The organism is Glutamicibacter sp. V16R2B1 (assembly GCF_005774635.1).
GTDB classification, from domain to species: domain Bacteria; phylum Actinomycetota; class Actinomycetes; order Actinomycetales; family Micrococcaceae; genus Glutamicibacter; species Glutamicibacter creatinolyticus.
This window is the reverse complement of sequence record NZ_VATX01000015.1, coordinates 284,202-397,441: the sequence shown is the minus strand read 5'-3', so window position 1 is coordinate 397,441 and position 113,240 is coordinate 284,202. Positions and strand designations below refer to the sequence as shown.

Annotated in this window: 111 protein-coding genes, 1 tRNA gene and 2 pseudogenes (2 of these 114 cut by a window edge); 27 read left to right on the top strand and 87 right to left on the bottom strand. The window is 64.6% G+C overall.

All coding sequences use genetic code 11. From position 1 onward, the window contains the following. Both FDN03_RS11950 and FDN03_RS11945 read right to left on the bottom strand, forming a co-directional pair. Window positions 1-574, bottom strand: partial view of an XdhC/CoxI family protein gene (locus FDN03_RS11950; protein ID WP_138177341.1) — the 5' portion only. 566 nt of this gene lie to the left of the window's left edge; 574 of the gene's 1,140 nt are visible here — the first part of the coding sequence; the start codon lies at window positions 572-574; its stop codon lies off the left edge, out of view. Between the two features lie 138 nt (window positions 575-712). Next, complete coding sequence (locus FDN03_RS11945) at window positions 713-1,531, bottom strand: endonuclease/exonuclease/phosphatase family protein (protein WP_138177339.1); 819 nt, start codon at window positions 1,529-1,531, stop codon at window positions 713-715. A gap of 327 nt (window positions 1,532-1,858) precedes the next feature. On the opposite strand from FDN03_RS11945, the gene FDN03_RS11940 reads away from it, so the two are divergent. The 3 genes from FDN03_RS11940 to FDN03_RS11930 are packed head-to-tail and all read left to right on the top strand — an operon-like array spanning window position 1,859 to window position 3,864. Continuing rightward, a complete protein-coding gene (locus tag FDN03_RS11940; RefSeq protein ID WP_138177337.1) occupies window positions 1,859-2,566 on the top strand; it encodes a histidine phosphatase family protein in 708 nt (235 codons plus the stop codon). A 9-nt stretch (window positions 2,567-2,575) separates the two neighbouring features. Then, window positions 2,576-3,097 (top strand): DUF3090 domain-containing protein, encoded by a 522-nt coding sequence (locus FDN03_RS11935; RefSeq protein ID WP_138177335.1) that lies wholly within the window; start codon window positions 2,576-2,578, stop codon window positions 3,095-3,097. Beyond that, window positions 3,097-3,864: an SCO1664 family protein gene (locus tag FDN03_RS11930; RefSeq protein WP_138177332.1), complete on the top strand. Its 768-nt coding sequence runs from the start codon at window positions 3,097-3,099 to the stop codon at window positions 3,862-3,864. The genes FDN03_RS11935 and FDN03_RS11930 overlap by 1 nt, the downstream gene beginning before the upstream one ends. A gap of 202 nt (window positions 3,865-4,066) precedes the next feature. Here FDN03_RS11930 and FDN03_RS11925 read toward each other — a convergent pair whose 3' ends face one another. The 5 genes from FDN03_RS11925 to FDN03_RS11905 form a co-directional block, all read right to left on the bottom strand. After that, window positions 4,067-4,507, bottom strand: coding sequence for a YtoQ family protein (locus tag FDN03_RS11925; protein ID WP_138177330.1), 441 nt, complete (start codon window positions 4,505-4,507; stop codon window positions 4,067-4,069). Window positions 4,508-5,066: 559 nt separating this feature from the next. Beyond that, window positions 5,067-5,321, bottom strand: coding sequence for a Txe/YoeB family addiction module toxin (locus FDN03_RS11920; protein WP_138177328.1), 255 nt, complete (start codon window positions 5,319-5,321; stop codon window positions 5,067-5,069). Further along, window positions 5,322-5,582 (bottom strand): type II toxin-antitoxin system prevent-host-death family antitoxin, encoded by a 261-nt coding sequence (locus tag FDN03_RS11915; protein WP_138177326.1) that lies wholly within the window; start codon window positions 5,580-5,582, stop codon window positions 5,322-5,324. A 168-nt stretch (window positions 5,583-5,750) separates the two neighbouring features. Continuing rightward, the gene (gene ychF, locus FDN03_RS11910) at window positions 5,751-6,836 is read right to left on the bottom strand and encodes a redox-regulated ATPase YchF (protein ID WP_138177324.1); all 1,086 of its coding nucleotides are present in this window, start codon (window positions 6,834-6,836) and stop codon (window positions 5,751-5,753) included. Between the two features lie 94 nt (window positions 6,837-6,930). Further along, window positions 6,931-8,028, bottom strand: coding sequence for a 4-hydroxy-3-methylbut-2-enyl diphosphate reductase (locus FDN03_RS11905; protein WP_138177322.1), 1,098 nt, complete (start codon window positions 8,026-8,028; stop codon window positions 6,931-6,933). 204 nt (window positions 8,029-8,232) lie between these two features. Between FDN03_RS11905 and xseA the strand changes: the two genes are divergently transcribed. Together xseA and FDN03_RS11895 are read left to right on the top strand one after the other, a co-directional pair. Beyond that, window positions 8,233-9,492, top strand: a complete 1,260-nt coding sequence (gene xseA / locus FDN03_RS11900; RefSeq protein WP_138177320.1) for an exodeoxyribonuclease VII large subunit — start codon at window positions 8,233-8,235, stop codon at window positions 9,490-9,492. A 62-nt stretch (window positions 9,493-9,554) separates the two neighbouring features. Beyond that, complete coding sequence (locus FDN03_RS11895) at window positions 9,555-9,788, top strand: exodeoxyribonuclease VII small subunit (protein WP_138177318.1); 234 nt, start codon at window positions 9,555-9,557, stop codon at window positions 9,786-9,788. Window positions 9,789-9,901: 113 nt separating this feature from the next. On the opposite strand, the gene FDN03_RS11890 is transcribed toward FDN03_RS11895, so the two are convergent. The 4 genes from FDN03_RS11890 to FDN03_RS11875 form a co-directional block, all read right to left on the bottom strand. Then, complete coding sequence (locus FDN03_RS11890; RefSeq protein WP_249354528.1) at window positions 9,902-10,771, bottom strand: PPK2 family polyphosphate kinase; 870 nt, start codon at window positions 10,769-10,771, stop codon at window positions 9,902-9,904. Between the two features lie 25 nt (window positions 10,772-10,796). Continuing rightward, complete coding sequence (locus FDN03_RS11885) at window positions 10,797-12,017, bottom strand: pyridoxal phosphate-dependent aminotransferase (RefSeq protein WP_138177316.1); 1,221 nt, start codon at window positions 12,015-12,017, stop codon at window positions 10,797-10,799. Window positions 12,018-12,102: 85 nt separating this feature from the next. After that, window positions 12,103-13,005, bottom strand: a complete 903-nt coding sequence (locus tag FDN03_RS11880; protein WP_138177314.1) for a glycine betaine ABC transporter substrate-binding protein — start codon at window positions 13,003-13,005, stop codon at window positions 12,103-12,105. A 54-nt stretch (window positions 13,006-13,059) separates the two neighbouring features. After that, window positions 13,060-13,518, bottom strand: coding sequence for an NUDIX domain-containing protein (locus tag FDN03_RS11875; protein ID WP_138177312.1), 459 nt, complete (start codon window positions 13,516-13,518; stop codon window positions 13,060-13,062). 150 nt (window positions 13,519-13,668) lie between these two features. Between FDN03_RS11875 and FDN03_RS11870 the strand changes: the two genes are divergently transcribed. Then, window positions 13,669-14,175 carry an Lrp/AsnC family transcriptional regulator gene (locus FDN03_RS11870; protein WP_054821790.1) on the top strand — a complete coding sequence of 169 codons (507 nt, stop codon included), beginning with the start codon at window positions 13,669-13,671 and terminating at the stop codon, window positions 14,173-14,175. An 82-nt stretch (window positions 14,176-14,257) separates the two neighbouring features. On the opposite strand, the gene FDN03_RS11865 is transcribed toward FDN03_RS11870, so the two are convergent. Next, window positions 14,258-15,130 carry a hypothetical protein gene (locus FDN03_RS11865; protein WP_138177310.1) on the bottom strand — a complete coding sequence of 291 codons (873 nt, stop codon included), beginning with the start codon at window positions 15,128-15,130 and terminating at the stop codon, window positions 14,258-14,260. Between the two features lie 158 nt (window positions 15,131-15,288). Beyond that, window positions 15,289-15,927: a GNAT family protein gene (locus FDN03_RS11860; RefSeq protein WP_138177308.1), complete on the bottom strand. Its 639-nt coding sequence runs from the start codon at window positions 15,925-15,927 to the stop codon at window positions 15,289-15,291. Between the two features lie 138 nt (window positions 15,928-16,065). Here FDN03_RS11860 and FDN03_RS11855 point away from each other — a divergent pair, with 138 nt between their 5' ends. Beyond that, window positions 16,066-16,710: a 5-formyltetrahydrofolate cyclo-ligase gene (locus FDN03_RS11855; protein ID WP_171021233.1), complete on the top strand. Its 645-nt coding sequence runs from the start codon at window positions 16,066-16,068 to the stop codon at window positions 16,708-16,710. 82 nt (window positions 16,711-16,792) lie between these two features. After that, window positions 16,793-17,491, top strand: coding sequence for an RcpC/CpaB family pilus assembly protein (locus tag FDN03_RS11850; protein WP_138177304.1), 699 nt, complete (start codon window positions 16,793-16,795; stop codon window positions 17,489-17,491). An 18-nt stretch (window positions 17,492-17,509) separates the two neighbouring features. Here FDN03_RS11850 and FDN03_RS11845 read toward each other — a convergent pair whose 3' ends face one another. The 7 genes from FDN03_RS11845 to FDN03_RS11815 all read right to left on the bottom strand — a co-directional run bounded on the left by FDN03_RS11845 (window position 17,510) and on the right by FDN03_RS11815 (window position 28,100). Beyond that, on the bottom strand, window positions 17,510-17,836 hold the full coding sequence (locus FDN03_RS11845; protein WP_138177302.1) for a hypothetical protein: 327 nt from the start codon (window positions 17,834-17,836) through the stop codon (window positions 17,510-17,512). Then, entirely contained in the window at window positions 17,833-22,062 is a 4,230-nt protein-coding gene (locus FDN03_RS11840; RefSeq protein ID WP_249354526.1) for a DNA helicase, read from the bottom strand. The genes FDN03_RS11845 and FDN03_RS11840 overlap by 4 nt, the downstream gene beginning before the upstream one ends. Before the next feature lie 252 nt (window positions 22,063-22,314). Then, window positions 22,315-23,901, bottom strand: a complete 1,587-nt coding sequence (gene guaA / locus FDN03_RS11835; protein ID WP_138177300.1) for a glutamine-hydrolyzing GMP synthase — start codon at window positions 23,899-23,901, stop codon at window positions 22,315-22,317. A gap of 81 nt (window positions 23,902-23,982) precedes the next feature. Next, window positions 23,983-24,447, bottom strand: a complete 465-nt coding sequence (locus FDN03_RS11830; RefSeq protein ID WP_138177298.1) for a DUF3817 domain-containing protein — start codon at window positions 24,445-24,447, stop codon at window positions 23,983-23,985. A gap of 52 nt (window positions 24,448-24,499) precedes the next feature. Further along, window positions 24,500-25,345, bottom strand: a complete 846-nt coding sequence (locus FDN03_RS11825) for an SURF1 family protein (RefSeq protein ID WP_246049529.1) — start codon at window positions 25,343-25,345, stop codon at window positions 24,500-24,502. Window positions 25,346-25,536: 191 nt separating this feature from the next. Beyond that, a complete protein-coding gene (locus FDN03_RS11820) occupies window positions 25,537-26,688 on the bottom strand; it encodes a GuaB3 family IMP dehydrogenase-related protein (RefSeq protein WP_138177296.1) in 1,152 nt (383 codons plus the stop codon). 29 nt (window positions 26,689-26,717) lie between these two features. Next, entirely contained in the window at window positions 26,718-28,100 is a 1,383-nt protein-coding gene (locus FDN03_RS11815) for a DUF4872 domain-containing protein (RefSeq protein WP_249354524.1), read from the bottom strand. 127 nt (window positions 28,101-28,227) lie between these two features. Between FDN03_RS11815 and FDN03_RS11810 the strand changes: the two genes are divergently transcribed. Beyond that, entirely contained in the window at window positions 28,228-28,701 is a 474-nt protein-coding gene (locus tag FDN03_RS11810; RefSeq protein WP_171021232.1) for a VanZ family protein, read from the top strand. A 95-nt stretch (window positions 28,702-28,796) separates the two neighbouring features. On the opposite strand, the gene guaB is transcribed toward FDN03_RS11810, so the two are convergent. From guaB to FDN03_RS11785, 5 genes are all read right to left on the bottom strand, one after another. Next, a complete protein-coding gene (guaB, locus tag FDN03_RS11805) occupies window positions 28,797-30,350 on the bottom strand; it encodes an IMP dehydrogenase (protein WP_138177292.1) in 1,554 nt (517 codons plus the stop codon). Window positions 30,351-30,414: 64 nt separating this feature from the next. After that, on the bottom strand, window positions 30,415-32,460 hold the full coding sequence (locus FDN03_RS11800) for an acyltransferase family protein (RefSeq protein ID WP_171021231.1): 2,046 nt from the start codon (window positions 32,458-32,460) through the stop codon (window positions 30,415-30,417). Between the two features lie 296 nt (window positions 32,461-32,756). Further along, window positions 32,757-34,361 carry a chaperonin GroEL gene (groL, locus tag FDN03_RS11795; RefSeq protein ID WP_138177288.1) on the bottom strand — a complete coding sequence of 535 codons (1,605 nt, stop codon included), beginning with the start codon at window positions 34,359-34,361 and terminating at the stop codon, window positions 32,757-32,759. A 102-nt stretch (window positions 34,362-34,463) separates the two neighbouring features. Continuing rightward, on the bottom strand, window positions 34,464-34,760 hold the full coding sequence (gene groES / locus FDN03_RS11790; RefSeq protein ID WP_054820525.1) for a co-chaperone GroES: 297 nt from the start codon (window positions 34,758-34,760) through the stop codon (window positions 34,464-34,466). A gap of 284 nt (window positions 34,761-35,044) precedes the next feature. Next, on the bottom strand, window positions 35,045-36,601 hold the full coding sequence (locus FDN03_RS11785) for an amino acid permease (protein ID WP_138177286.1): 1,557 nt from the start codon (window positions 36,599-36,601) through the stop codon (window positions 35,045-35,047). A 1,038-nt stretch (window positions 36,602-37,639) separates the two neighbouring features. Here FDN03_RS11785 and FDN03_RS11780 point away from each other — a divergent pair. After that, the gene (locus FDN03_RS11780) at window positions 37,640-38,890 is read left to right on the top strand and encodes a class I SAM-dependent methyltransferase (RefSeq protein ID WP_138177284.1); all 1,251 of its coding nucleotides are present in this window, start codon (window positions 37,640-37,642) and stop codon (window positions 38,888-38,890) included. A 155-nt stretch (window positions 38,891-39,045) separates the two neighbouring features. Then, window positions 39,046-40,188 (top strand): glutamate--cysteine ligase, encoded by a 1,143-nt coding sequence (locus FDN03_RS11775; protein WP_138177282.1) that lies wholly within the window; start codon window positions 39,046-39,048, stop codon window positions 40,186-40,188. Between the two features lie 303 nt (window positions 40,189-40,491). On the opposite strand, the gene FDN03_RS11770 is transcribed toward FDN03_RS11775, so the two are convergent. Then, window positions 40,492-40,743: a hypothetical protein gene (locus tag FDN03_RS11770; protein WP_138177280.1), complete on the bottom strand. Its 252-nt coding sequence runs from the start codon at window positions 40,741-40,743 to the stop codon at window positions 40,492-40,494. Window positions 40,744-40,862: 119 nt separating this feature from the next. On the opposite strand from FDN03_RS11770, the gene FDN03_RS11765 reads away from it, so the two are divergent. Further along, window positions 40,863-41,267 (top strand): Helicase associated domain protein, encoded by a 405-nt coding sequence (locus FDN03_RS11765; RefSeq protein ID WP_138177278.1) that lies wholly within the window; start codon window positions 40,863-40,865, stop codon window positions 41,265-41,267. A 940-nt stretch (window positions 41,268-42,207) separates the two neighbouring features. Here the strand turns inward: FDN03_RS11765 and tsaD are convergent. The 7 genes from tsaD to coaA form a co-directional block, all read right to left on the bottom strand. Further along, window positions 42,208-43,278: a tRNA (adenosine(37)-N6)-threonylcarbamoyltransferase complex transferase subunit TsaD gene (gene tsaD / locus FDN03_RS11760; RefSeq protein WP_138177276.1), complete on the bottom strand. Its 1,071-nt coding sequence runs from the start codon at window positions 43,276-43,278 to the stop codon at window positions 42,208-42,210. Continuing rightward, window positions 43,275-43,760: a ribosomal protein S18-alanine N-acetyltransferase gene (gene rimI / locus FDN03_RS11755; protein WP_138177273.1), complete on the bottom strand. Its 486-nt coding sequence runs from the start codon at window positions 43,758-43,760 to the stop codon at window positions 43,275-43,277. Before rimI ends, tsaD begins: the two co-directional genes overlap by 4 nt. Continuing rightward, a complete protein-coding gene (tsaB, locus tag FDN03_RS11750) occupies window positions 43,757-44,431 on the bottom strand; it encodes a tRNA (adenosine(37)-N6)-threonylcarbamoyltransferase complex dimerization subunit type 1 TsaB (protein ID WP_138177271.1) in 675 nt (224 codons plus the stop codon). The genes rimI and tsaB overlap by 4 nt, the downstream gene beginning before the upstream one ends. Then, on the bottom strand, window positions 44,428-44,967 hold the full coding sequence (gene tsaE, locus FDN03_RS11745; RefSeq protein ID WP_249354548.1) for a tRNA (adenosine(37)-N6)-threonylcarbamoyltransferase complex ATPase subunit type 1 TsaE: 540 nt from the start codon (window positions 44,965-44,967) through the stop codon (window positions 44,428-44,430). The genes tsaB and tsaE overlap by 4 nt, the downstream gene beginning before the upstream one ends. A gap of 64 nt (window positions 44,968-45,031) precedes the next feature. Beyond that, window positions 45,032-46,201 (bottom strand): alanine racemase, encoded by a 1,170-nt coding sequence (gene alr, locus FDN03_RS11740; RefSeq protein ID WP_138177268.1) that lies wholly within the window; start codon window positions 46,199-46,201, stop codon window positions 45,032-45,034. 191 nt (window positions 46,202-46,392) lie between these two features. Then, on the bottom strand, window positions 46,393-46,785 hold the full coding sequence (gene mscL, locus FDN03_RS11735; protein ID WP_138177264.1) for a large conductance mechanosensitive channel protein MscL: 393 nt from the start codon (window positions 46,783-46,785) through the stop codon (window positions 46,393-46,395). A gap of 96 nt (window positions 46,786-46,881) precedes the next feature. Further along, complete coding sequence (gene coaA, locus FDN03_RS11730; protein ID WP_138177261.1) at window positions 46,882-47,841, bottom strand: type I pantothenate kinase; 960 nt, start codon at window positions 47,839-47,841, stop codon at window positions 46,882-46,884. Between the two features lie 135 nt (window positions 47,842-47,976). Here coaA and glmS point away from each other — a divergent pair, with 135 nt between their 5' ends. From glmS to FDN03_RS11715, 3 genes are all read left to right on the top strand, one after another. Beyond that, on the top strand, window positions 47,977-49,848 hold the full coding sequence (gene glmS, locus FDN03_RS11725; protein WP_138177258.1) for a glutamine--fructose-6-phosphate transaminase (isomerizing): 1,872 nt from the start codon (window positions 47,977-47,979) through the stop codon (window positions 49,846-49,848). Between the two features lie 111 nt (window positions 49,849-49,959). Beyond that, a complete protein-coding gene (locus tag FDN03_RS11720) occupies window positions 49,960-50,313 on the top strand; it encodes a holo-ACP synthase (RefSeq protein WP_138177255.1) in 354 nt (117 codons plus the stop codon). A 92-nt stretch (window positions 50,314-50,405) separates the two neighbouring features. Beyond that, entirely contained in the window at window positions 50,406-51,923 is a 1,518-nt protein-coding gene (locus FDN03_RS11715) for an NAD(P)H-hydrate dehydratase (RefSeq protein WP_171021230.1), read from the top strand. 129 nt (window positions 51,924-52,052) lie between these two features. On the opposite strand, the gene FDN03_RS11710 is transcribed toward FDN03_RS11715, so the two are convergent. The 24 genes and pseudogenes from FDN03_RS11710 to FDN03_RS11595 all read right to left on the bottom strand — a co-directional run bounded on the left by FDN03_RS11710 (window position 52,053) and on the right by FDN03_RS11595 (window position 69,099). Further along, on the bottom strand, window positions 52,053-53,441 hold the full coding sequence (locus FDN03_RS11710) for a UDP-glucose/GDP-mannose dehydrogenase family protein (RefSeq protein WP_138177249.1): 1,389 nt from the start codon (window positions 53,439-53,441) through the stop codon (window positions 52,053-52,055). Window positions 53,442-53,635: 194 nt separating this feature from the next. Beyond that, entirely contained in the window at window positions 53,636-54,982 is a 1,347-nt protein-coding gene (glmM, locus tag FDN03_RS11705; RefSeq protein WP_138177246.1) for a phosphoglucosamine mutase, read from the bottom strand. Window positions 54,983-55,169: 187 nt separating this feature from the next. Further along, on the bottom strand, window positions 55,170-55,673 hold the full coding sequence (gene rpsI / locus FDN03_RS11700; protein ID WP_138177243.1) for a 30S ribosomal protein S9: 504 nt from the start codon (window positions 55,671-55,673) through the stop codon (window positions 55,170-55,172). A 38-nt stretch (window positions 55,674-55,711) separates the two neighbouring features. After that, entirely contained in the window at window positions 55,712-56,155 is a 444-nt protein-coding gene (gene rplM, locus FDN03_RS11695; RefSeq protein WP_138177241.1) for a 50S ribosomal protein L13, read from the bottom strand. A 350-nt stretch (window positions 56,156-56,505) separates the two neighbouring features. Then, the gene (locus FDN03_RS11690) at window positions 56,506-57,429 is read right to left on the bottom strand and encodes a tRNA pseudouridine synthase A (RefSeq protein ID WP_246049881.1); all 924 of its coding nucleotides are present in this window, start codon (window positions 57,427-57,429) and stop codon (window positions 56,506-56,508) included. A gap of 288 nt (window positions 57,430-57,717) precedes the next feature. Further along, window positions 57,718-58,149: pseudogene (gene rplQ, locus FDN03_RS11685) on the bottom strand (50S ribosomal protein L17); the annotation flags it as partial. Window positions 58,150-58,234: 85 nt separating this feature from the next. Next, complete coding sequence (locus FDN03_RS11680; RefSeq protein ID WP_054821340.1) at window positions 58,235-59,242, bottom strand: DNA-directed RNA polymerase subunit alpha; 1,008 nt, start codon at window positions 59,240-59,242, stop codon at window positions 58,235-58,237. A gap of 155 nt (window positions 59,243-59,397) precedes the next feature. Then, complete coding sequence (gene rpsK, locus FDN03_RS11675) at window positions 59,398-59,799, bottom strand: 30S ribosomal protein S11 (protein ID WP_138177232.1); 402 nt, start codon at window positions 59,797-59,799, stop codon at window positions 59,398-59,400. A 43-nt stretch (window positions 59,800-59,842) separates the two neighbouring features. Next, a complete protein-coding gene (gene rpsM / locus FDN03_RS11670; RefSeq protein ID WP_054821342.1) occupies window positions 59,843-60,217 on the bottom strand; it encodes a 30S ribosomal protein S13 in 375 nt (124 codons plus the stop codon). Window positions 60,218-60,365: 148 nt separating this feature from the next. Next, window positions 60,366-60,479, bottom strand: a complete 114-nt coding sequence (gene rpmJ, locus FDN03_RS11665) for a 50S ribosomal protein L36 (protein WP_138177229.1) — start codon at window positions 60,477-60,479, stop codon at window positions 60,366-60,368. Between the two features lie 132 nt (window positions 60,480-60,611). Further along, window positions 60,612-60,833 carry a translation initiation factor IF-1 gene (gene infA, locus FDN03_RS11660; protein ID WP_054821343.1) on the bottom strand — a complete coding sequence of 74 codons (222 nt, stop codon included), beginning with the start codon at window positions 60,831-60,833 and terminating at the stop codon, window positions 60,612-60,614. A gap of 217 nt (window positions 60,834-61,050) precedes the next feature. After that, on the bottom strand, window positions 61,051-61,881 hold the full coding sequence (gene map, locus FDN03_RS11655; protein ID WP_138177226.1) for a type I methionyl aminopeptidase: 831 nt from the start codon (window positions 61,879-61,881) through the stop codon (window positions 61,051-61,053). Window positions 61,882-62,011: 130 nt separating this feature from the next. Then, the gene (locus FDN03_RS11650) at window positions 62,012-62,584 is read right to left on the bottom strand and encodes an adenylate kinase (RefSeq protein ID WP_054820648.1); all 573 of its coding nucleotides are present in this window, start codon (window positions 62,582-62,584) and stop codon (window positions 62,012-62,014) included. Next, complete coding sequence (gene secY, locus FDN03_RS11645) at window positions 62,581-63,885, bottom strand: preprotein translocase subunit SecY (protein ID WP_138177223.1); 1,305 nt, start codon at window positions 63,883-63,885, stop codon at window positions 62,581-62,583. Before secY ends, FDN03_RS11650 begins: the two co-directional genes overlap by 4 nt. A 250-nt stretch (window positions 63,886-64,135) precedes the next feature. Further along, window positions 64,136-64,591, bottom strand: coding sequence for a 50S ribosomal protein L15 (rplO, locus tag FDN03_RS11640; RefSeq protein ID WP_138177219.1), 456 nt, complete (start codon window positions 64,589-64,591; stop codon window positions 64,136-64,138). Between the two features lie 2 nt (window positions 64,592-64,593). After that, window positions 64,594-64,797, bottom strand: a complete 204-nt coding sequence (gene rpmD, locus FDN03_RS11635) for a 50S ribosomal protein L30 (RefSeq protein WP_054820646.1) — start codon at window positions 64,795-64,797, stop codon at window positions 64,594-64,596. A 3-nt stretch (window positions 64,798-64,800) separates the two neighbouring features. Further along, window positions 64,801-65,493: a 30S ribosomal protein S5 gene (gene rpsE / locus FDN03_RS11630; RefSeq protein ID WP_138177216.1), complete on the bottom strand. Its 693-nt coding sequence runs from the start codon at window positions 65,491-65,493 to the stop codon at window positions 64,801-64,803. Next, window positions 65,490-65,861, bottom strand: a complete 372-nt coding sequence (rplR, locus tag FDN03_RS11625; RefSeq protein WP_054820645.1) for a 50S ribosomal protein L18 — start codon at window positions 65,859-65,861, stop codon at window positions 65,490-65,492. The genes rpsE and rplR overlap by 4 nt, the downstream gene beginning before the upstream one ends. 2 nt (window positions 65,862-65,863) lie before the next feature. Next, a complete protein-coding gene (rplF, locus tag FDN03_RS11620; protein WP_138177213.1) occupies window positions 65,864-66,400 on the bottom strand; it encodes a 50S ribosomal protein L6 in 537 nt (178 codons plus the stop codon). Window positions 66,401-66,421: 21 nt separating this feature from the next. Continuing rightward, entirely contained in the window at window positions 66,422-66,820 is a 399-nt protein-coding gene (gene rpsH / locus FDN03_RS11615; protein ID WP_054820643.1) for a 30S ribosomal protein S8, read from the bottom strand. A gap of 60 nt (window positions 66,821-66,880) precedes the next feature. Further along, the gene (gene rplE, locus FDN03_RS11610; protein WP_054820642.1) at window positions 66,881-67,450 is read right to left on the bottom strand and encodes a 50S ribosomal protein L5; all 570 of its coding nucleotides are present in this window, start codon (window positions 67,448-67,450) and stop codon (window positions 66,881-66,883) included. Next, window positions 67,450-67,794, bottom strand: a complete 345-nt coding sequence (gene rplX / locus FDN03_RS11605; protein ID WP_138177210.1) for a 50S ribosomal protein L24 — start codon at window positions 67,792-67,794, stop codon at window positions 67,450-67,452. The genes rplE and rplX overlap by 1 nt, the downstream gene beginning before the upstream one ends. A 2-nt stretch (window positions 67,795-67,796) precedes the next feature. Then, window positions 67,797-68,165: a 50S ribosomal protein L14 gene (rplN, locus tag FDN03_RS11600; RefSeq protein ID WP_054820641.1), complete on the bottom strand. Its 369-nt coding sequence runs from the start codon at window positions 68,163-68,165 to the stop codon at window positions 67,797-67,799. Between the two features lie 418 nt (window positions 68,166-68,583). After that, the gene (locus tag FDN03_RS11595) at window positions 68,584-69,099 is read right to left on the bottom strand and encodes a VOC family protein (protein ID WP_138177207.1); all 516 of its coding nucleotides are present in this window, start codon (window positions 69,097-69,099) and stop codon (window positions 68,584-68,586) included. An 87-nt stretch (window positions 69,100-69,186) separates the two neighbouring features. On the opposite strand from FDN03_RS11595, the gene FDN03_RS11590 reads away from it, so the two are divergent. From FDN03_RS11590 to FDN03_RS11575, 4 genes are all read left to right on the top strand, one after another. Beyond that, window positions 69,187-69,996, top strand: coding sequence for a helix-turn-helix domain-containing protein (locus FDN03_RS11590; RefSeq protein WP_171021228.1), 810 nt, complete (start codon window positions 69,187-69,189; stop codon window positions 69,994-69,996). A gap of 358 nt (window positions 69,997-70,354) precedes the next feature. Continuing rightward, the gene (locus FDN03_RS11585) at window positions 70,355-70,909 is read left to right on the top strand and encodes a sigma-70 family RNA polymerase sigma factor (RefSeq protein WP_138177202.1); all 555 of its coding nucleotides are present in this window, start codon (window positions 70,355-70,357) and stop codon (window positions 70,907-70,909) included. A gap of 2 nt (window positions 70,910-70,911) precedes the next feature. After that, the gene (locus FDN03_RS11580; RefSeq protein WP_138177199.1) at window positions 70,912-71,760 is read left to right on the top strand and encodes a hypothetical protein; all 849 of its coding nucleotides are present in this window, start codon (window positions 70,912-70,914) and stop codon (window positions 71,758-71,760) included. Between the two features lie 296 nt (window positions 71,761-72,056). Beyond that, window positions 72,057-73,034 carry an arsenic resistance protein gene (locus FDN03_RS11575; protein ID WP_138177196.1) on the top strand — a complete coding sequence of 326 codons (978 nt, stop codon included), beginning with the start codon at window positions 72,057-72,059 and terminating at the stop codon, window positions 73,032-73,034. A gap of 304 nt (window positions 73,035-73,338) precedes the next feature. Here FDN03_RS11575 and rpsQ read toward each other — a convergent pair whose 3' ends face one another. From rpsQ to FDN03_RS11490, 17 genes and pseudogenes are all read right to left on the bottom strand, one after another. Continuing rightward, entirely contained in the window at window positions 73,339-73,626 is a 288-nt protein-coding gene (rpsQ, locus tag FDN03_RS11570; protein ID WP_054820637.1) for a 30S ribosomal protein S17, read from the bottom strand. Beyond that, window positions 73,626-73,895, bottom strand: coding sequence for a 50S ribosomal protein L29 (rpmC, locus tag FDN03_RS11565; protein WP_054820636.1), 270 nt, complete (start codon window positions 73,893-73,895; stop codon window positions 73,626-73,628). The genes rpsQ and rpmC overlap by 1 nt, the downstream gene beginning before the upstream one ends. Before the next feature lie 2 nt (window positions 73,896-73,897). Further along, window positions 73,898-74,314 carry a 50S ribosomal protein L16 gene (rplP, locus tag FDN03_RS11560; protein WP_054820635.1) on the bottom strand — a complete coding sequence of 139 codons (417 nt, stop codon included), beginning with the start codon at window positions 74,312-74,314 and terminating at the stop codon, window positions 73,898-73,900. Beyond that, window positions 74,315-75,100, bottom strand: coding sequence for a 30S ribosomal protein S3 (rpsC, locus tag FDN03_RS11555; protein WP_054820634.1), 786 nt, complete (start codon window positions 75,098-75,100; stop codon window positions 74,315-74,317). Beyond that, the gene (gene rplV / locus FDN03_RS11550; RefSeq protein ID WP_138177193.1) at window positions 75,101-75,466 is read right to left on the bottom strand and encodes a 50S ribosomal protein L22; all 366 of its coding nucleotides are present in this window, start codon (window positions 75,464-75,466) and stop codon (window positions 75,101-75,103) included. A gap of 59 nt (window positions 75,467-75,525) precedes the next feature. Next, a complete protein-coding gene (gene rpsS, locus FDN03_RS11545) occupies window positions 75,526-75,807 on the bottom strand; it encodes a 30S ribosomal protein S19 (protein WP_054820632.1) in 282 nt (93 codons plus the stop codon). A 12-nt stretch (window positions 75,808-75,819) separates the two neighbouring features. After that, on the bottom strand, window positions 75,820-76,659 hold the full coding sequence (gene rplB / locus FDN03_RS11540) for a 50S ribosomal protein L2 (protein WP_138177190.1): 840 nt from the start codon (window positions 76,657-76,659) through the stop codon (window positions 75,820-75,822). A 32-nt stretch (window positions 76,660-76,691) separates the two neighbouring features. After that, window positions 76,692-76,994, bottom strand: coding sequence for a 50S ribosomal protein L23 (gene rplW, locus FDN03_RS11535; RefSeq protein ID WP_054820631.1), 303 nt, complete (start codon window positions 76,992-76,994; stop codon window positions 76,692-76,694). Next, window positions 76,991-77,593 (bottom strand): 50S ribosomal protein L4, encoded by a 603-nt coding sequence (gene rplD, locus FDN03_RS11530; RefSeq protein WP_138177187.1) that lies wholly within the window; start codon window positions 77,591-77,593, stop codon window positions 76,991-76,993. Before rplD ends, rplW begins: the two co-directional genes overlap by 4 nt. 4 nt (window positions 77,594-77,597) lie before the next feature. After that, the gene (gene rplC, locus FDN03_RS11525; protein WP_054820630.1) at window positions 77,598-78,248 is read right to left on the bottom strand and encodes a 50S ribosomal protein L3; all 651 of its coding nucleotides are present in this window, start codon (window positions 78,246-78,248) and stop codon (window positions 77,598-77,600) included. Window positions 78,249-78,267: 19 nt separating this feature from the next. Next, complete coding sequence (gene rpsJ / locus FDN03_RS11520) at window positions 78,268-78,576, bottom strand: 30S ribosomal protein S10 (protein WP_013349689.1); 309 nt, start codon at window positions 78,574-78,576, stop codon at window positions 78,268-78,270. A 442-nt stretch (window positions 78,577-79,018) separates the two neighbouring features. Next, window positions 79,019-82,702, bottom strand: coding sequence for a hypothetical protein (locus FDN03_RS11515; protein WP_138177184.1), 3,684 nt, complete (start codon window positions 82,700-82,702; stop codon window positions 79,019-79,021). A 181-nt stretch (window positions 82,703-82,883) separates the two neighbouring features. Further along, entirely contained in the window at window positions 82,884-84,074 is a 1,191-nt protein-coding gene (tuf, locus tag FDN03_RS11510) for an elongation factor Tu (protein WP_138177181.1), read from the bottom strand. 243 nt (window positions 84,075-84,317) lie between these two features. Then, entirely contained in the window at window positions 84,318-86,432 is a 2,115-nt protein-coding gene (gene fusA / locus FDN03_RS11505) for an elongation factor G (protein WP_138177178.1), read from the bottom strand. A 72-nt stretch (window positions 86,433-86,504) separates the two neighbouring features. Next, window positions 86,505-86,975, bottom strand: coding sequence for a 30S ribosomal protein S7 (gene rpsG, locus FDN03_RS11500; protein ID WP_054820669.1), 471 nt, complete (start codon window positions 86,973-86,975; stop codon window positions 86,505-86,507). Beyond that, window positions 86,975-87,349, bottom strand: coding sequence for a 30S ribosomal protein S12 (gene rpsL, locus FDN03_RS11495; RefSeq protein ID WP_054820670.1), 375 nt, complete (start codon window positions 87,347-87,349; stop codon window positions 86,975-86,977). The genes rpsG and rpsL overlap by 1 nt, the downstream gene beginning before the upstream one ends. Before the next feature lie 1,189 nt (window positions 87,350-88,538). Beyond that, a pseudogene (locus FDN03_RS11490) lies at window positions 88,539-89,105 on the bottom strand (recombinase family protein); the annotation flags it as partial. A gap of 165 nt (window positions 89,106-89,270) precedes the next feature. Here FDN03_RS11490 and FDN03_RS11485 point away from each other — a divergent pair. Next, entirely contained in the window at window positions 89,271-90,017 is a 747-nt protein-coding gene (locus FDN03_RS11485; protein WP_138177173.1) for an SUMF1/EgtB/PvdO family nonheme iron enzyme, read from the top strand. A gap of 349 nt (window positions 90,018-90,366) precedes the next feature. On the opposite strand, the gene FDN03_RS11480 is transcribed toward FDN03_RS11485, so the two are convergent. Together FDN03_RS11480 and FDN03_RS11475 are read right to left on the bottom strand one after the other, a co-directional pair. Beyond that, entirely contained in the window at window positions 90,367-94,257 is a 3,891-nt protein-coding gene (locus FDN03_RS11480; protein ID WP_138177170.1) for a DNA-directed RNA polymerase subunit beta', read from the bottom strand. 113 nt (window positions 94,258-94,370) lie between these two features. Beyond that, the gene (locus FDN03_RS11475; protein ID WP_138177167.1) at window positions 94,371-97,877 is read right to left on the bottom strand and encodes a DNA-directed RNA polymerase subunit beta; all 3,507 of its coding nucleotides are present in this window, start codon (window positions 97,875-97,877) and stop codon (window positions 94,371-94,373) included. 400 nt (window positions 97,878-98,277) lie between these two features. On the opposite strand from FDN03_RS11475, the gene FDN03_RS11470 reads away from it, so the two are divergent. Together FDN03_RS11470 and FDN03_RS11465 are read left to right on the top strand one after the other, a co-directional pair. After that, window positions 98,278-99,468 (top strand): acetyl-CoA C-acetyltransferase, encoded by a 1,191-nt coding sequence (locus FDN03_RS11470; RefSeq protein WP_138177164.1) that lies wholly within the window; start codon window positions 98,278-98,280, stop codon window positions 99,466-99,468. A gap of 49 nt (window positions 99,469-99,517) precedes the next feature. After that, complete coding sequence (locus tag FDN03_RS11465) at window positions 99,518-100,021, top strand: YbaK/EbsC family protein (protein ID WP_138177161.1); 504 nt, start codon at window positions 99,518-99,520, stop codon at window positions 100,019-100,021. Here FDN03_RS11465 and FDN03_RS11460 read toward each other — a convergent pair. From FDN03_RS11460 to FDN03_RS11425, 8 genes are all read right to left on the bottom strand, one after another. Continuing rightward, a complete protein-coding gene (locus FDN03_RS11460; protein WP_138177158.1) occupies window positions 99,975-101,147 on the bottom strand; it encodes an acyltransferase in 1,173 nt (390 codons plus the stop codon). The two genes, FDN03_RS11465 and FDN03_RS11460, sit on opposite strands and share 47 nt — an antisense overlap. A gap of 154 nt (window positions 101,148-101,301) precedes the next feature. After that, window positions 101,302-101,679, bottom strand: a complete 378-nt coding sequence (gene rplL, locus FDN03_RS11455; protein WP_138177155.1) for a 50S ribosomal protein L7/L12 — start codon at window positions 101,677-101,679, stop codon at window positions 101,302-101,304. A gap of 80 nt (window positions 101,680-101,759) precedes the next feature. Beyond that, a complete protein-coding gene (rplJ, locus tag FDN03_RS11450) occupies window positions 101,760-102,281 on the bottom strand; it encodes a 50S ribosomal protein L10 (protein WP_138177152.1) in 522 nt (173 codons plus the stop codon). Between the two features lie 1,063 nt (window positions 102,282-103,344). Then, window positions 103,345-104,046, bottom strand: a complete 702-nt coding sequence (gene rplA / locus FDN03_RS11445) for a 50S ribosomal protein L1 (protein ID WP_138177150.1) — start codon at window positions 104,044-104,046, stop codon at window positions 103,345-103,347. 130 nt (window positions 104,047-104,176) lie between these two features. Continuing rightward, window positions 104,177-104,608, bottom strand: a complete 432-nt coding sequence (gene rplK / locus FDN03_RS11440; RefSeq protein WP_054820895.1) for a 50S ribosomal protein L11 — start codon at window positions 104,606-104,608, stop codon at window positions 104,177-104,179. 128 nt (window positions 104,609-104,736) lie between these two features. Then, window positions 104,737-105,510: a transcription termination/antitermination protein NusG gene (nusG, locus tag FDN03_RS11435; protein WP_246049882.1), complete on the bottom strand. Its 774-nt coding sequence runs from the start codon at window positions 105,508-105,510 to the stop codon at window positions 104,737-104,739. Between the two features lie 242 nt (window positions 105,511-105,752). Further along, window positions 105,753-106,007 carry a preprotein translocase subunit SecE gene (secE, locus tag FDN03_RS11430; protein WP_138177147.1) on the bottom strand — a complete coding sequence of 85 codons (255 nt, stop codon included), beginning with the start codon at window positions 106,005-106,007 and terminating at the stop codon, window positions 105,753-105,755. A gap of 122 nt (window positions 106,008-106,129) precedes the next feature. Next, window positions 106,130-106,202, bottom strand: a tRNA-Trp gene (locus tag FDN03_RS11425). 268 nt (window positions 106,203-106,470) lie between these two features. Between FDN03_RS11425 and FDN03_RS11420 the strand changes: the two genes are divergently transcribed. Next, complete coding sequence (locus tag FDN03_RS11420; protein WP_138177144.1) at window positions 106,471-107,670, top strand: pyridoxal phosphate-dependent aminotransferase; 1,200 nt, start codon at window positions 106,471-106,473, stop codon at window positions 107,668-107,670. Between the two features lie 97 nt (window positions 107,671-107,767). On the opposite strand, the gene FDN03_RS11415 is transcribed toward FDN03_RS11420, so the two are convergent. Continuing rightward, window positions 107,768-108,451: a response regulator transcription factor gene (locus FDN03_RS11415; RefSeq protein WP_138177141.1), complete on the bottom strand. Its 684-nt coding sequence runs from the start codon at window positions 108,449-108,451 to the stop codon at window positions 107,768-107,770. Beyond that, a complete protein-coding gene (locus FDN03_RS11410) occupies window positions 108,444-109,718 on the bottom strand; it encodes an ATP-binding protein (RefSeq protein ID WP_138177138.1) in 1,275 nt (424 codons plus the stop codon). The genes FDN03_RS11415 and FDN03_RS11410 overlap by 8 nt, the downstream gene beginning before the upstream one ends. A 126-nt stretch (window positions 109,719-109,844) precedes the next feature. On the opposite strand from FDN03_RS11410, the gene FDN03_RS11405 reads away from it, so the two are divergent. From FDN03_RS11405 to FDN03_RS11390, 4 genes are all read left to right on the top strand, one after another. Continuing rightward, entirely contained in the window at window positions 109,845-111,242 is a 1,398-nt protein-coding gene (locus FDN03_RS11405; RefSeq protein ID WP_138177135.1) for a PspC domain-containing protein, read from the top strand. Between the two features lie 12 nt (window positions 111,243-111,254). Further along, a complete protein-coding gene (locus FDN03_RS11400; RefSeq protein WP_138177132.1) occupies window positions 111,255-111,500 on the top strand; it encodes a hypothetical protein in 246 nt (81 codons plus the stop codon). Window positions 111,501-111,593: 93 nt separating this feature from the next. Continuing rightward, complete coding sequence (locus FDN03_RS11395) at window positions 111,594-111,836, top strand: PspC domain-containing protein (RefSeq protein ID WP_054821522.1); 243 nt, start codon at window positions 111,594-111,596, stop codon at window positions 111,834-111,836. Window positions 111,837-112,069: 233 nt separating this feature from the next. Beyond that, entirely contained in the window at window positions 112,070-113,098 is a 1,029-nt protein-coding gene (locus FDN03_RS11390) for a 6-phosphofructokinase (RefSeq protein WP_138177128.1), read from the top strand. Between the two features lie 134 nt (window positions 113,099-113,232). Here FDN03_RS11390 and FDN03_RS11385 read toward each other — a convergent pair whose 3' ends face one another. Then, window positions 113,233-113,240, bottom strand: partial view of a folate-binding protein YgfZ gene (locus FDN03_RS11385; RefSeq protein WP_171021227.1) — the end only. Its footprint extends 1,072 nt past the window's final position; the window shows 8 of its 1,080 coding nt (coding positions 1,073-1,080); the start codon falls outside the window, past its right edge; it ends in the stop codon at window positions 113,233-113,235.

Genomic DNA, 113,240 nt, shown 5'->3' with positions numbered 1-113,240 from the left:
CCCGGTTATCCCCCGGGACGGCGATCCGCACGGTTCCCGTCCGCTCATTACGGATCATGGCCGCCGTCTGACTGACAGCCGCAGGCAATGCCGCGGGTGGAATCAGTGGTTCCAAAGCGGCCAGCAGCTCGTTCTCGTCGTTGGCCCGAACTTCAACGGCGTGGCTGGCGTGTTCCCTGTCTGCGGAGGGAAGCGGCATGATCACCGCCACCGGGTCGGCCTGGCTGGCCGACCGGGCCAGGCCCCACCCCCCGGCGCGGAAGGGCTGCACCAGGACCTCGATGGCCCCGCCGCACATCAGGCCAACCGCGAAGGCGTCCTCATCGCTGTACCCGAAGGTGTGTACGGCCGGCTCACCGCTGGCCAAGGCGTCTTGGCAGGCCTCGAACACGGCGCCCTCGACGCACCCTCCGCTCAGGGAACCCCGGACTGCTCCCGTCGAGTCGACGAGCATGGAGGTTCCGATGGGCCGAGGGGCGGAGCCCTGGACCGCGACAATGGTCGCGACCGCGACATCCCGCGGATTGTCTAGGTCGAAGAGCCGCTGCTGTGCGGCAAACAGAATGTCCAGCACAGTGCACAGCCTATCCTGGCTTCAGCGCAGGCATAGCCGCTCGCAGCTTTCTTCAAGAGAGCGATAACCGGAAGGCCCAGCGTCCCGCCGGAGACAGTGCCGTTCCGTCCAACGACCAAGAAAGACCGACGGTGAGGTTCAGGCTTGGTGCTGGCCAGGCTCAGGGTGGGGATGCGGCAGGCCGGCAATGGGCACTTCGATTACCGCCTGCACGGGCAGATGATCAGACCCCCATCCCCCGCCGTGTTGCCTTCCGTTGATGCCTGCGCAGTGGACCAGAAGATCTGGGGACACCAAGATCCAATCAACCCGGGGACGCCGGGATGTCGGTGCACGGTAGGCGGCGAACGTTCCCCACTGTGTAGCCACCCGTCGTGGTGCGGCGTCCAGCGCATCGAGGAGCGTATTTTCGGAGAGCAACTGGGCCAACGGCGCCGACCCAGGACGTGCATTGAGGTCACCGGTGACAACCGTCGGGTGCTCGCTGCCCCTCACCAGCCGGGCGATCACCTGAGCGGAGCGGAGCCGAGAATGCGCGGACAGATGATCGAAGTGTGTGTTGATCATCTGTAGGCGCTGGCCGGTTCCACGGTCCTGGAAAAGTGCCTCGATGAGTACCCGGGGAACAAGGTTTCCCCAGGACATCGAGCCGGGTTGGGCCGGGTGATTCGACAGGGCCTTTTGTTCCCAGGAAAGCAGCTCCATTCTTTGGGCATCGTAGATGATCGGGCCTTGTTCGTCTGCTCGTCGACGATCCCGCCCATGACCGATCGCTCGATAGGTCCCGCCCAAGGATTCGATGAGGAAATCCACTTGATCGGCAAGGGCCTCCTGCACCCCCAGTAGGGCAGGCTGCTCCGCTTCCAGCAGTGCGCGAAGTCGAGGCGCCCTCACCCTCCATTGATCGGCTTCGCGTTGGAAGAGGTACTGCATGCGGCGCCGAATGTTCCAGCTCATGACATGCAATGCCGGGGGCCTTCTCTTGCCCACCACTGCCGCCAAGGGCCCCGAGGAGCCACAGCCAAGGTTGGCATCGGAGACACCGGGGCCCATGGGGTTCCTGCTTTCCTCAGAAAACGCCTGTTCCAATGGTTGCAGAGACTTTATTCGTCGATTGTCCTCCAAAAGCCGGCTCGGCAAAAGGAGACGTTCGTGATGCCACGTCGATTCCTAGAGCTGTGCCCTGTCGGCTGCCCGCCACGGCAGGCGACCGATCAAGTCAGCCACGCTGGCATGATCTGCATGCCGGTGGGTTTGCGCGCACCGAATGATTAGGCTGAAGGCATGGCGACAGTATTACTCGTGCGGCACGGCCGCTCCACAGCCAACGCCACTGGGATGTTGGCCGGACGGATGGATGGCGTCACCTTGGACCAAACCGGACGGGATCAAGCGGCCCTGACCGGAGAACGGTTGGCAGCGGTCCCCCTTGCCGCAGTCGTGTCCAGTCCCCTCGAACGGTGCCGGCAGACCAGCCAGTTCATCCTTGATCGCCAACGCCAGGCACCGGATGCTCCCGTTGATCCCGACTTGACCGAGTGTGACTACGGCCAGTGGCAGGGCCGCCAACTCAGCGAGCTTGTGACCGAAAACCTGTGGTCGGTGGTGCAGTCGCAACCTTCCGCCGTGACGTTTCCGGATGGCGAGTCCCTAGCCGCGATGCAGTCGCGCTCGGTGGCCGCGATCCGTCGCCATGATGCGGCATTCGAGGCCGAGCATGGACCCAATGCCGTTTGGGCGGCAGTCAGTCATGGCGACATCATCAAGTCGGTGCTCGCCGACGCGCTGGGCATGCATCTGGACCTGTTCCAGCGCATCAACGTGGGCCCGGCATCGGTCTCCATTGTGCGGTACGGAGGGCCTCGCCCAAGCGTGTACGCGATCAATACCGAGGCTGGCGATTTGTCTTGGTTGGCCAAGGGAATCAGCGCCGGCGATGCTGCGGTGGGTGGCGGCTCGGGACACCAGACATCATCGACCAAATCGGCCTAGAATACACACATGTCTACACGTGTTCACGAGTTTTCTTGGCCAGATCGTGTTGTCGTTGGCGCCATCGGTTCGCCGGGGTCTCGTGCATTCTATCTGCAGGTGCGCGCCGGTAGGCAACTGGTGTCCGTGGCCTTGGAGAAACAGCAATCAGCTGCGCTCGCGGAAAAAATTGACGAGGTCCTTGACCAGTTGAGCACGGTTGCAGGCAATCGCTTCAGTGTGCCGTCGGGGACTCCCATCGAGCTTGTCGATAATGAGCCTCTAGAAGACGTCCAGGTGCAGTTCCGCCTCGGTGCCATTACTTTGGGCTGGGACCCCTCCACAGCCCAAGTTGTCATGGAGTTCCACCCACTGAGCGAGGACGAGAGCGCTGAAGAGGAAGAAATGTTGCTCGTACGCATACCGGTTGGAACGGCCCGTGCCTTCGCAAAACGCACCCGCGAGATCGTGGCGGCCGGCCGGCCGATGTGCCCTCGCTGTGGTTACCCGATGGATCCCGAGGGGCACATCTGCGCTCCTGAAGATCTCTGATGCCTACACCGGACTTGGTGAAAGCCGAGCTGCGTCTCACCGGCCGCATCACGAGCGCATCGAACGCCACGTTCCTGGGCAGCATCGGCAAGACGCAGGTCGTCTATAAACCCATCGCAGGAGAAAAGCCGCTGTGGGATTTTCCTGAAGGGTCGCTGGCCCACAGGGAGGTTGCCTCCTACCTGATTTCACAAACTCTCGGGTGGGACGTCGTGCCGCACACCTGGCTGCGCGATGGGCCGCTGGGCGAGGGGATGGTGCAGCTGTGGAAAGAACCCGATCCCGAGCAGAGCCCCGTAGACCTACTGCCGGAGCATCAAGTATCGCAGAACGGCTGGAAGCACGTTCTCAAGGGCCAGGATGAGAGCGGACAGATCATCGTGCTCATCCACGAGGACACCCCCGAGCTAAGACGCATGGCGGTATTCGACGCCATCGTCAACAATGCCGACCGCAAGGGCAACCACATTCTGGCCATGCCCCATGGACACCGGTACGGTGTGGATCACGGACTCACCTTTCACCATGAACACAAGCTGCGCACGGTCCTGTGGGGTTGGTGGGGTGAATCCCTGAGCGCTGAAGAGGTGGCGGGGATCAAGCGAGTGAACCAGGCGCTTTCCGGCGAACTCGGCCAAAGGCTGGAGGGACTGTTGAGCGCCGAGGAGATCGCCGCGTTGGCGAGGCGATGCCTGCAGATCAGCATGGCAGGACAGTTTCCAGCCCCACGCGGCCAGATGCCGGCAGTGCCCTGGCCGCTGTTCTGAGGCCACGCGTCACGCCGAACAGCTTCAAACGCGCCCCGCCCCAATCACCGGCATCAGCCGGGCGGGAAAGCGCTCGAACACTGTCGCGCCCAAGGGTGTTATCCCAGGACCCAGGTCCGTCAATCGTGGAACGAGGCCGGCGCCTGAGATCACCGCTCTGCCCGGGGCAGGTTGGTTACCCCGCGCGGAGTCATTCCCCGGTTCAGTCCTGGAGCACGTAGCGCAGTGTTTCCACTACCTGGTCGGTGGTCTTGCACCAGCCCTGGGCCTCGGCGTCAACTTCCTTGAGCGGGTGGACGATATCCTCATCGTGCAGGGTCACGTAAGGCTTGCCCAACGCCGCACAGTAACCGGCATCGAAGGCTGCGTTCCACTGCTTGTACTTGTCGCCGAATCGAACGACGACGAAGTCCGCCTTTTCAATCAGGGTGCGGGTACGAATAGCGTTGATCTTGGAGGACTGGTGATCACGCCAGAACTGGCTGGAGGTCTCCCCCAGATAGTCGCCGGCGGCATCGCTGGCCGGGTGGTCGGTCACCGGTGCGGTGAAGACGACGTCCAAGCCGGCTGCTTCGGCACCGCGCTGGATCTCCTCGCGCCAGTCAGTGTGGATCTCTCCGGAAAGATAGACGTTGAAACTCATTATTCAAGGCTCCTAGATTCGAGATAAACGGACGTGGGCTGATCCACTGGATCAACCACCCATCCTAGTGAGTTGCGCCACCGGTATCATGAGACGCACGTCATCATCTGTCATCGGAGCGCTTTCATCTGCAATATCGCTGCAGATCGGCGAAAACTCCGGAGCCCGGCCCAAAGCCATCGACGACTGGCTATACGCGTCGTCATGAACTAACCGTGGCCGTGAATGCGATCGAATTACTTCCGGGCCTTAACGTAGCAACGACTACGCCCGGACTCTCTTTCTTAACGGCAGCAGCGTGTTCAGCGTGCCGAGGAACCGCGTACCCTCACCTCTTAGGCTCTTCTTTATGGGAGAGAGGAAGCCGAATTTCTCATAGCAGGGCCTCGTACACGCGTACCAATCGTCTGCGTGTGATGGCCCCAAGATCTTCACGGCAAGCAAGTGAACCGCCCGGCCGTCCCGCCGCGCAAAGAGCTATCTCCCACTGATCCCGGCGAGCGTCGAATCAGTTTGAGGACCGTAACTTCGCTATGTGCCCTCGTGTAAAGTCACTGGGTCAGTAGTGGTAGCGGGCCTGAAGAATCACGAGGTCCTCATCCTCCACCAGGTAGACGAGCCGGTGCTCATCGGTGATGCGCCGTGACCACGAGCCCTGCGCTCCGTACTTTAGCTGCTCGGGCTTGCCGATCCCGGAGAACGGTTCGCGCAAACAGGCATCGATGAGAGTGTTGATGCGCTTCAGGATCTTCCGGTCGGCAGTCTGCCAGTGCTTGTAGTCCTCCCAAGCTGACTCGTCCCAGACTAGACGCACTCAGGATTCCTCGTCGGCGCGATCCAGGTCGTGAACCTCGTGCTTTCCGGCGCGGGCACGTTCGTAGGCATCGAGCAGCCGGCGGGCGTTGGCCGGCGAGCGGAACAGGTAGGCGGTTTCCTGCCACGCAGCATATTCGTCGGCCGACATCAGAACAGCGTTGCCCTTACGGGAAACGATCTCAACGGCATCACGGTCCTCATTTACGCGCTCAATGAGAGGGAACAAGGTCTTGCGCGCCTCGCTTGCGCTGATGGACATGATGGCATCCTCCCCATTTGGACCAGTGGTACTTATTTATGGTACCACTCACCTTTGTCGAGTCACCTCGGGCACGGAGATCGGCGACAACTGTGCTCACCGTACTCGCCGGGCAGACTCAAGTAGACTCGCACTGCTCAAAAGTTGCTTACTTCTTGTTTCCAGACGCTAGACGTTGAACCGAAACTCCACGACGTCGCCGTCCTTCATGATGTAGTCCTTGCCTTCAATGCGCGCCTTGCCTGCGGCCTTGGCGTTGGCAACGGAGCCGACCTCGACCAGGTCATCAAAGCTGACCACTTCGGCCTTGATGAAGCCGCGCTGGAAATCGGTGTGGATCACCCCGGCGGCCTCCGGTGCGGTGGCCCCCTTGGGAATGGTCCAGGCACGGGTTTCCTTCGGGCCGGCAGTCAGATAGGTCTGCAGCCCCAGGGTATCGAAGCCAACCCGGGCCAGCTTGTCCAGCCCGGATTCCTCGATGCCCGCGTCTTCGAGCATCTCCACGGCCTCGTCTTCCTCCAGCTCGGCCAGCTCGGCCTCGAACTGGGCGTCCAGGAAGATCGCCTCGGCCGGGGCCACCAGCTCGGAGAGCTTGGCCTGCATCTCGGTGTCGGCCAAGCCCGCCTCATCGGTGTTGAACACGTAGATGAACGGCTTGGTGGTCATCAGCTGCAGCGACGCGATTTCCTCCAGGTCGACTCCGGCCGCGGCGCCGGCGGCGTAGAGCGTCTTGCCCTCTTCGAGCACCTTCTGCGCGGCGAGCACGTTGTCCATGAAGGACTTGTCGATCTTCTTGCCGCGCAGTTCCTTCTCCAGGCGGGGCAGCTGGTTCTCAATGGTCTGCAGGTCGGCCAGGATCAGCTCGGTGGCGATGGTCTCGATGTCCGACTCCGGGTCCACTTTGCCGTTGACGTGGATGACGTCGTCGTTCACGAACGCGCGGGTGACCTGGCAGATGGCGTCGGCCTCGCGGATGTTGGCCAGGAACTTGTTACCCAGCCCTTCACCCTCGCTGGCGCCCTTGACGATGCCGGCGATGTCCACGAAGGACACGGTCGCGGGCAGGATGCGCTCGGAGCCGAAGATCTTGGCCAGCACCTTCAGCCGCTCATCGGGCAGCGGGACCACACCGACGTTGGGTTCGATGGTCGCGAAGGGGTAGTTGGCCGCCAGCACCTGGGCACGGGTCAGCGCGTTGAACATGGTGGACTTGCCGACGTTGGGCAGTCCGACGATTCCGATAGTAAGAGCCACGGGAGACGATTCTACCTTTTGCTAGGGGTGAGAGGTGAACTGGGTGCGCCGCGCACCTTTTGATGCGTGGCGGAGCCGGGCGGGCAGTGCGCGCTTAACGCGAGGTGGTGGGGGTGCCGCGTCCGCCCAGGGCGCGGGAGTCATCCCCAGCTTCCTTGAGCTTGCCGCGGATTTCCTTGGGCAGCGAGAAGACGATGTCCTCCTCGGCCAAGGTGATTTCTTCCACGTCCCCAAAACCGTATTCGGCCAGCAACTCCAGCACTTCCTGCACCAGCACGTCGGGCACGGAGGCCCCGGAGGTCACACCCACGGTGGAGACTCCCTCGAACCAGGACTCATCTACTTCGTGGGCGAAGTCCACCCGGTAGGCGGCCTTGGCGCCGTAGTCAAGGGACACCTCGACCAGGCGCACCGAGTTGGATGAGTTTGAGGAGCCCACCACGATCACCAGATCTGATTTGGGGGCAATTGTCTTGATGGCCACTTGTCGGTTGGTGGTGGCGTAGCAGATGTCGTCACTGGGCGGGTCCTGCAGGTTCGGGAAACGCTCCCGCAGCCGGCGCACGGTCTCCATGGTCTCGTCCACGCTCAGGGTGGTCTGCGAGAGCCAGATCAGCTTGTCCGGGTTCTTCACCTGGACGGTGTCGGCCTCTTCGGGGTTGTTCACGATGGTGGTGGCGTGCGGCGCCTCACCGTAGGTGCCCTCCACCTCCTCGTGGCCCTCGTGGCCGATGAGCAGGATTTCATAGTCATTCTTGGCAAAGCGCACCGCTTCGCGGTGCACCTTGGTCACCAGCGGGCAGGTGGCGTCGATGGTCTGCAGACCACGGTCCTCGGCGGAGCGCACCACGGCCGGGGAGACGCCGTGGGCGGAGAAGACCACCAGGGCGCCCTCGGGCACCTCATCGGTTTCCTCCACGAAAATCGCCCCGCGCGCCTCCAGCTCGGAGACCACGTGCAGGTTGTGCACGATCTGCTTGCGCACGTACACCGGCGGGCCGTAGTGCTCCAGCGCCTTTTCCACCGCCACCACGGCACGGTCCACCCCGGCGCAGTAGCCGCGCGGGGCAGCCAACAGCACCTTGCGCTGGTTCACATTCGGCGAAGCGTCGGCGATCTCCTGAGGTGAACGTCGGGTCCGCGGGATGCGGGGCATCGGCAGGGAAACCGGAATGGAAGTGGAAGTAGCCATGGCACTAGTCTACGAAGTGGACGCAAGTAAGCCCATGCTCATATGATGCGCACCACCGCCACGGGCCTGTGAGGTTGGCCTCTGCCAGGCAAGACCAGGGCGCCGTGCGGCAGGGAATTGTCGGTGCGGTGGTGTAGCGTCACAGGTGCGAACGGGGCCGGTCCAGGCCTTATTCGCCCCGGACCCAGGTGAGGAGAAGCGCGAATGGAATCCCGTGCCCCGGACACGATGCCGCTCACGGCCCGTGAAACCAGCCCGGAGAACCCGTGGCCGCTGCGCGTGCTCTCCGAGAAGCTGAAGGCCCATATTGAGAACTCCCCCATCTCCTGGGTGGAGGGCCAGCTGCTGGAGGCCAATATCCGCAACGGGCACGCCTACCTGACGCTGCGCGACGTGGATGCGGACTACTCCTTCTCGGTGACCGTGTGGGCCTCGGTGATGCGCGGGCTGGCCACCAAGCCGGAGGTGGGCTCCCGCGTGGTGGCCCGGGTGAAGCCGAATCTCTACACCAAGACCGGACGGTTGTCGCTGAACGCCACCGACCTGCGCCCGGTGGGACTCGGCGAGCTGCTGGCCCGGCTGGAGCGCCTGCGCCAGGCGCTCGGCGCGGAGGGGCTGTTTGCGCTGGAGCACAAGAAGCCGCTGCCGGTGCTGCCACGCACCATCGGGCTGATCACCGGGCGCGATTCGGATGCGGAGAAGGACGTGGTGCGCAACGCGACGCTGCGCTGGCCGGCGGCGCGCTTTAGGATCATCAACACCGCCGTGCAGGGCCGCGACGCCGCTTCCCAGGTGATGGCGGCGTTGGCCCAGCTGGATGCGGACCCGCAAATCGATGTCATTGTCATTGCCCGCGGCGGTGGCGCGCTGGAGGACCTGCTGCCGTTTTCCAGTGAGGAGCTGGTGCGCGCGGTGTTCGCCGCAACCACCCCGGTGGTCTCCGCCATCGGGCACGAGGCGGACCGCCCGATCCTGGATGACGTGGCCGACCTTCGGGCCTCCACCCCCACGGACGCGGCCAAGCGCATCGTGCCGGATCTGCAGGAGGAGTTTGCCGGGCTGGCCCAGGCCCGGGACCGGCTGGACAGGGCCATCAACCACCAGCTGCAGCGTGAGGCCCAGCTGCTTGAATCGCTGCGTGCCCGCCCGGTCATGGCGTTCCCCGAAACCATGATCACCACCCGCCGCGAGGACCTCTCCCGCTGGCGGGAGCGGTCCACTCAGCTGCTGGGCCATCGGGTGGACCGGGCACGGGACGAGATCCGCCACCTGGCCACCCAGGTGCGGGCGCTCTCACCCCAGCAAACCCTGGACCGCGGCTACGCGGTCGCCCAGGACGCGTCCGGAGCCATCATTCGTGATGCCGCGGTCCTGGAGGCGGGGGCGGCGGTGCGGGTGCGCGTCGCGGCCGGCCGGTTCGACGCCCAGGTGCGCGATGTCCACCCGGAACCTCGTGAGGCGTAGTCCCGCCTGGCGCCGCCCCATGTGAAACTTCCCAGACGCCCGTGAATGACAAGGATATGAAAATGACCCAGCAGCTCCCCGAAGACATCGTCCAGCTCAGCTACGAACAGGCCCGCGAGGAACTGGTCTCGGTGGTCAACCAATTGGAGACCGGCGGCGCCAGCCTGGAGCAGTCCCTGAAGCTGTGGGAGCGCGGTGAGGCGCTGGCCCTGCACTGCGAGAACTGGCTCAACGGCGTTTCCCAGCGCCTGGAGCAGGCGCGGCGGCGGGTTGAGGACATGGAGGACGAGGACTAGGTTCCCCACCCACCAACCTGCGCGCTGCTTCGAGGCACACCACCACCCCGCTGCCCGGCCGGGCAGAGCCAGCCTGGGGGGCGCGGATCCGCACTCCGGCGGCAGCCTGCTGGCTAGTGCGCCGCTTCCAGCCGCGCCCGCTGTGCGGCGACATCGTAGGTGGCCTGCGGCCACTGCGGGTTGATCTCCCCCAGCACCTGCTGCAGCAGTTTGGCCACGCACCACCGGGCGGCCCACTTGTGGTCGGCCGGAACCACGTACCAGGGAGCCACCTTGGTGTTGGTCCGGCTGATCGCGATCTCGTAGGCGCTCTGGTATTCGTCCCACAGCAGGCGGTCATCCACGTCCCCGGTGGCGAACTTCCAGTGCTTGGTTGGGTCATCCAGGCGGGCCATCAGCCGCTGGTACTGCTCCTCCCGGCTCAGGTGCAGGAACACCTTCAGCACCCGGGTGCCCTGGTTCACCAGGCGCTGTTCAAAGTCATTGATCCGCCCGTAGCGGGATTCGACTTCCTCGGCGGTGCTCAGCTTCCGCACCCGGTGAACCAGCACATCCTCATAGTGGGAACGGTCGAAGACACCGATCATTCCGGCCTGCGGTACCTGGCGTTCAATGCGCCACAGGAAGTCGTGGGCCTGTTCCTCCGGGGTCGGGGCCTTGAAGGAGTGGTGGGAGACGCCCTGCGGGTCCACCAGTCCCAGCACATGGCGGACGATGCCGCCCTTGCCGGAGGTGTCCATCCCCTGCAGGATCAGCAGCACCGAATCCTTTGAGCCGCCGGCGATGGCCGAGGCGAACAGTTTTTCCTGATCATCGGAGAGCTGCTCGCCCAGGTGCTCCAGGGCCTTCTTCCCCTCGGCCTTGGATTGTGGTGCCTGCACCGGCCACCAGCGCGGCAGGCCGGTCTGGCGCTCGGCCAGGCGCGGTTCGCCGCCAACCCGCATCCCCAGGATCAGGTCACTGTTTTCGACGTTGCCGTTCATGGTTGCACCACTTCCAGGTAGTTGGTCAGGCGTGGGAACGCCAGTCTGCCAAGAATTCCCCGATGCGCCCCACCGCGTCCTGCAGGTCGCGGACCGAGGGCAGGGTAACGAGCCGGAAATGGTCCGGGCGCACCCAGTTGAAGGCGGTCCCCTGGGTCACCAGGATTTTTTGGGCCTTGAGCAGTTCCAGGGCGAAGGTTTCGTCGTTGTGGATCGGATACACCTGCGGATCCAGCTTCGGGAACATGTACAGGGCGCCCTTGGCCTTCTGCACCGAAACACCGGGGATCGCGGTCAGCAGGTCGTAGGCCGCATCGCGTTGTTCGCGCAGCCGGCCGCCGGGCAGGATCAGGTCATTGATCGACTGGTACCCGCCCAGTGCGGTCTGGATGGCGTGCTGGGCCGGAACATTGGCGCACAGGCGCATGTTGGTCAGCAGGTTGATGCCCTCAATGTAGTCCCGCGCCTGCTGCTTCGGCCCGGAGATGGCCATCCACCCGGAGCGGAAACCGCACACCCGGTAGGCCTTGGAGAGCCCCGAGAAGGTCAAAACAAGTACGTCGTCGGCCAGGGAGGCCGTGTTCACGTGCACCGCCTCGTCGTAGAGGATCTTTTCGTAGATCTCATCCGAGAAGACGACCAGGTTGTGCCGGCGGGCCAGCTCCAGGATCGCCTCGAGCGTCTGCTTCGGGTACACCGCCCCGGTGGGGTTGTTCGGGTTGATGATCACGATGCCCTTGGTGCGGGCGGTGATCTTTGATTCCATGTCCTCGATGTCCGGCAGCCAGCCCTCGGACTCGTCATTGAGGTAGTGCACCGGGGTGCCCCCGGCCAGGGACACCGAGGCGGTCCACAGCGGATAGTCGGGGGCCGGGATCAGGATCTCGTCCCCGTTGTTCAGCAGCGCGTTCAGGCTCAGGGTGATCAGCTCGGACACCCCGTTGCCCAGGTACACGTCATCCACGCCAATGGTCTGGATGCCGCGGGTCTGGTAGTACTGGGACACCGCGGTGCGCGCCGAGAGGATGCCGCGGGAATCCGAGTAGCCCTGGGCGTTGGGCAGGTTGCGGATCATGTCCACCAGGATCGCGTCGGGGGCTTCAAAACCAAACGGGGCCGGGTTGCCGATGTTCAGCTTCAGGATGCGGTGCCCTTCGGCCTCCATCCGCTGGGCGTGCTCAAGCAGCGGTCCACGAATGTCGTACAGGACGTTGTGAAGCTTGGTGGACTGCTTAAATTCCGGCATGTTCCCTACTTTCTCACGCCGCAACGGTGCAAGTCTCGCGGCGCGTAATTCCATTTCAAACTTTGTTGGGCACCGGCCCGGGCGGCTACTGGGAGAGCCACTGCCAGCGTTCGGCGACGTCCTCGGCGCTGGCCGGCTCGGTGCCGTGGGCCATGCGCGACACGGCGGTGAGCGTATCCTCATCCAGCTTCGCGGTCACCTCGTTGATGGCGCGGGCCGCGCCCTCATCCACGTCCGCATCGCCCAGGGCGAGGACCGGTTCGCTGTCAAACAGCGCCTCGGTGCCGGCCACGGACACAAAGCCCTCGTCTGCGATCAGCGCGTCGGCCTGGGAAAGCACCACACCGTCCACCTCGGCGTTGCGCAACATGCCAGGCAGGCGGTCCGCGGTGGTGGCCTCCACCTTGGCGGCGGAGCAGTTGGCCCCATCCAGCCCCTCACGCAGCAGGGTGGCCGAGGCCTGCGGGGCGGCGAGCTTCAGGGACGGGCACTTCTGGGCCAGCTCCTTGTAGTCCTCCACGTCCTGCAGGGCCAGCTGCGCCCGGCTCATCACCAGCACCGAACCCAGGTCCCCGGGGCTGGCATCCAGTGCGCGGACGTTTTCGGGTAGCGCTCCGGCGATCATCTTGGCGCTTTGCTCACGGCTGAGCACCGCGCTGTCGGTGTTCTTCGTATCCGGCCTGGCCGGGGCCACCTGGTGGGCGGCGGTGCCGGCGCTGGTGATCACCAGGTCGGCCTGCCCGGCCAGGACCTGAGCGGCCGGGTCCGCCACCGGGTCCAGCAGCGTGACCTGGTAGCCCTTCTGCTCCAGCTGGTCGGCGTAGATGGCCCCCAGCGCCCGGTAGGTGGGCTCGGAGTGGGTGGCCATGCGCAATTCGACCGCTTCGGTGGGCGGTGCGGGGTCTTGGGGGTTGCCGGTGCAGGCGCTGAGACCCAGGACCAGCACCGCGCCGGTGCAGAGGACCGGCAACACTTTGCGACGTTTCATACTTCCCTTAGCCTATGCCACGACCCGGTGTTTGGCCGGGTCACACGCTGTGTTCTAGTACAGGCGCAGCATCCTGTCGACGCGTTCAATGCGCGGCAGCTTGCTGATTTCCTCGCGGGTGAACCATTCGGCGCGGCTGGTGCTGCCGCCGACCTCGTGGCGCAGCGACCCGCCGCCGATGCTGGCCCGGTAGACAATCGCCACGGTCTGCATGGCGTGCGCGGTCTGCACGTAGCGTTTGGCGGCCGGGATCACCCCGGTGGAGGCATCGAGCAGGACCAGGTCCTTCACGTGGTAGCCGGTCTCCTCAAAGACCTCGCGCGCCGCGCCCTGCTCAAGGTCCTCCCCCAGTTCAATTCCCCCGCCGGGCAGTGACCAGCGCGGCATGAAGTGGCTGTCACGGTGACGCATGTCCCACAGGGTCAGCAGGAAACGGCCCTCCGATTCCACCAGGCAGTAGGCGGCCAGCCGGGTGTCGTAGAGCTCGCCGGTGAATTCTGATTGTCGCGTCATAGGTTCAAATATAGTGATCCGCCACCCTGGTTTTCCTCCGGCGCACCCGCAACGTTTAAGCACATTGGATCCTGCGGCCGGCAGTCGAGCCGGGCAGCTGGCGGCTGGCCGGTGGATTCCGGGGAAGCGGGAGTGTGATGAAATGTTGCTATGTCTTCGCACTCCGATTCACACCCGAACACCGAACTTGATGAGATTGACCGAATTATCATCGATGAGTTGGTCGGCAATGCGCGCATCTCCAACGCCACACTGGCCCAGCGGGCCGGCATCGCCCCGTCCACGGCGCTGCTGCGCACCCGTTCGCTGGTGGAGCGCGGCATCATCACCGGATACCACGCGGAGATTTCCCTCACCGCGGTCGGCCGCACCGTGCAGGCGCTGATTTCGGTGAAGTTGCGGGCCCATGACCGGGAGAAGATTGACCGCTTCCGTGAACGCATCCCGCAGCTTCCCGAGGTGCTGTCCATGTTCCACGTCTCCGGGGGCACCGACTACCTGCTGCACATTGCGGTGCGCTCCACCGAGGAATTGCGGGACTGGGTGCTGGATAACCTGGCCACGGACGAGTCGGTGGGCCACACGGAAACCACGCTGGTCTTTGGCCACCACAAGGGCAGCGGTGGGCCGCTGCTGGGTGAGGACGAACAGCTGTAGCCGTACATCGGCTAAAACCTACGACAACGGGCTGGGAACCAGTGGTTCCCAGCCCGTTGCTGTGTCGTGGTGCGGTGAAGTGCTAGGCCCGGCGGCGCTGCAGCACCGCGTCCAGGTTCAGCCGCTGCTTCGATCCCTCGGCCTCGGTCTTCGCCTTGGGCGCCGGGGCGGCCTTCTCGGCCTTGGCTGCCGGAGCCTTGGCGGCTTCCTCGCTGGCGGCCGGCTTCACCGGGGTCTCGGCGGCCTTTTCCTCGGCGGTGCCGCGGGCGGCGTCAAGCTTGGCGATGGCCGCCTTGTCTGCCGCGGAAACCTGCTTGGCGATCTCGCGGGCCTCCTCGGAGGCCTTCAGGCTGATCTTTGCGCTGGGGCGCAGCGGTTCGGCCTTCGGCAGCGGCTCGGGACGAACCTGCTCGGCGACCTGCTGACGGGTGGCCTCGGTGGCTTCGCGAACGGCAACGTACTTCGGCTTGGGCACCTCGGTCGGTTCCCAGGTGGCCGGCTGCTTCACGCCACCGTCGCCGCGGGCCACACGCAGGGCCTCGGCACGCAGTTCCTCTGCGGTAATCGAGGGAGCCCGACGGCCGGAATCCGGTCGGGCGTCAAAAACCTTCTCATCCTTCGCGGACTTGGCGATGACCTGGTTGCTGGAGTCCTCGAAGGCCGGGGTGTGCAGGGCCTGCTCACGTACCGCTTCCATGCGCTGCAGCAGCTTGCGGTTGCGGTCACGCACGGCCATGGTGCGCAGGGTGGCGAAGCTGGCCGCTCCCAGGGCGAAGAGGAAGAACACCAGGCCGAAACCGATCGAGGTGAACGGGGCCAGCACCGCGGTGAGCAGTGTCGCCACCAGGGCCAGCAAGCCGACGAGGGCCACGCTCAACCGTCCATAGCGCAGGCGAAGTTTTGGCTGGGCAGCTGAAACTTTTTTCTGCGGTGCACCCTGCGACGTGGCAGCCATTGATTCCTCCATCACCGATTCCGGTCGGTCAACATTGAATCCAGGTCAGGGATTCTCGATTTAACCCTATGCAACCGATCACGCGGCGCTGGTCAAATGTCGCGGTGTGTCTACAAGTTTTCTGCCCAGTTGCCTCACATCAGCGCGCAAACCACGACTCAGGGCTGCGGTTCGGGCCGGGATTCGTTGATACGTTCTAATAGTGTCCCGCTGAAGTCCTCGCGGTTCAGCGCGAAGGTGCGGTGATCCCGCCACTGCCCGTTGATGTGCAGGAAGCGTTCGCGCACCCCTTCGTCACGGAACCGCAGCTTTTCCACCACCCGCAGACTGGCCGCGTTTTCGGGGCGGATATTGATTTCCAGCCGGTGCAGCCCCAGCTTTGCGTAGCCGTAGTCCCCCACCAGGGCCACCGCCTCGGGGATGTAGCCAAACCCGGCGTGCCCGTGATCAATCCAGTAGCCAATCGAGGCGCTGCGCGCGGCCCCCAGTTGGATCCCGGACAGGGACACCTGCCCAATCAGCGGCGGGTTGGCCGCGTGCGGGTCCTTCAGGGTGACCACCCAGCAGTAGCCGGTCCCTTCCAGCGCCGACTGGCGTTGGGAGCGGACCATCTGTTGAAAGGTGGTGGTGGGGGTGCGTCCGGCGGGGTCGGTGGGATCCCATGGTTGCAGCCACTGGCTGTTGACCCAGCGCAGGTGCATCCACGCCTCGTAGTCCTTCCGGGTCAGCCCGCGCAGCAGCAACCGGTCGGACTCAAGCACGTCCAGTGCCGGACGCGGCAGCCAGGAGGAAAACATATGAGTATCGTATGCCGCCGCCGGCCCTGCGCCGCGCCTGACACATCGAAGGGCCACCGATATGACGCTGTGGATCCAGGGCGAATCGCCACCCCGGCAGGGCTGGGCGGGATGCGGACAAAAGGTACAGTAGCTTGCATGAGCCAGCACCCTTCGCATCGTTTGGAGCATCACCCGCCCGTGCCGCAGGACAAGCCCAGCTGGCGCCGGGCGATTCGCGCCGAGCGGCGTCGGCTCTCCCCGGAACTGCGCGCCGAGGAGGCTGCCCTCCTTCGCCAGCGGGTGCTGGAGGTGCTGGACGCGGCCCCCGAGGGGCATTCGAAGAAAGTGGCGGCATACTTTTCCTCCCCGGACGAGCCGGACACGGCCCCGTTGCTCCAGGAGCTGACCGGGCGCGGCTTCGAGGTCTATCTGCCGGTGTGCGAGCCGGGACATGTCCTGTCCTGGACCCGCTGGGAGCCGGGCACCGAGATCGTGCAGAGCCGGGTGGCCCCGGTCAACGAACCGGTCGGACCGCGCCACGATGCCAGCTTGTTTGCCGAGATAGACCTGATGTTCATCCCCGCCCTGGCGGTGGATAGCGCCGGGCTGCGTCTGGGGCAGGGCGGGGGCTACTATGACCGGTTCCTGCCCAAGATTGATGGCTACCAGACCCGGATTGCGGCGCTGGTGCGCGATGACGAGTTCGTGGAGGCCGGCTCCTTCGCCGTGGACCGCCATGACCGTCCGGTCGGCGTGGTGATCACGCCCTCGGCGATACGGCGCCTGGACAACGGGTTCTAGGGATCCTCCTCCTCCCCTAGCATCCTCCACAAACCGCGGGCTCGTGCGCCCGGAACCGGGGCCGCGGTGGTGGCATGGGGCCATGAGCCGATTTCGCACCCCGCGTGCCCCACGAATTCCGCGTCCCCGCCGCCGCCCGGCATCCTCACGGGCCGAGCTGTTCCGTCGCTACCGCCGCCCGTTGGCGGTGGCCTTCGCCGTGCTGGCCGGCGCCTCGCTGCTCAGCGCCCTGGCGCCGGAGAGGACCAGCGACCAGCAGGTGCTGACCCTGGCCATGGAGAAGCCCGCCGGGTCCCAGTTGCTGGCCCAGGACGTGGTGCTCTCACCGGTCAGCGGCCTGTCACAGGTCCCGGGGCTGCTCGATGACCCGCAACAGGCAATCGGCCAGCGCCTGGCGGTGGGTTTACCGGCCGGTGCATTGCTCAATGAACAGGTGTTGATTGGTCCACAGCTGCTGACCGGGATGCCGCCGGGCAGTGTGGCGGTGCCGATCCGGTTGTCGGATCCGGCCACCGTTCAGCTGCTGCACCCCGGGCAGCTGGTGGATATCGTGCTCAGCAGCGGGGACGGCTTCGAACAGGAGATCATCTCCCACACCATCGGCCGGCGCCTGCCGGTGCTGTGGGTGCCGCAGCGCGGCGAGGGTGATTCGCTGGGGCTGTTGCCGGCCTCCGGCACGTCCGGGGAGGGCATTGTGGTGGTGGCCGCCGACGGGGCCCAGGCCGATGAGCTCTCCGGGGCGGTCACCCGCGGCAAGGTTTCCGCCGTGCTGGTGAACTAGGGTGCGACCGGCGGCGTATCAGCCCCAGTGCGGCGGTTTTTCACGGCGCATCCCCTCGGCCAGGTCATCAGGCTTCTCACCCCACCCGGCCGGGTCCTCGTCCTTGGCGCGCAGCTGGGAGAGCGGATCCCCGGCCCCCGGGTCTTGCGCGGTGCCCGGTTCGTTGGCGGCGTGGCTGTTGGCCAGGGCGGCGTCCACACTGGCCGGACGCTCCAGCTGCCGGTAGCTGCCGGTCAATTCGGTGGCCACCGGCAGATGCTGCGGCTGGGCCACGACCCGGGGGCGCCGCTTGCGCCGTGGCGCGGCTGCGGCGTCTCCGGACGGGCCCTGGTGTTCGTCGCTCACTTGTCGCCGGATTCGGTGCTGCGGCTGGCCGGCACCGGGGCCGGGGTGCCGCCATCGGCGGGCTGGGCCGCCTGGGCCTGGTCCGGCTCCGGCTTCTGCCCCTGTTCGGCCTGCTTTTCCGGCTGCGCCTTCGGCTCGGCGGAGGGGCCTTCCCCGGCCTGCGACCCGGCGTCCTGGGCCCCGGGCTCGGAGTCCTGGTCCGGCTTCGGCGACTTTACGGCGGTGTCCCCGGTTTCCGGCTTCGGCGCTGGCTTGGTGCCGGACTCGGCTGCAGCACCGGCCGCCGGGGCGGCGGTCACCGAGCTGGCGGACACCGGTTTGGCGACCGAAAGCTTGGCGCGCGGTTCGTCCGGCTCCTGGGTGCTGGGCTTGGCCAGGTTCAGGTAGGCGGCCAGCCGGTCGGCGACCGAGGTCGGGTCGGTGAACACGTCAATGGTCCACAGCGGCACGTACCGCCAGCCGTTCGTCTCGAAGAAGTCCGGACGCAGCCGGCTGCGCTCGCGCACCGTCAGGTGGCTGTAGTGTTCGGTGCCGTCGTACACCACGGCCAGCGGCGGGATCTGCCCGGACTCGGTTTCCAGCACGTGGGCGGACAAGTCCAGCACCCCGCGGTAGTCCTCGGTGACGATGGCGCCGCGGTCACGCAGCCGCTTGGCCAGGTCGGCCACCAGCGGGTCGTGGCGCAGCGAGCGGTTGGTGCTCACCCCGGAGTCCCCGGCGTGCACCCGGCCGAAGAGCTCAAAGAACTGCTTGGCCCCGCGGTACACGCGGTTCAGCTCCACGTCCTCGGGCAGCAGCCCGGAGACCAGGACCATGCGCTTGCGCGCCCGGGTCATCGCCGCAACGAACAGCGAATCCCCGTCGCTGCGGGAGAGCGCACCAAATTCGTGCAGCGCCTTGCCGTGCGGGGTACGTCCATAACCCCAGGCGAAGATCACCGCGTCACGGCGCAGCCCGATCAGCCGGTCCATGGTGGTGACCACGAACGGTTCGTGGCTGGCCCGGAAGTGCTCCATCGCGTAGCGGTGGTTGGGCAGCTGCACCCGGATCGCCTCGGCGATCGCGGCGGCGTGCACGCGGTTGGAGGCAATGACCGCCAGCGACTCGTGCCCGTTGCGCCGGAAGTGGCTGAACACCAGGTCCACCACCGCGGCGACTTCCGCCGCCGTGGTCTGCACGCCCTCCTCGGAGCTGGACAGCGTCCCGGTGGCGTCCGGCACATAGTAGCTGGACAGCCGCGGGGCGGTGTAGGACAGCGAACTGGCCCCGGGCAGCCGGGAGAGCTTGTCCTGGTAGTAGGCGTGGGAGAGCTGTTCGACCAGGCCTTCGTCGATGCCGCGGTAGACGGTGGACAGGGTCTGGGTGACCAGCACCTGGTTCAGCGCCTGCAGCGCGGAGATTTCGGTGCCGCGTTCGGCGACCCGGGCGGTGGGGTCCACCGACACCTCGAACGGCTTGGGGCCGCCGAGCATGGTGTCGCCCACGGCGATGACCTGGCTGGAGCGGCGGATCGCGTCCAGCACCTCACGCAGGGTCAGGTAGTTGGCCTCCAGCAGGATCACCGCGTCAAAGTCGGCCTCCTCGGGCAGCGCGGTGCCCAGCAGCAGCGGGGCGGCCACCCAGACTGGGGTCAGCGAGTTGGCCAGCGGGGCGCCCAACGCCAGCAGGCCGGACACCGAGGGGGTGCCGTCCTTGAGCATGGCGCGCAGTTCGCGGCCCCCGGCACGGTGGTCGGCCAGGGCGCCCTTCCAGTTCTTGGCCAGCGCCCAGCGGATCCGCTCGGGGCCGGCGGCGATGTGCGCGCCGTCGGCCAGGCGGTAGTCGGCCTCGATCTTCTCCAGCTTCGCGCCGTCGTTCATGGCCAGGAAGTCATCCCCGGAGATCATCGCCTCCAGGGCGGACTGCCACCAGGCCAACTCCAGTTCGGCGTCGACCTCGTCCGCGTCGATCTCACGCTCGGCGAAGTCGGCAAGCAAATCCCCCAGCCCGGCCTCGGCCAGCTGTTCCGAGATGATGGTGCGTTCGGGCAGTTCCTTCAGGTCATCGGCGCGGTCCACCAGGCTGGCGATGGTGTTCATCAGCTCCTTGACCGACATTTCGCGCAGCCGGGTGCCCAACCGGGTGGGCAGCATCCCGGCCAGCGAGTCGATGCGGGAGCCGGCGTCATGGTAGCCGGCCTCCACGTCCAGCAGCCCGCCGGGCACCTGCGGGTTGCGCTGGCTGGTGGCGTAGACACGCCAGGCCTCACGCTGTTCGCTGATGGCCTGCAGGGCGGACTGCAGGTCCGGCACATGCATGCCGGGACGCACGTATTCCTTGGCGATCTTGCGCAGCCGGGAGCGGACGATGGAGCCCATCTCCACCCCGTGCTCGCGCCGCCACTGGCTGGAGGCGGTCGCGGCGATCAGGTCATCGATGTCGCCTTCGAAGATGTCCGGCTCGAACTTGTCCAGCGAGCCGCGCACGGCCACCAGCAGGGCCAGCTGGTCCCCCCACTTGTCGTAGGTCTCCTCCAGGCGGATCTGGGACTTCTGGGCGACCTCCACCATGTGCTCGTGCAGGATCGGCAGGTCCCGGCCCAGCCCCGAGGCCAGGGCCAGGGCCTGTTCGGTCTGCTCCTGGTTGCGCAGCGGCGCCCCGTGCCAGGGGCTGGAGGTGTGCTCCTTGCTGAACGCGCCAAGCTGGGCGGCGCGCTTGAGCTGCGCGGCGACGTGGCCGCGCTGGCCCATGGAGTCCAGCACCGAACGCTTCAGGCGCACCGTGGTGGACGGGGCCGGCTCCAGCGCGGAAAGCCGGGCCAGCTCCTGCATGGCCTGGTAGGGCGAGCAGCCCCAGCGGCTGCGCACCGTGTGCAGGGACTTGACGTGCTCCTGCAGGGCGGTGCGGTGTTCGCGCAGCTTGGCGAAGAGCTTCTGCTGGTGCGGTTCGGTGGCCTTTTCGTTGCGCAGGATGGCGCGGGTCAGCTGCCGGCGCAGCGCATCCGGGTCCTCGTTCGGGCCCAGCAGCAGGCTGGCGGCGTCCAGCTTCTCGTTGAAGCGGGTGACGAATTCCTCGGCGGCCGAACGCTGTTCGGCGATCACCAGCACGCGCTTGCCCTGGGCGGCGAGCACTGCGGCCGCGTTCAGGGCGGTCTGGGTGGCCCCGGTGCCGGCGGCGGCGTTCACGCTCACCGATTCCCCGGCGGCCACGTAGTCCAGCACCTTGGCCTGGGACTCGTCGGCGTCCAGCAGGTAGAGTTCGTCGGCCGGGTCGCGTTCATCGGAGCTGCGGCTGATCACCCGGGTGCCGGTGTGCACCCGCTGCGGGGCGCCGAGGGCGGGGGCCGGCTGCCCGGGTGCCGGGACCTCCCGCTTGGGTCCGCGGGCGCCCTCCTTGAAGCGTTCGGCCACGCGGCGCAGCCGGGAGCCGGAGTGGGCCGGGGCCTGCTCGTCCTCCTCGGTGCCGGCGCCCTGCGCCGCGTCCGCGGCATCCTGGGCGGTGTCCTGCCGGGCCGCGTCCTGGATGCCGGCGGCGTGTTCGGCGTAGTTGACCAGCCCGGCGATGACCGGGTGCCCGGCGCTGAGCTTGGCCGGGTCGGCCGGGTCGGTCAGATCCGCGAAGGTGGACAGCAGCAGGCGGTGGCCGATGACCACCCCGGGCACGTCGGCCAGCTGGTGGCGCAGCGCATCCATGCCGCGCACCGGGTCGAAGCGGGCGATGGAGTAGGCGGCGGCGTGCACCGCCTGGGTGTCAATGGCGGCGTGGTGGTCGGCCTCGACCTGGCGGATGAACGCCGGGGAGACGATGGCGCGGCCCACCAGCTGCACGTCGTAGTCGTCCTGGTCCAGGTGGCGGGTCAGCTTGATCCGCCCGAGCATGATCGGGGCGGACAGCGCCTCGCTGCGCCCCTCATGGGTGGCGCGCCAGTTCGCCACGCCCGCGGCCAGGTAGCCCACGTCGATGCCGCGCTCGTCCCACAGTTCATCGATCTTCGCGTCCAGCGCACGGGCGGTGCGCTTGGCCACCGCGAACTGGTCCGCGTCATGCAGCAGGGTGGACAGGCGGGTGCGCCGCCCGGCCAGGAACTGGGCCAGGCCCGAGGGGTTGGCGTGGGTGATGTCGATGCTGTTGGAGGTCGACGGGGCGAACCGCAGCGTGGTGTCCGCGCCGGTCCCCTGCCCCAGGGTCTTTACCCAGCTGGCCACGCGTTCGGCGGCAGCAGTTCGGCCACTAGTCACGACTCTCATTCCCTTCGTTCGCTTCCCGTCGGCGGCGCCCGCCGATGCCGGGATCAGATTTTGCCCCCGTGCCGCGCGGTCGCCGCGGGCCGGTTTTGGCACACAACACGCCACTTCCTAAGGTAGTGCACGCGCGGCCCGGTTCGGCTGTACGAAACACTGTTTAAGCGCCACGGGCGGAACCGGTGGCCGACCGCGGCGGCGTGCGCCGCCGGCTGGCCTTTGTCCGATTCCGCCCGTGGGCGATCCGCTAGGGGCGGATCACTCCCATTCGATGGTTCCCGGGGGCTTGCTGGTCACATCCAGCACCACCCGGTTGACCCCGTCGACCTGGTTGGTGATCCGGTTGGAGATCCGGGCCAGCAGGTCGTAGGGCAGGCGGGACCAGTCCGCGGTCATCGCGTCCTCACTGGAGACCGGGCGCAGCACGATCGGGTGCCCGTAGGTGCGCCCATCGCCCTGCACGCCCACGCTGCGCACATCGGCCAGCAGCACGACCGGCATCTGCCAGACCTCGTCATCCAGTCCGGCGTTGGTCAGCTCCTCGCGGGCGATCGCGTCGGCCTTGCGCAGGATCGAGAGGCGTTCCTCGTTCACCGCACCGATGATGCGGATGCCCAGGCCCGGGCCGGGGAACGGCTGGCGTCCCACGATCTCCTCGGGCAGGCCCAGTTCACGGCCCACCGCACGCACCTCGTCCTTGAACAGGGTGCGCAGCGGCTCAACCAGCTCGAACTGCAGGTCCTCGGGCAGCCCGCCCACGTTGTGGTGGCTCTTGATGTTCGCGGTGCCCTCGCCGCCGCCGGATTCGACGATGTCCGGGTACAGGGTGCCCTGCACCAGGAACTTCACCGGCTCCCCGGCCTCGGCTTCGGCTTCGACGATGGCCTTCTCCGCGGCCTCGAAGGCGCGGATGAATTCGCGGCCAATGATCTTGCGCTTGGTTTCCGGGTCGGTCACCCCATCCAGGGCGCTCAGGAAGCGTTCGCGTTCGTCGGCGATGTACAGCTTCGCGCCGGTGGCGGCCACGAAGTCCTTCTCCACCTGCTCGGCTTCGCCTTCACGCAGCAGCCCGTGGTTCACGAACACGCAGGTGAGGTTGTCCCCGATGGCGCGCTGCACCAGGGCGGCGGCCACGGCGGAGTCCACGCCGCCGGACAGCCCGCAGATCGCCTTGCCGTCGCCCACCTGGGCGCGGATGCGTTCGATCTGCTCATCGGCGATGGACCCGGCGGTCCATTCGGCCTGCAGGCCAGCGCCGTCATAGAGGAAGTTCTCCAGCACGTTCTGCCCGAACTCGCAGTGCTTGACCTCCGGGTGCCACTGCACGCCGAAGAGCTTGCGCTCATCATCGGCGATCGCGGCGACCGGGGCACCGGCGGTGGAGGCCAGCACCTCAAAGCCCTCCGGGGCCGCGGTGACCGAGTCGCCGTGGCTCATCCACACCGTCGGTGGGGTGTGGGCCCCGGCCAGCACGGAGCGCGGGCCGCCGGAGAATTCGGTTTCGGTGCGGCCGTATTCGCGCAGACCGGTTTCGGCCACGGTGCCGCCCAGGGCGTTGGCCATGGCCTGGAAGCCGTAGCAGATGCCCAGGACCGGGACCCCGGCGTCAAACAGCTTCGGGTCCACCCCCGGGGCGTTTTCCGCATAGACGCTGGACGGGCCGCCGGAAAGGATGATGGCGGCAGGTTCCTTGGCCAGCATCTGATCCAGGGGCATGGTGTGCGGGACGATCTCCGAGTACACGCGGGCCTCACGCACACGCCGAGCAATCAGCTGCGCGTATTGGGCCCCGTAGTCGACGACCAGAACCGGCTTATGTTCTGTGGTGAGGGGCGCAGTAGTCACGGATTCAAGTCTACTAGCTCACCGCGCCGCTGAAACCCCCGCACCCCTGTCATCCCCGTCACCAGCCGGGAACCGAAGGCGCTAGTACCGCTTGGCGGCCTTGGGGAACGCGGCCAGTTCGGCCTCCACCTCACGGTGCACCTTGTGCTCCACGAAGAAGGAGAGGAACGGGACCACCCCGCCCAGGGCGATGGTGATGAAGCGCATGAACGGCCAGCGCATCATCGACCAGAGCCGGAAGTCGGAGAACAGGTAGACCACGTACATCCAGCCGTGCACGATCAGGATCAGCAGGGAGATGTTCACCCCACCGGCAATCTCGGCGCGGTTGAACAGGCCCAGCGTGTTCGCGGTGCCATCCAGGTGGGTGCCCCCGGCGAACAGTTCCAGGCCCCCGAAGTACTTCAGGACCATCTCGGCCACCAGCAGCAGCAGCATCACACCGGTGGCATAGGAGAGCACCTTGTAGAAGGCCAGCGCGTTGCGGATCTGGGTGGGGGTGCCGCCGAACTTGCGTGGGGTGCCGGGGGTGGTGGGGCTGGACATGCTTGGAGTGTTCCTTCCGCAAAGGGGCTTTGGGGCAAAGCCCCGAGGGGTCTTAGTGGTTCTGGGAGGTGCCGTGCGGGCCGGAGGACGAGTGGTCTTCGCTGGCGTCCTGGCCGGTGGGCTCCTGGCCGCGGCGGTGCTCGGCGGCGCCCTGCTCGGCCAGTTCATCCAGTTCGCGCTGGTAGTCATCGCGCACCAGGCGGTACCACAGGAAGAACGCGAAGCCGGCGAAGACCACCCATTCAATCCCGTAGAAGACGTTCAGCCAGTTCACGGTGGCTTCCTGCGGCTGGGTGCCGACAAAGATGTGGCTCAGTCCCGGCTCGGTGACCGGCCCGGCGTCGTTGGCCAGCTCGTGGATGGAGACGAATCCGGAGTACAGCGGCAGATCCCAGGTGTTGGCCAGCTGGGCGCTGGAGACCGCGGCGTAGTACGGTTCGCGCACGTCGCGCTGCAGCACCGGGCCCTCGGGCGGGATCAGCCGGCCGGTGATGGTGAACTGGCCCTCCGGGGTGGCCGGCGGGTCGTTCGGTTCGGCTTCCCAGCCGCGCACCACCGCGATGGCCTCATCGTCGGGGGCGCCGTCCACCGCGAACGCGCTGATCACCCAGTAGCCGGTCTGGCCCTCGTGCACGCGCTTTTCCACCAGGATCTCGGTGTCCGGCAGGAAGTGGCCCTGCATGGTGACAATCTGGTCCGCCTTCGTGCCCAGCAGTTCGGTGCCCGGCTGCACGTGCTCGGTCAGCGGCACCGGAACCTCGGTCTTCTCGGCCTTCACCGGGGGTTCGGTGGTGGAGGAACCGAACTGCCATCCGGAGAGCAGCACGAAGCCGGTGGCCACGATGAGGGCACCGAGCAGCGCGGCGATCCATTTGGGTTTGAAAGCGGTTTTCAGCACATCACTACCGTACTTCGATTGCTTGTAGAAGAGCCAATGCGCGGCGGGTGAGATTCTTCCCTTTGACCCCGCCGCCGCGGTGGCCAGGACCCGGCAGGGCGCCCACCGGACAAGGGAGCGAACATGCCGGCGGCCGCCACCACACATGGTGTGGTGGCGGCCGGTAGGTGCCCGCGCGCCGGCGCGGCGGGTTAGAAGCGGTCGGCCTCGTAGGGCGAGACCACGACGTCCACCCGCTGGAATTCCTTCAGCGTGGAGTAGCCGGTGGTGGCCATGGCCCGGCGCAGCGCGCCGACCAGGTTCGAGCTGCCGGTGGTTTCATGGGACGGGCCGAAGAGCAGCTGTTCCATCGGGGCGACCGTGCCCACCTTAACCCGGTCCCCGCGGGGGCTGGCCTCGTGAACGGCCTCCATGCCCCAGTGCCAGCCGTCGCCCGGGGCCTCCTCGGCGCGGGCCAGGGCGGTGCCGAGCATCACGGCGTCGGCTCCCATGGCCAGGGCTTTGACCATGTCACCGGAGTTGCCCACCCCGCCGTCCGCGATGACGTGTACGTAGCGTCCGCCGGACTCCTCAATGTAGTCGCGGCGTGCCGCGGCCACGTCGGCGATGGCGGTGGCCATCGGGGCGTGGATGCCCAGGGTGCGCCGGGTGGTGCTGCTGGCCCCTCCCCCGAAGCCGACCAGCACACCGGCAGCGCCGGTGCGCATCAGGTGCATGGCCGGGGTGTAGCCGGCCGCACCGCCGACGATGACCGGCACGTCCAGTTCGTAGATGAACTGCTTCAGGTTCAGCGGTTCGGTGGTCTTGGAGACGTGCTCGGCCGAGACGGTGGTGCCGCGGATGACGAAGATGTCCACCCCGGCGTCGATGACGGTCTGGTAGTGCTCCTGGGTGCGCTGCGGGGTCAGCGACCCGGCCACCACTACCCCGGACTCACGGATCTGGGTGATCCGCTCGGTGATCAGTTCGGGCTGGATCGGCGCGGCGTACAGCTGCTGCAGCTTGCGGGTGATCGCCGGGTCGGCGCGGCGGGCGCTTTCCGAACGCAGCGCGGAGATTTCCTCAAGCACCGCGGTGGGGTCCTCGTAGCGGGTCCACAGCCCTTCCAGGTTCAGCACGCCCAGCCCGCCGAGCTGGCCCAGCTGGATGGCGGTGTCCGGGCTCATCACCGAATCCATCGGGGCGCCGAGGATGGGGGTGCTGAATTCGAAGGCGTCGATCTGCCAGGTGACCGAGACGTCCTTGGGGTCCCGGGTTCGCCGGTCCGGCACGATGGCCACGTCGTCAAGGGAGTATGCCTGGCTGGCGCGCTTGGAGCGGCCGATCTCAATCTCGTTAATCACTGCTCTAGGTTATCAAGTTCCCCTGCGGTTCACGGCCTTTGCGTCGCCACCGGCTGCGCCCGGCCGGTGCCGGTTCCCGGCAGTGAGGTCCGGATCCCGTCCAGCTGCATAGCGGCGGCCTGTTCGGCGTCGGCCAGTGCCGCCAGCTGCCCGGCCAGGGCGGTGAAGCGCTGCGCTGGCGCCGGCCCGTCCCCGGGGGCCAGCAGGGCTGCGGTGAAGTCTTCCCAGTCCGCGGCCAGCTGCGTATAGGCGGACACGGACTGGGCCAGGGCGCCGAGCCCGGGCAGGGCGCTGGCCTCCTGCAGGAACTGGGCGTACAGCCCGCGCAGCCCATCGGCGGCGGCGAAGCGGGAGTCAGCAAAGAATCCGTGCAGCTGCTCCAGCGCCGAGTCGCAGAGTGCCGGCTCGGCCAGCATGGTGGCCCAGCCGGTGTCCCCAGTGGTGTCGGCCAGCCGTTCGGCCCAGCGCCGCATCCCGCTCACCCCGAAGTTGCGGGCGTAGTGCTGGGGCAGGCCGGGCAGCTCGGTGGTGCCCAGCATCCGCCCGGTGGTTTGGGCGATCGCCTCGCGCACATTGGCGGCCAGCGCGGCGGGGCGCGGCCCGCGGCGGGAGGGCACCCAGGCGCTGAAGTTCCGGTCCCGCTTGTGCCGGGCGCGGGCTGCGGCCAGGTCGGAGTCGCTGATCTGCTGCAGCTCACCGCTGCCGTCATCGACCAGCAGCATCCCATCCAGTTCGCCGAGCACCGCCACATCGATGGTGTCCTCGGCGTCCACGCTGCCGGTGGCCACCCACGGCAGGGCGGCGCGGGTGACGCGCACCGCGATGGCCCGCCCGGCTTCCAGTGCGGCGTCCAGGTTCGCGGCGGCGGCCTGCTGGTTGCCGGTGGTGCGGATGCGCACCTTCGCCCCGCAGCGCTCCAGCAGGGTGGCGGTGAACGGTTCGGGGTGGGCACGGGTGACCAAGGCCAGGTTCACGGTGTCGGCGTCCACGAAGCTGTGCAGCATGAACCCGATGCCGCCGGCCAGCCCGGCAAGCATCGCCTCGCTCAGCGGTTCACCACTCAGCGGGTCCTTCACCCCGGACTGGGTGAGAATCCGGTGCCACAGGGCCGCATCGTATTGGCGCACGTTCTGCGGCGCCGGGTATTCGGGCAGTTCCTCCGGTGCCGGCTCCCCCGCCGGGGCCGCGCCCTGCTGGCGTGCGGCGGCATGCTGGGCGGACTTCGGCTCGGGCCGCCCGTCCAGGATTGCCTTGCGGGCGGTGGTGTAGCTTTCGCCGGTGCGCTCCATCCGGGCCCGGACAAGCTTCTTCAGGTTCTTGGGCAGGTTCTTGGGCAGGGTCTTGGCCTGGCTCTTGGGGTGTTTCGCCGGGTTCTTCGCTGCCGCGCGGGACGGGCGGTTGGGGTGGGCCACGGGGTGGATGTCCTTCCTTCACAGGTGCCCGTCCATCATGTCACGTTCGGTGCGCCGCGGCGCATAGACTGGGGCCAGTCTCCCGGGCCCGGCCGGCGGGCGGGTGATGGGGCACAAGGGGGCGCACATGGGCAGGGACGGCAGGCGAAATCGGCTGACCATCTGGCTGGCGGCGGCGGGTTACCTGGTGGCACTGGCCCTGATAGCGGCCTGGCCGAGCCCCGTGGACGCCCCGGTGAACGCGCAGCTGATGGCGTTCTTCGATGCGCTGCACCGCCGGGGTGTGCCGCAGATCATTGGATACAACCTGCTGGAGTTTGGCGCGAACGTGGTGCTGTTCATCCCGTGCGGCCTGCTGCTGGCCCACCTGTTGCGCTCCTGGGTCCCGGCGGTGCTGCTGGGTGCGGGGTTGGCCGTGGCGATCGAGGCGGGCCAGTGGCTGGTGCTGCCCGGGCGGCACGCCGATGCCCGGGACATCATCGCCAACTCTGCCGGGGCGCTGTTCGGTGCCCTGCTCTGGCTGCTGCTGCGGACACTGCGCCGGCGCCGGGCCGCCGCCCGTGCCCGCACCGAGCACGCCCGGCGAGCGCGGCGGAGCTAGGAGCGCACCCGCCGGCCGATGCAACGCCGCAGGCCCCGCACTGCCCCGCGCGGGGCGGGTGGGTGCGGGGCCTGTGGGAAGAACCGCTGGCGGGGTTAGCGGGACTTGTAGTTCGGTGCCTCGACGGTCATCATGATGTCGTGCGGGTGGGATTCCTTCAAGCCCGCGGCGGTGATGCGCACGAACTTGCCGCGCTCCTTCAGTGCCGGGATGGTGGGCCCACCGACGTAGAACATGGTCTGGCGCAGGCCGCCGACCAGCTGGTGCACCACGGCCGAGAGCGGGCCGCGGTAGGGCACCTGGCCTTCAATGCCCTCGGGGATCAGCTTCTCATTGGTGGGCACATCGGCCTGGAAGTAGCGGTCCTTGGAATAGGAGGTGTTCTTGCCGCGGGTTTCCATGGCGCCCAGCGAGCCCATGCCGCGGTAGGTCTTGAACTGCTTGCCGCCCATGAACACCAGGTCGCCAGGGGACTCGGCCGTGCCGGCCAGCAGCGAACCGAGCATCACCGAATCGGCGCCGGCCACCAGGGCCTTGCCGATGTCACCGGAGTACTGCAGCCCGCCATCGGCGATCAGCGGCACCCCGGCCGGGATCGCGGCCTTGGCCGACTCGTAGATGGCGGTCACCTGCGGCACGCCCACACCGGCCACCACGCGGGTGGTGCAGATGGAGCCCGGGCCCACGCCGACCTTGATGGCGTCCGCGCCGGCATCAATCAACGCCTGGGCGCCTTCGCGGGTGGCGGCCTGCCCGCCGATGATGTCCACGTGGGCGGCGGCCGGGTCCTTCTTCAGGCGGGAGATCATATCCAGCACGCCCTGGCTGTGCCCGTTGGCGGTGTCCACCACCAGGGTGTCCACCCCGGCGTCGATCAGGGTCATGGCCCGCTCGTAGCCTTCACCGAAGAAACCAACGGCGGCGCCCACGCGCAGGCGGCCCTCATCGTCCTTGGTGGCCAGCGGGTACTGCTCGGCCTTGTCGAAGTCCTTCACGGTGATCAGCCCGGTCAGGCGGTCCTCGTCATCGACCAGCGGCAGCTTCTCGATGCGGTTCTTGGACAGCAGCTGGATGACTTCCTCGCGGGAGACCCCGACCTTCGCGGTGATCAGCGGCATGCCGGTCATCACCTCGTAGACCTTGGTGGTCATGAAGTTTTCGCGCGGCACAAAGCGGGTGTCGCGGTTGGTGATGATGCCCAGCAGCTTGCGGTTCTCGTCAACCACCGGCAGGCCGGAAACGCGGTAGCGGGCGCACAGGTCATCCCACTCGTCCAAGGTGGCGCCCGGGTGCACGGTCACCGGGTCGCTGATCATCCCGGATTCGCTGCGCTTGACCTGGTCCACCTGCTTGGCCTGGTCCTCGATGGACAGGTTGCGGTGGATCACGCCGATGCCGCCCTGGCGGGCCAGGGCGATCGCCATCGGGGCCTCGGTGACGGTGTCCATCGCCGCCGAGATGATCGGGGTCTTGATGTTGATGCGCTTGGTCAGCCGGGTGGTGGTGTCCGCGTCGGAGGGGATCACGTCCGTGGGGCCGGGCAGCAGCAGCACATCATCGTAGGTGAGTCCTTCAAGGGCAAAGGGGTTGAACTCAGACACGTAGGAACCTTTCGGACGAGACGGCGATTGATTACATGGTAGAACCATAATTGCCCCGTCGCGATTCCCGTTTGGCGCCATGTGGTCAAAGTAACGCGCCGGGGACGGCTGGTTAACGGCCCGGTCCTTCCCAGCCGGTGGCCTTGATGAAGCGGCGCGCGAAGATCTCATCGGCGCTTTGCACAAACGTCTTGGACAGGTGTGAATCGTCCAGGTAGGTGACCACGTTGCCGATCACCGGCTGGCACAGCCCGTCCGGGCAGATCAGCCGGGTCATGTCCAGGGACACCACCCGGTCCCCGTAGTCGTGTTCGGCCAGGAAAGTGTCCACCGGGTTCACCGCGGCCATCCGTTCGGTCACCGGGGCGGAGCAGCGTTCGGGGTGGTTCGGGTAGCGGTCCACGCATTCGGGCACGTTGAACTCAAAGCGCGGGGTGTCGCGCATCGCGATCACCCGGCTGCCGGCCTGCAGCAGCGGGGCGATCGCCTCGGCGTAGGCCGGGGCCATGCGCTCCTGCTCGGCGGCGCTGCGCCCGAACTCGTCCTCATACTGCCCGGTGACCGAGGCGACGGTCAGCACCATTTGGGGAGCCAGTTCGGCCACGAAGTCGGTGGCGGCCTCCTGGAACTTGGCGCAGCGCACCGCATCATGCTGGCCCACGTCCCCCAGCCGGCAGCCCGGCTCGTGCAGCATCATCCAGCTGCCGCCGGTTTCCTGCATCATCGCGTCCACCGCCTGACTCCAGTGCTGGGTGTGCGAGTCCCCCAGCAGCACCAGGTCCGGCTTGCCCTGCCGGTCCCCGCCGCGCTGGCAGAAGTAGATGTCCTCATCATCCGGCGCGTAGTCCCCCTCGCAGCCCTGCCCCGGGTTCTGCCACTCCTCGGCCAGTTCGGTGCTCAGCGGCAGCTTGATGGAGGCGCGCTGCGGGTCCCAGTCGCTGGAGGCCATGGCGCCGGGGTTTTCCTGGCGGTCCTGGGCGGCGGCCAGAACCCGGGTGTGCTCCACGCTGGACTGCCACACCGCCACCGGCGCGCACACCAGCACCAGGCCCATGCCCAGCACCACGGCCTGGGCCAGCGGCACCCCCAGCTGGCGGCGCTGCAGTCCTGGCAGTGCCGGACTCCAGTTGCGCAGCGGTTTTTCAATCCACCGGGTGGTGGCCATGGCCAGGGCGATGGAGCCAAGGATCAGCAGGGTGCCGGTGAGCAGTCCCACCGAGGACTGCTGGGTGAAGTGCAGGTAGAACACCAGGATGGGCCAGTGCCACAGGTACATGCCGTAGGAGACATCCCCCAGCTGCACCAGCGGCCGGCGGGAGAGCAGCCAGGCGGCGTTGCGGTGCTCGGGCTCCCCCGGGGCCATCAGCAGCAGTGCCGCCCCCAGGGTGGGGATCAGCGCCAACCAGCCGGGGAACTGTGCCTGGACCTCCAGCACCGCCCCGCAGCTGATGATCACGGCCAGCCCCACCCAGCCGCCCACCCGGCGCACCGGTTCGGCCAGCCGCTGCAGCCGCGGCAGGGCCAGGGCCACCATGGAGCCCAGCGCGAACTCCCACATCCGGGTGCCGGTGTGGAAATAGGCCAGCGGCTGGTTCACCTGGGTCAGGTGGACCGAGTAGCCCAGGGAGAGGGCGAAGACGATTCCGAACATTCCCAGCGCCACCGTGCTGAAGCGGTGGCGGCAGAAGAAGCGGCGCCAGATCAGGGCGCAGGCCAGCAGCAGCAGCGGCCAGATGATGAAGATCTGTCCCTGGACGGACAATGACCAGAAGTGCTGCAGCGGTGAGGCGGCGGAGGTGTTGAACGCGTAGTAGTCCACGTTCGCCTCGGCCAGCTGCCAGTTCTGCCGGTAAAGCAGGGAGGCGGTGGCCTCGTCCATGATCTGTTGCCAGCGGGTGCCGGGCATGAACGCCCAGGCCGCAACCACCACCACGGCGATCACCACCGCGGCCAGACCCACCAGCCGGGAGAAGGTCTTGAGCCAATAACGCACCGGGTTCGGCCAGCGGCCGGACTCGATCTGCCGAGCCATGGAGGCGGTCATGAAGAACGCGGAAAGCATCAGGAAGATGTCCACGCCGCCGGAGACCTTGTCGAACCAGAAGTGATAGCACATCACCAGCAGCACGGCCAGGGCACGCAGCCCCTGCAGGTCCATGCGGTAGCCGGAACCGGCAGGACGGGGTGCCGCCGCGGGCCGGAGGTGAAGGGAAGTGGAACTGTTGTGGCACATAAGAAAACGGGGTCAGGGGTGGGCGCCGGAGGGTGCCCGAGCCCGGTTCGGACCCCGCGGTGGGGTCCAGGGAACACTAGGTGACCCCTGATCCTATCAAAGATCGTTATCGAATCGTGACAGAACCGGGCTTCCACGTCCCCGGATACGGCAACGGCCCCGGAACGCCGCTGCCACAGCAGCTGGGGTTCCGGGGCCGTTGGCCTCAGGTGTTGCCGTCCCTAGTGGGCGTGGGCTGCTTCCTCGTCCTCGGCGGGCTTCTCAGCCACCAGGGTCTCGGTGGTCAGCACCAGCGAGGCAATCGACGCGGCGTTGTGCAGCGCCGAACGGGTCACCTTCACCGGGTCGATGACGCCGGCGTGCAGCAGGTTCTCGTACTGCCCGCTCTTGGCGTTGAAGCCCTCGTTGGCCGGGGACTCGGCGACCTTGGAAACCACCACGGAGCCGTCAAAGCCGGCGTTGGTGGCAATCCAGTAGGCCGGCTTGACCAGGGCGCGGCGCACGATGGCCACACCCGCGGCCACATCGCCGGCCGCAGCGGTGGCGCGCTCGTCCTCATCCAGGGCGGAGAGGGCGTCCACCAGGGCGGTACCGCCACCGGCGACGATGCCCTCTTCCAGCGCCGCACGGGTGGAGGACACGGCGTCCTCGATGCGGTGCTTGCGCTCCTTCAGCTCCACCTCGGTGGCGGCGCCGACCTTGATCACGCCGATGCCGCCGGCCAGCTTGGCCAGGCGCTCGGAGAGCTTCTCGCGGTCCCATTCCGAATCGGTGCGATCCAGTTCGGCCTTCAGCTGCGAGACGCGCTCGGCGACGTCCTCATCGGATCCGGAGCCGTCCACGATGGTGGTCGAGTCCTTGGTGATGGTCACGCGGCGGGCCGAGCCGAGCACCTCGGTGCCGACCTGGTCCAGCGACAGTCCCAGCTCCGAGGAGACCACCTGGGCGCCGGTGAGGATGGCGATGTCCTGCATCATGGCCTTGCGGCGGTCGCCGAAGCCCGGGGCCTTGACGGCCACCACGTTCAGCAGGCCGCGCAGCTTGTTGACCACCAGGGTGGACAGGGCTTCGCCCTCCACGTCCTCGGCGATGATCAGCAGCGGCTTCTTGGTTTCCAGGACCTTTTCCAGAAGCGGCAGGAACTCTGCCACGGTGGAGATCTTGCCCGGGTTGATCAGGATCAGCGCGTCCTCCAGGACGGCTTCCTGGCGGTCGGTGTCGGTCACGAACTGCGGGGAAAGGTAGCCCTTGTCGAACTGCATGCCCTCGGTGACCACCAGTTCGGTGGCGGTCGTGGAGGACTCTTCGATGGTGATGACCCCGTCGGTGCCCACGGTCTTGAAGGCCTCGGCGAGCAGTTCGCCGATTTCCTCGTCCTGGGCGGAGATGGCGGCCACGTTGGCGACCTTGTCCTCCACGTCCACGGCGTTCTTCGCCAGGCGGGCGGCGACGATCTCGGTGGCCAGTTCGATGCCCTTGCGAATATCGCCCGGGGCGGCGCCGGCGGCCACGTTCTTCAGGCCTTCCTTCACCAGTGCCTGTGCCAGCACGGTGGCGGTGGTGGTGCCGTCACCGGCCACGTCGTTGGTCTTGGTGGCCACTTCCTTGGCCAGCTGTGCGCCAAGGTTTTCGTAGGCGTCGTCCAGGTCGATGTCCCGGGCGATAGTCACCCCGTCATTGGTGATGGTCGGTGCGCCCCAGCTCTTGGCCAACACGACGTTACGCCCGCGTGGGCCCAGGGTCACCTTCACGGTGTCGGCGAGCTTGTCGATGCCCGCCTCGAGGGCACGGCGTGCTTCCTCGTTGAATGCTAGCTGCTTGGCCATGCATTGACTCCCTATGAATTCTTGGGTCGTAATCGACGCAAAGCCCCGAATCGCGAGGGTCTCGCTGTGCGGGGCTCGGTCGGCTACGAAAGGTGGGTGACGTTACTTGACGACAACTGCCAGCACGTCGCGGGCCGAGAGCACCAGGTACTCCTCGGCGCCGACCTTGACCTCGGTGCCCCCGTACTTCGAGTACAGCACGACGTCGCCTTCGTTGACGTCCAGCGGAACGCGGTTGCCGTTGTCGTCAATGCGACCCGGTCCAACGGCCACAACGGTGCCTTCCTGCGGCTTCTCCTTGGCGGAGTCCGGGATCACCAGGCCGGAGGCGGTGGTGGTTTCGGCTTCGACCTGCTTGATGACAATGCGGTCTTCGAGTGGCTTGATAGAGACAGACACAGTCTCTCCTTTTCGTTTATGAACCAATGGAAAAAACGGTAACGCCCCGTGGCATTGCTCCAACCGTCGTCGCGGTGCCAGTTGGTCATATCCAGTAAGGCATGGACTGCCGCGCCCGATCGGGATCGGGTACTGCATCCATTGATGACTTTAGGACGAAAATTAGCACTCGGTCAAGGCGAGTGCTAATGATCGGGATTCGTGTTGCTTCTGGTTCACTGACAGCTGACCCGGACCCGGCGGCAGGCCGGATCCGGGTCAGCGCGAAGAGCGGAGAAACGGGGTTAGCGCGGGTCCACCTCGACCAGGCCAGCATCCTCCGGGGAGGACAGGTCCATGTCCTTCAACGGAACCACCTTGGACTTGGTGAGCATGCGGTGACCGAGCCACAGCGCCAGGAACAGCGGGATCCCGATGTAGGCCGAAAGCACCTCCATGCCCCGCCCGGCCAGCACCGCCTCGTAGTTCTGCCCGGCGATCACCAGGATCAGCACCGCGAAGGCCACCAGCGGGCCGATCGGGAACAGGGCCGCCTTGTAGGGCAGCTCGCTGACCGAGTGTCCCTGGGCCAGGAAGCCGCGGCGGAACCGGTAGTGCGAGATGGCTATGCCCGCCCAGACTATGAACCCGCACAACCCGGAGACGTTCAGCAGCCAGGCGTAGGCCGCACCCTGGCCAACAATCGCGGTCAGGAAGCCGAACAGGCCCACCGACGCGGTGGCCAGCAGCGCCGGCATCGGCACGCCGCGGCGGTTCAGCTTGCCGAAGACCTTCGGCGCCTTGCCATCCAGCGCCATGGAGTAGAGCATGCGGGTCGAGGCGTACAGCCCCGAGTTGCCGGCCGAGAGGATGGCGGTGAGGATGACGGCGTTCATCAGGGCGGCGGCGAAGGCGATGCCGGCACGCTCAAAGACCATCGTGAACGGGCTGGCCGCCACGTCGGCCTCCCCGGAGGCCAGCAGGCTCGGGTCGGTCAACGGCACCAGGGTGCCGATGATGAAGATGGCACCAATGTAGAAGAGCATGATGCGCCAGAAGACGGTGCGGATGGCCCGGGGCACCTCGCGGCGCGGGTTCTTGGCCTCGCCGGCGGCCACGCCGACCAGCTCGGTGCCCTGGAAGGAGAAGCCGGCGATCATGAACACGGCGATGATGGAGACAAAGCCGCCGTGGAAGACGTCATCGGGGTTGGTCCACTGTCCGAAGCCGGACTGTCCCTGACCGATGACCCCGAAGATCATCAGCACACCGGCGATGAGGAAGGCGATCACCGTGACCACCTTGATCAGCGCCAACCAGAACTCCCCCTCGCCGAAGGCCTTGGCCGACAGTGCGTTCAGGCCGGTCAGCAGGGCCAGGAAGACCGCAGCCCAAATCCAGCCCGGAACCCCGGGCAGCCAGAAGTTCATGACAATTCCGGCCGCCACCAGTTCGGCGGCCACGGTGATGGCCCAGTTGAACCAGTAGTTCCAGCCGATCGCGAACCCGAAGGACGGGGAGACGAAGCGGGTGGCGAAGGTCTGGAAGGAGCCTGCGACCGGGATCTTGGCCGCCATCTCCCCCAGGGACTGCATCAGCAGGTAGACCATCAGGCCCACTGCCGCGTAGGCCACGAGTGCACCACCGGGACCGGCCTGGGAAATGGTGCCGCCGGAGGCGACGAACAATCCGGTGCCGATGGAACCGCCAATGGCGATCATCTGCAGGTGGCGGCTGCCTAGGGAGCGCCGCAGTTTCTTATCTGGCTCCTGGTCTCCACACGGTGCGCCGGGCAGCGTTGCCTGGTCACCGAGCGAAGAAGCCGGCCTCTGTTCCTGGGTTTCCACGCTTGTTTTGCTCATCGGTGACATACAACACCATTTCCTTCACCGAGTGCGACCTCGGTCACAGCCTGAGTAGTGGATCGATTAAAGTACTTGGCGCACACGGTTCGGGGTCGCGGAGGCGAGCCCGGTGACCTGCGGGCAAGCCGGGATTGAGTTCGGGCGGGCAAAAGATAGCCCGCAACTTCGCCTGGCGAAAATGGAGCCGTTCGAGCGCCAGCGACAGGAAGGGTTTTCGTGATGCTGTCGTGCGCCAAGACGCAGCATTGCTGTGGCTGATCGAAAGGCGTTAAGGACGTTTCGTCAGCGGGAGAGCTCTGCGCGACGGCCTTATCTGGACGCCACAACGGGTTTTCCACGACCGGCCAGCCACGGCAATTGCGCGACAAGCGCAGGAGCGGCAGCCCAAAATATGACGCAAATATGTCATATTCCCCCGCCATTGGTGCCCCTACGGCGGCACGGCGGGCAGCGGTTCGCGTGCTCGCTCCGCCGGGCGGCTGGGTCAAAGTCATGCTCGTGGTGTTCCTTGGTTCTATTCGCTCGGCGCCTTTGGGCGCCGAGCCAGCTTCTGTCGTCTCCCACATCACTTCTGCATCACAGGCTTCGCGGAGGTGAGGTATCGACACTGGGTGTCAACGACTTCCATCCGGCTCAACGCGGCGCCGGATTATATTCTTCCCCCGGCGTTCACCCGAATCCGATCCTCTGAGCATCAGCAAAAACTGCTGTAACTTCCGGGAGGATGAATTTTTGGTGAAGCATTCCTGTTGCATGAGCGTGTTTGGCGACGTTGCAGACAATACCGCCAACGCCTGAGACCAAACGCGTGAGGGTGAGCAAGATCCCCTATCTGGTGCGGGAGCCTGAATCTGAGCGTGAAGAAAGTAACACCAAGACGAGCCAGTTCGGGCTGCCCGCCACCGTCTCGCGCGTTGTGCGCGGGCGGAGCCCCCGTCAGGGCTTGTGCCCGAGTGTCAGTCCTAGGGGAAGCCTGGCTGGTGGCCTGCTGATGGGCGTCGGCACCCGTAAAGGGTTCTCCGATACTCTGGATTCATGCCCCAGGCCTCCAATGACTCCGCACTGAATGACCAGTTCGCCGCCCTGCTCTCCCCCGAGGGATGGCAATTATTGGCGAGCATCGACCCCTCGATGCTGGCGAGTAAGGATGCGGCATGGGCACTGAATGAAAAACTGCGCAAAGAAGGGCATGACCCTGCGGTTGTGCGCGCCGTGGTCGCCCAGTCGCAGTTGCGCTATCGGGGCAGGGTGAAATTCGGTCCCTTTGCCGACTCACTGATCTTCACGCCGGCAGGCCTGGAACAGGCCACCCGGTTGATGATTGCCGGACTGCACGCCCGCCGCTTCGTGGAAGCCGGGTGTACCCATGTAGCGGATCTGGGCAGCGGCATCGGCGCAGACGCCATCGCCCTGGCCAGCGCGGAGCTGAAGGTCACCGCCGTGGAGCGTGATGAAACCACCGCCGCGGCACTGACACTGAATTTGATGCCGTTCCCGCAGGCGACCGTGGTGCACGGTCAGGCCGAGGATGTGGATTTGGAAGCGGTGGATGGGGTCTGGCTGGATCCTGCCCGCCGCACCGAGGCCAACGGCAACACCAAGCGCATCTTCGACCCCGAGTCCTTCTCCCCTCCCCTGTCCTTTGTCGAAGCCCTGGTGGATGCGGGCAAGGATGTGGGCGTGAAGCTGGGACCCGGCGTGCCGCATGAGGCCATTCCAGCCACCGCCGAGGCCGTATGGATCTCCGATCACGGCTCGGTCATTGAAGCCTGCCTGTGGTTCGGCCGCCTGGCCCGTCCCGAGGTGAAACGCGCGGCACTGGTCATTGACAAGGACGGCGCCCACGAACTGACCTCCCCGCTCCCCGCCGAGCAGGGCGCCACCGCTCCGGTGGGCGAACTTTCCAACTACATCTACGAGCCGGATGGCGCGGTGATCCGTTCGCACCTGATCGCCGAACTGCTCCAGCAGACCGGCGGCGCCCTGCTCGATGAGCACATTGCCTACTTCACGCACGAGAAACCGCTGGAGACTCCCTTCGCCCGCGGATACAAGGTGCTCAAGGTGCACGACTACAACATCAAGAAGCTGCGTAGCTGGGTCAAGGCAAATCAAATTGGTCAGCTGGAGATCAAGAAGCGCGGGGTGGACGTGACCCCCGAAGAGCTGCGGAGGATTCTGCTGTCTGGAGTCCCGAAGAGCGCCAAAAATCACGCGACACTGGTGCTGGCCAGGATTGGCGACAAGCGTCTGGCCATCGAGGTTGAAGCCATCACCGGGTCGTAACCTTCACGCGATTTGCCCTCCCTGCGGCCCGTCACCGGCCGATTGGAGCGCACGTGCGCGAAAATGAACTAGTTTGAAGTAACCACACTGGCCTGTGGGGCGGCCGTCGGCAAGACATCCGGCACGCCCGCACCACCGCGGATTCAAGGAGTGCCGTGCAGAAGATCGACTTTGCCCAGTCCGAGCAGTCAACCATCGGCGTCGAATGGGAAATCGCCCTGGTGAACCAGCAGACCGCCGATCTGTGCTCGGTTGCCGAAGAGGTACTCGCCGCGGTCAAGGAACGTGACGGAATCGCCCCCGACGAAGAGCACCCGACCATCAAGCCGGAGTTGCTGCTGAACACGGTGGAAGTGGTGACCGGCGTGCATCACACGGTGGCCGAGGCCGCCGAGGAACTTTGCCAGAACGTCCGGCTACTGACCGAGGTCACCGATCCGCTAGGCGTGGACCTGTACTGCGCTGGCTCCCACCCCTTCGCGGCACCCACCCTGCAGCCGGTCACCGACAAGGACCGCTACGCCAAGCTAATTGACCGCACCCAGTGGTGGGGACGGCAGATGGTGATCTACGGGGTGCATGTCCACGTGGGCGTGGACAGCCGGGACAAGGCGCTGCCGATCACCGACGGGCTGATCAACTACCAGCCGCACTTCCAGGCGTTGACCGCCTCCAGCCCATACTGGGGCGGGGAGGACACCGGCTACGCTTCACAGCGTTCCCTACTCTTCCAGCAGCTGCCCGCCGCTGGCATCCCCTACCACTTCAACGACTGGGCTGAATACGAGTCCCACGTCGGGGACATGATGCACACCGGAGTCATCGACGACGTCTCAGAAATTCGCTGGGATGTGCGCCCGGTGCCGCGGCTAGGCACCGTGGAGATGCGCATCTGTGACGGGGTAAGCAGCATTGCCGACATCAAGGCAATCACTGCGCTCACCCAATGCCTCGTGCACGACATGTCGCTGAGCCTGGAGGCCGGTTACAAAATCCCGGTCATGCCCCGCTGGTTCCGTACTGAGAACAAGTGGCGTGCCGCCCGCTATGGGCTGGACGCGATCATCATTCTTAATGCCCAGGGGGACGAGATGCTGGTGACCGACCACCTGCGCCAGGAGGTCAAGCGGCTCATGCCGGTAGCCGACCGGCTGGGCTGTGCTGAGGAACTGGCCAGCGTCCTGGATATCATCGACCGCGGTGGGGAATACCAACTGCAGCGCCAGGTATTTGCGGCGTCAGGTGGGGACTTCAAGGCTGTGGTAAAGGACAATGTTGCGCGGCTCGAAGCACTGTAACCCCGAAGTAGGATCACATCTGCCGAAACTGCTGTGTATTGGGACTCGTGTACAGTCTCAAAAACCTTCGTTTTTGAGACCCGGTTCTTCGTCCCTGACATCGTAGAAGTCACCGCCGTCGGAGCCAATAAATTCAGCGAGGATATCAAGGCTGTAGCCCGTGAGCCTTTGAGCACGACTTCAGATATCACGTGGTGACTACGGAACTGATGATCTGCCCGTCACGAGCTGCCATCCGTCGTTAAGGGGTAAGTTGATCAGGGCGCCATGTTGAGGTGAGCTAACCAGCTCCTAGCAAGGCCTTTAGTAGTTGTAAACAATAGTTCCAATGTAGGCGCGCTGATACTTGTTCCACTTGCACGGGTATTGCGCACCGATGCTACCTGTGAGCAGTTTAAGTGCTGTGCGATACTCTGCCTGACATGCCGACAGAGTGCTGCGCTTGACCTGGTAGTAGTTGGCATCGGCATTCGCAGCAGGTGCCGCGACGATTCCCGCGCTTCCAACGAGGCCTAACAAGATCGCGAAAGAAGCGAGCTTTGCCTTTATTTTCATTGCTTTCCTCATTTATTCGAACTTGCAGATGAAAGGATCATAGCAATGAAGATGTCTCCCCCGCTAGTAATGTTTTGCCCCAGTGAAAGTTCGAAGACCGGTGGGTTAACGTAATCGCTATGGCTGGTTGGGAAGTATCGCGACATCCTGAATGGGACATGATGTATGCCGCTGGCCTGACGGTGCGAGAAATCGCTGACCGCTGCCGCCGAAACGTCGCCACCGTGAACATACACCTTCGAATCCGGGAGAAGTACTCCCCCGGGCTTCGCTTCACGCATGAGGCCGCGCTAGCGGCGAGAGGACCGGATCGCCCGTCAACTTTGTGGCGTAAACGCCTCTCCGAAGCCCTGGCCTTCCAGGATAGGCATCAGCGTTTGCCTCGCAACGACGGCGACGAGAGCGAGCGCTCTTTGGCGCAGTGGGTCGCTGATCAGCGTCTCTCCGATATGAAGGGGCGCATGTCGGTCCCGAAGATTGTTCTTCTCGATGACCTGCGGGATTGGCACATTGACGCTCATTAGCAAGAACTCGATCAGAAATGGCGTCATCAATTAGCCGCCGTCAAAGACTTCGTGGACTCCACCGGTAGGTGGCCGCCGCGGTACAAGAAATTCGAGAGTGAGCACGAACGCATTCTCGGGGTCTGGTTGCACAATCATCACCAACGCAGAGCTGAAAAGACGCTCCAGGCCTGGAGACTTAAAGCGATCAACGACACCTTGCCCGTCTGGCATAGCTACGCATGAGCTGCCTTCTGTGTATCCAGGGAACACCTCGAAGTACCATCTGCTCCCAGATCTTGTAGGAGCGAGCTCAATCGTCACGCAAGTGTTATGCCCTAACCATCAACGGGCTATGGATACTGGCCTTTGAAATCTCCAGTCCCGTGGCACAGCTCCCTGACGCGATAGAATCCAAGGATTCATGAAATTTAAGCTCTGCCCTCCTGAATGTGCCGATTATAGGTGACGAAAAGTTCTAACTCTCCCCATTACTGGCATCAATAATGGAGTTAAAGACGGTGATGCGCCTCGATCTTTGAGGGGAATGATGGCCTCAACGACAGCTCAGGATTCCCTGCCCCAACCAGCAGTCAAGGTGCCGGAAATGCTCCGCCCTACCGGGGCGCCGCAATCGCGACCCAATCGTCCCCTAGCATGCGAAAGAACTTTATGCTTTGAACGAGTTCCACCCATCCAATCCCCGGATTTCTGTATGAGCCAGAGTAGGTCGCGCCGGGTGCTACAAGGAGTGGTCTGACAACTTGACGCGACCAGCATGACGTTTTTGGACCGATCGGCTACGGCTCCTGAAAGGGTCCTCGGGTACCGAACGAGTTCTAGATGTTTTGAAGACAGATGCGACAGGACCGTCGCGCTCCTGAAAGTACGCGTGGTTGCTTTGTCTGCTCCCCGTCGCTCCTGAGTTCCGGAGCTTTTCGTGACTCGCGCTGTTTTCTCCTCATAGACTGATCTGTGTCACCGGCTGCGAAGAATCGGTCGCAAAGTTCACGCCACTTGGCGTGGCACCAGCTTCCACCAGTTGCGCCCCCAACGCCGCAACCATCGCCCCATTATCGGTGCACAGGTTAAACGGCGGGACCGTCAGGTCGATGCCGGCCGAGGCACAGCGGGCGGCCAGCAGTTCACGTAGCCGAGTGTTGGCTGCCACTCCCCCGCCGAGCAACAGGGTGTTTAGCCCGTTCTCGACGCAGGCGCGAACCGCCTTGGCGGTGATGACATCCACGACCGCTTCCTGGAAGGATGCGGCGATATCAGCAACCGGTACTTCCAGTCCCTGGGACTCGAAGTGCTCAACAGCCCGGGATACAGCGGTTTTCAGCCCTGAGAACGAGAAGTTGTAGCGGTGCTTGCCCGGGTTCTCAGCGGTGCCGGTGAACTTGGGCAGGCTCAATCCGCGAGGGAACCGGAATGCCTTGCGGTCTCCCTTGGTCGCGGCCTTGTCGATGGCCGGACCGCCTGGATATCCCAAGCCCAGCAACCGGGCGACCTTGTCGTAGGCTTCGCCCGCGGCATCGTCAATTGTTGCGCCGAGCAGCTGTACATCATCGGTGAGCGAGGTGACCCTAAGGATTTCGGTGTGCCCGCCCGAGACCAGCAGCGCACCGAACTCGGTGGGCAGCGGCTTGCCGCCGAGGACCCCGACGCCCACGTGGGCGACCAGGTGGTTGATGCCGTACAGCGGCTTGCAGGTGGCCAGTGCCAGCGCCTTCGCGGCGGCCACACCAACCATCAGTGCACCGGCCAGACCCGGACCGCTGGTCACGGCAATGGCATCGATTTCAGCCAGCGTCAGCTTCGCGTCGGCGAGCGCCGCATCGAGGGTCGGGATGAAGGCTTCCAGGTGGGCGCGGGCCGCGATCTCCGGGATGACCCCGCCGAAACGCACGTGCTGATCCATGGAACTGGAAACCGTGTTGGTCAGCAGCTGGGTGCCGCGCACGATGCCGACCCCGGTTTCGTCGCAGGAGGATTCGATGCCCAAGACGATGGGTGCTTTGGACGTGCTCATTTCGTCTCCTCTTCGCGCAGCCGCAGGCGCATGATCAGTGCGTCGGTGCCGTCGCGGTAGTACTTGGCGCGTTCATGGATCTTGGAAAAGCCCAGCGACAGGTACAGCCCGATCGCCACCGGGTTGTCCTTGCGCACTTCTAGCATCACATCGCGGGCGTTGCGTTGCCGGGCACGCTCAATCATCACCTGCATCAGCTTCCGTCCCAGCCCCTGGCCTTGGGCATCGGGACGGAGGGCAATGGTCTGCACATCGGCGAAGGGCAGTACGGTGCACAGGCCTGCGTAGCCCAGGATCTGCCCTTCTCCTTCGTACACCCAGTAATCCCGGGTCTCGTGCTGGGACAGTTCGGCTTCAAAGAGTTCCACCGGCCAAGCATCGGCCGGGAAACTGGCCACCTCCAGGGCGTGGACCGCCGGGATGTCCCCCGGCAGCATGGTGCGCAGCACCGGGTTCAGGGACTGAGCTGCTTCATGGCTCATGATTTGGCCTGCTTCATGAACTGTGGAACCTGGGCGTCGGACTCGCGCAGGTAACGTGGGGCGGTATCAGACAGGTCCGCGCCTTCTGCCAGTTCGGCGAGCGCACGCGGTCCCAGGTCGGCAGCTCGGGTCAGCCAATCTCGGCTTACGGCGACCGGCTTGGCTCCGGCCTCTTCGAGTTCTTGTGCATAGAGTCCTGCACCTACACCGTGTACTGCCAGGGCCGGTAGTTCCCCGGCGGCCGAGACGTGCGGACCATCCAGCAGCTTGCCGTCAGCGGCGAAGCGTGCCCAGTAGACCTCGCGGCGGCGCGCGTCCGTGGCAATCAGGTATTCGGCGTCCGGCTGCAGTTCGCGGCGCACCCGTTCGGCCAGCGCTCCCAGGGACATGGTCCCGTGCAGCGGCACACCCCATACGTAGGACAGGGTGCGGGCGGCCACCAGGCCCACCCGCAGCCCAGTGAAGGGGCCGGGTCCGGTGCCCACGATGATGCCGGCCAGTTCTTTGCCTTCCAGCCCCGCCTGGGCGAGCAGTTGGTGGATGTAGCTGACCAGGGTTTCGGTCTGGTCGTTGGACCGTTCACTGGTGATCTCGGCGTGCACTGTGCCGTTGGCGTCAATCACGGCCACGGAGGTGTGGGCCGAGGTGTCTATGACCAGGTAGTTGCTCATGGCTGGCCTTCCGGGTTGCTGAAGCTTTTCAAGGTGGCCTCGAGTGCCGCGCGCAGCTGCTCCCAGCGCGCCGGTTCCCAGTCCGGGCCAGTGGCGCTTAGTGTCAGGGTGCGCGGTTCATCGCTGCCCTCGTCATCGAATTCCCAGGACGCGGTGGTGGTGTCCGCAGGCAGAGCCGCGCGTGCCAGGGTCAATTCCAGGCGGGAGCTGTTAAGGTGCTCCACCTTGCCGGCGCCCCATTCAACGACGGTCACCGCTTCCGGGGCGGTGGCCTCCAGATCCAGGGTGTCCACTTCGCTGGGGTCGCTCAGCCGGTAGGCGTCCACGTGGACCAGGTTCGGTCCGCCGACCAGGCTGGGGTGTATGCGCGAAAGCACGAAGGTTGGGGAGATGACCCCTTCGCGGACCTGCAGTCCTGCTCCCAGGCCCTGGGTGAGCGTGGTCTTGCCGGCACCCAGTTCCCCGGTAAGGATGACCAGGTCCCCGGCGTGCAGCTGCCGTCCGAGTTCTGCGCCCAGCGCCTGGGTGGCTTCCACGGTGGCCGGATGCAGGGTCAGCTGCTGGGCGTGCCCGTCCTGCTGAATGTGATGCTGCGGGGTGCTAGGCACCGGTGTCCTCTTCCTCGTCCAGGTAGGACTCGCCCCAGCTGCCTTCCAGGTAGATGCGCGGCACGCGCGGGGAGATCCGGGTGACGACCTCGTAGTTGATGGTTCCGGCGGCGTTGGCCCATTCGGTGACCGGCGCGGCGGATTCGCCGAACACCCGGGCGGTGGCGCCCAGGAAGTGTTCCGGGTCAATGTCCGGGCCCAGGTCCACGACGCACTGGTCCATGGCAATCCGCCCGCGCACCGGGTAGGTGGTGCCGTGGATGTTCACCGGTGCGCCGGTGGCGATGCGCGGCAGGCCGTCGGCGTACCCGAGCGGGATCAACCCCAAATAGGTTTCCCCGGTGGTGCGGTAGTTCAGTCCGTAGGAGACGCCCTGGTCTTTCTGCACCTTCTTCACGTTGGCGACCCGGGTTTCCAGGGTCATGGCCGGACGCAGTCCGAAGTTGGAGGGTTCCTCGTCCTGGAAGGGGCTGAGCCCATACAGGCCCAAGCCGAGGCGGACCAGATCGTGATGGGAGTCCGGGCGGGAAAGGATGGCCGGGGTGTTGGCGATGTGCCGTACCTCCAGGTCGAATCCGGCCTGCTCCACCTGGGTGATGGCGGCGTCGAAGGCGGCCAGCTGCTCGTCGGTTTCGTGGCGCTGCGGTTCATCGGCAACCGCCAGGTGGGAGAAGATCCCCACCACGCGCAGCAGTCCCTCGTTCTGGTAGGTCATGGCCTGTTCCAGCAGGGTGGGAAGGGTGTCAAGCATGGCGCCGTTGCGTCCCAGCCCGGTATCCAGCTTCAGGTGGATACGCGCGGGGGTTTCCATCTTGCGGGCCGTGGCGGCGATGTGCTCCAGTTCCCAGCCGGAGACGCCCAGGTCAATGTTGGCGGCGACCGCCTGGTCGAAGGGGGTGTCCGCGGTATGCAGCCAGGCCAGCAGGGGGGCGTCGATGCCCTTGGCCCGCAACGCCAGTGCCTCGGTGACGTGGGCGCAGCCGATCCAGCTGACCCCGGCTTCCAGTGCCGCCCGGGCCACCCGGTAGGCGCCGTGGCCGTAGCCGTCGGCCTTCACCACGGCCATGACCTTGGCCGGGGCCACCAGGTCGGTCACCTGGCGCACGTTGTTTCGGATTGCTGACAGGTCCACCAGGGCTCGGCGTTCCCACGGGGCACTCATGGGATCGCCGCCGGGTGCTGCTTGCTGCTCTACCACTTCAAAGTTCACATCTGCTATCTTCGCACTTTTCGCTTCTCTGCGCGCGCGACACCGGTTCGCTAGGACGTCACGCGCGCTAAGGCGGGGTGCATCTTGGCTGTGAACCGTGATGCACCCCGCAAGGTTGGCTGATGTGGGTGAGGGACTGGCCTTTAGCGCAGGGTGCGCAGTTCGTCGCGGATCTGTTCCAGCAGCGCCAGCTGCGGATCCGGCTCCTCTTCCTCTTCCTCCAGGCCGCGGTGACGCTTCAGGGCCTCGGTGGCCTTAGTCATCGGCAGCACGATCACGAAGTAGACGGCGGCGGCAATGAGCAGGAAGTTGACCAGGGCGGTGAGGAAGACACCCACCTGGATCAGGTTGCCGTTGATGTTGAACACCAGGAAGTCGTCAAAGCTCGGCGCACCGACCAGTGCGGAGATCAACGGCATCAACACACTATCCACCAATGCGTTGACCACGGCGCCGAAAGCGGCACCAATCACGACGGCAACGGCGAGGTCGACAACGTTGCCCTGCATTATGAAATCGCGGAAACCCTTTAGCATGGGTCGATCATACACATGGATAAACTCTGAAAGAGCTTCATCTAGGAATATTTTCTAAAGAATTTGTAGCCCATTGCCGATATTTTGAGCGTACTCTCAGATTTTACGCAGCAGCATCCGAGTGACCGAATGATCCCCGCTTTTACGCAGCACCAACTGCGCGCGCCCGCGCGTTGGCAGCACGTTCTCCTTCAGGTTCGGCTCGTTGATGCTCTTCCAGATGCGCCGGGCGGTGGCGCGGGCCTCGAAGTCACTGAGCTTGGAGTAGCGGTGGAAGTAACTGGCCGGGTCCAGGAACGCACCGGAGCGCAGCTTCATGAAGCGGCTGATGTACCACTCCTCAATATCGCTGGTGCGCGCATCAACAAAGACGGAGAAGTCAAAGAAGTCGCTGAGCGCGAGCCCCACGGTGCCATCCGAACGGGTGCGGGCCGGCTGCAGCACGTTCAGCCCCTCGACAATCAGCACCTGCGGCGAGCGCACCACGTTGCGCTCATCGGGCAGGATGTCGTAGGTCAGGTGCGAGTAGACCGGGGCGCTGACTTCCGGGGCGCCGGACTTCACCGCCGAGACAAAGCGCAGCAGCGCACGGCGGTCATAGGATTCGGGGAAGCCCTTGCGTTCCATCAGGCTCCGGCGTTCCAACTCGGCGTTCGGGTAGAGGAACCCGTCGGTGGTGATCAGCTGCACGTCCGGGGTTTGCGGCCAACGCCGCAGCATCTCCTGCAGCACGCGCGCGGTGGTGGACTTGCCCACCGCCACCGAACCGGCCACCCCGATCACGAAGGGAGTTTGGCGGGTCTTCTCCCCCAAAAAGGTCATGGTCGCCTGGTGGGTGGCCCCGGCACCGGTGACATAGAGGTACAGCAGCCGGCTCAAGGGCAGATACACGTCGCGGACCTCACGCAGGTCCAGGCCGTCGCCCAGACCACGCAGCCGTTCAATGTCCTCCACATTCAGCGGCTGCTCCATTTTGTTGGACAACCGAGCCCAGGTTTGCCGGTCAAGTTCGACAAACGGGGAGATCGAGGTGTCCTGAAGCTGCGTTGGTTCCACGAGAGGAAATTGTGCCAACTTTTGACCTCACACCCAAACAGGAGACTGGCCCGTGACTCATAACACAGGTTTTTCTGGCGGGACGGTATCACATTTTCTATCTGCCGGGCACCGTCAAAAGGTAGGCTTTCTGGCATGTGCGGAATTGTTGGATATGCAGGTACACCGACCGGAAACAACGGTCATGATGCGTTAGAGGTCCTCATCGAGGGCCTGCGCCGGTTGGAATACCGGGGCTACGACTCGGCAGGGGTTGCGGTCGTCGCCGACGGCGCCATCCATGCCCGGAAGAAGGCCGGCAAGCTGGCCAACTTGGAAAACGAAATCAGCGAGAACCCGCTGCCGGTCTCCCAGACCGGTATCGGCCACACCCGCTGGGCCACCCACGGCGGGCCCACCGACGTCAATGCGCATCCGCATCTGGCGGACAACGGCAACCTGGCCGTCATCCACAACGGCATCATCGAGAACTTCGCCGAAATCAAGGCCCAGCTGCTGGCCGAGGGCGTGCAGTTCCTGTCCGAGACCGACACCGAGGTTGCCGCGGCACTGCTGGGCAAGACCTACCGCGAGCTGGGCACCGGGGACCTGACCGAGGCGCTGCGCCAGACCGTGAACCACCTGGAGGGTGCCTTCACCCTGCTGGCCACCCACAAGGACCACCCGGGCGTCGTGGTGGCCGCCCGCCGCAACTCCCCACTGGTACTGGGCCTGGGCGAGGGCGAAAACTTCCTGGGCTCGGATGTCTCGGGCTTCATTGACTTCACCCGCCGGGCGGTGGAACTGGGGCAGGACCAGATCGTGACCATCACCCCGGACACCCACCAGATCATCGGCTTTGACGGTGAGAGCGCCCAGGGCAAGGAATTCACCGTGGACTGGGATGCGGCCAGCGCCGAAAAGGGCGGCTTCCCTTCCTTCATGGAGAAGGAAATCTACGACCAGCCCGCCGCTGTGGCCGACACCCTGCTGGGCCGTTCGGACGCCGAGGGCCGGATGACCCTTGATGAGCTGCGCATTGACGCCGAGGAACTGGCCAACGTCACCAAGATCGTGGTGCTGGCCTGCGGCACCAGCGCCTACGCGGGGTCGGTGGCCAAGTACGCCATCGAGTCCTGGTGCCGGATCCCGGTGGAGGTCGAGCTCTCCCACGAGTTCCGCTACCGTGAGCCGATCGTGGATGCGAACACCCTGATCGTCTCCATCTCCCAGTCCGGGGAAACCATGGACACCCTGATGGCCGTGCGCTATGCCAAGGAGCAGGGCGCGAAGACCCTGTCCATCTGCAACACCAACGGGTCCACCATCCCGCGTGAATCCGATGCGGTACTCTATACCCACGCCGGTCCGGAGATCGCGGTGGCCTCCACCAAGGCGTTCCTGGCCCAGATCACCGCCACCTACATCCTGGGCCTCTACCTGGCCCAGCTGCGCGGGAACCTGTTCAGCGGTCAGATCAAGGACATCATGGCCGACCTGGGCAAGATCCCGGCCAAGATCCAGGACATCCTGGACCGCTCGGATGCCATCCGCGAACTGGCCCGCTCCATGGCCGACGCCACCTCGGTGCTGTTCCTGGGTCGCCACGTCGGCTACCCGGTGGCCATGGAGGGCGCGCTGAAGCTGAAGGAAATCGCCTACATCCACGCCGAGGGCTTCGCCGCCGGTGAGCTGAAGCACGGCCCGATCGCGTTGATCGATGACGGCCAGCCGGTGTTCGTGGTGGTCCCCTCCCCGCGTGGGCGGGACTCGCTGCACTCCAAGGTTGTCTCGAACATCCAGGAAGTGCGCGCCCGCGGCGCCAAGACCCTGGTGTTGGCCGAGGAAGGCGACGAGGCGGTCAAGGCCTACGGTGAGTTCGTCTTCTACCTGCCCGAGACCCCGACCCTGCTGATGCCGCTGCTGGCCACGGTGCCGCTGCAGCTGTTCGCCTGCGAGTTGGCTACCGCCAAGGGGTATGACGTGGACCAGCCGCGCAACCTGGCCAAGTCGGTCACCGTCGAGTAAACGGCCCCCTCTGGCAACGGCCGGGCACCACCTGCAGGTGGTGCCCGGCCGTTGTCTCGTTCACCCTGGGCACTACCGGCCCGACCGTTCTGATCCCCTAGGCTAGGAAGCATGATCGCAGGAATTGGCGTGGACATTGTCGATGTGCCACGTTTTGGACGCCAGCTGGAACGCACCCCCGCATTGGAAGGGCGCCTGTTTACCCCGGAAGAGCGCGGCCTGCCGTTGCGCTCGCTGGCGGCCCGTTTCGCCGCCAAGGAGGCCATTGCCAAGGCGCTGGGCGCCCCGGCGGGTATGAACTGGCAGGACTGCTCCATTATCAAGGACGCGGCCGGGGACCCGCAGGTGCACGTGACGGGTAGTGTGGCCACCGCCGCGGCGCTGCGCGGCATCCACTCCTGGCATCTGTCCCTGAGCCATGACGGGGACATGGCGGTGGCGATGGTGGTCGCCGAGCGCGCCTAGTGCCGCTACTATCCCGCCACCCCGGCTGGGAGTTTACGACACGGGACGCCTTAAACCTCACCATGCCAAGCTACGGTGAGTATTCTGAATCTATGATCCCCGTCTTCAGTGTTGCGCAGGTCCGAACGGTTGAGAAGGCCGAAATTTCCCGGCGAGGCTCCGAGGAACTGATGAAGCAGGCGGCCGCCGCGGTCAGCGACGCGGCCGTGCAGCTGCTGCACGGCGAGCCGGGGAAGAACATCGTCGGGTTGATCGGCCCGGGCAACAACGGCGGAGACGGGCTCTACGCGCTGGCGAACCTGGCCCGCCAGGGACACAACGCCACCGCGGTGCTGCTCAGCGAGAAGTCCCACGCCCCGGCGCTGGAGGAACTGCGCACCGCCGGGGGCACCATCACCACCGCCGCGGACGCGCCGCAGGCGGCCTCCGGTGCCGATCTGGTGATCGATGCCATTTACGGTCTGGGCTACCGCCCTGGTGCCAAGCTGCCCACCGTCCCGCGCGGCGTGCCCGTGTTGGCGGTGGACGTGCCCTCCGGGCTGGATGCTGCCACCGGTGCCGCGGATGACGCGGCGCTCCCCGCCGTCCGCACCGTGACGTTCGGAGCCCTGAAGGAGGGCCTGCTGACCGGTGACGGGCCGCTGCTGACCGGGGAACTGTCCCTGGTGACCCTCGACTTTGATTTTTCCGCCCAGTCCCCCATGGCCTGGCTGGTGGACCCCGAGGCTGCCGGGCAGCTGCTGGACGAACACCGCAGCTGGCGGGACGCCGCCCGCCACAAGTACCAGCGCGGCGTGCTGGGCCTGATCGCCGGTTCCGACCGCTACCCGGGCGCCGCCCAGCTGACCGCCCGTGCCGCCCTGAATGCCGGGGTGGGGCTGCTGCGCAGCCACATGCCCGACAAGGTGCAGGCCTACATGGCGGCCAGCGCCCCCGAGGCGGTACCGCTGGGCGATCAGGAGGTCGCCGAGGCGCTCTCCCAGTCCCGGCGCCACCTGCATGGGCGCGGGGCGAAGATTTCGGCGTGGGCGATTGGACCGGGTCTGGACCCCTCGGGCCAGCCGTCCGAGGTGATTGGCAAGGTCTTCAGCAGCCGCCAGCCGGCGGTCATCGATGCCAGCGGGCTGGAGATTGTCCCGGCCGGACCCAGTGAGCAGCCACGGGTGCTCACCCCGCACGCCAAGGAGCTGCGGATGCTGCTGCGCCGCGCCGGGATCACCGTTACCGCCCAGGACATTGCCGAGGAGCCGCAGAAGTGGACCCGGTGGGCGGCGCTGTCCTACAACGCGGTGGTGCTGCTGAAGGGGCCAACGAACTACATTGTGGAGCCCGGGGGCAAGACCCTGGTGGTCTGCCACACCAGCCCGAAGCTGGCGACTGCCGGCAGCGGGGATGTGCTCACCGGCATCCTGGGCACCCTGCTCAGCGACTCCTCGCTCACCGGCGTGCAGGGCACCGCGCTGGTCAGCAACCAGCGGCTGCTGGAGCTGACCGCCTGCGCCGCGGTGATCCACGGCGAGGTGGGACGCGTCGCCGCCGAGGACTCCACGGTGTGCGCCACCCGGCTGATCGAGGTGCTGCCCCGGGTGATGGCCCGCTTCGGCTTCTAGCCGCCGCCAGGCGACCAAGGGCCCGGCCGCAGACCCGCAGGAGCAGCGATCCTGTGGGTCTGGGGCCGGGCCCTTGGGGTTTTTGCGGATGTCCGGCGGCTCTTTTTCTGCTGCCGGGCGTCGCCGTACCTAGTTGTCGGTGCCCGGAACGGGCACCACGGTCAGTGACTGGGTCTGCAGTTCGGGGCTGGCCACCTCGAAGCGCTCCCCCGGACCGGTGATGGTCCACCCGGCCTCCCGCCACAGGGCCCGGTCCAGCACGTTGCGCCCGTCAATCAACTGACGCTGGCGCACCACGGCGCCGAGCTGTTCGGGCTGCAGTTCACGGAATTCGGCCCATTCGGTCAGCAGCAGCACCGCGTCGGCGTCCGCCGCGGCCTCCTTCCAGGAATCCACGTAGTGCAGGCGCGGGAAGCGGCGCCGGGCGTTGTCGTTGCCTTCCGGGTCATACACGGACACGTCCGCCCCGGAGTTGTAGAGCCGCACCGCGATGTCCAGGGCCGGCGAGTCACGCACGTCGTCGCTGTCGGGCTTGAACGTCACCCCCAGCACGCACACGTGCTTGCCGGCCAGGTTGTAATCCAGCATGGCCTCGGCCAGCGCGACCACCCGGTCGCGGCGGCGCAGGTTGATCTGGTCCACCTCGGCCAGGAACCCCATGGTCTGGCTCAGCCCGAGCTCGGAGACCCGGGCCTGCAGGGCACGGATGTCCTTGGGCAAGCAACCGCCGCCAAAGCCCACCCCGGCGTTCAAAAAGCGCCGTCCGATCCGGGCGTCATGCCCGATGGCGTCGGCCAGGGTGCGGATGTCCCCGCCCACGGTTTCGGTGACCTCGGCGAAGGCGTTGATGAAGGAGATCTTGGTGGCCAGGAACGCGTTGGCAGCGACCTTGACCAGTTCGCTGGTTTCCAGGTCGGTGACCACCTCGGGGGTGTCCTGGGCCAGGATGTCGGCGTAGACCTCCCGCAGCCGGGCCAGGTCCTGTTCGTTCTGCACCCCGTAGACCAGCCGGTCCGGGCGCAGGGTGTCCTTGACGGCGAACCCCTCGCGCAGGAACTCGGGGTTCCAGGCCAGGGAGATGTCGCTGCCGGGCCTGGCGGCGGCCTTGATGCGTTCGCTCAGCCGGCGGGCGGTGCCCACCGGCACGGTGGACTTGCCCACGATCAGGGCGCGGCCGGTGACGTGTTCGAGCAGGCTGTCCACCGCGCCGTCCACGTAGCTCATGTCCGCGGACTGCGAGTCGGTGCGCTGTGGGGTGCCCACGGTGATGAAGTGGATGTCCGCCGCCGCGGCGACTTCGGCGTAGGAGTCGGTGAAGCGCAGCCGTCCGCCGGCCACGTGCTTCTGCAGCAGCTCAGGCAGCCCGGGTTCGTGGAAGGGCAGGATGCCACGCGAGAGCGCGTCCAGCTTCTCCCGGTCCACGTCCAGGCCAATGACTTCAAAGCCCAGTTCGGCCATGCAGGCGGCATGGGTGGCACCCAGGTATCCGGTGCCGATGACACTCACGCGTAGACTCATGTTCTACCCCCATCAGTTGCTGCCCGCCGTTTGGGCGGGCCGGTGTTGGCCGCGTCGCTGTGAGTTTATGGCCCGCAGCATTCGGGCAGGGCGGGATGTTGCCCAACCAGCGGCAAACACTGGATAAATTCTCGTCCCGGACCCGGCACGGGCCGGATCCGGGACGCAGGTGTTACAACGGTGTGTTGGCGTTCCTAGAGCGCCAGGTGCTGCAGGACCGCGGCGGCCAGCAGTTCGGCTTCGCTGCGGGCCTGTTCCTGGCTACCGGCCTCGACCATTACCCGTACCACCGGTTCGGTGCCCGAGGGGCGCAGCAGTACCCGGCCGGTGCTGCCCAGGCGTTCCTCGGAGACGGCGACCGCGGCCATGACCTCGGCGCTGTCGTGCACGGCGGCCTTGTCCACCCCGCGCACATTGATCAGCACCTGCGGCAGCACCGTGAGCACCTGGGCCAGTTCCTTCAGGGACTTGCCGGAGGCCTTGACCCGGGCGGCCAGCTGCAGCCCGGTGAGCACCCCGTCACCGGTGGTGGCGTATTCGCTAAAGATCACGTGCCCGGACTGTTCCCCGCCCAGCGAGTAGCCTCCGGCGTTCATCTCCTCCAGCACGTAGCGGTCCCCCACCCCGGTTTCCCGGATGGTGATCCCGTTGGCTTCCATGGCCAGTTTCAGACCCAGGTTGCTCATGACGGTGGCGACCAGCACGTCATCCTTCAGCTTGCCCTGTTCCTTCAGGGCCAGGGCCATGATGGCCATGATCTGGTCCCCGTCGATGACGGTGCCTTCGTGGTCCACCGCCAGGCAGCGGTCCGCGTCCCCGTCGTGGGCGATGCCCAGGTCCGCGCCGTGCTCCACGACGGCGGCCTGCAGCTTCTCCAGGTGGGTGGAACCGTAGCCGTCATTGATGTTCACGCCATCGGGTTCGGCCCCAATGACCACGACCTCGGCACCGGCTGCGTTGAACACCTCCGGGGAGCAGCCCGAAGCGGCGCCGTGGGCGCAGTCCAGCACCACTTTCAGCCCATCCAGGCGATTGGGCAGGGTCTGCAGCAGGTGGATCACGTAGCGGTCCTCAGCGTCGGCGAAACGCGAGACCCGTCCCACCGCTCCCCCGGTGGGGCGCGGCGGCTCCATCTGCAGGCACGCCTCGATGGCGTCCTCCAGCGAGTCGTCCAGCTTCTTCCCGCCGCGGGCCAGGAACTTGATGCCGTTATCGGGCGCCGGGTTGTGGGAGGCGGAGATCATCACGCCAAAGTCGGCCCCGAGGTCGCCTACCAGGAATGCGGCGGCGGGGGTCGGCAGGGTGCCGGCGTCCTTCACGTCCACACCGGAGGCCGAAAGGCCCGCTTCAATCGCAGCGGAGAGGAAGTCGCCGCTGATGCGCGGGTCCTTGGCCACTACGGCTACCGGGCGCCGGCCGTCTTCAGACTGGCTCAACCCCAGAACCACCGAGGCGGCTTGCGACAGACGCATCGCCAGCTCCGGTGTCAACAGTTCATTCGCTTTTCCACGGACCCCATCGGTCCCAAATAACCTTGCCATCGTCCACCATCATATGCCTTGAACGGGGCGAAAAAGCGCTGATTTGGGTGCCGGAACCCCATTCGTGAGTGAAATTTGATGCTCGTCGCACCGCCCGGGCAGCGGTTTTTCACATTAGTGCTTTAAAAGGGACAAACCCCACACCCGGAAGATCCCGGGAATGGGGTTTGTCCTGCGCAGGTACTGCTTAGCGCTTGGAGAACTGCGAGGCCTTGCGGGCCTTCTTCAGACCGGCCTTCTTGCGCTCGATGACGCGGGCGTCGCGAGTCAGGTAACCGGCCTTCTTCAGGGTCGGACGGTTGGCGTCGCGGTCGATCTCGTTCAGCGCGCGGGCGATGCCCAGGCGCAGTGCACCGGCCTGGCCGGAGGGGCCACCGCCGTGGATGCGGGCGAACACGTCGTAGGAACCTTCAAGGCCCAGGACCTTGAACGGCTCGTTGACGTCCTGCTGGTGCAGCTTGTTCGGGAAGTAGGTTGCCAGGTCGCGACCGTTCAGGGTCCAGGTGCCGTTGCCCGGCACCAGGCGCACGCGGGCGATGGCCTGCTTGCGGCGTCCCACGGCTCCACCGGACACGGTCAGCGGCGCGCGCTCGACGTCGCCGCCGGCAGCTGCGGCCGGGGCCGACTCGGTGGTGTAGGTCGACGGGGTGTCGCCTTCGAATTCGTTGATCTCTTCAGCGTTCTGAGCCACGATTATCTCCTAATAAGTTTTTCTTCTCGGGGCCAGGACTACTGGGCGACCTGGGTGATTTCGAACGGCTTCGGAGCCTGGGCCGCGTGCGGGTGCTCAGCGCCACGGTAGACCTTCAGCTTGCTCAGCTGGGCTGCGGCGATCTTGTTCTTCGGCAGCATGCCCTTGATGGCCTTCTCGACAGCCTGAACCGGGTTCTTCTCCAGCAGTTCGGCGTAGTTCGAGCTCTTCAGACCGCCCGGGAAACCGGAGTGGCGGTAAGCGCGCTTCTGCACCAGCTTGTTGCCGGTCAGGGCAACCTTCTCAGCGTTGATGATGATGACGTGGTCGCCCATGTCCATATGCGAGGCGAAAGTAGCCTTGTGCTTGCCGCGCAGCAGGGTCGCTGCTTCGACAGCCAGGCGGCCGAGCACAACATCGGTGGCGTCAATGACGTGCCACTGACGGGTCTGGTCAGCCGGCTTAGGGGTGTACGTACGCACAGTAATTGCCTTACGTTGATTCGTTTCTGGTCAAACAGCTGCAGGTGTCATGGCGTGAGATCCATCAGGGACAAGCACTGTCGTGTTTACTTTGTGTCAGGACCAGTACGTCAGGTGAGGACTGATTTAACCGGCCGTCCAGGTGGTGTTCGCATGCCCAGCAGACCAGCGGCTATGCAACTAAGCCGTCACGCTGTGGCATGTAGTGTCGAACGTGGACATACACAACTTTCACAAGTTTAGCCGATTAATGGGCCAGCACACAATTCGGCTAGTGGGCCCGGTGGGGCCCAAATGCCCGCAATGACGGGTATTTTCCGTCACAGTCCCCAAGCCCACCTGTCAATCAGCTACCGCCCGGATTCCGCCGAAGTGCTCTTCGCCGGGTGCTCTTCGTGGCCCTGAGCGGTGGCGGTGCCTTCCTCCACGAGCGCCCCGGTGGCCTCATCGGCGCGGCGCCGGGCCCTGGTCTGCTCGGCCCGGGCCAGCAGCTGCCCGGCCTGCGGGTAGCGCACCTCCTCCAGGACCAGGGCGCGAGGGTGGGCCAGTTTCGTCTTCGAATCGCGCACCATGGCCTGCAGCCGGTCGGCGAGGAAGCCCTGGGTTTCCCGCCCGTCCCCCACCATCAGCGCGGCCCCGATCAGGGCGCGCACCATGTTGTGGCAGAAGGCGTCCGCGACCAGGTGGGCGGTGATGATCCCGTCTCCGCCCCTGGTAAAGGAGAACTCCTGCAGGGTGCGGATGGTGGTGGCATCGGGGCGGGGCTTGCAGTAGGAGAGGAAGTCGTGGCGGCCCAGCACACTGCGCGCCTCGGCGTCCATCAGCTGCACATCCAGTTCCTCTCGGTGCCACATGGTGATCTGCCGGGTCAGTGGGTCCCAGCGGTGCAGCCCGTCCGCAATGCGGTAGGAGTAGCGGCGCTGCAGGGCCGAGAAGCGGGCGTCAAAGCCCGGCTCGGCCACGGCCGCGTCATGGATGAGCACGGCCCCCTCCTGGCTGGCCAGGATCCCGTTCAGCCGGCGCACCAGCGCCTTGGCGGGGCTCAGCGGTGAGCGCCGCGGCAGCGCCTCGTATTCGGTGGGGGTCAAATCAAAGTGGACCATCTGGTTCCGGGCGTGCACCCCGGCGTCGGTGCGCCCGGCCACAACCACCCGGACCTGGCGGCGCACCAGGGTGGCCAGCCCTTCCTCGATCAGCTGCTGGACCCCGAGCACGTTTGGCTGCCGGGCCCACCCGTGGAACTGGGAGCCGTCATAGCCCAGGCGCATCCGCATCCGCACCGTGGCCGGTTCGCTGGAACCGGACGCCACGGTGGCGCCCAGCGGGTGGGTTTCGGGTGCTGGGGTGCTCATGGGTTCCATTATCCAATCTGTGTCCGGCGTCCTGCCAAATCCGGTGGTGGTCCCGCCCGCCGTTGCAGGCAAGCACAGGAACCTTGGGATGGGCAGCGGGCTTTGGCGGGCGTTTAAGCACCGAACCCCGGAAGCATGCGCTTCCGGGGTTCGGTGACCGAGGTGGCCCGTGCGTGCGGGCCGTGGGCCTTAGGCCTCTTCGGTGGCCTCAGGGGCGGCGTTCTCGGCAGCCTTTTCGGCTTCCTTCACGACGGCCTGCTTCGGCGAAACCGGCTCCATGACCAGTTCGATGACAGCCATCGGGGCGTTGTCGCCCTTGCGGTTGCCGATCTTGGTGATGCGGGTGTAGCCGCCTTCGCGGTTGGCCATCACCGGGGCGATGTTCTCGAACAGCTCGTGAACGATCGACTTGTTGGTGCGGCTGCGCGATGCGATCACGGACTGCACGCGACGACGCGAGGCCAGGTCTCCGCGCTTGGCGAAGGTGATCAGGCGCTCGGCGTGCGGGGCCAGGCGCTTGGCGCGGTTCAGGGTGGTGGTGATCTGCTTGTTCTCGAACAGCTGGGCAGACAGGTTGGCGAGGATCAGTCGCTCGTGAGCTGCGCTGCCGCCGAGACGCGGACCCTTGGTGGGGGTTGGCATTGGTGTTCTCCTAGATGAATAATCCTGCGCTCCCGGCCCTTAGGCCGGGAACCCGGATGAAGTTATTTGTCGCCAGACGCGGTGCCTAGAGGCTGCCGTCGCCGTAGACATCCTCGCCGTCTTCCATGGCGGCACGGCTGCCCATGTCGAACCCTGGAGGGGAATCCTTCAGGGACAGGCCGAGGTCTACAAGCTTTGCCTTGACTTCGTCAATGGACTTGGCACCGAAGTTGCGGATGTCCATCAGGTCGGCCTCCGAACGCGTGACCAGTTCACCCACGGAGTGGATGCCCTCGCGCTTCAGGCAGTTGTAGGAACGCACGGTCAGTTCCAGGTCCTCGATCGGCAGCGCCATGTCGGCAGCCAGGGCTGCGTCCGTTGGCGACGGGCCGATCTCGATTCCCTCGGCTGCGGTGTTCAGCTCGCGGAACAGGCCGAACAGCTCCACCAGGGTGGTGCCGGCCGATGCCACGGCGTCGCGCGGGGAAATCGACTCCTTGGTCTCCACATCAACGATCAGGCGATCGAAGTCGGTGCGCTGCTCAACACGGGTGGCCTCCACGCGGAAGGTCACCTTCAGCACCGGCGAGTAGATCGAGTCGACCGGGATCCGGCCAATCTCGCTGTCGGCGCTCTTGTTCTGGGCGGCGGACACGTAGCCACGGCCACGCTCAATGGTCAGTTCCATATCGAACTTGCCGTTGGCGTTCAGGGTGGCGATGTGCAGATCTGGATTGTGGAACTCAACACCGGCAGGCGGGGTGATGTCCGCTGCGGTGACGACGCCGGGGCCCTGCTTGCGCAGGTAAGCGACGACCGGTTCATCGTGCTCGGAGGACACGGACAGGTTCTTGATGTTCAGAACCAGTTCGGTGACGTCTTCCTTCACACCGGCTACGGTGGAGAACTCGTGCAGTACGCCGTCGATGCGAACGCTGGTGACGGAGGCACCAGGGATCGAGGACAGCAGGGTACGGCGAAGCGAGTTACCTAGGGTGTAGCCAAAGCCCGGCTCCAGCGGTTCGATGACGAACCGGGAGCGATTCTCGGAAACAACTTCTTCGGTCAGGGTTGGGCGCTGCGTAATGAGCACTTACATTTCCTTTCGGCGAGCGTCCGCTATATGACGCAACACGGGGGTGGAAACGACGGTAGCCTCTGCGGCGTACGTCTGTTGCAGGTGTGAGGCCTGGAAGCCGGCCCTCGCCGGGGCGGGGGCGGCTTCCAGGTCTCTTCCTGACGGCTGAGTTAGACGCGGCGACGCTTTGGCGGGCGGCAACCGTTGTGTGCGCTCGGGGAAACGTCCTGGATGGACCCAACCTCAAGGCCGGCGGCCTGCAGCGAGCGGATCGCGGTTTCGCGTCCCGAGCCCGGGCCCTTGACGAAAACGTCAACCTTGCGCATGCCGTGCTCCTGGGCACGCTTGGCAGCCTGCTCGGCGGCCATCTGTGCGGCGTACGGGGTCGACTTGCGCGAACCCTTCATGCCAACCTCACCGGCCGAGGCCCACGAGATCACAGCACCGGTCGGGTCGGTAATCGACACGATGGTGTTGTTGAAGGTGCTCTTGATGTGCGCCTGGCCCAGCGCGATATTCTTTTTGTCCTTGCGACGCGGCTTACGCACCGCTCCACGAGTCTTTGGGGGCATTTCTTCTCCTACGAAAAAGTTTTTGGATCTAGACCGCTAGGAATTAGCGGGTCTTCTTCTTACCGGCGACGGTACGCTTCGGGCCCTTGCGGGTACGGGCGTTGGTCTTGGTGCGCTGACCGTGAACCGGCAGACCCTTGCGGTGGCGAATACCTTCGTAGGATCCGATTTCGACCTTGCGGCGGATGTCGGCCTGAACCTCGCGGCGCAGGTCACCTTCCACCTGGTAGGTGCCTTCGATGAAGTCACGCAGCTGAACCAGCTCAGCGTCGGTGAGATCCTTCACGCGAGTATCCGGGTTGATTCCGGTTGCTGCGATGGTCTCTTCTGCACGGGTCCTGCCCACGCCGTAGATGTAAGTCAACGCGATGATCACGCGCTTTTCGCGTGGGATGTCCACGCCTGCTAAACGAGCCATAAGTGGCTACCTTTCAACGTTCGGAGGTCTTCAGCAGCACCTTCCCACCGAAGTGGTCCCCAGCCTCCGAAACCGGGGGTGTGCATCGCGCGTATTCGATGCGGTGCTGCCATTTCTTGACTACGCGTGGGACAAATCCGTAAGGGATTTAGCCCTGACGCTGCTTGTGGCGTGGGTTCGAGCAGATCACCATAACGCGACCATTGCGGCGAATCACCTTGCAATTGTCGCAGATCGGCTTCACGCTGGGGTTAACCTTCAAGGGTTTACTCCTCTTGCGGTTGCAGTTATTTTTGGAGCGGTAAACAAGCCTGCCTCAAGACAATGCTCAAGCGGCCGTCCGGGTGATCATTCACTGGACGTCCGCAAGATCGCTGTCTCAAAAACTACTGATTTACTTGTAGCGGTAAACGATACGACCTCGGTTGAGATCGTATGGGCTCATTTCTACCTGCACCCGGTCCTCTGGGAGGATTCGAATGTAGTGCTGGCGCATTTTACCCGAGATAGTTGCAAGCACGACGTGCTTGTTGGGCAGTTCGACGCGGAACATTGCGTTCGGCAATGCTTCGGTCACTGTGCCCTCTACCTGGATGACACCTTCCTTCTTGGCCATTTTCCCCGCTAACTTTGGTAGTTGCCGCCGGCGGCGGCAACAAGTAATTGGTTCCGGAAGCCCGTTTCAGTGGTTCCGCGCAGCCCTTGCGAGCTTTTGGGCGCACTTAAATAGACAACCAACAGTCAAGAATACGCCATGGGCGGGCGTGGCGACAAATCGATTCGGCCGCTTAAAGTGTTAGATCCGGCACCTCGGTGCCGGATCCATGCCGCGGTTACGGCTTGATGGGTGAGGGGCTCACGCCGAAGGGCTCCAGCCCCGCCGCTCCCCCGTCGTGCGCGGTGAGCACCCAGATCCCGCCCAGGTGCACGGCCACGGTGTGCTCCCACTGGGAGGCGTTCTGCTTGTCGTTGGTAACCACGGTCCAGTCATCATCCAGTACAGAGGTGGCCAGCTTGCCGCGCACCAGCATCGGTTCGATGGCCAGAGCCATACCGGGCTTGACCCGCGGGCCACGGTGGCCGCTGTTGTAGTTCAGTACATCCGGGGCCATGTGCATGGCCGAGCCGATGCCGTGCCCGCAGTACTCCTCCAGGATCCCCAGGCGCGGGCCGGGCTGGGCGTGCACGTACTTTTCGATGGCCTCGCCGATCTGCCCGACAAAGCGGGCCTCGGCCAGGGCGGCGATGCCGGCCCACATGGCCTGCTGGGTGATCTCGCTCAGTCGGCGGTCGGCCTCGTCCACGTCGCCCAGCAACACGGTGCGCGCCGAGTCGGCGTGCCACCCGTCCACGATGGCCCCGCCGTCAATCTTCAGCACATCCCCGTCCTTGAGCACGTATTCGCTGGGGAATCCGTGGACCACCTCATGGTTGACCGAGGCGCAGATGGTGGCCGGGAACCCGTGGTAGCCCAGGAAGTTGCTGGTGGCGCCGTGGCGTTCGAGCACCCCGGCGAAGACCGCGTCGACCTCCTTGGTGGTGACCCCCGGCTGGGCGGCGGCGACGGCCTCATCCAGGGCCTCGGCCAGCACCAGGCCGGCTTCGCGCATCTTCAGAATCTGCGCATTGGACTTGTATTCGATTTTCGGCTGTCCGAAAGCCACGGGTTCTCCCTTTGCTGTGTCCCAGTCCCGGTGGGCCGGGTGGGACGGTGTTCCTGAAAATAGCCAAGGACCGTACCGCGCCCGCCGTTGGGCAGCTCGATACGATCCTTGGCCGGTAGCGCCTTGCGTACTAGGCGTTCACGTTCAAGGCGGACAGGACGCGGTCGGTGACCTCGTCGATGGCCCCGATCCCGTCGACCTTGCGCACGATGCCGCGCTCCTCGTAGCGGTCGACCACGACCTGGGTCTCCTCGTGGTAGAGGGCCAGGCGGTGGCGGATGACCTCTTCGGTGTCATCGGCGCGGCCTTCGATCTCGGCGCGCTTGAGCAGGCGGGCAACCAGCTCGTTGTCATCGGCGGTCAGCTGCAGCACGCCGTCCAGCTTCTGCCCCTGAGCGGCCAGGATCTCATCCAGCGCGTCCACCTGGGCGCTGGTGCGCGGGTAGCCGTCCAGCAGGAAGCCGTCCTTCACGTCCTGCTGGGCCAGGCGGTCACGCACCATGTTGTTGGTGACCGAGTCCGGCACGAAGTTGCCGGCGTCAATGTACTTCTTGGCCTCCACGCCCAGCGGGGTTCCGCCCTTGACGTTGGCGCGGAAGATGTCACCGGTGGAGATCGCCACGATCTGCAGGCGCTCGGAGATCTTTTCGGCCTGAGTGCCCTTGCCGGCCCCGGGAGGTCCGATAATCAACAGTCGAGTCATCGCAAAAGTCCTTCGTAGTGTCGTTGCTGCATCTGAGCATTAATCTGCTTGACGGTCTCCAGGCCCACACCAACCATGATGAGGATCGAGGTCCCGCCAAATGGGAAGTTTTGGTCGGCGTTGAACAAAACGAATGCGATCAGTGGGATCAACGCGACGACTGCCAGGTAGAGCGATCCGGGGAAGGTCACTCGGGAGATCACGTAGTTCAGGTAGTCCGCGGTCGGCTTGCCGGCACGGATGCCGGGGATGAACCCGCCGTACTTCTTCATGTTGTCCGCCACTTCAACCGGGTTGAAGGTGATGGCCACGTAGAAGTAGGTGAAGCCGATGATCAGCAGCGTGTACACGGCCATGTACCACGGCGAGGAGGTGGCCGAGTGGGTCTGCAGCCACAGGGCCCAGTCCGGCAGGGTGCCGTCGTCACGGACGTTGAACTGCACGATCATCTGCGGCAGCGCCAGGATGGAGCTGGCGAAGATCACCGGGATCACGCCGGCCATGTTCACCTTGATCGGGATGTAGGTGGAGGTTCCTCCCACGGTGCGCCGGCCGATGGTGCGCTTGGCGTACTGCACCGGCACGCGGCGCTGGGACTGTTCCACGAACACCACCAGGGCGATGACCAGCAGGCCGATCAGCAGCACTCCGGTGAACACGCCCCAACCCTGGGAGCGGCCGATGGCGCCCATGGCGGAGGGGAAGCCGGAGGCAATGGAGATGAAGATCAGGATCGACATGCCGTTGCCGATGCCGCGTTCGGTGATCAACTCACCCATCCACATGATCAGACCGGTGCCTGCGGTGAGCGTGATGATCATCAGCAGGATCACGATCAGGCTCTCGTCGGGCACCAGCGGCAGCTGGCAGCCCGGGAACAGGGTACCGGTGCGTGCCAGGGTGACCAGGGTGGTCGCCTGCAGCAGGCCCAGGGCGATGGTCAGGTAGCGGGTGTACTGGGTCATCTTGGCCTGGCCGGCCTGACCCTCCTTGTGCAGCTGTTCGAAGTGCGGGATCACCACACGCAGCAGCTGAACGATAATGGCCGCGGTGATGTACGGCATGATACCCATGGCGAAGACGGAGACCTGCAGCAGTGCTCCACCGCTGAACAGGTTCACAAACTGGTAGATGCCACCGGTGGTTTCACCCTGTGCCAGACACTGCTGAACGTTGCTGTAGTTGACTCCCGGAGCCGGGACGAACACACCCACACGGTAGATCGCAATAATACCGAGCGTGAACAGCAACTTGTTGCGCAGATCAGGCGTCCGAAAAACTCGGGCTATGGCGCTGAACAAGCGTCCTCCTGACGTATTTGCCTGAGCCTGGTCTGCAGACTCTTGCGTTGACTTTATGAATTCTAGCGGTTCCTGGCACCGGCGCGCCAAATAGGCGGCACAGCATGGACGTAATTTCCCCCGAACTCCCACCATAGTCCACGGTGGTGATCGGGCCCGGTGCACAGGTCAGGTGCTGTAAATGTGGCAAGGCCCCGGTGAATCCGTGCAGTACGGATTCACCGGGGCCTTACCGTGGTTCAAACCCTGTTTAGAGGGTGGTCACCGAGCCGCCGGCAGCGGCGATCTTCTGTTCGGCGGAAGCCGAGAAGGCGTTGGCCTTCACGTCAACCTTGACCGAGATCTCGCCGGTGCCCAGCACCTTGACCGGCTCGTTCTTGCGAACGGCGCCCTTGGCAACCAATGCCTCGACGGTGACTTCGCCACCCTCGGGGAACAGTTCGTTGATCTTGTCCAGGTTCACAACCTGGTACTCGACGCGGAACGGGTTCTTGAAGCCACGCAGCTTCGGCAGACGCATGTGCAGCGGCAGCTGACCGCCGGCGAAGCCTGCCTTGACCTGGTAGCGGGCCTTGGTGCCCTTGGTACCGCGGCCTGCGGTCTTACCCTTGGATGCCTCACCACGACCCACACGGGTCTTGGCGGTCTTGGCACCTTCGGCCGGACGCAGGTGGTGGACCTTTAGTGCGTTTTCCTTTTCAGCCATGTTTACTTAGCCTCCTCAACCTTCACCAGGTGTGGGACCTTGTTGAGCATGCCGACGGTCACCGGGTCTGCGGTGCGGACAACGGTGTGCCCAACACGCTTCAAACCGAGCGAACGAACGGAGTCGCGGTGGCCCTGCTTAGCACCAATGACGGACTTGGTCTGGGTGATTTCCAGCTTGGCGTCGCTTGGGACAATGTTTGCCATTGCCTATGCACCTGCCTTCTGGGTCTGGATGTGGTGGATCATTGCGGCCGGGGCAACCTCGTCCAGAGGCAGCCCACGACGGGCAGCCACAGCCTGCGGCTCTTCCAGAGCCTTCAGGGCTGCAACGGTGCCGTGCACAATGTTGATCTGGTTCTGCGAACCCATCGACTTGGACAGCACGTCGTGGATGCCGGCGCATTCCAGCACCGCACGCACCGGACCACCGGCGATAACGCCGGTACCCGGGGAGGCCGGACGCAGCAGCACAACGCCTGCAGCATCTTCGCCCTTGACCAGGTGCGGGATAGTGGTGCCAACGCGCGGAACGCGGAAGAAGTTCTTCTTCGCTTCCTCGACGCCCTTGGCAATGGCCGCGGGAACTTCCTTGGCCTTGCCGTAGCCGACACCTACGGTGCCGTTGCCGTCACCGACAACGACCAGTGCGGTGAAGCTGAAGCGGCGACCACCCTTGACAACCTTCGAAACGCGGTTGATGGTGACCACACGCTCAAGGAACTTGTCCTTGTCTTCGTTGCGGTTTTCACGGTTATCGCGACCACGACCACGGCCACCCTCATTACGACGGCCACGGCCCTCGTTGCGACGAGAGTTGTTGTTGTCGTTAGCCGCTGCAGTTTCCACTGCCTCGGTAGCTTCAGACACCTGAGTTTCCTTCTCGTTAGTTGATTCGCTCACAGTGCCAGCCCACCTTCACGAGCGCCGTCTGCCACGGCGGCAACGCGACCGTGGTACTTGTTTCCACCGCGGTCGAAGACAACTGCCTCGATGCCAGCAGCCTTGGCGCGCTCGGCTACGAGCTCGCCAACGCGCTTGGACTTAGCGGTCTTGTCAGCTTCCAGGGCGCGCAGGTCGGCTTCCATGGTCGAAGCGCTGGCCAGGGTGATGCCCTTCGAGTCGTCCACGATCTGTACGAAGATGTGGCGAGCCGAACGGTTGACAACCAGGCGCGGGCGGACCGAGGTGCCAACGAGGCGCTTGCGCACACGCAGGTGACGGCGGCCGCGGGCTGCGGACTTGCTCTTGCCCTTGATTCCGATAGCCATAATTACTTACCAGCCTTTCCGACCTTGCGGCGGATCTGTTCGCCGGCGTAGCGAATGCCCTTGCCCTTGTAAGGCTCGGTCTTACGCAGCTTGCGGATGTTGGCAGCAACCTCGCCGACCTGCTGCTTATCGATGCCAGCAACGGTGATCTTGTTGTTGCCCTCGACGGTCAGGGTGATGCCCGCCGGTGCCTCAACGCTGACCGGGTGCGAGTAGCCCAGAGCAAGCTCCAGGTTGGCGCCCTTGGCCTGGACACGGTAACCGGTGCCGTGGATTTCGAGCTTCTTCTCGTAACCCTGGGTGACGCCGATGATCATGTTTTCGATCAGGCTGCGGGTCAGGCCGTGCAGCGAACGCGATTCGCGCTCGTCGTTCGGGCGGCTGACGGTGAGGGTGGTTTCCTCCAGGGCGACGGTGATCGGCGCTGCAACAGTCAGCGACAGTTCACCCTTCGGGCCCTTGGCGGTGACGTCCTGTCCGTCGATCTTCAGGTCGACGCCGGCAGGAACGGTAATCGGAAGACGTCCAATACGTGACATTGTGTATTCCCTTCCTTCCCGTTACCAGACGTAGGCGAGGACTTCCCCACCCACGCCCTTCTTTGCAGCCTGGCGGTCAGTAAGCAGACCGGAGGAGGTGGACAGGATAGCGATGCCCAAGCCACCGAGCACGTGCGGCAGGTTGGTGGACTTTGCGTAAACGCGCAGACCTGGCTTGGAGATGCGACGGACGCCGGCGATCGAACGCTCGCGCAGCGGACCGTACTTCAAAGTGATGGTCAGCTTCTTGCCGACTTCTGCGTCCTCTTCCTCGAAGGAGGCGATGTAGCCCTGTTCCTTGAGGATGTTGGCAATGCGAACCTTCAGCTTGCTCGACGGCATCGAAACGCTGTCGTGGTATGCCGAGTTGGCATTGCGCAGACGAGTCAGCATATCTGCGACTGGATCTGTCATAGACATGTGGGCTTCAGCCCTTCCTCGTTACGGTTTCCTTTGTATCGGACCTGTAACGTAGTGAGTTTAGTTTTCGGTCTTGAACGGGAAGCCCAGTGCCTTGAGCAAGGCGCGGCCTTCGTCGTCATTCTTGGCGGTGGTCACCACGGTGATGTCCATACCACGAACGCGGTCGATCTTGTCCTGATCAACTTCGTGGAACATCGACTGCTCGGTCAGGCCGAAGGTGTAGTTTCCGTTGCCGTCGAACTGGCGGTCGCTCAGTCCGCGGAAGTCGCGGATACGCGGCAGCGCCAGGGTGATCAGGCGGTCAACGAATTCCCACATGCGGTCGTTGCGCAGGGTGGCGTGGGTACCGATCGGCATGCCTTCGCGCAGCTTGAACTGAGCGATGGACTTGCGAGCACGGGTGATCACTGGCTTCTGACCGGTGATGGCCGTCAGGTCGCGTACGGCGCCTTCGATGATCTTCGAGTCCTTGGCGGCTTCGCCCACACCCATGTTCACGACGACCTTGGTCAGGGTCGGAACCTGCATGGGGTTGGAGTAGTTGAACTGCTCCTGCAGCGCCGGACGGATGTCGGCGGTGTACTTTGCCTTCAGACGTGGCTGGATCTTGGTGGCTGCTTCAGTCATTACAGATCCTTTCCGGAAGCCTTGGCGTAACGGATGCGCACAGTCTTGCTCACACCGTTCTTTTCTACGGTTTCCTCGCGGAAACCAACGCGGGTCGGCTTCTTGGTTTCAGGATCCACCACGGCAACGTTCGAAACGTGCATGGGGGCCTCGACAACCTCGATACCGCCGGTGGTCGAACCGGATTCGGTCTGACCGGCCTTGGTGTGCTTGGTGACGCGGTTAACGCCTTCCACCAGGACGCGCTGGGCGGCCGGGAAGACCTTCAGGACCTTGCCCTGCTTGCCGCGGTCGCCGCCGCTGATGACCTGAACCAGGTCACCCTTCTTGATCTTTGCACCCATGGTTACAGCACCTCCGGAGCCAGGGAAACGATCTTCATGAACTTCTTGTCGCGAAGCTCACGACCCACTGGGCCGAAAATACGGGTACCGCGAGGCTCACCCTCGTTCTTCAAGATCACCGCAGCGTTCTCGTCGAACTTGATGTAGGAACCGTCAACGCGACGGATTTCCTTCTTGGTGCGAACGATGACGGCCTTGACGACGTCACCCTTCTTCACGTTGCCGCCAGGAATTGCGTCCTTGACGGTAGCGACGATGGTGTCGCCGATGCTTGCGTAGCGACGCTTCGAGCCGCCGAGAACACGAATGGCAAGGATTTCCTTGGCACCGGTGTTATCGGCAACCTTGAGTCGCGACTCCTGCTGAATCACTTATTACTCCTGTCGTCTCGCTGGTTCTCGTGAACGAGCCTTGCGGAACGGATAATGGTCTCCCCGATACGATCGCTTACCCCCACCGGCGAGGGCGCACCGAATGCTGATCCCAAATGGCGGCAGGGCCGAGGCGTAAAATACCGGGGTCGTGCTGCGGGCGGAAACATGTTCCCACACCGCTGCAGCGTGCCGAAGGTGGATAGTCCTCGGACACAATGCGCACAAGTATCTATCCTATCCCAGATTCGCGCTGTTCCGAAATGGTGTGGTAGGGGCGGGCAACGCGTGATTCGTCACAGTACCGGCCACTGCGGGAGGGACGTCAAGGCATGGGTGCGAGCACGCAGAGACGCACCGGCAGCAGTGCCGCGCGACCGGTGCGCTGGCTCGAATAATCGCGGCATATTCAACCGGGTTACTCGGTGCCCGCCTGTTCCTGCGCCCACTGGGCCACCCGCCGGTTGCTTTCCTCCTCGGTGAGGTCCTCGACCCGGCTCATCACCGACCAACGCACCCCGAACGGGTCACGGATGGAGGCATAGCGGTCCCCCGAGACGAACGTGGTAGCCGGTTCACGCAGCACCGCCCCGGCGGCGAGGGCGCGCTCGAGCACCTCATCCACATTCGGGCAGTACAAGCCCAGGGAATAGCAGGCCTCCTCCCCCGCTGGCGGTGGCACCAGGCCGAACTGGGGGCTGGGAACACCCAGCTGCAGGTGGCCTTGGCCGAAGTCCAGGTCGGCGTGGACCAGCACGCCCCCCATCTCAGTGGCGTCCACCAACCGGGCGCCAAAGATCTCACGGTAGAACTCAACGGCCTCACGGGCGTTTTCGATGGCCAGGAAGGGGGTCAGGCTGGTCGCCCCGTGGGGCGTCCCGTTGGTGGTGTGCTCTCCAGTGACCCCGCGCATCGGGGTGTTTTCTTTGCTCATGCATTCAGGTTAGGGTCCGGGCGTCGTAGGATTCTTGCAAATATGCGACATTCGCCGGGACGGCTAGAGAAGCACGTGGAGGTTCACATGGCAGGGGAAGCCGGAGACGAACGGGGCGTGCTCTACCCTGTGTCGCTGCCCCACTTCGAACGCCACGCCCCTCCGCCGTCCTTGGCCGAGACGGTTCAGTGGTTCTGGCTGGCGCGGTGGGACTTGGCCCCAAACCAGGTACGTCGCCAACAACTGCTGACCTTCCCGACGCTGAACCTGGTCGTGCAACCCGGCTCCGTCTTGCTGAGTGGGCCCAGCACCGGCGCCTCGCATCGGGACCTGGAAGGCACGGGCTGGGTGCTGGCCGCACTGCTGCAGCCGGCGGCCGCCGAACAGCTGGGTGTGAACCCTGCCGCGCTGGCGGGTCGGGAACTCCCCTTCCCACAGCCCGCACTGCAGGGCCGGGTTGAAGCCCTGATGGCTCACGCCGTTCCAGCGTCTGACGCTTTCGAAGCCATCGAAGTGCTCGCCCGATGGCTCGCAAAGCTGCCGAAACCCAGCGACACCGGGCTGCTGGCCAACCGCATGCTGCGGTTGGTTGCCACCAACCGTTCGATGACCCAGGTGTCAGACTTGGCCGATGCCCTGGATGTGGGCGTACGCAGCCTGCAGCGCCTGAGCGCCGCCCATCTCGGTGTCCCGCCTTTGCAGGTTATTCGTCGCTACCGTGTGCAGGAGGCGGCGATGCGGTTGCGCGGGGAGCCCGGGTTGTCCCTGGCCCGGTTGGCCGCCGAACTGAGCTATACGGATCAGGCCCACTTCGCCACGGACTTCCGCCGGTTCATTGGCCTTACCCCTGGAAGTTATCAACGCCAGGCCGCTGCTTCCTCGTCGGAATTCACCTAGCGCGTTGTTCCGCCCTCGCCTCGGTAGACCGGTGACGTCCAGGACGTCGCTGTCGCGCTGAAGCCGGCGAACGCGTGGTTATGAAGCTTGCCTGCCCCCGTTGCTCATTGGTTCGCGGGGCTTCCTGGGCCGGACGGCAGTACCTAATTGAACCAGCCGGTGCACGGAAGATTCTGGAAGGGGGTGGCTCCCGGACCGCAGTTCTCCCCCGCTATATTGGCAAGCGAGGTTACTCGTTGTCCGTGTTTCAAGCGGCCTTCCGAATCAATCCATCGGTCCGTTCTTGGACATGGACCAACTTCACTGGAATAGCGCCCTACTTCGGGTAACAAATGGCGACATGCGGACATGTATAGGTATGAGCACCTCAAAAACAAGGCAGGAGCGGGAGACACGGTTCTCCGGGCTATACGAGCTGGTGTACACCGACGTACTCCGCTTCGTGCAACGCCGGGCTGGTCCCGAGCACGCCGAGGATATCGTCCACGAAGCCTTCCTCGTCGCTTGGCGCCGCTGGGATGACCTTCCAACCGAACACGAGGACGCCCGAGCCTGGATGTTCGCAGTCGCGCGGAACTGCATGTTGAACAACGTGCGCGGGGAAAAACGTCAAGGAGCGCTGGTTGTCGGGACCGCTGCCCACGCTTCAACTTTTACCGATGCAGCAACCGAGTTGATCAATGAACACGTCGATTTGGTCGCGGCTTGGCGCCAGTTGCGGCCCCTCGACCAAGAAGTGTTGGCCCTTGCAATCTGGGAAGAGCTTCCCTCGTCCAAGGCCGGACAGGTTCTGGGGATTTCATCGGCCGCCTACCGCCTTCGGCTTCATCGTGCGCGCAAGTCTCTGCGCCGCATGCTCGATGCTGCTGCATCCCCTAACTCCTTTGCCGAATTCCTCATGACGGAGTCATAGACATGAACAAGAACAAGAATGCGCAAATGGAAGCTTTTCGCCTCCTGGATGCGGCCCCCAGCGGCAGTCTGAACGAGTCCGAACGAATCAAAGCCAACGCAGGGCTGCAACAAATCCTCGCGAGTGATCCCGACAATGGGCGAGTCACCGATCACCGATCCCACGCGCTCCGCTCCCACCCGGCACGTCGGATAGCGACACCCGTTGCGGTGGCCCTGGCTGCCGCCGTAACCGCAACGGTGGTACTTTTTCCCGGGCCGGGGGCCAATGATGCGGCCTACGCATCGTGGACTGCCGACCCCGGAACCATCAGCGCCGCCGACCGTGCCGTGGCCGATTCCGCATGCCGGGGTCGCCTGGATCTGGCATCTGCCCAGTTAGACCTCGCCGAACGACGCGGTGAATGGGTGGTCCTGCTGTATACCGCTTCTTCCGAGCATATGGCTGGTATGTGCCTTGCTCACCTGCCAGTCGGTGCACCACAAGCCGACACCATTGATTCCAGCCGGGCAGGCGGAGACCAGGGTTTCCTTCCCGTCGGCGCGGAATTCACTGAAGGGAACATTGCCGAGTTCCGTGGCCGCAACGCTTTCGGGTTCCCAAAACGGCCCGACGTTGCCCTGACCCATGGGAACGTCGGTGAGGACGTGAAAGCTGCGTCCATCACTACTCCGGACGGCCAAGTGGTAGAAGCTACGGTTCAGGACGGCCGATACGCCGCATGGTGGCCAGGAAAAGCCTTTGGCAGCCGTTTGGAGGGTAATGGCGGGCCGGCACCTGCGCTGTCCTACACGATAACCCTGGAGGACGATACCGTCATCCGGGACGCCTCCCCCAGGAATCCGGCTTAGCACCGCAGCGATATGCGTGGTTGCGACCTTGTGTCCTGTACATTGCCGTTCGGTAGTTCGTCACAGTCATCACGTCTGCCGGGGTCTGAGGTACTGGATATCCAAGCTCATACTGGGTGTGATGATGTGCCTTGGAAATACCTTTGCCGGGCGGCCGCTCGGCAATGCGGCTGCCCGGCATCTGGTTATCGATGGGCATCAGTTATTTCAGCAATTGAGTCCCAGCAAATCTCGTGCCTGTGGGACACGGTCGACGGTCATTTAGGTCTGCCGCGTCGATGCTGGAGGATTGAGGAATGAAGCGGATCGTTGAATGGTGGGATAGGCAGCAGGTCCCGCTCTATCTATTGGCCATCGGCGTAGGAGCGGTCCTGGGGCTAAGTGCACCGCAGCTGGCCCCGGCGTTGGAGCTTGGGATCGAGCCGATTCTGATGCTCCTATTGTTCGCAACCTTCCTCGGGGTGCCTTTGGTCGAGGTCGGACGTTCGTTTAGAGATTTCCGGTTCCTGGGTACGGTCCTGGTCGCGAATTGCGTGTTCGTGCCCGCTATCGCCTGGGCGCTCTCACGTTTCGTGGCTGATGACAAAGCGCTGCTGCTCGGAGTGTTGCTCGTGTTGCTTACCCCGTGCATTGACTACGTCATCGTCTTTACGGGTCTAGCTGGTGGTGCGCGCTCACGTTTGCTTGCGGCGGCACCCCTGCTGATGCTCGCCCAAATCCTGTTGCTGCCCGTTTACCTTTTCTTGTTCGTTGGCGCAGAAGTGCTGTCGGTCATTGAGATTGGGCCATTTGCCAAGGCCTTCTTCTTGCTGATCGTGCTACCGCTCGCCGCCGCGGCCGCCGTGCAAAGCGTTTCCCGACGCCATCATGTGGGAAGAACCGTCGAAGAAGTCATGGCGGGCGCGATGGTGCCGCTAATGATGGCCACGCTCTGCGTGGTTCTCGGATCACAGATCGCGGCCGTGGGGTCGCAGATCGGCTCGCTTGCCCGCGTAGTTCCTCTTTATGTTGTCTTCGTGGTTGCCGCTCTTGCCATCGGCCGGCTCGCGGGTAGGATCACCGGGCTCGATGTGCCGTCCACGCGTGCCGTGATGTTCTCGGCTGCCACCCGCAACTCCCTGGTGGTGCTTCCCTTGGCGCTCGCGCTACCGGCCCCGCTGGGGATCGCCCCGCTTGCGGTAGTGACGCAAACCCTGGTCGAGTTGGTCGCAATGGTGGTGCTTGTGCGGCTCGTTCCGATGCTTACACCCGAGGAAGGCAGGCAGGTCGTTTAGCTTTCCCCAGCCGTCTCTGGATGGAATGCACAATATGATCCATCGTGGTTTCGCAGACGTCCAACCGCCGGCGTGAGAGGCGAGGCCGGACAAAGATTTCGTGGCAGAGAACTGAACGTGTCGGTTGCTGACACGGAATTCGGGCCAAAAGCGGTCTCCTTCTTTGACCTGCCCGTAGCCGCGCCCTACCGATCCGAGGTTAGAACCCCGGTCCGGGAATGCGAAAACGCCCCGCAGTTCTCCCAAGGGAGTACTGCGGGGCGTTCTCAACAATTCACGTCAACCGTGGAATCACCGGGAGGGCTTACTTGGCCTTCTCGACGATTTCCACCAGGCGCCAGCGCTTGTCAGCGGACAGCGGGCGGGTCTCAGCGATAACAACCAAGTCGCCGATGCCGGCTTCGTTGTTCTCGTCATGAGCCTTGACGTTCTTGTTGCGGCGCATCACCTTGCCGTAGAGGGCGTGCTTCACACGGTCCTCAACGTCAACGACGATGGTCTTCTGCATCTTGTCGGAAACCACGTAACCACGGAGGGTCTTGCGGTAGTTACGCTCGGTTGCGTCAGCCACACCGTTCTCCTTCTCGCTCATTACTTGGCTTCCTTGCCCTTCTTGGTTTCTTCAACCGGGACAACGACTTCCTGGCGAATGCCGAGCTCACGTTCGCGCAGCACAGTGTAAATGCGAGCGATATCGCGCTTGACAGCCTTCAGGTTGCCGTGAGTTTCCAACTGACCGGTAGCCGACTGGAAACGGAGGTTGAACAGCTCGGCCTTGGCCTTCTTCAATTCCTCGTTCAGACGAGCATTGTCGTAGCCATCCAAAGCCTCAATGGTCAGGTCCTTTGAACCAATAGCCATTCCTATTCACCACCCTCACGACGCACGATGCGTGCCTTCAACGGCAGCTTGTGGATTGCCAGGCGCAGGGCCTCGCGAGCTACCTCTTCACTGACGCCGGACAGTTCAAACAGAACGCGTCCCGGCTTGACGTTTGCGACCCACCATTCCGGCGAACCCTTACCGGAACCCATGCGGGTTTCGGCAGGCTTCTTGGTCAGCGGACGGTCCGGGTAAATGTTGATCCAGACCTTACCGCCACGCTTGATGTGGCGGGTCATGGCGATACGGGCGGCTTCAATCTGACGGTTGGTCACGTAGGCCGGAGTCAGAGCCTGGATGCCGTATTCACCGAACGATACGGTGGTTCCGCCCTTGGCAGCACCCGAGCGGTTCGGGTGGTGCTGCTTGCGGTACTTCACACGACGTGGGATAAGCATTTAAGCCTCTCCTCCTTCCGCAGCAGGAGCCTGCGCGGCAGCCTTGTTGCGGTCGTTGCGACGACGACGGTCGCCACCACGGTTCGGGCGGTCACCGCCACGGCCACGTGCCGGAGCGGCAGCGGCCTGCTGTGCAGCCAGTTCCTTGGCGGTTACGTCACCCTTGTAGATCCAGACCTTCACGCCGATGCGGCCGAAGGTGGTCTTGGCTTCGAACTTGCCGAAGTCGATGTTCGCGCGCAGGGTGTGCAGCGGCACACGACCTTCGCGGTAGAACTCCTTGCGCGACATTTCGGCGCCACCCAGGCGGCCCGAGCACTGCACGCGGATGCCCTTGGCACCTGCACGCATTGCCGACTGCATGGCCTTCTTCATCGCGCGGCGGAACGCCACGCGCGAAGCAAGCTGCTCGGCGATGCCCTGGGCAACCAGCTGGGCTTCGATGTCGGGGTTCTTGACCTCGAGGATGTTCAGCTGCACCTGCTTGCCGGTCAGCTTCTCCAGCTCACCGCGAATGCGATCGGCTTCGGCGCCGCGGCGGCCGATGACGATGCCCGGGCGGGCGGTGTGGATGTCCACACGCACGCGGTCACGGGTGCGCTCGATCTCAACGCGGGCGATGCCTGCGCGGTCCATGCCGGTGGACAGCAGTTCGCGGATCTTGACGTCTTCCTTGACAAAATCCTTGTAACGCTGGCCTGGCTTGTTGGAATCGGCGAACCAGTGCGAAACGTGGTCAGTGGTGATGCCGAGACGGAAACCGTTCGGGTTTACCTTCTGTCCCATTTACTTTTCCCCACCCTTCTCCGGGGTTGAAACAACCACGGTGATGTGGCTGGTGCGCTTCTTGATCTGGAAGGCACGACCCTGAGCACGCGGCTGGAACCGCTTCATGGTCGGACCTTCGTCTACAAACGCCTCGCTGATAATCAGCTCGTCCTCATTGAATGCTTCACCTGCGCGGTCCGCGGCGACACGGGCGTTAGCCACTGCCGATGCGACAACCTTGTACACGGGCTCCGAAGCTGCCTGCGGGGCAAACTTCAGGATTGCCAGTGCCTCGTTGGTCTGCAGACCACGAACAAGGTTGACGACGCGCCGGGCCTTCATAGGCGTTACGCGGAGATGACGCGCAATTGCCTTGGCTTCCATTGCTTTCCTTCTCTCGTCTATCGAAGAAGTGCTAAGCGACACTAGATCCCTTCCGGGGCCTAGCGGCGCTTGCCCTTCTTGTCGTCCTTCACGTGGCCACGGAACGTGCGGGTCGAGGCAAACTCACCGAGCTTGTGCCCAACCATCGATTCGGTGACAAACACCGGGATGTGCTTGCGTCCGTCGTGCACGGCGATGGTGTGTCCCAGCATGTCCGGGATGATCATCGAACGGCGGGACCACGTCTTGATGACGTTCTTGGTGCCCTTTTCGTTCTCAGCAACGACCTTCAGGTACAGGTGCTGATCGACGAAGGGGCCTTTCTTCAGGCTGCGTGGCATGTCTCCAGGCTCCTATCGCTTGTTCTTGCCGGTACGACGGCGACGCACAATAAGCTTGTCGCTGTCCTTGTTCGGACGACGGGTGCGTCCTTCACGCTTACCATTGGGGTTGACCGGGTGACGACCACCGGAGGTCTTACCTTCACCACCACCGTGCGGGTGATCGATCGGGTTCATGGCCACACCACGCACGGTCGGGCGGACGCCCTTCCAGCGCATACGGCCGGCCTTGCCCCAGTTGATGTTGATCTGCTCGGCGTTGCCCACTTCGCCGATGGTGGCGCGGCAGCGCACATCGACGTTGCGGATTTCACCCGAAGGCAGGCGCAGCTGGGCGAACTTGCCCTCGCGAGCCACCAGCTGGATGGAGGCACCTGCGGAGCGGGCCATCTTGGCACCGCCACCGGGGCGCAGTTCCACGGCGTGGATCACGGAACCCACCGGGATGTTGCGCAGCGGCAGGTTGTTGCCCGGCTTGATGTCCGCGTTCGGACCAGCTTCCACGATGTCGCCCTGGCTCAGGTGGTTCGGGGCGATGATGTAGCGCTTGGTGCCGTCCACGTAGTGCAGCAGGGCAATACGGGCGGTACGGTTCGGGTCGTACTCGATGTGAGCGACCTTTGCCGGCACGCCGTCCTTGTCCTGGCGACGGAAGTCGATCAGGCGGTAGGCGCGCTTGTGTCCGCCACCCTTGTGACGGGTGGTGATCTTACCGGAGTTGTTGCGGCCGCCAGTCTTGGACAGCGGGCGAACCAGCGACTTTTCCGGAGTCGATCGGGTGATTTCTGCGAAGTCGGCTACCGACGAGCCGCGCAGGCCCGGGGTAGTCGGCTTGTACTTACGAATTCCCATTTATTCTTATTCCTCGTTAAAGTGGTCTCCGCTTAGGAAAGCGGACCGCCGAAGATGTCAATCGAGCCTTCCTTCAGGGTGATGATGGCGCGCTTGGTGTCCTTGCGCGTACCCCACCCGAAGCGGGTGCGCTTGCGCTTACCCGGCCGATTGATGGTGTTTACGGAATCAACCTTCACGTTGAAGATGGCTTCAACGGCGTTCTTGATTTCCGACTTGTTCGAACGCGGGTCGACCATGAAGGTGTACTTACCTTCATCGATCAGACCGTAGCTCTTTTCCGAGACGACCGGTGCGATGACCACGTCGTGCGGAGCCTTTGAGAAGACGCTCACTTGGCTTCCTCCTTCTGAACCAGGGCATCGAATGCAGCCTTGGTGAAGACCACGTCGTCCGAAACCAGAACATCGTAGGTGTTCAGCTGATCCACGTACAGGGCGTGGACCTCAACCAGGTTGCGAACCGACAGTGCGGCCACATCGTTGGCGCGTTCGATCACGAGCAGGACATTCTTGCGCTCGGTCAGCGAACGCAGGGTTGCCAGAGCTTCCTTGGTCGACGGCTGATCGCCGGCCACCAGGTTCTCGATCACGTGGACGCGATCGTAGCGAGCGCGATCAGACAGGGCGCCGCGCAGGGCAGCAGCCTTCATCTTCTTGGGGGTGCGCTGCGAGTAGTCACGCGGGGTCGGACCGTGGACGATGCCACCGCCGGTCATCTGCGGTTCGCGGATCGAGCCCTGACGGGCGCGGCCGGTCCCCTTCTGCTTGAACGGCTTGCGGCCGGCACCGGCAACTTCGGCGCGGGTCTTGACCTTGTGGGTGCCCTGACGTGCGGCGGCCAGCTGTGCAACAACTACCTGGTGCAGCAGCGGCACGTTGGTCTGCACATCGAAGATCTCTGCAGGCAGGTCTACGTTAAGTGCCTTAGACATTTACTTATGCTCCCTTCACAGCGGTGCGTACGAGTACGACGCGGCCGCGAGCGCCTGGAACGGCACCCTTGATCAACAGGAGGTTCTTCTCAGCGTCGATGGCGTGGATGGTCAGGTTCTGCGTGGTGACACGCTCGGCACCCATGCGACCGGCCATCTTCTGTCCACGGAAAACGCGACCGGGAGTGGACGCGCCGCCGATGGAACCTGGCTTGCGGTGGTTCTTGTGCTGACCGTGCGAAGCACCAACACCAGCGAAGTTGTGGCGCTTCATGACGCCGGCAAAGCCCTTACCCTTCGAGGTGCCCACGACGTCGACCTTCTGGCCGGCCTCGAACAGCTCGACGGACAGTTCCTGGCCTGCAGCGTATTCGGCTGCATCGGCGGTGCGGAGTTCTACCAGGTGGCGACGCGGGGTCACACCGGCGGCCTCGAAGTGGCCAGCCAGCGGCTTGGTCACCTTGCGCGGATCGATCTGGCCGTAGCCGATCTGAACTGCGGCGTAACCGTCACGCTCGGCGTTGCGCAGCTGGGTGACAACGTTGCTGTCAGCCTGCACCACGGTGACCGGGATCAGGTTGTTGTTTTCGTCCCAAACCTGGGTCATGCCGAGCTTCGTGCCCAGCAGGCCCTTGACATTACGGGTTGCGGTCATAGTTCTCTCAGCACCTCCCCTAGAGCTTGATTTCGATGTTGACATCCGCCGGCAGGTCGAGACGCATCAGCGAGTCAACGGCCTTCGGGGTCGGATCGACGATGTCGATCAGACGCTTGTGCGTGCGCATTTCGAAGTGCTCACGGCTGTCCTTGTACTTGTGGGGCGAACGGATAACGCAGTACACGTTCTTCTCCGTTGGCAGCGGCACTGGGCCGACCACGGTTGCGCCTGCGCGCGTTACCGTCTCAACGATTTTCCGGGCCGAAACGTCAATGACCTCGTGGTCATACGACTTCAGCCGGATGCGGATCTTCTGTCCCGCCATGGCGTCACGCCTCTTTCTGATAGCACTCTCTACAGTTACTGTGCCCTACGGGCCCTCGCGGACCGGCACGCCTTGCACTGCGACTGAATCCGGATCAGATCCGGGTTCCTCACCCGCAGGAGGCTCCGACCCCCGCGGTCGGGCGTGTCGTGAAGTTTTTGGTCACAACTCTACCCTCGACGCTCACGCGAAGTGCGGGAATCCAATGCATTCGAAGCAGTCGTATCGTTCCCGAACCCCAGGCATTATCCTGGGTGAGTGCCGATCTCGGTCGTTCGAATTCAGTTTTTTGTGCTCTTTCGAGCACGCGGCTGCAATCAAGCAACTTATCCAGTGTGACAGGTTCACCCCCGGGCGCGCAAATCATTTGCCGCCCGGGACCCTGGTGATCTTCGACTCAGCGCCCGCCAGCGCCCCGAAAGGCGCCGAGCAGCGCGCCGGCTTAGTTCCTGCGGTTCTCCACCCTTACCAGCCGGGAAAGCGCCAGCACAATCAACGCTATGGCCACCAAGACCAGCAGCACGAACGCATAGTTGCGCAGGAACCAGACCACCGCCGCTGTGATGGCAACCGCGGCCCACCACGTCAGCAACCGCTCCCCCTGGGTCAAGCCCAGGGCCAGCAGTCCGGCGAAGAACAGCAGCACCAGCATCTGGGTCAGTGTTCCGGCATCCAGCACCGAGGCCAACTCGGCGGCACTGCCCAGCGCCGCGCCGGCAATCAGCCAGCCGCGGCCCAGGGCGCGGTGCGGCGCCCAATGACGCAGCCCAATCCCGGCGGCCACCACCGCCAGGTACAGCAGCGCCGCGGAAGCGCCCAGCGGCTCGACCAGCACCCCGTAGCAGCGCAGGGCCACCAGGGCTGCGGCCACGACCACCGCATCGGTGCCATGCTGGCGCCAGGCGCGCGGCAGCTCGTGCAGCCGCGCCACCAGCAGTGCCAGCACCAGCACCAGTGCCCCGCCCAACAGCGGCAACGGTTCGCGGTGCAGCAGGTGGGCCACCGCCCCAGCGGTGAACCCGGAAGCCAGCATTGCGGCGTAGTAGATGCGCGCGGCCTGCCCGCCGGCGTCCGCAGATTTCTGCCAGTGCCGCGGGTAGTGCGGCACCGGCTCCTGGAAGCGGCCGTGCAGCAGTGCAAGGACCAGCAGCACGAGCGCGCCACCCAGCAGGGCCCAACTCAAATCCAGCGACCTCTCACTCACCATGGTGCCCGAGCGCAGGGCCTGCAGGCCGGTGTCCGCGGCCCCCAGCAGCAATAGCGCAGCTGCCGCCGAGTACAGCCCCATCTGCCGGGAATGCACCAGCAGGATTGAGCCAGCCGCGCCGATCAGGAAGACCAGCGCCAGCCAGCGCAGTTCGGGCTGATAGCCCAGCATGAGAACCAGCGGCACCAGCAACGCCGCCAATCTGATTCCCTGGTGGCCCTGTTGCCGGCGGTATGTCCATTCAAGGCCCAGGGCAACCACCGCCTGGGCGGCGAGCAGCCACATCGCCGCGGTGGCGCCCCACCATCCAGCCCGGACCCAGCCGGTCGTGGAACCGAACGTGGCGGCCGGGACAATGGCCAGCGCCGCCACGGCCAGGCTAACGGGAAGCAGCAGCCACTGCCGGTAGGGTCCGGCACCGAAGGCCCAGTGTGCCAGCAGCGCATATCCCAGCCAGAGCAGCAGGCTCAGCAGGACGGTGCCCCGGTCCGTCTGCGGGCCGACAGCATAGGCCAGCAGCAGCAACGGCAACCCCACCAGGATTCCCAGCCCAATGACCCGCAATTCCCCCGGCACCGCTGCACCGCGGCTGCGGGAGAGAACCAGCCGCGCCGCTTGCGGCAGCACCACGCTGAGCAGCAGCACACAGAACTGCCCGTGCAGGTCCAGCTCGAAGTGCTCAACACTCCACCAGGCGGCAACGCTCAATTGGATCTGGGCCAGTGCGGCATGGGTGATTCTCCAGCCCGCCGCGGTACAGCGGGGCAGGGCCGCGATCAGAAAGACAATATTGGCCGTAGCCACCAACGGCGCCAGCCACCAGAAATCCGAGCGCAGTGCCAGGACAAAGTAGCCGCACAACGCCCCAAGCACCGGCGCGTGCACGAACGCATCCATGGCCCCATCCGAGGTGGGCAGGCAGCGCCAGGCGACCCAGGCGGTGGCCAGCACCGAGCCGATCAGCACCAGCACCGACCAGCTGCCCGCAGTGACACCCAGGAAGTGCGCACCGAACGACAGCTCTCCCTGCAGGCGCAACGCCAGTGCGAACACCACCATCACCAGCAGGCTGGCGGTCACCCGGATCCGCCAGTGCAGGTTCGCCACGGCGGTACGTTCTGCGTGCCCCGCATTTCGGGCCGAGTAGACCAGCATCCCGGCGGCAGCCGCCCAGATACCCACCATCGCGGCACTCGCCACGCTCCGATCGGAGGCCGGGGCAAACAGGAACTGCAGCAGCTGGGCGCTCTTGGCGCCCACCGCCAACAGGAGCACCCAACGCAACTGCGCACCTAGCAGCGCCCGGGATTCGGGCTGCCGCCGCACGACGGCGCCCAGGCCCGCCATGCCAAGGACCAGTGCCGGCAGCGGCGTCCACTCGTCCTGCCAGTTCTCGGCCAGGGCCAGCAGGGCGAACCCGAACAGCCAGCCGGCCTCCACCAGGGTGCCGCCGCTTCCCGCCAGCCAGCCAAGCAGCACCAGCAGGGCAGGGATGACCAGCAGGGTCAGCCACCAGGTGCCGTGGGCGGAGTGCGCGTCCCGGGCATACCCGGCGGCCAGCGCCAGCCAGGCGCCGGCCCACAACACCATGCGTTCGGCAACCCGCCAGGTTTGGCTGGCCCCAAAAACCCGCTCATAGGCCGCGGCGAAGTGTTGTACCAGCGCCGCCTGGGCGGCCAGCAACCCCGCCAGGAGAACCAGGATCACCCGGGGATCGGCCTGTGCGTAGTCCAGCCCGAACAGCACCGCCAGCAGGAAGAACGCCCGGGCGGCAGCCAGGTTCCAAAGTCGGTGCCGCTCCTCCAGCCGGGTGCTAAGCACATAGAAGGCGCTCAGCGGCAGGAAGATCCAGAAGAATTCACGGCTGCTCAACTCATCCAGCATGACCAGGGAGGCCAGGAACACCAGCGGAGGCAGCAGCCGGTAGCTGCTGGAGAGCGCTTGGTGGAATTGTGAGGCGCGCACGGCCGGGCTGCCGATGACCAGCAGGAGCATTGCCACCGCCAGCACCAACAGGGCCAGCAGGTAGGCCAGTACGCCCTGCTGGAGCACCGCGCCGCCGGACATGGCGGTGGAGATCAGGATCAGCACGGCCAGCCAGGCCAGCACCCGGGAGTGCAGCCGCAAAGAGGCGAAGCCGAACGCGAGGGTGCCCACCACGGAGTAGCCCAACCAGATGCCGGTGGGTGAGGTGTGCAGGGTGTTGTAGGTCGCCAGGGCGCATAGGGGCAACAGCGCCAACCCCGTGCCGGTGAAGGCCGCGGCGGCCGGACGCAGGTTGGGTTGGACCCGGTGGACTATCAATCCCGTGGCATAAAATGCTGCGGCAACAACACACAGGCCCACCAGTTTGGCCACCGGGGCCAGGGCGAAGCTGAGGAAGAGTGCGCCGGCCGCCACCAGCAGCAGAGCGGCAACATACAAGGTGATGTTCACGTTGCGCAGTTCGCGTTCGCGCGCACTCAGTGCCGGGCGGACCGGGACGCTCGGTGCTGCACTCGTGCGCTGGGGGCCGAATTCAATGGCCCGCACCCGGTCGGAGACCTGCCGGCCGCCGGACGCGGGCGCAAGGAACGGAAGCCGGGCGGGGGTTGGCGGGGTTTGCGCGGGCTGCGGGCTCTGCTGGTCGCGTGCGGCGGGCGCAGGATGTTGCCCGGGGGCCGGCGCCGGAGGGGAACCGGCTTGGGCATAAGGATGACCCGGCGCGGGCTGTGTGCTGCCGGCTGCAGCGGAGGGTCCTGGCGCCGCGTCCGGCTCGGAGGCCTGGGCCCCTGCGCCAGTGCGCCAGTACGCCGTTGCGGCATCATAGCCCTGTTGCCAGGCCTGGCCGAGCTGCTGGCCGCGGCGGCCGGCGGCGGTGCGCCGTCCGATCAGGAAGGCCACCACCGCGATGATGATGACCAAGATGGTGTAGCCCATGCCGCTCCCCCGTTTTCTTGCGTACGCCGACGTGTATGAACCTGGATCAATTCAACCAGCTTTTTGACTAAATGTCGGCTTTGCTACGCGTATGGGCATAAAAAATTCCCCGTCACTCCTTGCGGAGTCACGGGGAATTTTTTGAACTTAGACCTCGCGGTCTAGAACATCATCCAGGTACTTACTTGGTGATGTTGGTGACGCGACCCGAACCAACGGTGCGGCCACCCTCGCGGATAGCGAAGCCCAGGCCTTCTTCCATGGCGATCGGCTGGATCAGCTCAACCGACATTTCGGTGTTGTCGCCCGGCATAACCATCTCGGTGCCTTCCGGCAGGGTGATGACGCCGGTGACGTCGGTGGTGCGGAAGTAGAACTGCGGACGGTAGTTCGAGTAGAACGGGTTGTGGCGGCCGCCTTCATCCTTGGACAGGATGTAGACGTTGGCCTCGAAGTTGGTGTGCGGGGTGATCGAACCCGGCTTCACAACAACCTGACCGCGTTCCACGTCTTCGCGCTTCAGACCGCGAAGCAGCAGACCACAGTTCTCGCCTGCCCAGGCCTCGTCGAGCTGCTTGTGGAACATCTCGATACCGGTAACGGTGGTCTTCTGGATCGGGCGGATGCCAACGATCTCAACTTCCGAGTTGATGGCCAGGGTGCCACGCTCGGCGCGGCCGGTCACCACGGTACCGCGACCGGTGATGGTGAAGACGTCCTCGATCGGCATCAGGAACGGCTTGTCACGGTCACGCACCGGATCCGGGATGAAGGTGTCAACGGCATCCATCAGTTCTTCGATGGACTTGGTCCACTCCGGGTCGCCTTCCAGAGCCTTCAGGCCCGAAACGCGAACAACCGGGGCGTCGTCACCGTCGAAGCCCTGCGAGGACAGAAGTTCGCGAACTTCCATCTCCACCAGCTCGAGCAGTTCTTCGTCCTCGACCATGTCGGACTTGTTCAGTGCGACCAGCAGGGTCGGAACGCCAACCTGGCGAGCCAGCAGAACGTGCTCGCGGGTCTGAGCCATCGGACCGTCGGTAGCGGCAACCACCAGGATTGCGCCGTCCATCTGGGCGGCACCGGTGATCATGTTCTTCACGTAGTCAGCGTGGCCCGGGGCGTCGACGTGTGCGTAGTGACGCTTCTCGGTCTGGTACTCGACGTGCGAGATGTTGATGGTAATACCGCGCTGGCGCTCTTCCGGTGCGGAGTCAACGCTAGCGAAGTCGCGCTGCTCGTTCAGATCCGGGTACTTGTCAGCAAGCACCTTGGAAATGGCAGCCGTCAAAGTGGTCTTACCGTGGTCAACGTGACCGATGGTGCCAATGTTGACGTGCGGCTTAGTCCGCTCGAACTTTGCCTTTGCCACAGGTTCCTCCTAGAAACATTTCAGAAGACGTATTTCCGTCTGCGCGGTTCGCAAACGAAACTGGAATCAGTCTACTGGGGGCATGGATAAATATGGAAATTTCGGTCCTCTGCGGGATCCGGTTGTGATGGATCCCTCGTTGGCCGTTTGCGAGGCCGGTTTCAATGGCTTTGGAACCGGCCTCGCGATCGGCCACTCCCCCACACGGGCGGGGTCACGGCCAAGTGTTGGTGCCTGAGGCGATTACTCGCCGCGGGACTTCTGAATGATCTCGTCGGCCACGGCCTTCGGAACTTCAGCATAGGTCGAGAAGGTCATCGAGTACACCGCACGACCCTGGGTCTTCGAGCGCAGGTCACCGATGTAGCCGAACATCTCGGACAGCGGCACTGCGGCACGGATGACCTTGACGCCCGAGGCATCGGACATTTCCTGGATCGAGCCACGGCGGGAGTTCAGGTCGCCGATGACGTCGCCCATGTACTCTTCCGGGGTACGGACTTCGACGGCCATCACTGGTTCGAGCAGGATCGGGTTGGCGCGGCGTGCACCTTCCTTGAAGACCTGCGAACCGGCGATCTTGAACGCCATTTCCGAGGAGTCAACGTCGTGGTAGGCACCGTCGATCAGGGTGGCCTTCACGCCGACCATCGGGTAGCCGGCCAGGATGCCGAACTGCATGGCGTCCTGGATACCTGCGTCCACCGACGGGATGTACTCGCGCGGAACGCGGCCACCGGTGATGGCGTTCTTGAATTCGTAGCTGACGCCCTCAACGACCTCAAGCGGCTCGAAGGAGACCTGCACCTTCGCGAACTGGCCGGAACCACCGGTCTGCTTCTTGTGGGTGAAGTCGACCTTCTCCACAGCCTTCTTGATGGTTTCGCGGTAGGCCACCTGCGGCTTGCCGACGTTGGCTTCCACGCGGAATTCGCGCTTCATGCGGTCCACCAGGATGTCCAGGTGCAGCTCGCCCATGCCGCCGATTTCGGTCTGGCCGGTTTCCTCGTTCAGGGAAACGGTGAAGGTCGGGTCTTCCGCCGACAGCTTCTGGATAGCGGTCGACAGCTTCTCCTGGTCACCCTTGGTCTTGGGCTCGATGGCCACGAAGATCACCGGATCCGGGAAGGTCATCGATTCCAGAACGATCGGGTTGGCCGGATCGCACAGGGTGTCACCGGTGGTGGTGTCCTTCAGGCCGATCACCGCGTAGATGTGACCCGCGTGGATCTCATCAACCGGGTTCTCCTTGTTGGCGTGCATCTGGAACAGCTTGCCGATGCGCTCGCGCTTCTGCTTGGTGGAGTTCAGCAGCTGGGCGCCGGAGGCGACCTTGCCCGAGTACACGCGGATGAAGTTCAGCTGACCGAAGAACGGGTGGGCAGCGATCTTGAACGCCAGCGCGGAGAACGGTGCGTCCTCGCTCGGCTCGCGGGTCAGTTCGATGCTCTCGTCCTTGGGGTCGTGGCCAACCATGGCCTCGACGTCCAGCGGGGAAGGCAGGTAGTCGATGACCGCGTCGATCATCGGCTGCACGCCACGGTTCTTGAAGGCCGAGCCACAGAAGACCGGGTAGGCTTCGCCCTTGACGGTCAGGGCGCGGATACCGGCCTTGATCTCTTCATTGCTCAGCTCTTCGCCTTCGAGGTACTTCTCCATGAGTTCCTCGGAGGCCTCGGCGACGTCCTCAACCAGCTTGTTGCGGTATTCCTCGGCACGCTCCTGCAGATCGGCAGGGATTTCCTGGATCTCGTAGTTGGCGCCCATGGTGACGTCACCCTTGGAGTCGCCTTCCCAGACGAATGCCTTCATGGTCAGCAGGTCAACGACGCCGACGAAGTCGGACTCGGAGCCAATCGGCAGCTGCATGACCAGCGGCTTGGCACCCAGGCGGTTGACGATGGTGTCCACGGTGAAGTAGAAGTCAGCGCCCAGCTTGTCCATCTTGTTGACGAAGCAGATACGCGGGACGTTGTACTTGTCGGCCTGGCGCCACACAGTCTCGGACTGCGGCTCCACGCCTTCCTTGCCGTCAAAGACGGCAACTGCGCCGTCGAGCACGCGCAGCGAACGTTCCACCTCAACGGTGAAGTCAACGTGGCCGGGGGTGTCGATGATGTTGATCTGGTTGTTGTTCCAGAAGCAAGTCACGGCCGCGGAGGTAATGGTGATACCGCGTTCCTTTTCCTGCTCCATCCAGTCGGTGGTGGCACCACCGTCGTGGGTCTCACCGAGCTTGTGGTTCACACCCGTGTAGAACAGGATGCGCTCAGTGGTGGTGGTCTTACCGGCATCGATGTGTGCCATGATACCGATATTGCGGACCTTGTTCAGGTCAGTAAGCACGTCCTGTGCCACGTTGTCTCCCTAAGAGCTGAGGCTTGGCATGGCCGGCGGCGGGTTCCCGCCGCCGGCGACGCCAGGCGATTCTTACCAGCGGTAGTGTGCGAAGGCCTTGTTGGACTCGGCCATCTTGTGAGTGTCTTCGCGACGCTTCACAGCGGCACCCAGACCGTTCGAGGCATCCAGAATCTCGTTCTGCAGGCGCTCGATCATGGTCTTCTCGCGACGAGCCTTGGAGTAGCCAACTAGCCAGCGCAGGGCCAGCGCGGTGGCGCGGCCCGGCTTGACCTCGACCGGCACCTGGTAGGTTGCGCCACCCACACGGCGGGAGCGAACCTCAAGGGCCGGACGGATGTTGTCCATGGCCTTCTTCAAGGTCGAAACGGCATCGGCGCCCGACTTGGCGGCGGCACCTTCCAGTGCACCGTAGACGATGCGCTCGGCGGTGGACTTCTTGCCACCGACCAGCACCTTGTTGATCAGCTGGGTGACCAACGGCGAGTCGTATACCGGATCAGAAACCAGTGGGCGCTTCGGCGCCGGACCCTTACGCGGCATTACTTACCATCCTTCTTTGCGCCGTAGCGGGAACGAGCCTGCTTACGATCCTTAACGCCCTGGGTATCCAGTGCACCACGAACAATCTTGTAGCGAACGCCCGGCAGGTCCTTCACACGACCACCGCGCACCAGCACGATGGAGTGTTCCTGCAGGTTGTGTCCGACACCCGGGATGTAGGCGGTCACTTCGACGCCGCCGGACAGGCGCACACGGGCAACCTTACGCAGAGCGGAGTTCGGCTTCTTAGGGGTGGTGGTGTACACACGGGTGCACACGCCACGACGCATGGGGTTGCCGCGCAGGGCAGGGGCCTTGCCCTTGTTTACCTGCGGCTGGCGGCCCTTACGGACCAGCTGCTGAATAGTAGGCACTTTCGTGTCCTTCCAATTTTCTAAAATTCTTCGGCGCCGCCGATCCATCGGATGACGGGTACTGCTGCGCTATCTGCTCGTTCCATCGCGCACTCAGCGAAAAGTCTCTAGGCGTGCGAAAGTGTGGCATTCGTTGCGCAACCTACCCGCAACCCGGACCGCGTCCATTTTGCCACACATAAAACAATTGTTACGAGTCTAGCATTAATCCTGCCAGCCCCGAAAATCCAGGATTCAAAGCCCACATGACCATTTGATTGCCAGTTCGCAAACCCTTGTCCTGCAGGCGTTGAGCCCCGGAGTGTCTCACCTACTATTTTCGCATGTGCCCCACCGCCCAGCAATGGGATGTGCCTCACTATCATTCGGGCTATCCGCGTGCCGGCTGTTGCGCCGGGGCGATCCATCCCCGGCCATACCCTGCGGCGAGCGGACTACCCTCGACTGATTTACTGACAGAGGCCGAACACGCCAACAAGAACGATGAGCGGCATACCGACCGAGGGGCCTGGCTCAATATTGTTGCCGCGGGAGGACACCCAATGTTCGGCTGGGCAAGCTTCCGAAGAAGCGAGGCGTGCTCGCGGAGGCGCGCGAGCACCGTGCCGCCTACCATGCCGCGTCGCCAGCTGGCATCCGCGACGTGCGGGGTTGAATCGTCCAGCGGGCGGCAGTGTGCGGCCGTCCGTAACCTCGGAAGGCAGCGCCACGCACATCTGCACTCCGCTCCCCTGGCTTCCCAAGGCCGCCTGTTGCGCACCCAAGAGTTGTAATAGCACCGGGTGTAAATACTACTAGTCGTGCTTTTCTGTCCCGCTGATTATCGACAGTGGAGATCCCTCTACTGCCTGGGATCATGGCGTAGGCCGCTCGCTCACCGTCGGCTTCGCGCAACCCAGCCTCTCGCCTGCCTGCGCCGCGTCTGGGGCTAAGCTGACGTTACCTGGCAAAACCTAGAAGCACGGATGTCGCTCCTCGACCCGCTCACGGAGTTCGTGCCGATACACGCTAGCGTTGTTGTCATTTTCCGAAGGTGACTGCACACAAGCCATCGAGATTCCAGGCCTGCGCAGCCGACCATGGACATGAAAATTTCCGAAGGTGACTGCACAGGGCTGGACTTTGCGCAATAGTCCAATGTACTCACCTGCGCAGAAAAAAATTGAGCGACCCTACTTAATGGGTTCATTGCTCGCCTGAGAGCGCGGTACACGGTCGATCTAGCCACCGAGAACAGTTCTCCAAGTTCTGTCGTTGTCTGATTCCCAGCGCGATGCAGCGCTACTAGAGGTGCCTCTTGCTTGCTGGAAAGTCTGGGCGGCTTGCCGCGTAGTCTGCCTTTTGTCCTTGCAACAGCCATGCCCTCACGCGTGCGTGCCCGGATCAGATCTGCCTCAAACTCGGCAACCATAGCCAGGACGTTGAACAGGAGCTTACCTACAAGGTCGATGGGGTCGTGGACTGATCCGCCGATGCTGAGCTTCACCTCGCGGCCGGTGAGTTCATCAACGATGTCTATCGCGTCGCGCAAGGATCGCGCCATCCGGTCAAGCTTCATCACCACCAACGTATCCCCAGCACGGCAAGCGGCCATCGCCTCGCTGAGCCCGGACCGCGCCCTATTCGTGCCAGTGCGGCCTTGATCAGTGAAGTTCTTCTCAGGAGTCACGCCCGAGGCCATAAGCGCGTTCTTTAGGGCGGTGAGGTCTTGGTCGTTAGTGGATACGCGCGCGTACCCGATAAGGAGTCCGGTCATGATTGGGAGCGTCCCGTTTAGGGTGCCTCTACCGGGCATTTTCTCGGTCGGGTCATACGGGAGTCGGGCGGACCCGGAAACCTGCCAGTGTTGCCAGGACCCGAAGTTGTCCGCACTTGTACCAGTGAACGACCGGCTTGCGGGACGGCATGGGAGCATTGTGGAATGCTAATCTTTGACCTTCGTCCGCTACCAGCCGGACAAGTGGAATTGCATGATGCACGACGGAAACGCCGCTGGACCGTCGATCTAGAACCTTTCGAGATCGGGGCCACTTCCGTCACCACCGCGCAGTACGCGCAACTGATGGGTACCAGCGAAACAGGCTCCCAGGAACCCGTGGTGGATATCAACTGGTTAGAAGCCATCCTGTTTTGCAACGCAGCGTCAATGAATGAAGGACTTGCCCCTGCATACATCATCGAAGCCGGTGAGGTGACTTGGCAGACCAACGCCTCTGGGTACCGCTTGCCCACGGAAGCCGAATGGGAATACGCCTGCCGCGCCGGCACAACGGGGCCACAATACGGCCCCCTCGATGCCATTGGGTGGACAGCAAATGACAAGGTAGAGAAACCGCAAGAAGTTGGTCAAAAACTACCCAATGCCTTCGGACTCCACGACACCCTTGGAAACGTATGGGAATGGTGTTGGGATCTACTCGATCCGGCCCGCTACGGAGAATACCGGATCTTCCGCGGGGGAGGTTTCGCTGATAAGTCGTGGAGCGTGCGGGCTTCGACGCGTCGGGGTGGTGCGCCCGGGATGAGCCACCCGGACCTTGGTCTGCGCGTGGCACGGGGTGTCTTCGATGACGCACAGGCAGCGCAAGGCTGGTCAGCCGATGCTGATTCTGAACGGGGAAAGATCACTGGCATGCTGCCATCGGGATGGACGCCCCGGCGATACTGAGACTGACCAAAGCAGGCCAGCCCATGTACACGGCGGCGGGTATCCCACAGAAGGTTCCCCTTGCGGACGGATCAGCCTAGTGCCGAGGACTGCGGACAAAAGTTCTGAGGAATTCGGAAACTGACAGTTGTCGTACTACGGTCCCCTCCCCTGCCCGCCTCACTCCGGCAACGCGCTCGCTCTACGCACGGGTCACCGATCCGAGGGTTGCCGGGTCCTGTTCACGGCTGAGCCACAGAGTTTGGTGTTCACCGCTGGGCAAAGTCCTTAACGGGCGAAGCCCGTCCCCACCGCAAAAGAGCGGTGGGGACGGGCTTCGCCATCTGGAGCCGACGGGGCTGCTTCCGGTTTAGCGGAAGTCCTGCCCGGTGTCGTAGTCATCCATCGAGATGGCCTGGAACTCGGGCGAGAGCCCGCCGTCCAGTCCGTCGTCGTACAGGCCCGAGGAGAAGGCCGAGGTGCCGGTGAACAACGTGGCCTTGGCCTCGTCGGTCGGCTCCACGGTGACCTGGGTGTAGCGGTCCAGGCCGGTACCGGCCGGGATCAGCTTACCGATGATCACGTTCTCCTTCAGACCCAGCAGCGGATCTTCCTTGCCCTCCATGGCGGCCTGGGTCAGTACGCGGGTGGTCTCCTGGAAGGAGGCCGCGGACAGCCACGAGTCGGTCGCCAGCGAGGCCTTGGTGATGCCCATCATCTCGTCACGGCCGGCTGCCGGACGCTTGCCCTCGGCCACGGCCTTGCGGTTCGCGGCGGTGAAGCGGGCACGGTCGGCCAGCACACCCGGCAGCAGGTCGGTCTCACCGGACTCAATGACGGTGATGCGACGCAGCATCTGGCGCACGATGACTTCCACGTGCTTGTCGTGGATGCCCACACCCTGGGACTGGTACACGTCCTGGACCTCGCGGACCAGGAACTTCTGGGCCTCACGCGGGCCGAGGACGCGAAGAACCTGCTTCGGGTCCAGGGTACCGCTGGTCAGCTGGGTACCGGCCTGCACGTGCTGACCTTCCTCAACCTCCAGGCGCGCACGGCGCAGGATCGGGTAGGCCTGCTTCTCATCCCCGTTGTCGGGGGTGATGATCACGCGCAGCTGCTTCTCGTCGTCCTCGATCGACACGCGACCGGTGACTTCGGCCATCGGAGCCACACCCTTGGGGGTACGGGCTTCGAAGAGCTCCTGGATACGGGGCAGACCCTGGGTGATGTCATCAGCCGAGGCCACACCACCGGTGTGGAAGGTACGCATGGTCAGCTGGGTACCGGGTTCACCGATGGACTGTGCGGCGATGATGCCCACGGCCTCGCCGATGTCCACGGTCTTGCCGGTGGCCAGCGAACGGCCGTAGCAGTGTGCACAGGTTCCCACGGCCGAGTCACAGGTCAGCACGGAGCGTACGCGGATTTCATCCACGCCCGCGTCGTACAGCTTCTGGATCAGCACGTCGCCCACGTCCGAGCCGGCTTCGGCCAGCACGTTGCCCTCGGCGTCCTTGACGTCGGTGGCCAGCGTGCGGGTATACGCCGAGTTCTCCACGGTGTCGTGCAGCTTGCGGAAGCCGGCGATGTCCTCGGCGATCGGCACGGTCAGGCCGCGACGGGTGCCGCAGTCCTCCTCGCGCACGATGACGTCCTGAGACACGTCCACCAGACGACGGGTGAGGTAACCGGAGTTCGCGGTCTTCAGCGCGGTATCCGCCAGGCCCTTACGGGCACCGTGGGTCGCGATGAAGTACTCCAGCACCGACAGGCCCTCACGGTAGGAGGACTTGATCGGGCGAGGAATAATTTCACCCTTCGGGTTGGACACCAGGCCGCGGATACCGGCAATCTGGCGCAGTTGCAGCCAGTTACCACGGGCCTTGGAGGTCACCATGCGGTTAATGGTGTTCAGTTCCTCCATGCCCTCCTTCATCGCGTCGGCGACCTCGTCGGTGGCCTTGGTCCAGATGTCAATCAGGTCCTGGCGACGTTCGGTGTCGGCGATCAGGCCCTTGTCGTAGGAGGCCTGCACCTTGCGGGCACGCTCCTCGTACGGGGCCAGGATGGCGGTCTTGTCCATGTTCGAGGTGATGTCCGAGATCGCCACGGTCACACCCGAACGGGTTGCCCAGTGGAAACCGGCGTCCTTCAGGTTGTCCAGCGTCTCGGCGGCAATCACCTTCGGGTAGCGCTCGGCCAGGTCGTTGACGATCTCCGAAAGCGCGTCCTTGCCCGCCACCTTGGCAACCCACGGGTAGTCGGCCGGCAGGGTGTCGTTGAACAGCACCTGGCCCAGCGAGGAGTCGATCAGCGCCGGGGTGCCCTCTTCCCAGCCTTCCGGAGCAGGCTGCTCGGCGGACGGGACGAAGTTCTCCACGCGGATCTTGATCGGGGCGTTCAGGTGCAGGTCCCCACGGTCCATGGCCATGATGGCCTCGGCGACCGAGGTGAACACGCGCCCGGCACCCTTCTCCTGCTCACGCTTGGTGGTCAGGTGGTGCAGGCCGATGATCATATCCTGCGACGGCAGGGCGACCGGACGACCGTCCGACGGCTTGAGGATGTTGTGCGAGGAGAGCATCAGGATGCGCGCCTCGGCCTGGGCCTCGGGGCTCAGCGGCAGGTGCACTGCCATCTGGTCGCCGTCGAAGTCCGCGTTGAACGCGGCACACACCAGCGGGTGCAGCTGCAGGGCCTTGCCTTCGACCAGCTGGGGTTCGAAGGCCTGGATGCCCAGGCGGTGCAGGGTGGGTGCACGGTTGAGCAGCACCGGGTGTTCGGTGATGATCTCTTCGAGCACGTCCCACACCTGCGGGCGGTAGCGCTCCACCATCCGCTTGGCGCTCTTGATGTTTTGCGCGTGGTTCAGGTCAACCAGGCGCTTCATCACGAACGGCTTGAACAGCTCCAGGGCCATCTGCTTGGGCAGACCGCACTGGTGCAGCTTCAGCTGCGGGCCGACCACGATGACCGAACGGCCCGAGTAGTCAACACGCTTACCCAGCAGGTTCTGGCGGAAGCGGCCCTGCTTGCCCTTGAGCATGTCGGACAGGGACTTCAGCGGGCGGTTGCCCGGGCCGGTGACCGGGCGGCCACGGCGTCCGTTGTCGAACAGCGAGTCGACCGCTTCCTGCAGCATGCGCTTTTCGTTGTTCACGATGATCTCGGGGGCACCGAGATCCAGCAGGCGCTTGAGGCGGTTGTTGCGGTTGATCACACGACGGTACAGGTCGTTCAGGTCCGAGGTGGCGAAGCGGCCACCGTCGAGCTGAACCATCGGGCGCAGTTCCGGCGGGATCACCGGAACGGCGTCCAGGACCATGCCCTCGGGCGAGTTGTCCGTGGTGAGGAACGCGTTGATGACGTTCAGGCGCTTCAGGGCACGGGTCTTCTTCTGGCCCTTGCCGTTGTCGATGATCTGCTTGAGGTTCTCGGCCTCGCCCTTCAGGTCGAAGGTGGCCAGGCGCTTCTGGATTGCCTCGGCACCCATCGAGCCCTCGAAGTACAGGCCGTACTTCTCGCGCATGATGCGGTACAGGCCCTCGTCACCTTCCAGGTCGGCGACCTTCAGGCCCTTGAAGCGCTCCCAGACGGCGCGCAGGCGCTCGGCCTCGGCCTTGGAACGCTTCTCGATCTGCTGAACGGTCTTCTCCGCGTTGGTGCGGGCCTTGTTCAGCTCGGCACCCTTGGCCCCGCCGGCCTCCAGGCGCTCCAGCTCGGCTTCCAGGTCCGCCAGCACGGCACGCTTGTCCGCTTCGGCGTTGTTGGCCAGCTGGCGCAGCTCCAGGTCGTGCTGGGCCTGCAGGTTCGGCATCTCGGCGTGGCGACGGTCTTCGTTCACGCTGGTGATCATGTAGGCGGCGAAGTAGATGACCTTCTCCAGGTCCTTCGGCGCCAGATCCAGCAGGTAGCCCAAGCGCGAGGGAACGCCCTTGAAGTACCAGATGTGGGTGACCGGAGCGGCCAGCTCGATGTGGCCCATGCGCTCACGGCGCACGTTGGCGCGGGTCACCTCGACGCCGCAGCGCTCACAGATGATGCCCTTGAAGCGCACGCGCTTGTACTTGCCGCAGTAGCATTCCCAGTCGCGCGAGGGACCGAAGATCTTCTCGCAGAACAGGCCGTCCTTCTCGGGCTTCAGGGTGCGGTAGTTAATGGTTTCCGGCTTCTTGACCTCGCCGTAGCTCCAGGCGCGGATCTGTTCCGCGGTGGCAAGGCCGATGCGCATGAGGCCGAATGAGGAATCGCTGGACATATGGTCCTTATCTCTCTTCTCTGGTGTCTGAAGTCAGTACGTGATGGGTAAGTCGGTCTCACCGACCCGGCGCCGGGCACGCGGTGCGCGCCGCGGCGGCAGGCTGGTGGTTCCTAGACTTCCTCGACGGAGCTGGGCTCGGACCGCGAAAGGTCGATGCCCAGTTCTTCAGCGGCACGGAACGATTCCTCGTCCGATTCGCGCATCTCGATGGTGTTGCCGTCGGTACCCAGTACCTCGACGTTCAGGCACAGCGATTGCATTTCCTTGATGAGCACCTTGAACGATTCCGGAACGCCTGGCTCCGGGATGTTCTCGCCCTTGACGATCGCCTCGTAGACCTTCACGCGACCGTGAATGTCATCGGACTTGATGGTCAACAGTTCCTGCAGGGTGTAAGCCGCACCGTAGGCCTCCAGGGCCCACACTTCCATTTCACCGAAGCGCTGGCCACCGAACTGGGCCTTACCGCCCAGCGGCTGCTGGGTGATCATGGAGTACGGGCCGGTGGAACGGGCGTGAATCTTGTCGTCCACCAGGTGGTGCAGCTTCAGGATGTACATGTAGCCCACGGAGATCGGATCCGGGAACGGTTCGCCGGAGCGGCCGTCGAACAGGCGGGCCTTGCCGGTGTTCTTCACCAGCTGCTGGCCGTCGCTGGTCGGGTTCACCGAATCCAGGATGCCGCGGATCTCCTCCTCGGAGGCACCGTCGAACACCGGGGTGGCCACGGTGGTCGAACCGGTCTGGCGCGGCAGGTTCGGCAGGTCCTTGACCCACTCCGGCTCGTTCTCGATGGTCCAGCCCTGCTTGGCGGCCCAGCCCAGGTGGATTTCCATGACCTGGCCGACGTTCATACGCCCGGGCACACCCAGCGGGTTCAGCACGACGTCCACCGGGGTGCCGTCCTCCAGGAACGGCATGTCCTCGATCGGCAGGATCTTGGAGATGACGCCCTTGTTGCCGTGACGCCCGGCGAGCTTGTCACCGTTGGTGATCTTGCGCTTCTGGGCCACGTAGACGCGCACCAGCTGGTTCACGCCCGGGGAAAGGTCGTCGTCGTTGTCGCGATCGAAGATGCGCACGCCGATCACGGTGCCGGACTCGCCGTGCGGCACCTTCAGCGAGGTGTCACGCACTTCGCGGGACTTCTCACCGAAGATCGCGCGCAGCAGGCGCTCCTCGGGGGTCAGCTCGGTTTCACCCTTCGGGGTCACGCGACCCACCAGGATGTCCCCGGCCTCGACCTCGGCGCCGATGTAGACGATGCCGCGGTCATCGAGCTGGGAGAGGATGTCCTCGGACACGTTCGGGATGTCGCGGGTGATTTCCTCGGCGCCCAGCTTGGTGTCGCGGGCGTCAACCTCGTGCTCCTCGATGTGGATCGAGGTCAGCACATCGTCGGAGACCATGCGCTGGGACAGGATGATGGCGTCCTCGAAGTTGTGGCCTTCCCAGGACATGAAGGCGACCAGCAGGTTCTTGCCCAGGGCCAGCTCACCGGCGTCGGTCGAGGGACCGTCGGCGATGATCGACTGGTACTCCACGCGCTCGCCTTCGGAGACGCGCACGCGCTGGTTGTAGGCGTTGCCCTGGTTGGAGCGGGCGAACTTCATGATCGGGTACATCGACTCGGTGCCGTCGTCGTTCATCACCACGACCAGGTCGGCCGAGACCTCGGTGACCACACCGGGCTTCTGCGCGACCACGGAGTCACCGGCGTCCACCGCGGCGTATTTCTCCATGCCGGTACCCACCAGCGGGGACTCGGAGGCCAGCAGCGGCACGGCCTGGCGCTGCATGTTGGCGCCCATCAGCGCGCGGTTGGCGTCGTCGTGCTCCAGGAACGGGATCAGGGCGGTGGCCACCGACACCATCTGGCGCGGGGAAACGTCCATGAAGGTCACTTCGCCCGGCTCAACGAGCACCGGCTCGCCGCCGCCGCCCTTTTCACGCACCAGCACGGTGTCCTCGGCAAAGTGACCGTCCTCGGTCAGCGGTGCGTTGGCCTGGGCGATGAAGTGCTGCAGCTCGTCATCGGCGGTGAGGTACTCGACCTGGTTGGTCACCACACCGTCCACGACCTTGCGGTACGGGGTCTCGATGAAACCGAAGGCGTTGATGCGCCCGTAGGTTGCCAGCGAGCCGATCAGGCCGATGTTCGGGCCTTCCGGGGTTTCAATCGGGCACATGCGTCCGTAGTGCGAGGGGTGCACGTCTCGCACTTCCATGCCTGCGCGGTCACGCGACAGACCGCCCGGGCCCAGTGCCGAGAGGCGGCGCTTGTGGGTCAGGCCGGCCAGCGGGTTGTTCTGGTCCATGAACTGGGAGAGCTGCGAGGTTCCGAAGAACTCCTTGATCGCGGCCACCACCGGGCGGATGTTGATCAGGGTCTGCGGGGTGATCGCCTCCACGTCCTGGGTGGTCATGCGCTCACGCACCACGCGCTCCATGCGCGACAGGCCGGTGCGGACCTGGTTCTCGATCAGTTCGCCGACCGCGCGGATACGGCGGTTGCCGAAGTGGTCGATGTCATCCACGGCGACCGGGACCTGAACGATCTCGCCCTCGCGGGTGCCTTCGATGGTGCGCTCACCGGCGTGCAGGGCAACCAGGAAGCGGATCATGGCGACGATGTCGTCGATGCTCAGCACCAGGGCGCTTTCGGCGTTGACCGGGGTCTCCACGCCGAGCTTGCGGTTCAGCTTGTAGCGGCCGACCTTGGCCAGGTCGTAGCGCTTGGGCTCGAAGTACATGTTGCGCAGCAGGGCCTGGGCGGCTTCCACCGTCGGCGGCTCGCCCGGACGCAGCTTGCGGTAGATGTCCAGCAGGGCCTCGTTCTGGTCCTTGATGCTGTCCTTCTCCAGGGTGGCGCGCACCGAGTCGTACTGGCCGAATTCGGCCAGGATCTTCTCTTCGCTCCAGCCCAGGGCCTTGAGCAGCACGGTGACCGACTGCTTGCGCTTGCGGTCCAGGCGCACGCCGATCTGGTCGCGCTTGTCGATTTCCAGCTCGAACCAGGCACCGCGCGACGGGATGATGCGTGCGGAGTAGATGGTCTTGTCACTGGTCTTGTCCGGGGCGGACTCGAAGTAGGCGCCCGGGGAACGCACCAGCTGGGAGACGACCACGCGCTCGGTACCGTTGATGATGAAGGTACCCTTGTCGGTCATCAGCGGGAAGTCGCCCATGAAGACGGTCTGCTGCTTGATTTCGCCGGTTTCATTGTTCATGAACTCGGCCTTGACGTACAGCGGGGCGGCGTAGGTGGCGTCACGGTCCTTGCACTCGGCGATCGAGTACTTCGGGTCGGCGAATTCCGGCTCCGAGAAGCTCAGGGACATGGTCTCCTGGAAGTCTTCAATCGGGGAGATCTCCTCAAAGATCTCGGCCAGTCCGCTGACGTCCGGCACACTGTTGTCACCGACGGACACGGCGGCGGCCAGGCGCTCCTGCCACCGCTCATTACCGATGAGCCGGTCAAAGCTCTCGGTCTGCAGTGCCAGCAGGTTCGGCACTTCAAGGGGTTCGTGAATCTTTGCAAAAGAAAGTCGGCCAGCGTACGCAGCGTCGCGAGCCGAACTAGCGGTTTGGTTGTTAGAGGTGCTCGAGGCGACCAAGATGGATCCTTCCACAGACCGTCAGGTTTCCGAAGCGTCCCGTTGTGCTAAGGTTCCTGCCAGTGGCTGGTACCCTCGTTACATACGAACCCACCGCTATATGAAGGTCGCATGCGCATACAGTCGGGGCGCAAATTTCCACTGTACCCCATGCGCGCAAGCTTGTCGATAGCAATTTTCCATTTTCGTGTTATAGTTCTGCGCCCGCTTCGCCCCCGGTGAGCCCCCGGCCCGGATGAAGCGTTTCGGTTCCTAGTCAGCGCCCACACCGCCGGCGTTCTCGCGTCCCACACCCCGCAACGCCATCCGTTTTCCTGTGGTGAAGTGCACATGGATTAGTCTTGTAGTGACAGAACATCACCCCAGTTTTCTGGTTGCTTTTCGAATGGAAGTGGTTGCCGTGTCCTCACCCCAAGATGCCGTGATCGTCGGCGGAGCCCGCACCCCCTTTACCCGTTTCAAGGGGGCCCTGGCCTCCCAGACCGCGGTCGACTTGGGGGCGGCGGCCATCGCCGGCGCCCTGGACAACGCCGGGGTCTCCCCCGAGCAGGTCCAGTCGGTCATCATGGGTCAGGTCGTCCAGGCCGGGTGTGGCCAGAACCCCGCCCGCCAGTCCGCCATCCGGGCGGGCATCGGCTGGGACACCCCGACGGTGACCATCAACAAGGTGTGCCTCTCCGGGCTGGCCGCGGTCACCGACGCGGCGCGCATGATCCGCCTGGGCGAGGCCCAGGTGGTCATCGCCGGCGGGCAGGAATCAATGTCCAACACCCCGCACCTGCTGCCCAAGTCCCGTTTCGGGTGGACCTACGGGGACATCACCGCGGTGGACTCGGTCGCCCATGACGGCTTGACCGACGCCTTTGATGGCAAGTCCATGGGACTGAGCACCGAGGAGAAGAACACCGAGCTGGGGATCGAACGCGGACCGCAGGACGAGGTGGCGGCCTCCAGCCACCAGCGGGCGGCCGCCGCGCAGGGCAACGGGGTCTTTGACGAGGAGATCGTGGCGATCTCCGTGCCCCAGCGCAAGGGCGAGCCGGTGATCGTGGACAGCGACGAGGGCGTGCGCCCCGAGACCACCGCCGAGACCCTCTCCGGGCTGCGTCCGGCCTTTGACCGCGATGGGACAATCACCGCCGGCAACTCCTCCCCGCTCTCCGACGGGGCCGCGGCCCTGGTGGTCACCTCGCGCGACTACGCCGAGCAGCACGGGCTGAAAATCCTGGCGGTCATAGGCGCCCCCGGCCAGGTGGCCGGACCGGACAACTCGTTGCATTCCCAGCCCTCGCGCGCCATCCAGGACGCCCTGGCCAAGGAGTCCCTGCAGGTCAAGGACCTGGACTTCATTGAAATCAATGAGGCGTTCGGCGCCGTGGCCTGCCAGTCCCTGGCCGACCTGGACTACCCGCTGGAGAAGACGAACATCCACGGCGGAGCCATCGCCCTGGGCCATCCCATTGGCGCCTCCGGGGCCCGCCTGGCGTTGACCGCGGCACTGGAGCTGTCGCGCCGGGACTCGGGGACCGCCGCGGTGAGCCTGTGCGGCGGCGGTGGGCAGGGCGAGGCCCTGCTGCTGCACCACGCCTAACCTGCCCTCCCCCGGGCAGCCTTCCCCGTCACGGAAAGCGAGTGCGCTGTTGACCGAATCCCCTGAAGCCCCGAATGAGGCGCTCACCCGCATCAGCCTGGATGCGAGCCGGCGGAACATCCCCATTGAGATTGTTCCGCGGGCCGCGGCCTCCTCGCTGCGTGAGGCGGCCGCGATTCTGGGCATCGCCGAGCACCGGCTGCTCAAGACCCTGGTGCTCAAGCGCAGCAACGGTACGTACCTCTTCGCGCTGATCCCCGGCGGCAGGAGCCTGAGCTGGCCCAAACTGCGCTCGGTGTTGGGGGTCAACAAGCTCTCGCTGGCCCACGGGGACACGGCGTTCGAGGTGACCGGCTATCGTCCCGGGACGATCACGCCCTTTGGCGCGTTGACCCCGTTGCCGCTGTTCATTGACGCCACGGTATTCCAGGGCGAGCAGCAGGCCATGGTGGCCCTGGGCAGCGGGGACCGGCTGCACGCCGTGCTGGTGGCGGCCCAGGATCTGGTCAGTGGATTTGACGCGACAGTGGCAGATATTTCCGTTCCGGAATGACCGGGCTCGGCTTGCGCGCGGCGAGGCTGCGCACCCACTGCACCGCCTGGGTGGCCCGCAGGGTGAATTCGTTGCGCAGCCACAGGCCTGCCGGCTTCTCCACGTACCGGGCCACAACATAGGCCAGCGCCAGCATCAGCGCGACGGTTCCGACCAGCAGCACGTATTTGTTGAGGACCGCGCTCAGGTGCGCGATGATCCACCAGCCCCACAGCTCGTGGAACAGGTACAGCGGGTAGGTGAGCATTCCGGCGGTCACCATCCAGCGGGCGTGGATCCTCTGCAGCGGGGTCAGCGTGCAGGCCAGCAATAGGGCAATGCACAGCAGCACCAGCAGTGAGAAGTGCCAGGCGGGGATCTGCACCCCCGATAGATAGGCCGAATCCTGTGCTCCCTTCAGGCCCGTGAAGTAGCAGGCGAGCAGGGTGTTGAAACCGACCAGCAGCCAGCGCGCCGGGGTTTGCCGGTCCCGGTACATCAGGTAGACCACCATGCCCAGGCTGAACAGCGGGGCATACTGCCCCATTACCCATTCCTGGGCCTTGTCCGCCTCGGCCAGGTGCAGAGCCACGCCCAGCAGCGGCCAGGCGAAGCTCAACGCCAGGATGGCCCGGTTCTTGGCCAGTCCGAAGGCCAGCAGCACGGCCAGGATCGCGTAGAAGCGCAGTTCAACCCAGAGCGTCCAGTACACCCCGTCCAGGTCCCTGACGCCCATTCCGCTTTGTGCCATGGTCAGGTTGGGAACAATATCGCCTTCGGTGCGTCCGTCCTTCAGCTCGGGCCAGAGCCGGAAGGTGAGCAGGGCGGCGGCGATGACGGCCAGCCAGTACGCCGGGTAGAGTCGGCCCAGGCGGGAGGCCAGGAATTGGATCAATCCCTTGCCCTGGATGGACATCAGGATCACGAAGCCGGAGATCAGGAAGAACAGTTGGACGCCGATACTGCCGTAGATGGTGAATTTGCCCAGCACCGGCCAGGCGTCGACGGCTTCGGCGCCCCAATAGCCGTGTCCCCACGCGGTGTAGTGGTAAAGCACGACCACCAGCGCGGCAGCGATACGAAGGGCGTCCAGCAGACCGAGCCGCGGGGCCGGTCGTATTGCGTTGGGCTGTTCATTCTTCGGCACATTAAACACCGTAAGCGACGAATATGAATAGCTCCTGTTAATAGAATCGTTATAGTCCGATAACGATTTTTTCCCGTTTAACGGCCCGGGGCCCCGTGGACGATTGCTCGTCCGCGGGGCCCCGGGGAGTAAGGCTGCGAGTGACCGCTGAAGCTTACTTGAGGGTGACGGTAGCGCCAGCGCCTTCCAGTGCTTCCTTGGCCTTCTCGGCGGCGTCCTTGTCGGCGCCTTCCAGGATCGGCTTCGGAGCGCCGTCAACGAGCTCCTTGGCTTCCTTCAGACCCAGCGAGGTCAGAGCGCGAACTTCCTTGATGACTGCGATCTTCTTGTCGCCAGCCGACTCCAGGATCACGTCGAACTCGGTCTTCTCTTCAGCAGCAGCTTCGCCAGCGCCGCCGGCCGGACCGGCAACGGCAACAGCAGCGGCGGTGACCTCGAAGGTCTCCTCGAACTGCTTCACGAACTCGGACAGTTCGATGATGGTCATTTCCTTGAATGCGTCGAGCAGCTCGTCGGTGGTGAGCTTCGCCATGGTGGCGTCCTTTCGGTTATGGATCCCAGATCTGGGAACCGTAATGATTTGGGGTTACGTTGCGAGAGAATCGCGTCAGCTTAGGCTTCTGCCGGAGCTTCCTCGGCAGCTTCGCCACCGTTCTCTTCGAGCTTGATACGCAGTGCGTCCACGATGCGTGCAGCGGCCGAGGCCGGGGCCTGCAGAACGCCTGCAACGCGGGCGAGCTGGTGTTCGCGGGACTCCAGTGCAGCCAAAGCGGCAATGCCAGCTTCATCCAGGGCGGAGCCCTCGAAGAAACCGGACTTGATGATCAGCTGCTGGTTGCTCTTGGCGAACTCCGTGAGGCTCTTGGCGGCGGCAACTGCATCGCCCTTAATGAAGGCGATAGCGGTTGGACCGGTCAGCTGGCCTTCGAACGCGTCGATGCCAGCTTCCTTTGCTGCGATTTCAGTCAAGGTGTTCTTCACAACCGCGTACTTGGTCTCCTGACCAAGCGAACGGCGCAGTTCCTTGAGCTGTGCAACGGTAAGCCCACGGTATTCGGTCAGGACAGCCGCGCTGGATTCCTTGAACTCGGCAGCGATCGACTGGATCGCGGCGTTCTTGGTCTGCGTTGCCATAACACTCCTTCCGGGGTTCAGTTCGGTACCGTTTCATAACCGGCGGAGCGCATAAAAAACGCCCCGCGCAGGAGCACAGGGCAGCTCAACTCACATAAGCAGTTGAGACAATCTATGTAACCTGCGTTGGCAGTCCTTGCGGACACTTCGGAGCGGTTCTCCAGTGGAAAATGCTCAACCGACGGTCTTCGGTTCTTCCATCCTAGTTTGTGCGCGCCCCATACTCCAAATTCCGGAGGTCGTCTTGGCCTATGATCTGAACCACGGCCGGGCCCAGCCCTACTCCCCCGCCAGCGGCCCACGTGTGGCAGTTTGCAAGACTTCACGGTCTCACCTGGACGATCCTCGGTCGGCGCTGCGGCCGGCCTGCGCTTCGCCGCGTCCGGCTCAACTGGCGGTTAAAAGGACAAGGCCCATTGCCAGCACTTGGGGGACGCTGACAACAGGCTCTTGTCGACACGAAGCTTGGGGAAACTTCGGTGTCCAGTGATTGCATAGTCTTGGGGGTCCCATGCAATCACCGCCGATTCACATCGGTGTCTTCACAGTATCACCACCAACCCGTCTACATGCAACTCGGGGTTCAGGTCATCTCACGAGCCGATCATGCTGTCCCAGCAAGCACTTTTCCTCCCTTTGAACCAACAGTTTGCATTAATTTGGCGAACCTGGAAATAGCAAACCGACGTTCATTTCAGGGCATAAAGCCCGAGATTCTGCGGCAAAACGCCCCGGCGAGAGCGTGGAGCGCAATCCAACTCACAGGAGACTTCCAAGAACTCCCAGAAAACCTCAAGGTCGGTATGTCCGCTGGAGCCAGCCCGCGGGCTCCGAAGGGCAGCTGGTCGAGTCCGGAATTTCGCCCAGAGCCAACTCCCCTGCGTGATAATTCTTCCAAAAGCTCATGTCGCAGCCGGATGGCAAGGAACTGGAGCGCGTGCCCAGGACCCCGGCCCTGTGTTCCTGCCGCTGCCGGCTTGGCTCAGGGACGGCAAAAGCCTCGGCCCCGAACCGCCACCATCAGGTGGCAGGCCGGGGCCGAGGCTTCAGTGGAACTGGGTGACTAGGCGCTCACGCGGGTCACGTTCGGGTCCAGGGCGATGCCCGGGCCGAAGGTGGTGGCGATGGTGGCCTTGGAGATGTAGCGGCCCTTGGAAGCCGAAGGCTTCAGGCGCAGGATCTCTTCCAGAGCGGCTGCGTAGTTCTCGGTCAGCTGCTTGGCATCGAAGGATGCCTTGCCGATGATGAAGTGCAGGTTCGAGTGCTTGTCGACGCGGAAGTCGATCTTGCCGCCCTTGATGTCGGTGACAGCCTTGGCCACGTCCATGGTCACGGTGCCGGTCTTCGGGTTCGGCATCAGGTTACGCGGGCCCAGGATCTTACCCAGGCGGCCAACCTTGCCCATCAGGTCCGGGGTTGCCACGGCGGCGTCGAAGTCGGTCCAGCCACCCTGGATCTTTTCGATCAGGTCGTCGGAGCCGACGAAGTCGGCGCCGGCGGCGCGGGCAGCTTCTGCCTTGTCGCCGTTGGCGAAGACAACCACGCGGGCGGTCTTACCGGTGCCGTGCGGCAGGTTCACGGTGCCGCGAACCATCTGGTCGGCCTTGCGAGGGTCAACGCCCAGGCGGAAGGCGACCTCAACGGTCGAGTTGGTCTTCTCGCCGGCGATCTCCTTGGCCAGGGCGATAGCCTCGGCTGGCTCGTAGAACTTGTCAGCCTGAATCTTGGCCGCGGCGGCCAAGTATGCTTTGCTGCGCTTTGCCATCTGCGTTTTCTCCTTATGCAGTCGTGGTCTTGAGGACCGCGCTCGGTCCTGCCACTGGCGGGGCCTGCCAGGCAGGTCCCCTGTTGAAATGTTGGTGGTTGCAGCCGTTGCGGGCTGCAGGGTGAGGGTCTTAGCCCTCGACGGTGATGCCCATGGAGCGGGCGGTGCCGGCGATGATCTTCGAAGCGGCTTCCAGATCGTTCGCGTTCAGGTCAGCCATCTTGGTGTTGGCGATTTCCTCAACCTGGGCCTGGGTCAGCTTCGCAACCTTGGTGGTGTGCGGGGTGGCCGAACCCTTGCCAACGCCTGCAGCCTTCTTGATCAGCTCGGCAGCCGGCGGGGTCTTGGTGATGAAGGTGAACGAACGGTCTTCGTACACGGTGATTTCAACCGGAACAACGTTACCGCGCTGCGACTCGGTGGCAGCGTTGTAAGCCTTGCAGAATTCCATGATGTTGACGCCGTGCTGACCAAGGGCAGGACCGATCGGAGGAGCCGGGTTAGCGGCGCCTGCCTGGATCTGCAGCTTGATAAGTCCGGTGACCTTTTTCTTTGGGGCCATGTCGGGTCCTTCTACTCTTGCGTTTCCCGCGGCACAGGAGCGTGACACGGGCTGATGGCCGCCGTGGCGCGGCGGCCGAACGTGCCCGGCTCACGCAAAGCAAACGTGAGGGGCACGAAGACTCAATACTACTGGATCTTGGTGACCTGGTTGAAGTTCAGGGTCACCGGGGTCTCGCGCTCGAAGATCGAGACCAGCACCACCAGCTGCGCGGCCTCCAGCTTGATCTCGGAGATCGTGGCCGGCATGGTTTCGAACGGTCCGTCGTTGACGATCACCGACTCGCCAACCTCGAAATCGACCTTGACCTCGGTGATCGGTGCGCGGCCCGGCTTCGAGGCGGAGGGCTGCTCGGTCGGATCCACCACGGTGTGCTCCAGCATGGAGAACACTTCATCCAGGGTCAGCGGATTCGGGTCGTGGGCGTTGCCCACGAAGCCGGTCACGCCCGGGGTGTGTCGAACAACACCCCATGAGGCGTCGGTCAGTTCCATGCGAACCAGCACGTAGCCGGGGATGCGCACACGGCGCACGATCTTGCGCTGGGTGTTCTTGACCTCGACGACCTCTTCCATCGGGACCTGGATCTCATAGATGAAGTCATCCATGTCCTGGGTCTGGATGCGGGTCTCCAGGTTCAGCTTCACGCGGTTCTCATAACCGGCGTAGGTGTGGATCACGAACCAGTCGCCGGGCTGGCGGCGCAGCTTGGCGCGGAACTCTTCCTTCAGCGCCTCAACGCTGACGGCTTGCTCGTCCTCTTCGGCAACGGCTTCGGCCACTGCCTCGCTGGCGTCCTCGTCGGCCTCGGCAACCAGGGCCGGGTCATCGGCGGTGTCCGCGGCGATGTCATCGAGCTGTACGGGCTGGGAGGCTTCGTCGAGGGTTTCCTCTTCGTCCAGGGCGCCCTCGGCGTCCACGGTGCCTTCAACATCCACGGTGCCGTCGGTGTCGGAAGTGCCGTCGGCGAAAATGACATCTTCGGCATTGCCGGTCTGCTCGTCATTGGTCGCGACGAACTCGGCTTCTACCTCGTTGTTATTCTGCGGTTCGAGTTCCTGGTCGGACACTGCAGCTCCTGCTTTCTTCTACTGATGTACACCTGGGGCCCTGACGCGCCGCATGGCGGCTCGCGCAGGAAATTCTACTGCTCTGGCCTGTTTGTGAACAGGAGGGTGGACCCTGCCCCGAAGACAAAGTCCAGGGCCGTCACGATGAGCATCACGATGACAACGAAGGCGATGACAACCAGGGTGTAGTTAATCAATTCGCTACGGGTCGGAGTCACGACTTTTTTCAGTTCCGAGATGACCTGCCGGATGAACAGGGCGATGCGGCCGAAAAATCCGCGACGGGATTTCTTGTCATTTCCCGGATGGGAGACAGCTGATTCGCTCACCGTGTTCCTCGTTTCAATAAAATAGGCCAGTTGAAACAATCACGGTGTGTCGCAGCCTGGCCGACCACAACACACCGTGACGTGAGATTCGCTGTGCGATTTTTTCGTCAATCGCTACTGCGCAGGGCAGACAGGACTCGAACCTGCAACCTGCGGTTTTGGAGACCGCTGCGCTACCAATTGCGCCACTACCCTTCGAGTATTCACTCTGGTGATATCAACTATATCTGAACGTGTCAGAGCAGCTGATCACCACCGGCGCCTTCGCACCGAGAAATAACTCTACGCAATGATCAGATGATTGTCGAACTGACAGGGAGCAGTGTGCCCTACACCGCATTCGGGGCGTCCTGGTGGGCCACCCGGCGCGTCATCTTGCCCGGCCGAGCATGAATCCAGCCCTGCCTTGGCCTTAAGCTAGAGGTACGTACTCATCTTCTCAGACGTCAGGATGCCCCCAGATATGTCTAGAATCTCCCGCCGCATTGGCGCCATCTCCGAATCCGCAACCCTGGCGGTGGACGCCAAGGCCAAGGCGCTGAAGGCCGCCGGCCGTCCGGTGATCGGGTTTGGTGCCGGCGAGCCGGATTTCCCGACCCCCGACTACATTGTCCAGGCCGCCGTGCAGGCCGCCCAGGACCCGCGCAACCACCGCTACTCCCCGGCCGCTGGCCTGCCGGAGCTGCGTGAGGCAGTGGCGGAAAAGACGCTGCGCGATTCGGGCTACAAGGTCGAACCGAATCAGGTGCTGATCACCAATGGTGGCAAGCAGGCGGTCTACAACACGTTCGCCACCCTGCTGGATCCGGGCGATGAGGTCATCATCCCCGCCCCCTACTGGACGACCTACCCGGAGGCGGTGCGCCTGCACGGCGGGGTTCCGGTGTCCGTGTTCGCCGGCCCGGAACAGGGCTACAAGGTCACCGTGGAGCAGCTGGAGTCGGTTCTGAGCGAACGCAGCAAGGTGCTGCTTTTCGTCTCCCCGTCGAACCCGACCGGCGCCGTCTACTCCCCCGCCGAGGTCGCTGAGATTGGCCGCTGGGCGGCCAGCAAGGGCTTGTGGGTGGTCACCGACGAGATTTATGAGCACCTGACCTATGGGCAGGCCGAGTTCTCCTCGATTGCCACGCTGGTGCCGGAGCTGGCCGACAAGGTCGTGGTGCTGAACGGCGTCGCCAAGACCTACGCCATGACCGGCTGGCGGGTGGGCTGGATGATCGGCCCCAGTGATGTCATCAAGGCCGCCACGAACCTGCAGTCCCACGCCACCTCCAACGTGGCCAACGTGTCCCAGCGCGCCGCCCTGGCCGCGGTGGCCGGGCCGCTGGATGCGGTGAACGAGATGAAAACCGCGTTCAACCGCCGCCGGTTGGCGATCGTCGAGGGGCTGAACGCCATTGACGGGCTCTCCTGCCCCACCCCGGAGGGCGCCTTCTACGCCTACTCGGATGTGCGCGGCCTGCTGGGACGCGAGATCCGCGGGAAGGTGAGCACCACCAGCGCCGAACTGGCCGCGCTGATCCTGGAGGAGGCCGAGGTTGCGGTGGTGCCCGGTGAGGCCTTTGGCCCTTCCGGCTTCATCCGCATGTCCTATGCCCTGGGCGACGCGGACCTGGCCGAGGGTGTCGCCCGGATGGCCGCCCTGCTGGGCGAAGCCAAGTAGCACTGGCGCCCTGAGCGGCACCGAATACGCATCACGGCTGTGGCCGGAACCTGGGTTCAGGTTCCGGCCACAGCCGTTCCGGGCTTTCGGGCACCGGTCACAGGATCTTGCGGTCCACCGCCCACCGGGTCAGTTCATGGCGGTTGGACAGCTGCAGCTTGCGCAGCACGTTGGAGACATGGGACTCAACGGTCTTGACCGAGATGAACAGCTCCTTGGCCACTTCCTTATAGCTGTAGCCGCGGGCGATCAGCCGCATCACCTGCAGTTCCCGATCCGAGAGCAGGTCCAGTTCGGTGTCGATTTGCTCGGGCTGGCTGCTGCCGAAGGCGTCCAGCACGAACCCGGCCAGCCGGGGTGAGAAGACCGCGTCCCCGCCAGCCACCCGCCGCACTGCATCGGAAATCTCGGGACCGGAAATGCTCTTGGTGACATAGCCGCGCGCCCCGCTGCGGATCACCGTGACCACGTCATGGGCCGCATCCGACACGCTCAACGCCAAGAAGCGGGTCTGCGCCAGCAGGTGGGCGCACCCGCGCAGCACCTCGGCTCCCCCGCCCCCGCGTCCGCCGGGCAGGTGCACGTCCAGCAGCACCACGTCCGGGCGCAGTGCGGTGATCTGCTCGATGGCTTGTTCCACGGTGCCGGCCTCCCCAACCACCTTCAGGTCGGGATCCAGGTCGCTTTTCAGTCCCGAACGAAAGATGGCGTGGTCATCGACCAGCAGCACCCGGATCGGTGCCTCGGGTTCCTGGGTGCCTGCGGGCACTGGGTCAGTCATGGTGGTTTGCCTTTCCTGCCGTGGTGCGCGGCATCTTCAACTGTATTTCGGTTCCGTGCTCGCCGCTGCGGATCTTCGCCTCGCCGCCGGCCCGCTCCATCCGGCCCAGGATCGATTCGCGCACGCCCTGCCGGTCCGGGTCAATGTCCTGTGGGTCAAAGCCGTCCCCGCGGTCGCGGATGAACACCTCCACGGCCTGCTCACCGCATTCGATGAACACCGAGATCAGCCCGGTGGCGTGCTTGGCCGCGTTCATCATGGCCTCCCGGCTGGCCTGCACCAGGGCGTGCTGCCCCTCGAACCCCTGTGCGGAGCCCGCGGAGACCACATCCACCTCGCGCAGCATCAGCTGCTCGATTTGCGCCGCTTCCTGGGAGATCTCGGCCACCACGTCACCCTCGGAGACGTCCTCGTCCCCGTACAGCCACTGGCGCAGTTCACGTTCCTGGCTGCGGGCCAGGGCCCGCACCGCGGCCGGGTCGCCGGCCCGCTTCTGGATCACGGCCAGGGTCTGCAGCACTGAGTCGTGCAGGTGTGCGGCGAATTCGGCGCGCTGTGCCGCGGCCTGTCGGGAACTGCGTTCGGCCAGGTAGTCACGCCACAGCCTGGTGCCGAAGGGCAGCAGCACCACCAGCGCCCCGCCGAAGATCGCCAGCGCCGCCCAGATCCCGCCGATCAGATCCGAGGTGCTCACCGTCCCGTTGACAATCAGCAGCAGCCCGCCAATGACCAGCAGCAGCCCGACCACCAGCCGGCTCAGGGCCCCGGCACGTTCCTTGCGGGTGGCCTGCGGGCCGCCGCGCCCGTCAATCTGCAGCCAGGCCAGCAGCACCCCGGCCACGATCCCAATGCTTGGCCAAAGCAGATCCCAGCGGATGTTCCACCCCAGCCATTGGCCCAGGGCCAGCAGGGCCAGCACCGTGAGCACCACGCCCACAAGCACCTCGCGCATGGACCCCAGCTTCAGGGCGACCTCTCGGGGGTTCAGGCTGCCGGGGGCGTCCAGGCCCAGCTCCTCGGCCAGGCTGCGCCGCCGGGTGCCGGTGCTTCGCTGCTCATCGGCCTGGGACTCCTGGCTGCTGGGGGTGAACACCCACAGCCAGGCGTACAGCACGGCCCCGATGCCGCCGATGGCCGTCAACAGCAAAAACCCCAGGCGCACGTAGCTGACCGGCAGGTTCAGGTGCTCGGCCAGCCCTGCACAGACACCGGCCAGCAGGCGCGATTCGCTTCTGACGATGCGCCGGGGCTGCTCGGGTGTCTCCATGGTTCAAGTCAAGCATGTTCGCAGGGTCTTTCCCCAGACCCACGTGGCGTTTTACGGGTGCCCTCAGGGTCGAATCAGGGTAGTACCTCATAGCGGGGGCGGGGCAAGGCGCGAAAGAATGGGGGCATGGACCAAGATCACTCCTCGCACAAAATCTTCGACAGCCTGCGTCAGCAGCAGATCCGCCGCAGCGAATCGCAGTGGCTGGGCGGCGTGGCCGCCGGCATCGCGCAGCGCCTGCAGGTTGACGCGGTGCTGGTGCGCGGCGTGGCGGTCGCCCTGGCCCTGCTGGGCGGAGTGGGCTTGATCGCCTACGGCCTGGCGTGGGCGTTCCTGCCGGATGAGAACGACCAAATCCACGTCGAGCAGGCGCTGCAGAAGAACTGGACCAGCGGCATGACCGGTGCCCTGGTCACCTTCCTGCTCGGTGTCGGGCCCGCCCCCTGGGCCTTTAGCAGCATCGCCCCGTTCGTGTGGCCGCTGCTGATTGTCGCCGGCGTGCTGTTCGTGGTCTTTAGCCGCAACAACACGAAGTTCGCCCGCGGTCCGCGCCCCACCGACACCGCCGCCCCGACCTATCCGGCGGATGCCAGCGGACACACCGGCAGCACCGCAGTGGTGCTACATGATCCGGAAGTCAGCTGGCAGGACCCGGCTCCTTCAGCGAACCCGGTGGATGACACGGTCCGCGCTGAGCAGGACCTGCCACGGCAGCCCGGGCCGCAGAACATCTTCGGGCGCTCGGCCTCCGACGCGCCACCCCGTTCCCGCTTCAACATCAAGGAGCCCACCATGGAGTCCGATTCGGGCCACTACTACCCCGGCACCCAGCCCCCTTCCGGGCAGGATGAGTACCCCGGCAAGGATTACTACACCGGCAAGGAGTCCAAGGGCAAACAGAAGATTCCGTTGGCACCCCCGATCCCAGGTTGGGTGGCCACCATCATTGTCGGGGCGACGGCACTGATCATTGCCGTGGTCTTCGGCCTTGACTACCTCGGACTGGTCGACTTCCCCGGCGGCTCCTGGCCGTTGGCGCTGTCCCTGGGCCTGCTCTTCGTGGGCCTGGCCCTGGTGATCGCGGCCCTGGCACACCGCACCAGTGGGGGCCTGCTGGGGTTGGCGATCCCGCTGCTGGTGCTGACCCTGATCTTCGGCAACTCCGGGGCCGTAAGCAGCAGCGGATTTGGCACCAGCTCCGGCGGGGTCATCACTTCGGACAGCGACGGTGAGTACAACGCGATCTTCAGCAACGCCACCATCGACCTGCGACAGTACGCCGACATCACCTCACCAACCACCGTCGAGGTCAACACCGTCTTTGCCTCGGTGAACCTGCGGCTGCCCGAGGAAGTGCCGGTACGCATCCAAAGTGATGGCATCTTCCTCTCCCAGCACGGTAGCGGCGCCCCGGGGAGCAGCGACTCGAGCAAACCACTGCTGATCGTGGACGTGAACGGCGCCTTCTCAAAGATCAATGCGCTGCCCTCGGACTCCAGCACCGTGACCACCCCAGATTTCTAAGGATGAGCAACAATGACTCCCGAAAAATATGACCGTTCCAAGTTCCCCACCGGAACCCTGGTATTCGGATTGATCCTGGTTCTGGTGGCACTGGCACAATTGAGCCGTCACGTGCTGTCCTGGGACTTCGACGCCCCGCTGTTCTTTATCGCGTTGATCGCCCTGGCCGGCGTCGCGTTGATCGTCTCGGGCATCGGCTCGGCCCGGCGTGCGGCCAAACGCAAGGAGTACCCACCACACGACTCGACCACCTTCTAGTACCCTGGGGTACTTTCACCCCGTGGCCCGTCCCCGAGGCGGACGTTGGCCGAACCCATTCTTTTGACGTGCACTATCTAAGGACGGACCCTGATGGATAAATTCTTCAACTCCCTGCGTTCCATGCCGCTGCGTCGCGGACCGGCGCGCATGGCCGGCGGTGTGGCCGGCGGCATTGCCGACAAGTTCGGCTGGGACGTTTCGCTTGTGCGGATCGCGATGCTGCTCTCCTTCCTGCTGCCGGTCATTGGCATTGGCGCCTACATCGTGGCGTGGCTGCTGATTCCGGCCCAGGATGGCAGCATTATCCTGCAAAAGTGGTTGCGCGCGCTGTAGCGGCCGCGTCCCGGCAAGCGGGGCGAGAGTGGCGGCGAGTACACCGGAAGGGATCTTTCCGGTGTACTCGCCGCCACATCCTTAAGCCGATAGACTCGCAACGTAGACGGCTCAACGGGGCGCTGTGGACAACGACAGATGATGAACAGATCCAATCCATGAGGGTGGCCGGCCCACTGGTCCTGCTCCCCACGCATCGGTGCGGCTGTTCGTCCCGGCAGAAATGAGCAGATATGCGTATTGGCCTGTTGACCTCCGGCGGCGACTGCCCCGGCTTGAACGCCGTCATCCGCGGCGCCGTGCTGAACGGGATCAAAAGCTACGACTATGAATTCGTCGGGTTCCGTGACGGCTGGCGCGGGGTCAAGGAAGGCGACCTGATGCCGCTGCCGCGCCACCAGGTGCGCGGCATCTCCAAGCAGGGCGGAACAATCCTGGGCACCTCACGCACCAACCCGTTCGAGGGCGAAAACGGGGGTCCGGAGCAGATCCGCCAGACCCTGGCCCGCCTGGAGGTGGACGCGGTCATCGCGATCGGCGGGGAGGGCACCCTGGCCGGGGCCCAGCGCCTATGCGAAGCGGGACTGCCGATTGTCGGAGTCCCCAAGACCATCGACAACGACCTGGACGCCACCGACTACACCTTCGGCTTCGACACCGCCAACCAGATCGCCGTGGAGGCCATTGACCGGTTGCGCACCACCGGCGAATCCCACCACCGGTGCATGGTGGCCGAGGTGATGGGCCGCGACGTGGGCTGGATTGCCCTGCACGCCGGCATGGCCTCCGGCGCCCACGCGATCCTGATCCCCGAGGTGTCCACCAGCATGGAACAGATCTTCACCTGGGTGCGTGAAGCCCACGAACGTGGCCGCGCACCGCTGGTGGTGGTGTCCGAGGGGTTCGTGCCCGAGGGTGAGGATGCCGCGTTCAGCTCCCGCGGGGTGGACCGCCATGGTCGGCCCCGGCTGGGTGGGATCGGTGAAGTCCTGGCCCCGCTCATTGAGCAGAACACCGGCCTGGAAACCCGCGCCACCGTGCTGGGACACATTCAGCGCGGCGGCGTGCCGACCGCCTTTGACCGGGTGCTGGCCACCCGCCTGGGCATGGCGTCGGTGGATTCGGTGGCTGCCGGCCAGTGGGGCACCATGGTGGCCCTGCACGGCACGCAGATTAACCGGGTCCCGCTCAGCGCGGCGGTGAACAACCTCAAGCGCGTGCCGCAGGACCGCTATGACGAGGCAAAAATCCTCTTCGGCTGACCCGGCCGCACATCATGCCGGCCCCGGCCCCCATCGCGGGGCCGGGGCCGGGGCGTTTAACGGCCGCAGGCCACCGCCGCCCTCCAGAGAAAGAAGGCAGCGGTGGCCCGCGGCGGTGCGTACTTGGCGCCTGGTCAGCCGC

What these genes read in the sequence shown, in the direction of transcription:
- FDN03_RS11485 (WP_138177173.1), top strand. Translation starts at nt 89,271, where the DNA reads ATGCTAATCTTTGACCTTCGTCCGCTACCAGCCGGACAAGTGGAATTG.
- FDN03_RS11580 (WP_138177199.1), top strand. Translation starts at nt 70,912, where the DNA reads ATGAACAAGAACAAGAATGCGCAAATGGAAGCTTTTCGCCTCCTGGAT.
- rpsS (WP_054820632.1), bottom strand. Translation starts at nt 75,807, where the DNA reads ATGCCACGCAGCCTGAAGAAAGGCCCCTTCGTCGATCAGCACCTGTAC.
- rpmC (WP_054820636.1), bottom strand. Translation starts at nt 73,895, where the DNA reads ATGGCTATTGGTTCAAAGGACCTGACCATTGAGGCTTTGGATGGCTAC.
- alr (WP_138177268.1), bottom strand. Translation starts at nt 46,201, where the DNA reads ATGAGTGCCCCGTGGGAACGCCGAGCCCTGGTGGACCTGTCAGCAATC.
- rplP (WP_054820635.1), bottom strand. Translation starts at nt 74,314, where the DNA reads ATGCTTATCCCACGTCGTGTGAAGTACCGCAAGCAGCACCACCCGAAC.
- glmS (WP_138177258.1), top strand. Translation starts at nt 47,977, where the DNA reads ATGTGCGGAATTGTTGGATATGCAGGTACACCGACCGGAAACAACGGT.
- rplJ (WP_138177152.1), bottom strand. Translation starts at nt 102,281, where the DNA reads ATGGCAACGCAGACCAAGAACGCCGCGATCCAGTCGATCGCTGCCGAG.
- rplX (WP_138177210.1), bottom strand. Translation starts at nt 67,794, where the DNA reads ATGGGTGCAAAGATCAAGAAGGGTGACCTGGTTCAGGTCATCAGCGGC.
- FDN03_RS11850 (WP_138177304.1), top strand. Translation starts at nt 16,793, where the DNA reads ATGAGCCGATTTCGCACCCCGCGTGCCCCACGAATTCCGCGTCCCCGC.
- FDN03_RS11770 (WP_138177280.1), bottom strand. Translation starts at nt 40,743, where the DNA reads ATGAAAATAAAGGCAAAGCTCGCTTCTTTCGCGATCTTGTTAGGCCTC.
- tsaB (WP_138177271.1), bottom strand. Translation starts at nt 44,431, where the DNA reads ATGAGCAACTACCTGGTCATAGACACCTCGGCCCACACCTCCGTGGCC.
- rpsM (WP_054821342.1), bottom strand. Translation starts at nt 60,217, where the DNA reads ATGGCTCGTTTAGCAGGCGTGGACATCCCACGCGAAAAGCGCGTGATC.
- tsaD (WP_138177276.1), bottom strand. Translation starts at nt 43,278, where the DNA reads ATGAGCACGTCCAAAGCACCCATCGTCTTGGGCATCGAATCCTCCTGC.
- rplF (WP_138177213.1), bottom strand. Translation starts at nt 66,400, where the DNA reads ATGTCACGTATTGGACGTCTTCCGATTACCGTTCCTGCCGGCGTCGAC.
- FDN03_RS11905 (WP_138177322.1), bottom strand. Translation starts at nt 8,028, where the DNA reads ATGGCTACTTCCACTTCCATTCCGGTTTCCCTGCCGATGCCCCGCATC.
- FDN03_RS11925 (WP_138177330.1), bottom strand. Translation starts at nt 4,507, where the DNA reads ATGAGTTTCAACGTCTATCTTTCCGGAGAGATCCACACTGACTGGCGC.
- guaB (WP_138177292.1), bottom strand. Translation starts at nt 30,350, where the DNA reads ATGGTTCTACCATGTAATCAATCGCCGTCTCGTCCGAAAGGTTCCTAC.
- FDN03_RS11715 (WP_171021230.1), top strand. Translation starts at nt 50,406, where the DNA reads ATGATCCCCGTCTTCAGTGTTGCGCAGGTCCGAACGGTTGAGAAGGCC.
- mscL (WP_138177264.1), bottom strand. Translation starts at nt 46,785, where the DNA reads ATGCTAAAGGGTTTCCGCGATTTCATAATGCAGGGCAACGTTGTCGAC.
- FDN03_RS11785 (WP_138177286.1), bottom strand. Translation starts at nt 36,601, where the DNA reads ATGAGCAAAACAAGCGTGGAAACCCAGGAACAGAGGCCGGCTTCTTCG.
- rpmD (WP_054820646.1), bottom strand. Translation starts at nt 64,797, where the DNA reads ATGGCAAACATTGTCCCAAGCGACGCCAAGCTGGAAATCACCCAGACC.
- FDN03_RS11875 (WP_138177312.1), bottom strand. Translation starts at nt 13,518, where the DNA reads ATGACGCGACAATCAGAATTCACCGGCGAGCTCTACGACACCCGGCTG.
- FDN03_RS11480 (WP_138177170.1), bottom strand. Translation starts at nt 94,257, where the DNA reads ATGTCCAGCGATTCCTCATTCGGCCTCATGCGCATCGGCCTTGCCACC.
- FDN03_RS11840 (WP_249354526.1), bottom strand. Translation starts at nt 22,062, where the DNA reads ATGAGAGTCGTGACTAGTGGCCGAACTGCTGCCGCCGAACGCGTGGCC.
- FDN03_RS11940 (WP_138177337.1), top strand. Translation starts at nt 1,859, where the DNA reads ATGGCGACAGTATTACTCGTGCGGCACGGCCGCTCCACAGCCAACGCC.
- FDN03_RS11865 (WP_138177310.1), bottom strand. Translation starts at nt 15,130, where the DNA reads ATGGCTGCCACGTCGCAGGGTGCACCGCAGAAAAAAGTTTCAGCTGCC.
- FDN03_RS11415 (WP_138177141.1), bottom strand. Translation starts at nt 108,451, where the DNA reads ATGACTGACCCAGTGCCCGCAGGCACCCAGGAACCCGAGGCACCGATC.
- rimI (WP_138177273.1), bottom strand. Translation starts at nt 43,760, where the DNA reads ATGAGCCATGAAGCAGCTCAGTCCCTGAACCCGGTGCTGCGCACCATG.
- FDN03_RS11880 (WP_138177314.1), bottom strand. Translation starts at nt 13,005, where the DNA reads ATGAAACGTCGCAAAGTGTTGCCGGTCCTCTGCACCGGCGCGGTGCTG.
- rpsC (WP_054820634.1), bottom strand. Translation starts at nt 75,100, where the DNA reads ATGGGACAGAAGGTAAACCCGAACGGTTTCCGTCTCGGCATCACCACT.
- groL (WP_138177288.1), bottom strand. Translation starts at nt 34,361, where the DNA reads ATGGCCAAGCAGCTAGCATTCAACGAGGAAGCACGCCGTGCCCTCGAG.
- xseA (WP_138177320.1), top strand. Translation starts at nt 8,233, where the DNA reads ATGGAATCCCGTGCCCCGGACACGATGCCGCTCACGGCCCGTGAAACC.
- FDN03_RS11810 (WP_171021232.1), top strand. Translation starts at nt 28,228, where the DNA reads ATGGGCAGGGACGGCAGGCGAAATCGGCTGACCATCTGGCTGGCGGCG.
- rplB (WP_138177190.1), bottom strand. Translation starts at nt 76,659, where the DNA reads ATGGGAATTCGTAAGTACAAGCCGACTACCCCGGGCCTGCGCGGCTCG.
- FDN03_RS11765 (WP_138177278.1), top strand. Translation starts at nt 40,863, where the DNA reads ATGGCTGGTTGGGAAGTATCGCGACATCCTGAATGGGACATGATGTAT.
- FDN03_RS11650 (WP_054820648.1), bottom strand. Translation starts at nt 62,584, where the DNA reads ATGACTCGACTGTTGATTATCGGACCTCCCGGGGCCGGCAAGGGCACT.
- rpsH (WP_054820643.1), bottom strand. Translation starts at nt 66,820, where the DNA reads ATGTCTATGACAGATCCAGTCGCAGATATGCTGACTCGTCTGCGCAAT.
- rpsG (WP_054820669.1), bottom strand. Translation starts at nt 86,975, where the DNA reads ATGCCGCGTAAGGGTCCGGCGCCGAAGCGCCCACTGGTTTCTGATCCG.
- rplL (WP_138177155.1), bottom strand. Translation starts at nt 101,679, where the DNA reads ATGGCGAAGCTCACCACCGACGAGCTGCTCGACGCATTCAAGGAAATG.
- infA (WP_054821343.1), bottom strand. Translation starts at nt 60,833, where the DNA reads ATGGCCAAGAAGGAAGGTGTCATCCAGGTAGAGGGCACAGTGACCGAA.
- rplD (WP_138177187.1), bottom strand. Translation starts at nt 77,593, where the DNA reads ATGTCTAAGGCACTTAACGTAGACCTGCCTGCAGAGATCTTCGATGTG.
- FDN03_RS11515 (WP_138177184.1), bottom strand. Translation starts at nt 82,702, where the DNA reads ATGGGCTACACCATCTTGGTCATCATCATCGCGGTGGTGGCCTTCCTG.
- FDN03_RS11590 (WP_171021228.1), top strand. Translation starts at nt 69,187, where the DNA reads ATGGCAGGGGAAGCCGGAGACGAACGGGGCGTGCTCTACCCTGTGTCG.
- FDN03_RS11915 (WP_138177326.1), bottom strand. Translation starts at nt 5,582, where the DNA reads ATGTCCATCAGCGCAAGCGAGGCGCGCAAGACCTTGTTCCCTCTCATT.
- FDN03_RS11890 (WP_249354528.1), bottom strand. Translation starts at nt 10,771, where the DNA reads ATGAACGGCAACGTCGAAAACAGTGACCTGATCCTGGGGATGCGGGTT.
- FDN03_RS11690 (WP_246049881.1), bottom strand. Translation starts at nt 57,429, where the DNA reads ATGCGGATGCGCCTGGGCTATGACGGCTCCCAGTTCCACGGGTGGGCC.
- FDN03_RS11780 (WP_138177284.1), top strand. Translation starts at nt 37,640, where the DNA reads ATGCCCCAGGCCTCCAATGACTCCGCACTGAATGACCAGTTCGCCGCC.
- rplE (WP_054820642.1), bottom strand. Translation starts at nt 67,450, where the DNA reads ATGACTGAAGCAGCCACCAAGATCCAGCCACGTCTGAAGGCAAAGTAC.
- FDN03_RS11595 (WP_138177207.1), bottom strand. Translation starts at nt 69,099, where the DNA reads ATGAGCAAAGAAAACACCCCGATGCGCGGGGTCACTGGAGAGCACACC.
- glmM (WP_138177246.1), bottom strand. Translation starts at nt 54,982, where the DNA reads ATGGCAAGGTTATTTGGGACCGATGGGGTCCGTGGAAAAGCGAATGAA.
- FDN03_RS11395 (WP_054821522.1), top strand. Translation starts at nt 111,594, where the DNA reads ATGGATAAATTCTTCAACTCCCTGCGTTCCATGCCGCTGCGTCGCGGA.
- rpsK (WP_138177232.1), bottom strand. Translation starts at nt 59,799, where the DNA reads ATGCCCCCAAAGACTCGTGGAGCGGTGCGTAAGCCGCGTCGCAAGGAC.
- rplA (WP_138177150.1), bottom strand. Translation starts at nt 104,046, where the DNA reads ATGGCAAAGCGCAGCAAAGCATACTTGGCCGCCGCGGCCAAGATTCAG.
- FDN03_RS11895 (WP_138177318.1), top strand. Translation starts at nt 9,555, where the DNA reads ATGACCCAGCAGCTCCCCGAAGACATCGTCCAGCTCAGCTACGAACAG.
- FDN03_RS11405 (WP_138177135.1), top strand. Translation starts at nt 109,845, where the DNA reads ATGGACCAAGATCACTCCTCGCACAAAATCTTCGACAGCCTGCGTCAG.
- FDN03_RS11420 (WP_138177144.1), top strand. Translation starts at nt 106,471, where the DNA reads ATGTCTAGAATCTCCCGCCGCATTGGCGCCATCTCCGAATCCGCAACC.
- rplO (WP_138177219.1), bottom strand. Translation starts at nt 64,591, where the DNA reads ATGGCTGAAAAGGAAAACGCACTAAAGGTCCACCACCTGCGTCCGGCC.
- rpsJ (WP_013349689.1), bottom strand. Translation starts at nt 78,576, where the DNA reads ATGGCGGGACAGAAGATCCGCATCCGGCTGAAGTCGTATGACCACGAG.
- FDN03_RS11830 (WP_138177298.1), bottom strand. Translation starts at nt 24,447, where the DNA reads ATGTCCAGCCCCACCACCCCCGGCACCCCACGCAAGTTCGGCGGCACC.
- FDN03_RS11720 (WP_138177255.1), top strand. Translation starts at nt 49,960, where the DNA reads ATGATCGCAGGAATTGGCGTGGACATTGTCGATGTGCCACGTTTTGGA.
- FDN03_RS11945 (WP_138177339.1), bottom strand. Translation starts at nt 1,531, where the DNA reads ATGAGCTGGAACATTCGGCGCCGCATGCAGTACCTCTTCCAACGCGAA.
- rplR (WP_054820645.1), bottom strand. Translation starts at nt 65,861, where the DNA reads ATGGCTATCGGAATCAAGGGCAAGAGCAAGTCCGCAGCCCGCGGCCGC.
- FDN03_RS11710 (WP_138177249.1), bottom strand. Translation starts at nt 53,441, where the DNA reads ATGAGTCTACGCGTGAGTGTCATCGGCACCGGATACCTGGGTGCCACC.
- FDN03_RS11855 (WP_171021233.1), top strand. Translation starts at nt 16,066, where the DNA reads ATGAGCCAGCACCCTTCGCATCGTTTGGAGCATCACCCGCCCGTGCCG.
- FDN03_RS11870 (WP_054821790.1), top strand. Translation starts at nt 13,669, where the DNA reads ATGTCTTCGCACTCCGATTCACACCCGAACACCGAACTTGATGAGATT.
- FDN03_RS11930 (WP_138177332.1), top strand. Translation starts at nt 3,097, where the DNA reads ATGCCTACACCGGACTTGGTGAAAGCCGAGCTGCGTCTCACCGGCCGC.
- FDN03_RS11585 (WP_138177202.1), top strand. Translation starts at nt 70,355, where the DNA reads ATGAGCACCTCAAAAACAAGGCAGGAGCGGGAGACACGGTTCTCCGGG.
- rpsQ (WP_054820637.1), bottom strand. Translation starts at nt 73,626, where the DNA reads ATGAGCGAGAAGGAGAACGGTGTGGCTGACGCAACCGAGCGTAACTAC.
- FDN03_RS11575 (WP_138177196.1), top strand. Translation starts at nt 72,057, where the DNA reads ATGAAGCGGATCGTTGAATGGTGGGATAGGCAGCAGGTCCCGCTCTAT.
- rplC (WP_054820630.1), bottom strand. Translation starts at nt 78,248, where the DNA reads ATGACCGCAACCCGTAATGTCAAGGGCCTGCTGGGCACGAAGCTCGGC.
- FDN03_RS11390 (WP_138177128.1), top strand. Translation starts at nt 112,070, where the DNA reads ATGCGTATTGGCCTGTTGACCTCCGGCGGCGACTGCCCCGGCTTGAAC.
- rplK (WP_054820895.1), bottom strand. Translation starts at nt 104,608, where the DNA reads ATGGCCCCAAAGAAAAAGGTCACCGGACTTATCAAGCTGCAGATCCAG.
- rplV (WP_138177193.1), bottom strand. Translation starts at nt 75,466, where the DNA reads ATGGAAGCCAAGGCAATTGCGCGTCATCTCCGCGTAACGCCTATGAAG.
- FDN03_RS11800 (WP_171021231.1), bottom strand. Translation starts at nt 32,460, where the DNA reads ATGGACCTGCAGGGGCTGCGTGCCCTGGCCGTGCTGCTGGTGATGTGC.
- FDN03_RS11885 (WP_138177316.1), bottom strand. Translation starts at nt 12,017, where the DNA reads ATGCCGGAATTTAAGCAGTCCACCAAGCTTCACAACGTCCTGTACGAC.
- FDN03_RS11860 (WP_138177308.1), bottom strand. Translation starts at nt 15,927, where the DNA reads ATGTTTTCCTCCTGGCTGCCGCGTCCGGCACTGGACGTGCTTGAGTCC.
- FDN03_RS11400 (WP_138177132.1), top strand. Translation starts at nt 111,255, where the DNA reads ATGACTCCCGAAAAATATGACCGTTCCAAGTTCCCCACCGGAACCCTG.
- FDN03_RS11410 (WP_138177138.1), bottom strand. Translation starts at nt 109,718, where the DNA reads ATGGAGACACCCGAGCAGCCCCGGCGCATCGTCAGAAGCGAATCGCGC.
- FDN03_RS11935 (WP_138177335.1), top strand. Translation starts at nt 2,576, where the DNA reads ATGTCTACACGTGTTCACGAGTTTTCTTGGCCAGATCGTGTTGTCGTT.